Consider the following 115,343-nt stretch of genomic DNA (forward strand, 5'->3'; position numbering starts at 1 on the left):
CCGACCTGCTGTTCGCGCTCGACTCGATCCCCGCGATCTTCGGCATCACGCAGAGCCCGTTCATCGTGTTCACGGCCAACGTGTTCGCCCTCATGGGTCTCCGCCAGCTCTACTTCCTCCTCGGCGGCCTACTCGAGCGCCTGGAGTACCTGAAGTACGGCATCGCGTTCATCCTGGCGTTCATCGGGGTGAAGCTCGTGCTGCACGCCATGCACGTGAACGAGCTGCCGTTCATCAACAACGGCGAGCACATCGAGTGGGCGCCCGAGATCTCGACGTGGATGTCCCTCGGCGTCATCCTCGCCGCGATGGCGGTGGCGACGATCGCGAGCCTCATCAAGGCGCGCCGCGACTCGCGTCAGCGCGGCCACAAGCTGATGGACGAGGTGCCGCACTTCACCGACGACGCGTCGTCGCGCGAGGGCTGAACGCCGGCCTCCGGCTTGCTAGCGTTGTCAACCGGCCCCGGTGCGGGGCCCGGGCGGCTGCCCGTGAACGGATGCATCGAGGTGGGACGTGTCTGCTGACGGCAAGGAGACGGTCGCGTACGCGGGCAGCGCCGAGGCGGGCGCCGCGGACGCGGTCGTCGCGCACAGTGCGGCGACCGACGTCGGCCGGGTGCGGCAGGTGAATGAAGACTCCTACCTCGCCGACGCCCCCGTCTACCTGGTCGCCGACGGCATGGGCGGGCACGCGCGAGGCGACGCCGCGAGCCGCGCGGTCGTCGAGACGTTCCGCCGTCACCTGACCGCGGGAACGGCGTCCACACCCGAGCAGGTGCTCGACGCGATCCACTCGGCGAACGACGCGGTGCGGGCGCTGAGCGATGCGGGCGACGAAGGGGTGGCGGTCGCCGGCACCACCCTCGCGGGCGTCGCGCTGGTCGACGCGGGCGCCGGCCAGGGCCTGAAGTGGATGGCGTTCAACGTCGGCGACTCGCGCGTGTACTCCTGGGACGGCCGCCGGCTCCGGCAGGTGAGCGTCGACCACTCCGCGGTGCAGGAGCTCGTCGACGCCGGGCTCATCGACCCGGCGGACGCCGAGCGGCACCCGGAGCGGAACGTCATCACGCGCGCACTCGGCGCCGACGAGTACGCCGAGCCCGACGTCTGGATCCTGCCCGCCACCGGGCGCCAGGCCTTCCTGCTGTGCTCCGACGGCCTGACCAAGGAAGTCGACGTCGACGAGCTCGCGCATATCCTCGCCGAGGGCGGACGCGCCGATGAATTGCTCGCCGCGGCGCTCGAACGGGGCGGTCGCGACAACGTGACGGTCGTCGTCGTGGAGTCGGAGATCGGCCGTCCTGAGGATGTCGACGACGAGACCACACGCGATCGGGCCGACGCGGAGGCCGATCCCGAGCAGACCCTGCCGCGCGACGGAGGTGCCGCATGACGGTGTACGTGCCCGATCCGACCGGGAAGTGGGTCGCCGTCGTGCGTGCCGGACGCGTGCTCGCCGGCCAGGCCGACGTGTTCGGTCAGCCGGAGTACTGGGAGGCGGTCGCGACCACCGACCCGGTGGCGACGGTCCTCGGTCTCGTGACCCGCGCCGGGCTCGCCGACGCCCCGCCCTTCGCGCTCGCGGTGCCTGCCGGCGACGGCGAGGTGCGGATCGTCGTGCGCGGCGGGTTCCGCGTGCGCTGCGGCGACGAGGTCGTGAGCGGCGCGCGGGTGTCGACCTGGACCGAACGCATCGTCGCCGCCGACGGCCTCGAGATCCTGGCGCCCTTCGCGCGCACGGGCGGCACGCACGCGTGGCCGGCCGAGGAGGCCGTCGTCGCGGCATCCGCGGTGCGTCTCGGCGAGGCGCTCGCGTCTGCCGGCGATGCGGATGCCTCGGCCGAGGCATCGACGTCAGGGGTCGTCGCTCCGGCGACGGACGCCGTGCCCCTGGGCGATGCCGGCACGGGAACCGGCGTCGCGCCCGCCGACGGCCGACCCGCCGACGAGGCGGCGGCCGACGAGACCGCGACCGACGAGGCGACGGTCGTGCAGGCGCCGAGCGGCCCGCCCGCACCGCCCGCACCCGCCTCGCCGCCCGCACCGCGGGTGGCGTCGGAGGCGACGGTCATCCCCGAGCAGACGATCGCGCCGGCCGACGAGCCCGTGGTCGACGACGAGGTCGAAGACCGCACGATCGTCGTGCCGCGTCCCACGGCGCTCACCGCCTCGGGCCCCGACGACGCGGAGGACGGCACCATCGCCCTCGATGCGATCCAGCGGTTGAAGCGCGAGCGGGCCCGTGGCGGCGACCGCGCGGCCGGCGAGGCCGCCGCTCCTGCGCCGAGCCTCCGCCTCGCGCTGCCCGGTGAGACGAGCGAGCCGCTCACCGGCGAGATCGTGCTCGGGCGCTCGCCCGGCGTCGGCCGAACGGTCGGCGGGCGCCTGCCGCGGCTCGTGACCATCGGCGCCGGCGACCCCGACATCTCGCGCAGCCACGTCAAGGTCGGTCTGCACGGCGGCACCGTGGTCGTCACCGACCTGAACTCCCGCAACGGCACCACGGTGATCCAGCCGGGCCGCGCGCCCGTTCGCCTGCGTGCCGGCGAGGAGACCCCCGTGCTCGTCGGCACCGTGATCGACCTCGGCGGCGGCTGGGCCGTCACCGTGGAGGGCGACTGACATGCGTCGCGCCTCCGCGCCACCTCCCGAGCTGCCGGGATACCGCCATGTGAGCCTGCTCGGCTCCGGCGGCTTCGCCGACGTGTTCCTCTACGAGCAGCGCCTGCCCCGCCGCCAGGTGGCGGTGAAGGTGCTGCTCGCCGACGACCTCACCCGTGACACCCGGGCGCAGTTCGTCGCCGAGGCGAACCTCATGGCCCAGCTGTCGGCGCATCCGTACATCGTCACGATCTTCCACGCCGACGTCTCGGCCGACGGCCGGCCGTACTTCGTGATGGAGTACTGCCCGGGGCCCAGCCTCGCAGCACAGCTGAAGCAGGCGCCGTTCGGCGCCGAGCAGGCGCTCCGCACCGGCATCCGCATCGCGGGCGCGGTCGCGACCGCGCACAGCGCCGGCATCCTGCACCGCGACATCAAGCCCGCGAACGTGCTGACCAACGCCTACGGATGGCCCGCCCTCACCGACTTCGGCATCTCGAGCAATCTCGAGGGCGAGCTGCCGATGCACACCATGACGTTCACGCGCGGCGGCGGCGATTCGACCGGGACGGGTCAGTCGGCGGTCGGCATGAGCGTGCCGTGGTCGCCGCCCGAGCTGTTCGACGACGAGGCCCGGGCGGACGTCCGCAGCGACGTCTTCTCGCTCGCCGCGACGGTGCACACCCTGCTTGCCGGTCGCAGCCCCTTCGAGGTGCCCGGGCGCCCGAACGGCTCGCTCGACCTCATCGGCCGGATCGAGCGGGGCGCGATCACGCCGCTGAACCGGCCCGACCTGCCGCGCAGCCTCGTCGAGGTGCTCCGGACCGGCATGGCCATGCGGCCCGAGGACCGGTACGCGAGCGCTGTCGACTTCGCCCGCGCGTTGCAGCGCGTCGAGCTGGAACTCGGGTACGCGGCCACGACGATCGAGGTGCCGAACCTCGCGGAGGCGCCCATCGAGCGCGGCGCGCCCGATGGACCCGGCGCTCCTGCCGACGCGGACGAGACCCGAGCCCGCACGGTGCAGAGCGTGCACGCCCAGGGGCCGCAGGCGGGCAGAGCGGCCGCTCCGGCCGCCGATCCCGACGCCACCAGGCATCGTGCCCCGCAGCGGATCGACGCGCAGGGCGCGTCGGCGCCCGTCGACGAGCGCACGGTCGTGCGCCGGCCGGGTGAGCGGGCCGACGAGCATCCCGGCATCACCGACGAGACGGTCGTCCGCACGAAGCCCGACCCCGCGCAGCAGCCGGCCGCGCCGGCGCCTCGTCGCCGGACGCCGGTGGGCGCGATCATCGGCGGCGTCGCCGGTGCGATCGTGCTCGCCGTGGTCGGCATCGCCGTCGCGACCTCGCTCACGACGACTCCGCCCGACGTGCCGGCGACCGAGGGCGCGGAGACCGAGGACGCGATCTCCGGCGAACAGGTGCCGGTCGCCGAGGTGGCTGCCGGCGTGAAGTCGGCCGACGGCACGAGCGCCACGTTCGCCGTCACGCACGAGGACGCCGAGGAGGGCGACCGGTACCGGTGGCGACGTGCCGACGGTATCGGCGACACGCAGGTCACCGACGGGTCCGAGATCGTCGTGACGGGCCTCGCCCCGGGCCAGTCGGTCTGCGTCGACGTGCAGGTGCAGCGCGGCACGAAGACGTCGCCCGAGCAGCGGGGATGCACGCCATGACCCCGCTGAAAGTGGAGTTCTGCGGCGAGTGGTACACCGTCGACCCCGACCGCCCGTTCGGCATCGGCCGCGAGTCCGACCTCGTCATCGACGAGAACCCGTACCTGCACCGCACCTTCCTCACTCTCAGGGCCGAGCACGGGCTCTGGTGGCTGCACAACGTGGGCCAGCTGCTGTCGGCGACCGTCTCCGACGCCACCGGGGGAGTGCAGGCCTGGCTCGCCCCGGGCGCCCGCCTGCCGATCGTGTTCCAGACCATGCACGTCATGTTCAGCGCCGGGTCGACGACGTACGACTTCGCGATCCACGCCGAGACCGATCTGTATGCGACCTCGCTCACGACGACCGAGGCCGGCACGGGCACGACGATCATGCCCGTCACGTTGACGGCCGGGCAGCGGCTGCTCGTGCTCGCGCTCGCCGAGCCGGTGCTCGTCCAGCACGCCGCCGGCCGGGCCACGGTGCCCTCCTCCGCCGAGGCCGCCCAGCGCCTCGGCTGGAGCATGACGACCTTCAACCGCAAGCTCGACAACGTGTGCGAGAAGCTCGACCGCATCGGCGTGCAGGGCCTCCGCGGCGGACGCGGGAAGCTCGCGACGAACCGCCGCACCAGGCTCGTCGAGTACGCCGTCGCGACCCGGCTGGTCAGCGCCGACGACCTGCCGCTGCTCGACGCCGCGAACACTGCCGACGACGCGTCCTGACGGGCGACATGGGGAGTCCTCCCCGTTTGGGGGCCTTCCGCTCGCGTGTTAGGTTGATGCCCGCCGGGACCCGCCTGCCGCCTGCCCGGACGTATCCACGACGAACGCCGACCTGGGGAGTTGCATGAGCACGTTCGCGTCGCTCCTCCGCCGGCGCAAGCCGATCGCCACCACTGCGGCGATCGCGGTGCTCGCCGGCGTGCCCGTCACGTTCGCATTGCTGCACCAGGGCTTCCCGGTCACCGACCCCGACCTGCGGGTGCGCGACGTCTGGGTGACCAACGCGCAAGACCTCCTCGCGGGCCGGCTGAACCGGCAGATCGAGGAGCTCGACGCGGCCGTCGCGACGGCCGCGAGCGAGACCGACGTGTTCCAGCACGGCGAGGACGTCTTCCTCTACGACGCTGCGGCCGGCGCCGTCGAGCGGGTGGATGCCTCGTTCACGACGCTCGTCGAACGCATCGACGTGCCGCCCGCGTCGACCATCGCCTACGGCGGCGACGTCCTCGCGGTGCTCTCGCCCAAGGGCGAGCTGTGGACGATCGACGCGGGCGGGGAGCTCGCCTTCGACTGGCGTGGCACCGACCCCGTCGCCGAGGTCGACGGCGAGGGCGACCTCGCGGTCAGCAGCGAGGGCACGGTGTTCGCCAGCTCGCCCGATGACGGCGTGGTGCTGAAGCTCGTCCGCGGAGCGGACGAGACCGAGCCCGTCGAGGTCGGCAAGCTCGGCCGGCACGAGCTCGCCGCGGTCGGCGAGCAGCCCGTCGTGCTCGACTTCGACGCCGACGCGCTGCGCGTGGGCGACCGTCGCATCGAGCTGCCCGAGGCGGCGCTCCGACTGCAGCAGTCCGGGCCGGAGGCATCCACCGCCGTCGTCGCGACGGCCACCGGGCTGCTCGAGGTGCCGCTCGGCGGCGGCGACATCCGCGAGATCCCGCACGACGGCGTCGCGGGCGCCGATGAGGACGCCGAGAGCGTCGCCGCACCTGTCCGGCTCGGCGACTGCCTGCACGGGGCCTGGGCCGAGGCCGGCCGCTACCTCGCGGCCTGCGAGGGGCAGGAGCCTCGCGGCGTCGACCTCGAGCAGTCGACCGTCGGCGGGCGGCTCGAGTTCCGCGTGAACCGCGACGTGATCGTGCTGAACAACCTCGCCAACGGCGACGCCTGGCTCGTCGACTCCGACCTGCGTCTCGTCGACAACTGGGAGGAGGTGACGCCGCCGGAGGAGACCGAGGAGCTCGAGGGCGAGGAGAAGAGCTCGCAGCAGACCTTCGAGGACACCCTTGCCGAGCGCACCGACCAGAACCGGCCGCCCGTCGCCCGCGACGACGACTACGGCGTCCGGCCCGACCGCACCACCATCGTCGAGGTGCTCGAGAACGACACCGACCCCGACGGCGACGTGCTCACCATCGCCGCGACCAACGGCGTGCCCGAGGGCGCAGGCCGCATCGACGTCATCGACGGTGGGCGCGCGCTGCAGTACACGCCCGCCGAGGGTGCGGCCGGCACGCTGAGCTTCCGCTACACCGCCGACGACGGCCGGGGCGGCGTCGCCGAGGCATCCGTGAACCTGCGCGTCGTCCCCGACACCGAGAACCAGGCGCCCATCGCGCTCCGCAACGGCGCCGTGAGCGTCGAGCAGGGCCAGCACATCTCGTACAACCTGCTCGCCGACTGGAACGACCCCGACGGCGACGACCTGTTCCTCGTCGACGCCTCCCCGACCGGCGGCGATGTCGTGCGGTTCAGCCCCGACGGGTTCGTCACCTTCGAGCACAAGTCCGCCGAGCTCGGGCTCAAGGAGGTCGCGTACACGATCTCCGACGGGCAGGCCGCGAGCACGGGCACCTTCACGGTCGACGTGAAGCCCGCCGGCTCCCTGAACCCCGTCGGCACACCCGACTACGCGCAGACGTTCGTCGGCGAGACGACCGTGATCGAGCCCCTCGAAAACGACCTCTCGCCCTCCGGCGCGCCGCTGCAGCTGCTCGGCGTGCAGGAAACGCCGGACGGCGCCACCGTCACGCCGAACCCCGAGCGCGGAACCCTCGCGTTCACGAGCAACCAGGTCGGGGAGTACATCTTCCTGTACGACCTCGGCGCGGGAGCGAACGTCAGCGTCGGACTCGTGCGGGTGCAGGTGGTCGAACCGCCGTCCGAGACGCCGGCGCCGATCGCCGTGAAGGACACCGCCTTCCTCCGACCCGGCGAGCCGACGTCGGTCTCCGTGCTCGCGAACGACGTCTCGCCGTCGGGCCGGGTCCTCGCGGTGCAGTCGATCGACGACACCGCCACCGAGGGCCTCGTCTCCGTCGAGCTCATCACGAACACCGTCGCCCGCGTGAGCGCCTCGGAGGCGCTCGACCGCCAGCTCGAGTTCGAGTACACCGTGTCAGACGGCGTGAACTCCTCGACCGCCACGGTCACCGTCGTGCCGGTGCCGCCGCTCGTCAAGCACCAGCCGCCCGTCGCCCTCGACGATGCCGCCGTCGTGCGCGCGGGCGACATCGTCAGCGTCCCGGTGCTCGCGAACGACTACCACCCGGATGCCTCGACGATGCATCTGCTGCCCGAGCTCGACCAGTCGGGGGCCGAGGGCGGCATCGCCTTCATCGACGACGAGACGCTGCGCTTCCAGGCGCCCTCCTCGCCCGGGGTGAAGACCGTCGTCTACACGGTCACCGACGACTTCGAGCAGATCGCGCGCGCCACCGTGACGTTCAACGTGATCGGCCGCGACGCCGAGAACCGGGCGCCGCTGCCGACCCCGCTCACGTCCCGCACCTTCGCCGGGTCGACCGTGAAGATCGACGTGCCGCTCGACGGCATCGACCCCGACGGCGACTCGGTCGTGCTCACCGGCATCGCGTCGGCGCCGGCCCTCGGCCGCATCGTCGAGCGCACGAGCACGTCGCTCACGTACGAGGCGTTCCCGGGCGCCGCCGGCACCGACACGTTCTCGTACGAGGTCCGCGACACGTTCGGCAAGACCGCCGAGGGCACCATCCGGATCGGCGTCATCCCGCGGCCGGAGGTGCAGCTGCCGCCGAAGGCGGTCGACGACACCATCGAGATGAAGCCCGGCCGCACCGCGGGCGTCGAGGTGCTGCTGAACGACTCCGACCCGAGCGGCTTCCAGTTGCACGTCGCCGACCTGCCCGAGGTCGACGAGGGCATCGAGGCCGAGATCCGCGACCGGCGCCGCGTCGTCGTGACGGCGCCCGAGGCCGAGGGTGGGTACACCGTCCGCTACCAGATCTCCAATGGCCGCGGCGGTACCGACACCGCGTTCCTGCAGATCGCCGTGAGCGAGGACGCGATCGTCCCGCCGCCCACCGCGGAAGACCAGATCATCGAGCCCGAGCAGGTCGTCGGCGGTGAGTCCGTCGTCGTCGACCCGCTGAAGGATGCCACGAACCCGGGCGGTCTGGTCGAAGACCTCGTCGTCTCGCTCGAGGGCCCGAACGCCGACCTCGCCGAGCTCGCGTCCGACGGCACGATCGAGGTCGAGCCGCGCCGCGAACGGTACGCGGTCGCATTCCGCCTCACGAACGAGCTCGACGAGCTGTCGGCGATGGCCTTCGTCATCGTGCCGCCCGCGCCGGGCGGCGACGAGGTGCCTGAAGAGACCCAGCGTCCGAAGACCCCGGAAGAGCTCGCCGCTGAGGAGCGGGCGAAGTTCCCCGCGCCGCACCTCAAGTCGCTTGGCGAGATCGTGGTGCCGATGAACGGCCGCATCGAGTGGAGCGTCGACGACCTCGTCGAGGTGCCGTCCGGTCAGCCCGCCACCATCCTGTCCGCGAGCGCCACGAACGCCCGGTCGTCGTCGTTCGTGAGCGGCACGGAGCTGCAGTTCGAGCCCGCGCGCGATTACCGCGGGCCGGCGACGCTCACCTTCGAGGTCACCGACGGCGACGGCCCCGACGACCCCGTGGGCCGGCGCGCGATCCTCAGCCTGCCGATCACCGTAGGCGACCCCGGCTTCAACGACGTGGCGCCCACGTTCACGCCGGTCAACGAGACCATCGAGGCCGGCGAGGCGCCGCTCGAGATCGACCTGCGCGCCTCGACCGATCAGCCGAACAAAGAGAACATCGAGAAGGTCTCGTACACGAACCTCTCCGGCGAGACCGCCGACATCTCCGCCGACATCGTCGACGGGGCGACCCTGCGCGTGTCCGCGCCGCTCGGCGTGCAGCCCGGCACCGCCACGCGCCTGTCATTCGCGCTGAAGTTCAACGAGTTCACGGTGCCCGGGTACGTGGACGTGAAGGTGGTCTCCTCCACTCGTGCGATGCCGCGCGCGGTGGACGACCCGAACACGGGCCAGATCGAGATGACGCGGAGCGACAGTCAGGTCGTCGACGTGCTCTCGAACGACTTCAACCCGTTCGAGCAGGACGGCGTGCCGCTGAGGGTCGTCGCCGCCGAAATCGCCCAGCAGAGCGTCGGTGCCGGCGCGAGCGTGAGCTTCACGAGCGAGAACCTGACGGTGCGCACCGGGTCGGCGTTCACGGGCAACCTCACGGTCATCTACCGCATCGAAGACGGCACGAAGGACCCGGCCCGGCAGACGCAGGGGTACGTGAATGTGGTCGTGCGGGCGGCCCCGGACGCGCCCGGGGCGCCGACGGCGACGGCCGGCGACGGCAGCGCGGTCGTGAGATGGAACGCGCCGGCGAACAACAACTCGCCGATCACGGGTTATGTCGTCCGATGGGCCGGCGGTGAGAAGCCCTTCGGCGCCGACGCCGCCGGGAGGAACCAGACGATCGGTTCGCTCAGGAACGGGACGGAGTACTCGTTCACCGTCACGGCGATCAACGCCATCGGGGAATCCGCCGTATCCCGAGCGTCCAACCCTGTGACCCCGTGGGGTACCCCCACACCACCGCGCAGCCCGCAGGCGAGCGCGAGCGGCACCGCCCCGACGACCGTTACGGGCAGCTGGGTGGTGCCCGAAGACACGGGCGGCGGCGGCATCCGATACCAGGCGCGACTGGTCGGCCACAACAACACGTGGCGCGACGTCAGTGGTACATCGACGTCCTGGAGCAATGTCGGGGCCGGCACGTTCACCATGGAGGTCCGCGCGATCAACGGCGGCGGAAACGTGAGCGGCGTCGCGTCGAGGAACGTCAGCGTGAGCAACCCGCCGCCGCCCCAGCCGAGCGTCACCGTGCGCAAGGGGCCGGCCATGGGGCCGTACCACGGTCAGTACGGCAACTGCAACGGCACGTGTTGGTTCTTCGACGTCCAGGTCGAGAACTTCCGCGGGTCCGGACAGGTCACCGTCGTCCCGGGCTGCAACTCGACCACGCTGAGCGGTCGCTACACGATCAACCTCGACGGCAACGGCAACGGCCGGTACGTCGGCGGGTGGAGCGGTGGCAACCCGCAGAGCTTCTGCGGCGACTCGGGCTGGGCCGAGGTGAACGGCATCAGAGACTACTGGTGATCCCTCGGCAACCCCCACGACGCAACCGATCGACAGAGACGTAAGGAACACCAATGCCAGTGACCCAAGAACAGGCCGCCTGGTTCCAGGACGCCTTCGGCCGGCTGGTCGACAACATCGACCAGGCGATCCTCGGCAAGCGCGAGGTCATCGCGCTCGTGCTGACCGCCATGCTCTCCGACGGTCACGTGCTACTCGAGGACTTCCCGGGCACCGGCAAGACGGTGCTCGCGAAGGCCCTGGCGAACACGATCGACGGCACGCACTCGCGCATCCAGTTCACCCCCGACCTGCTGCCCTCCGATGTCACGGGCGTCACGATCTACGACCAGGGCAAGGGCCGGTTCGAGTTCCATCGCGGTCCGATCTTCGCCTCGATCGTGCTCGCGGACGAGATCAACCGGGCGAGCCCGAAGACCCAGTCGGCGCTCCTCGAGGTGATGGAGGAGGGCCGGGTCACCGTCGACGGCGTCGGCTACGACGTCGAACCGCCGTTCATGGTCATCGCGACGCAGAACCCCGTCGAGCAGGCGGGCACCTACTCGCTCCCCGAGGCGCAGCTCGACCGGTTCCTCATCAAGACCTCGCTCGGCTACCCCGACCACGAGACCGCGGTGACGCTCCTCGTCGACTCGGCGAACCGCGCCCGCGCGTCGGCGGTGTCGCCCATCATCCAGTCGGCGTCGATCACGATGATGGCGAAGCTCGCCTCCGAGGTGTACGTCGACCAGGCGGTGCTGTCGTACCTCAACGAGCTCGTGACCGCGACCCGCGAGCACCCCGATTCGGCCCTCGGCGTCAGCATGCGCGGTGCGCTCGCGCTCGCCCGTGCGACCAAGACGTGGGCGATCTCGCAGGGCCGGACGTACGCGACGCCCGACGACGTGCGTGAGCTGGCGATCCCGGTGCTCGCGCACCGCATCATCGTCGACCCCGAGGCGGAGTTCTCGGGCGTGACGGCGAAGGACATCGTCGAGCGCGCGATCGCCGACGTCGCCCCGCCCGCCTACCGGGCGGCATGACGGCCGCAGACGGCGGCTCGCCCACGCGCGTCTCGCAGGCGCGGCTCGCCTTCCAGACCGTCGCTCGGTCGGTGCGTCGCACCGCGGGCTCGCTCGGCGAGCGCATCGGCACCGCGTCGGCCGCAGTCGCACACGCCGTCGCGCCGGTCACGAGCGTCGTCTCGACGACGGGATGGCTCGTGCTCGCGGCCGCGCTGGTGTCGGGCGTGCTCGCGATCACCCTCGGCTGGGTGGAGTTCGCCTTCCTCGGCGCGACCCTGCTCGGTGCGGTGATCGTCGCCGTCCCGTTCGTCTTCGGCCGTATGCGGTACGTCGTGGACGTCGAGCTCCAGCCACGACGCGTCGTCGCGGGGGAGCGGGCCCTCGGCCGCCTCGCCGTGGTGAACGACGGCACCACGCCGTCGGTCGCCTCGCGCATGGAGCTGCCGGTGGGCCAGGGACTCGCGGAGTTCCGCATTCCGACGCTCGCGCCCTCGGCCGAGCACGAGGAGCTCTTCGCCGTGCCGACCCAGCGTCGCGCGGTGATCGTCGCCGGACCGGCGATCTCGGTGCGCGGCGACGAGCTGGGGCTGCTTCGCCGCACGGTGCGCTGGAACGAGCCGGTCGAGCTGTTCGTGCACCCGCGGACGGCTCGGCTGAAGCCGTCGGCGGCGGGTCTGGTGCGCGACCTCGAGGGCGAGGTCACGAAGACCATCACCGATCACGACATCTCATTCCATGCCCTGCGCGCCTACGAGCCGGGCGATCCGCTCCGCAACGTCCATTGGCGCAGCTCCGCTCGCACGGGCCGCCTGATGGTGCGCCAGTACGAGGAGACCCGTCGTTCCGACCTCGTGTTGCTGCAGGCCACCGGTGCCGACCAGTACGCGAGCGATGACGAGTTCGAGCTCGGCGTATCGATCTTCGCGTCGCTCGGGGTGCAGGTCGTCCGTGACGGTACCCGCATCACCGCGCAGACGGAGACGCGACGCCTGCGCACGGCGACGCCGGTCAACCTGCTCGACGATGCGAGCCGCATCGAGACGGCGCCCGCCGGCACGGTGCTCCGGATCTTCGGCCGCGACGCCGCCCGGCGCTCCCCGTCGGCCAGCGTGGTGATCGTCGTGGTCGGCTCGCTCCTGCCGCTCGCGGAGGTGCGTGCGCTCGAGACGGCGCTGCCGTCCGACGTGTCGCTCATCGCGTTCCGCGCCCAGGCGGGCGCCGACGCGCGCATCGGCCGCGTCGGCTCCACGCCGGTCGCCACCGTCGGCGAGCTCGGGGAGCTGCCCGCCGTCGTCCGGAAGGTCAGGCCATGACGCGCATCCCCGCCACCGCCGTCGGCGACCTCGTCGTGCTCTCGGTGTTGAGCCTGCTCGCCGTGGCCGGCTACCAGACGAGCTTCGGCGACGCCGACTTCCTGCTCGCCGCGATCGGCGGCCTCATCGTCGGCACCGCGGCCGCCGTCGCCGGCACCGTGTTCAAGCTCGACCTGCTCACCACCGTGCTCGTCGCCCTCGCGGCGTACTTCCTCTTCGGCACGCCGTTCGCGATGCCCGACCAGGGGATCGCCGTCGTCCTGCCGACGCTCGGTTCGCTCGCGGGGCTCGCGCTCGGCGCGGTGTACGGCTGGGCCGACATCGTCACGATCGGCACGCCAGTCGAAGCCCCGTATTACGTCGCCGCCGTGCCGTACGTCGCCACCTGGCTGGTCTCCCTGGTCGGCGGTCTCCTGGTCCTGCGCTGGCTTCCCCGTCGGCGCACCGTCCTCCGTGCCGCGGTGCTGCTGATCGGACCCGTGCTGCTCTACCTTTCGGGCATCCTGCTCGGCACCGATGAGGCGTTCCTCGCCGCCGTCCGCGGCGTGGCCTTCGCCGCGATCGCCCTCGTCTGGCTGGCCTGGCGCCGCGGGGCGACCATCGACGCCGAACCCGACGCCGAGCGCCGGCTGGTGCGGCGCCGGCTCGGCGGCTCGGCGATCGTCCTCGCCGGCGCCGTGGCGATCGGCGTGGTCGCGGGGATCGCGGCCTCGCCCGCGGCATCCGATCGGTTCGTGCTGCGCGAGGAGATCGTGCCGCCCTTCGACGCGCGCGAGTTCTCGAGCCCGCTCGCGGGATTCCGCTCCTACACGAAGGACCTCGCCGAGGAGCCGCTGTTCACCGTCTCCGGCCTCGAGCCGGGCGATGTGATCCGGCTCGCCGCCATGGACGCGTACACGGGCCGGCTCTGGAACGTCGCCGGGCCCGATGCTGCGTTCGCCGACGGCGGGTACGCCATCGTCGGCGAGACCCTGCCGGAGCCCTCGCTCGCCGACCTCGGCAGCGCCAGGCACGTGGGCGTGGCGGTCGAGGGAGCCTATGACGACGTGTGGCTGCCGACCGTCGGGTACGGTACGAGCCTGCGTCTCTCCGACGAGGGCAGCGCCGGCCGGTCGGGCGACCTCCGCTACAACGCCGACGCCGGCACTGCGGTGCTCACGAGCGGAGTGCACGAGGGCGTGCGGTACGAGCTCGACGCCCGCATGCAGCGCGAGCCCGACACCGAGGACCTGGTCAACGTGCCGGTCGCGACGCTCGAGCTGCCGGCCGTCGAGGACCTGCCCGACGTCGTCGCCGCCAAGGCCGAGGAGTATGCGGGCGACGCGCCGAGCGCGATCGAGCAGATCCGCGCGATCGAGACGGCGCTGAAGACGAACGGATTCCTGAGCCACGGCCTCGCCTCCGACGCCGTCGCCTCGCGCGCCGGGCACGGCGCCGACCGGCTGATCGAGCTGTTCACCAGGTCGGAGATGGTCGGCGACGAGGAGCAGTACGCCGCCGCCATGGCGCTGATGGTGCGCCACCTCGGCTACCCCGCCCGGGTCGTGATGGGCTACGCGCCCGAGGTCTCGGAGAACGACGACGAGGTGCAGGTCGTCGGGTCCGATGTCACCGCGTGGGTCGAGGTGCCGTTCGAGGGTGCGGGCTGGATCTCGTTCCGGCCGACGCCCGACCAGATCGACGTGCCGCAGGAACAGACGCCGAAGCCGAAGAGCGAGCCGCAGCCGCAGGTGCGGCAGCCGCCGCGCGCGGAGGAGACCGAGGACGAGCTGCTCACGACCGTCGAGATCGATGACACCGACGACGACGACCGCGACCGCCCGTTCCAGGTTCCGGCGTGGGTGTGGGTCGTGGCGGCCTCTGTCGGCATCCCGCTCGCGCTCGTGTTCGGTCCGATGCTGGCGGTCGCGTTGCTGAAGCGTCGGCGCAGGCGGAAGCGCCTGGAGGACCGGCCGGATCGGAGCGCCGCGGGCGCGTGGGACGAGCTCGTCGACCGGTACGTGGAGCTCGGGCTGGAGCCCCCGGCCCGGGCGACACGTCTGCAGACCGCCGCGGTGCTCGAGCGCCAGGCGACCGAGCAGGGGCTCGCGGCCGACGCGCCGTCGCTCGCGCGGCTCGCGTACGACGTGGATCGCGACGTCTTCCGCGGCGGCGAGGTGGGCGCCGACGAGGTCGAGCGGCGGTGGACCGAGGCGGATGCCGCGGTCGCGGCCGTGACCGCCGCGGCCGGCGCCGTGCGACGGTTCGTCAGCCGGTACCGGCTGGCCCGTCACCGTCGAGCCGCCGGCAGGGACAGCAGGCGGCGCCTTCGCTAGCATGGCCGGGTGGACGCCTCCGATTTCATCATCCCCCCGCCGGGGCTGATCCCGGACGCGCCGGCGGCTCCGCCGCCGACGACCGAGCGTGCCGCGCCGCGTCGGGTCGAGCGGTCGCTGCCGTCGTTCACGCCGGTGGCACCGCCCGCAGCGGCGCCGCCCACGGCCCCGACCCCGGCGGCGGACGAAGACGCCCAGGCGCCTACGGCGGGGCATCCACCGGCTCCCCACCTGACGCAGACGCCCGCCGAAAGCGGCGCGCGGCTCGCCTGGCGCCTCACCGCACCGGGCCTCGACCTCGTCGTCGACCGGCGCGTCGTGCTCGGCCGGGCACCCGCGATCGAACGCGCCGGGCAGGTCGGACGGACGATCGCGATCGACGACCCCGCACGCACCGTCTCGAAGACGCACGCGGTGATCGAGCCTTCCGGCGGCGGCCTCGAGGTCACCGACCTGCACTCGACGAACGGCGTCCGCATCGAGTGGCCCGACGGCTCCTGGCTCGACGTCGAGAACGGGGCGACGGCGCGCATCGACGGTCCGGCCGACCTCCTGCTGGGCGAGTACCGCATCGCCGTGGCCGGAACGACCGCCTCGACGGTGTAACCTGGTGGCGTGCGCGCGCCGCGACTTCTCCTTCGGTGCCGCGGCGGGGCCTCGTCCTAGGCCTTCCCCGCCGCGGAGTCCGTCGACGGCTGAACCAGACCAGACCCCGAGGAAGACACCCGCATGAACGCCGCTGACCACCCGCGTCCCCGCACCCTGGCCGAGAAGGTCTGGGATGCCCATCTCGTCAAGCAGGGCGAGGACGGCACGCCCGACCTCATCTACATCGACCTGCACCTCGTGCACGAGGTCACGAGCCCGCAGGCGTTCGACGGCCTGCGCATGGCGGGCCGCCCCGTCCGGCGTCCCGACCTCACCATCGCGACCGAAGACCACAACACCCCGACGCTCGACATCGACAAGCCGATCGCCGACCTGACGAGCCGCACGCAGATCGAGACGCTGCGCCGCAACGCCGCCGAGTTCGGCATCCGGCTGCATTCGCTGGGCGACGCCGAGCAGGGCATCGTGCACGTCGTCGGCCCGCAGCTCGGGCTCACGATGCCGGGCATCACCGTCGTCTGCGGAGACTCCCACACCTCGACCCATGGCGCGTTCGGCGCGATGGCGTTCGGCATCGGCACGAGCGAGGTCGAGCACGTGCTCGCCACGCAGACGCTGCCGCTGAAGCCGTTCAAGACCATGGCGATCAACGTCGAGGGCACGCTCCGCCCCGGCGTCACGGCGAAGGACATCATCCTCGCCGTCATCGCGAAGATTGGCACCGGCGGCGGTCAGGGCTACGTGCTCGAGTACCGCGGCAGCGCCATCCGCGCGCTCTCGATGGAGGGCCGCATGACGATCTGCAACATGTCGATCGAGGCGGGTGCGCGCGCCGGCATGGTGGCCCCGGATGCCACGACCTACGCCTACCTGAAGGGTCGCCCGCACGCCCCGTCGGGCACCGACTGGGACGACGCGGTCGCCTACTGGGACACGCTCGCCACCGACGAGGGCGCGACCTTCGACGCCGAGGTCTTCATCGACGCCGACGAGCTCGAGCCGTTCGTGACGTGGGGCACCAACCCCGGCCAGGGCGTCTCGCTCTCCGACACCGTGCCCGACCCGGCGACGATCGACGACCAGCACGAGCGCGCCGCCGCCGAGCGCGCGCTCGAGTACATGGACCTGCGCCCGGGCACCCCGCTCAAGCAGATCCCGGTCGATGCGGTGTTCATGGGCTCCTGCACCAACAGCCGCATCGAAGACCTCCGCGCGTTCGCCTCGATCGTGAAAGGCCGGAAGAAGGCCGACGGTGTGCGGGTGATGGTGGTGCCCGGGTCGGCCCGGGTGCGCCTGGAGGCCGAGGCCGAGGGCCTCGACAAGGTGTTCGAGGAGTTCGGGGCGGAGTGGCGCTTCGCGGGCTGCTCGATGTGCCTCGGCATGAACCCCGACCAGCTCGCGCCAGGGGAGCGCTGCGCCTCGACGTCCAACCGCAACTTCGAAGGCCGCCAGGGCAAGGGCGGGCGAACGCACCTCGTGTCCCCGCTCGTCGCCGCGGCCACCGCGATCCGCGGCACCCTCTCGAGTCCGTGGGACCTCGAGCAGGAGCCGACCGCCGAACCAGTCGGCGCCGCGACGGAGGGGAACTGACCATGGAGAAGATCACGACCGTCACCGGCGTCGCTGCACCGCTGCGCCGCTCCAACGTCGACACCGACCAGATCATCCCCGCCGTCTTCCTGAAGCGCGTGACGAAGACGGGCTTCGACGACGCCCTCTTCCACGGCTGGCGGCAAGACCCCGAGTTCGTGCTCAACGACCCGGCGTACGCGGGCGCCCAGGTGCTCATCGCCGGGCCCGACTTCGGCACCGGGTCGAGCCGCGAGCACGCCGTGTGGGCGCTGCGCGACTACGGGTTCAAGGTCGTCGTGTCGTCGCGGTTCGGCGACATCTTCCGCGGCAACGCGGGCAAGCAGGGACTCGTCGCGGCGCAGGTCGCCTACGAGGACGTGGAGCGGCTCTGGGAGGTCGTCGAGGCCGAGCCGGGAATAGCGGTGACGGTGGATCTGGTTGAGCGTACGGTGAGCGCTGGGTCGCTCACGGTGGCTTTCGAGATCGACGACTACACTCGGTGGCGGCTGCTCGAAGGGCTGGACGACATCGGTCTGACCCTCCGGGATGAAGACGCCATCGCCGAATTCGAGACCCATCGTGAGGCCTGGCGGCCGAAGACGCTCCCGGTTCGCCGGTAGCAGCAAGAAACCAGGGAGCCTGTGAACACACTCGTGGATGACGCCAAGCAGCACGGATCCGCGGTCGGCATGACGGCCGACCGGATCACGATCAACGGCGGCAAGCCGCTCCGGGGTCGGATCGAGCTGAAGGGCGCGAAGAACCTCGTCACGAAGGCGATGGTCGCGGCGATCCTCGGCGATACGCCGAGCGTGCTGAAGGATGTCCCGAACATCAGCGATGTGCGCATCGTGCGGGGCCTGCTCGAGGTGCACGGGGTGACCGTGACCGAGGGCGGCGACGACGAGCTCATCCTCGACCCGTCCGCGGTGGAGTCGGCGCACATGGCCGACATCGACGCGCACGCCGGCTCGAGCCGCATCCCGATCCTGTTCTGCGGTCCGCTGCTGCACCGCCTCGGCGAGGCGTTCATCCCCGACCTCGGCGGCTGCCGCATCGGCGACCGTCCGATCGACTACCACCTCGAGGTGCTGCGCAACTTCGGCGCGATCGTCGAGAAGCTGCCGAGCGGCATCCGGATGTCGGCGCCGAACGGCCTGCACGGCGCGAAGGTGTCGCTGCCGTACCCGAGCGTCGGCGCGACCGAGCAGGTGCTGCTCACCGCCGTCCTCGCCGACGGCATCACCGAGCTCTCGGGCGCGGCGATCGAGCCCGAGATCATGGATCTCATCAACATCCTGCAGAAGATGGGCGCGATCATCACGGTCGACACCGACCGCGTCATCCGCATCGAGGGCGTGCAGAAGCTCGACGGCTACACGCACCGTGCCCTGTTCGACCGGAACGAGGCCGCCAGCTGGGCGGCCGCCGCGCTCGCGACCGAGGGCGACATCTTCGTCGGCGGCGCCCGTCAGGCCGAGATGCTGACCTTCCTCAACGTGTACCGGAAGGTCGGCGGCGCGTTCGAGATCCACGAGGACGGCATTCGCTTCTTCCACCCGGGCGGCCAGCTGAAGCCGGTCATCATCGAGACCGACGTGCACCCGGGCTTCATGACCGACTGGCAGCAGCCGCTGGTGATCGCGCTGACGAAGGCCAAGGGCGTGTCGATCGTGCACGAGACGGTCTACGAGCAGCGGTTCGGCTTCGTCGACGCGCTCGTCGAGATGGGTGCGTCGATCGAGGTGCACAAGGAGTGCCTGGGCGGCCGCCCGTGCCGCTTCGGCCAGCGCAACTTCCAGCACTCGGCCGTGATCTCCGGTCCGACGCAGCTGCGCGGCGCCGACATCGAGGTGCCCGACCTCCGCGGCGGCTTCAGCCACCTCATCGCGGCGCTCACCGCGGAGGGCCGTTCGACCGTGTCGAACGTCGGCATCATCGCGCGCGGCTACGAGAACTTCATCACGAAGCTCCAGCTCCTCGGGGCGGACTTCGAGCTCGAAGGATAATGGGGGAGTGCAACACGACGACTCGACCCCGACACCGCCGCTGAAGGTTCGTTCGGAGAAGAGCCGCCCCTCCATCTTCTGGGTGCTCGCGGGCATCATCCTCCCGCTGTTCGGCCTCATGGCGCGGTTCCGATTCCACGGCCGGCCGCTCCCGGCGACGGGCGCGTTCGTGCTCGCGCCGAACCACTACAGCGAGGTCGACCCGCTCGTCATGGGCGTCGCCTCGTGGAAGCTCGGCCGACTGCCGCGCTTCCTCGCGAAGGCCTCGCTGTTCAAGGTGCCGGTGGTCGGTTGGTTCCTCCGCAAGTCGGGGCAGATCCCCGTGGAACGCGCGGGCAGCCGCAGCCACCATGCCCTCCGGGCCGCCGAGGAGCTCGTCGAGAAGGGGCGCATGGTCGTCGTGTACCCCGAGGGGTCGCTCACCCGCGACCCCGATCTCTGGCCCATGCGCGGCAAGACGGGGGCGGTGCGCATCGCGCTCGAGCGCGACATCCCGCTCATCCCCGCCGCGCACTGGGGCACGCAGGCGCTGATGCCGCGCTACGGCAAGAAGCTGCACCCGTTCCCGCGGAAGACGATCGACGTCATCGTGGGCGACCCGGTCGACCTGTCCGCGTACCGCGGCAAGCCGCTCGACCCCTCGGTGCTCACCGCCGCCACGAACGACGTGATGAACGCCATCGCCGCCCTCGTCGGCGAGCTCCGCGGCGAGACGCCGCCCGCGACGCGCTGGGATCCGTCGGCACACGGGCAGGCGGAGACCGGCCGTCTCGAAGGCGACGCGCGGTGAGGGTTCGCAATCAGCCGCGGCGCGGCGCCGGCAAACGGGTCGCGGTGCTCGGCGCGGGCAGCTGGGGCACGACGTTCGCGAAGATCCTCGCCGACGGCGGGGCCGACGTGGTCGTCTGGGCGCGGCGGCCCGAGCTCGCCCGCGAGATCCAGGAAGCCAAGCGCAACAGCGATTACCTGCCGGGCGTGAACCTGCCGATCTCGCTCCGCGCCACGAGTCGCCTCGATCTGGCGCTCGCGGGCGCCGAACAGGTCTACGTCTCGGTGCCGAGCCAGTCGCTCCGCGAGAACCTCAGGGCGATCGCCCCGCACCTGCACGCCGAGGCGGCCGTCGTCTCCCTCATGAAGGGCGTCGAGAAGGCGTCGGGCCTTCGCATGAGCGAGGTCATCGCCGACGTGCTGCCCATCGACCAGTCGCAGATCGCGGTCATCTCGGGTCCGAACCTCGCGCTCGAGATCGCGAAGGAGCAGCCGACGGCCGCCGTGGTCTCCTCGTCCAGCCTCGAGACGGCGCAGGCCGTCGCCTCCGTCGCGCGCAACCGCTACTTCCACTCGTTCGTGAACACCGACGTCATCGGCACCGAGTTCGGCGGCGTGCTGAAGAACCTCATCGCCGTGGCCATCGGCATCGTCGACGGTGCGGGATACGGCGAGAACACGAAGGCCTCGATCATCACCCGGGGGCTCGTCGAGATGACCGACTTCGCCGTCGCCCACGGCGCGCATCCCGAGACGCTCTCGGGCCTCGCCGGCCTCGGCGACCTCATCGCCACGAGCCAGTCGCCGTTGTCGCGCAACAACACCGCGGGGCGGCTGCTCGGCCAGGGCTACCGTCTCGTCGACGTCACCAAGCAGATGCAGCAGACCACGGAAGGCCTGGCCTCGGTCGGCCCCGTGCTCGAGCTCGCCCGCGCGAAGGGCGTCCAGATGCCGATCGTCGAGCAGGTGCGGCAGGTCCTCGCCGGCACCCTCGACCCGCGGGACATCGCCCCGCACCTCACGACCGACGACGAGCCCCAGGGCGAAAGGACGAAGCATGGACAAGCTCAGGGTGGCTCTGCTGTTCGGCGGGCGTTCCAGCGAACACTCGATCAGCTGCGCAACGGCGGGCGGAGTGCTGGGCGCGATCGACCGTGACCGTTTCGAGGTGATCCCCGTCGGGATCACCCGCGACGGCGCCTTCGTGCTCGAACAGGACGATCCCGAGCGGTTCGGGCTCGACCCCGAGCGTCTGCCGGAGGTCGTCGACAACGGCACGCGCGTGCGCTGGCCCGAGTCGGCCGCGTCGCGCGAGCTGACGGTGACGGATGCCTCGGGCGAGCGTTCGCTCGGCGAGATCGACGTCGTCTTCCCGATCCTGCACGGCCGGTTCGGCGAGGACGGCACGATCCAGGGGCTCCTCGAGCTCGTGGGGCTGCCGTATGTCGGCAACGGCGTGCTCGCGTCGGCGATCGGCATGGACAAGCACGTCACGAAGACGGTCCTCGAGGGCGCCGGGCTCGCCGTAGCGCCCTGGGTGACGCTGACCCGCGCCGCGCTGGACGCCGACCGTGAGCTGTGGGAGCGCCGGGTGAAGGCGCTCGGACTGCCGGTCTTCGTGAAGCCCGCCCGCGCGGGATCGTCGGTCGGGGTCAGCCGGGTCGCCGACTGGGCGGAGCTCGACGCCGCGCTGGACGTCGCATTCGCCGAGGATCGCACGGTGCTCGTCGAGGGCGCCATGTCGGGCCGCGAGATCGAGTGCGGCGTGCTCGAAGGCCGCGACGGGCAGCCGCCGCGCGTGAGCGTCGCCGGCGAGGTGGTGGTCACCGGCCGCGACTTCTACGACTTCGAGGCGAAGTACCTCGACGCGCCGGGTGTCGAGCTGATCTGCCCGGCAGACCTGGGCGACGGCGAATCGTTCGAGCTCGCGCGGGTCGCCGCGCGGGCGTTCGAGGCGATCGGCGGCGAGGGGCTGGCGCGCGTGGACGTCTTCCTCACCGACGAGGGCTTCGTCGTCAACGAGGTGAACACCATGCCGGGCTTCACCCCGATCTCGATGTTCCCGACGTGCTGGCTGAACTCCGGGCTGAGCTACCCCGAGCTCATCACCGAGCTCATCGAGGTGGGCGTCGCGCGCGGAAGCCGCTGAGCGGCCGGTACCGCCTCGGCGTCAGCCCGCGGCGGGGGTCTCCGTCGGCGCCACGTCGTCGACGGCCGTGCAGCCGCCCTCGGCCGGGATCACCGAGACCGCGCGAGCGAGGTCGGTGAGGGCCGTGGTGCCGGAGACCGCGTCGTTGTCGACGATCACCTCGACGGCGGGCGTCCTGCCGTACGTCGTGAACCGGTAGGTCGGAGCGTCGGACTCGTCGATCACCCAGTCGACGCCGTCGACGGCGACGCAGCGGTAGTCGGTGGGCCCGGGCGGTTCGACGCCGCAGCGGAGCAGGACCGCGGCCGGCGACCCCCAGGCGCCCGTGCCCTGCGAGTTGGTCTCGCGCTGGGTCTGCTCGGCCACCGTGTCGGGCAGGCGCACGACCACGTCGGCGCAGGCGACCTCGGTCGCGTCGGGCGCGCGTTCCAGCGAGACAGCCTGGGTGCAGCCCGTGAGCAGGGCCGCGCCGGCGACGGCGGTGAGCAGGGCGGCGGCGGTGCGTAGGCCGCGGAGCGGCGCGGGCACGGGTCGGTGAGGCATCCGGTTCAGGCTACCGTGAGAGGCATGGAGCAGGCTGAGCGGGCGGCATCCGCGAGCGTGGGGCCGTCGGTCGGCGAACTGGGCGAGGCGGCGGTCCTCGCGCGGATCCTGCCGCGCCTCGGATCCGGCGATGCGGCCCTGCTCGGTCCCGGCGACGACGCCGCGGTGCTCGCCGCCGCCGACGGCCGGTATGTCGTCACCACCGACCTCATGGTGCACGGTCCCGACTTCCGGCTCGCGTGGTCGACGCCGCACGACCTCGGCTGGAAGGCCGCCGCCACGAACCTCACCGACGTGGCCGCGATGGGGGCGAGGCCGACGGCGCTCGTCGTGGCCATCGCCGCTCCGCCGGCGACGCCGGTCGCTGTGCTCGAGGGCATCGCCGACGGGCTGCGTGACGCGCTCGCGACCCTCGCCCCGGGCGCCGGCGTCGTCGGCGGCGACCTGTCGGCCTCATCGGTGCTGACCATCGCGGTCACCGCATTCGGCGACCTCGAGGGGCGTCGGCCGGTGCTCCGCTCGGGGGCGCGGCCGGGCGACGTGCTCGCGCACGCCGGCGCGAGGGGGGATGCCGCGAGAGGACTGGCGCTGCTCTTCGCCGAGGCGGTCGACGCGGAGGGAGAGCCGGATGCCGCGGCGGCCGAGCGGCTCCGCGCGGCGCACCCGGCGCTGGTGCACGCGCAGCTGGCTCCGAGGCCTCCGGTCGGCGCCGGCGTCGCCGCGGCGCTCGCGGGGGCGACGGCGATGCTCGACGTCTCCGACGGACTCGCGCGGGACGCCCTCCGCATCGCGAAGGCGAGCGGCGTGGATCTCGACTTCGATTCGGCGTCGCTCGGACCCGACGTGCGCGTGGCCCTCGCCGGGGCCGAAGACCACGGTCTGCTCGCGACGTTCCCCGCCGGGTCCGCGTTGCCCGAGCCGTTCGAGGCCATCGGGCGGGTGCTCGAGGGCGACGGAGGCATCCGCGTCGACGGCGCACCAGCGGACGCGCTCGGGTGGGATCCCTACTCCGGCTGGGACGGCGGAGCCGGCTGATCGGCCGACGCCCACCAGAGCGTCGTCTCGCCGTAGTCGCGCCGACGTTCGGGCGCGATGCCGACGGGCCACGACGGCTCGGGCGAGCGTGAGCTGCGCTCGACCACGACGACCGCGTCCTCGGCGAGCAGCGGCGCCAGCGCCGCCAGCTCCCGCCCCAGCTCGGCCTCGCCGAGCTCGTACGGCGGGTCGATGAAGACGAGGTCGACCGAGTCGGACGCGTGCTCGAGGTAGGTCGAGACCGACTGCGCGGCCACCCGGATGCGCGGCACCGCCGGCGCGGACCCGCCCGATCGCGGCCGGCCGGCGCGAGCGGTGCGGAGGAGCGCATCGGCGTTCCGCCGGCACACGTCGGCGGCCGGCTTCGCCCGCTCGACGAGCACGACCTCGGCGGCGCCGCGGCTCGCGGCCTCGAGCCCGAGCGCACCCGACCCGGCGTACAGGTCGAGCACGCGCGCGCCGTCGACGGCGTCGCGCGATTCGAGCGCGGAGAAGATCGCCTCGCGCACCCGGTCGCTCGTCGGGCGGGTGCCGGAGCGCGGCACCTGCAGCGAGAGGGAGCCGGCGAATCCGGCGATGATGCGGGTCATGCTCCGGGCAGCATATCCCGCGCGGAGGCTGCCATGATGGAAGGGTGGATGCCTCGACCAGCGCACTGCCCGCCGATCCGTCCCGACACCTGCAGGGGGAGGAGCAGCACGTCATCGACCGCCTGTGGGACTTCTCCGATCCCGCGAAGAGCGAGGAGCGGTTCCGCGAGGCGGCCGACGACGACTCGTACTCGGTGCACGTCCGCCAGTCGATGGCGACCCAGCTCGCCCGGGCGATCGGCATCCAGGGCCGCTTCGACGAGGGCCTCGCCGTGCTCGACGCCGTGGCCGCGGAGCTCAGCGCGAGCGAGCCCGCTGCCGACCAGGCTGCCGTCGAACCTGCGGTGAACGAGTCCGGTGCCGATGAGGCGGCTGCTGAGCCCGAGGCGGCCGAGTCCGGCGCGGACGAGGCATCCGGCGAACCCGAAGACGCGGCCGGCCGGCCCGAAGGTGCGACCGACCAGCCCGAAGACGCAGCGGGCCGGGCCGACGAGGCATCCGAACCGGCGCCGAGCGACGCGGCGGCCGCCGGGGCATCCGATCAGCCCGATGAGGCGGCCAGGCAGGCCGCCGCCGCCGAAGCCGCGGAGGTGCGGGCCCGGGTCGCACTCGAGCGCGGCCGCCTCCTCACCTCCGCCGGCCGGCCGGCCGAGGCCGTGCCGGTGCTCACCCGCGCCGCGCGCGACGCCGCGCACGCGGGCAGCGCCTTCCTGGTGCTCGACGCGCTGCACATGCTCGCCCTGACCGACGCCGGACACGAGCGCGAATGGGCCGAGCAGGGCTTCGAACTCCTCGCGGCCGACCGCGACCCGCGCGTGCTCCGCTGGGGGGTCGCGCTGCACAACAACCTCGGCTGGACCCTGCACGACGGCGGCGACGCCGAAGCCGGCCTCGCCGAGTTCCAGCTCGCCGTCGAGTTCGCCGACCGGTACGGCACGACCGACCAACAGCACGTCACGCGCTGGTCGGTCGGACGCGCGCTTCGCACGCTCGGCCGCACCGACGAGGCGCTCGCCCTGCAGCGCGAGCTCGCGCGCGCCAAGCCCGACGACCCGTACGTCGCAGGGGAGATCGAGGCGCTGACGGCGGGCGACCCTACGATCGAGGAATGACGAGCGAGACGGCCACCGCGGGTGCCTACACGCTCGACTCGCGGCTGTCCGGCGCGCTCGGCGGGCGCACGGCGCAAGCCATCGAGCGCGCCTTCGGCTACACGACCGTCGGCGACCTGCTGGCGCACTACCCCAGGCGCTACGCCCTCCGCGGCGAGCTCACCGCGCTCGCGACGCTGCCCCTCGGCGAGAACGTCACGATCGTCGCCGAGGTGCTCGAGGTGCGGGTGCGCGAGATGCGACAGCGTCGCGGCTCGATCCTCGAGGCGAAGATCTCCGACGGCACCGGGGTGCTGACGCTCACCTTCTTCAACCAGAAGTGGCGCGAGAACGATCTGCGCCCGGGGCGCCGGGGCATCTTCGCCGGCAAGGTCGGCGATTATCGCGGCAACCGGCAGCTCGCGCACCCCGACTACGAGCTCTTCGACGACGAAGCCCCGCCCACCGACGCGGCCGCGAAGCGCTGGGCGGAGGCGCCGATCGCCATCTACCCGGCGACCTCGACCCTCGCGAGCTGGCAGATGGCGAAGTCGATCGAGCTGCTGCTCGACGGGCTCGGCCCGCTCGACGACCCGATCCCGGCCGCGATCCGGTCGGAGCGGTCGCTCCTCGGCTACCGCGACGCGCTCCGCCGAGTGCACCGGCCCGAGACCGAGGCCGACTGGAAGCAGGCCAGGCGAACGCTCCGGTTCATGGAGGCGTTCGTACTGCAGACCGCGCTGCTCGCACAGCGCGCCGAGCTGCGCACCCGGCCCGCGACGCCGCGCCGGCCCATCGCCGGGGGCGTGCTCGAGCGCTTCGACGCGGCGCTGCCGTTCCAGCTCACCGACGACCAGGTCGAGGTCGGCGGCGAGATCGCCGACGACCTCGCCGCACCGTGGCCGATGCACCGGCTGGTGCAGGGCGAAGTCGGCTCGGGCAAGACGCTCGTCGCGCTCCGCGCCATGCTCGCCGTCGCCGATTCGGGCGGGCAGGCGGCACTCCTCGCGCCGACCGAGGTCCTCGCCGCGCAGCACCTCCGGTCGATCGTGCGGATGCTCGGCCCCGACCTGGCGGCCGAGCTCGTGCCGACCCTCATCACGGGCCAGCTGCCCGCGGCCGAGCGCCGGAAGGCGCTGCTGCGGGCCGCCGCCGGTCAGGCGCGCATCGTCGTCGGCACGCACGCGCTGCTCGGCGACAAGGTGGCGTTCGCCGACCTCGGGCTCGTCGTCGTCGACGAGCAGCACCGGTTCGGCGTCGAGCAGCGCGAGGCGCTCCGGCTGAAGGGCGCCCAACCGCACGTGCTCGTGCTCACCGCGACGCCGATCCCGCGCACCGTCGCGATGACGGTGTTCGGCGACCTCGACGTGTCCACGATCCGCGAGCTCCCCGCCGGCCGCGCCGGCATCGAGAGCCACGTCGTGCCGCTCGCCGTCCGACCGGCGTGGCGCGCCCGCATCTGGGACCGGCTGGCCGAAGAGCTGGGGCTCGGCCGGCAGGGCTTCGTGGTGTGCCCCGCGATCGACCCGAAGGCCGTCGAGGACGACGGCGAGGTGCCGCAGGCGTCCGCCGAGGACGCCGCCACCGACGAGCCGGTCCGGCCCGCGGCATCCGTCGTCGAGGTGCTCGCCGAGCTGCGCGCGCATCCGCGCTTCGCCGACCGCGTCGTCGAGCCGCTGCACGGGCGCATGGCGGCCGACGAGAAGGACCGGATCATGCGCGCGTTCGCCGCCGGCGAGATCGACGTGCTCGTCGCCACGACAGTGATCGAGGTGGGCGTCGACGTGCCGAACGCGAGTGCGATGGTCGTCGTCGACGCCGACCGGTTCGGCGTCTCGCAGTTGCACCAGCTGCGCGGCCGCGTCGGCCGCGGCGGCGTGCCCGGCCTCTGCCTGCTCGTCACTCACGCCGAACCGGGGTCGGTGGCGCTGCAGCGCGTCGAAGCGGTCGCCGCGACCCTCGACGGCTTCGAGCTCGCCCGTGTCGACCTCGAGCTCCGGCAGGAGGGCGACGTCCTCGGCTCCACGCAGTCGGGCGGCCGCTCCTCGCTGAAGCTGCTGAAGGTCGCCCGCGACGGCGAGGTCATCACCGACGCCCGCGGCCTCGCCGCCGGCGTCGTCGACGACGACCCGACGCTCGCGGCCCATCCCGCCCTCGCCGATGCGGTCCGGCGGCGCCTCGACGACGAGGCCAGCGGATTCCTGAGCAAGGGCTGAGACTCCAGCGCACCCCTTCCGGCGGCCACGCCGGGCAGTACGCTGGGACGCATGCAGCGGATCGCCGTCGTCCCCGGCTCGTTCGACCCCGTCACCCGGGGCCATCTCGATGTGATCGAGCGTGCCGCCGGTCTCTACGACGAGCTCCACGTCGTCGTCGTGCACAACCCCGACAAGCAGGCCCTGCTACCCATCGCGCAGCGCGTGGCGCTCATCGAGCAGTCGATCGCCGATGCGGGCATCGCGGGCCGCATCGTCGTCGCGTCCTGGAGCATGGGGCTCCTCGTCGACTACTGCACCGACGTCGGCGCCACGGTGCTCGTGAAGGGCATCCGGTCGCAGGTCGACGTCGCGTACGAGACGCCCATGGCGATCGTGAACCGGCACCTCGCGGGCGTCGAAACCGTCTTCCTCCTGCCCGACCCGGCGAACGCGCACGTCTCCAGCTCGCTCGTCCGGCAGGTCGCCGCACTCGGCGGCGACGTCGCCCCCTACGTCCCGGTCGCCGTGGCCGACTACCTCGCGGGGGCGATGACGCCGTGAGCGAGGCGGCCGCCGTCGCGCAGGTCGATGCGCCAGTCATGCCGATCGACGACGTCGGCGCGCGCGCGGCCCGCATCGTGCAGAACGTCGAGACGGTCATCAGCGGCAAGCGCGAGGCCGTCACCTCGGCGCTCACCGTGCTCCTCGCCGAAGGCCACCTGCTCATCGAAGACGTGCCGGGCGTCGGCAAGACGATGCTCGCGAAGGCGCTCGCGCGGTCGGTCGACTGCACGGTGAGCCGCATCCAGTTCACGCCCGACCTGCTGCCGAGCGACGTGACGGGCGTCTCGGTGTTCGACCAGGCGAGCCGCCGGTTCGAGTTCAAGCCGGGCCCCGTGTTCGCGAACCTCGTCATCGGCGACGAGATCAACCGGGCGAGCCCGAAGACCCAGTCGGCCCTCCTCGAATGCATGGAGGAGAAGCAGGTCACGGCCGACGGCGAGACCTACCGGCTGGAGGACCCGTTCACCGTCGTGGCGACGCAGAACCCGGTCGAGATGGAGGGCACCTACCCGCTGCCCGAGGCGCAGCGCGACCGGTTCATGGCGCGCATCTCGATGGGCTATCCCGCGGCCGGCGATGAGCTGTCGATGCTCTCGACGCGCGAGACGTCGAGCCCGCTCGACGCGATCGGCGCCGTCGTCACGCTCGACGAGCTCCGCGAGATGATCCGTGCGGTGCACCGGGTGTTCACGTCGCAGCCGGTGAAGGAGTACGCGGTCGAGCTGGCCCGAGCCACGCGCGGCGACCGGCAGCTTCGTCTCGGCGCGAGCCCCCGGGCGACGCTGCAGCTGGTCCGCGCCGCGAAGGCGCACGCGGCCATGCACGGCCGCGACTTCGTGCTGCCCGACGACATCGACGCGCTCGCGGCGCCGGTGCTCGGCCACCGCCTCGTGCCGACGAGCCGGGCGCTCGGCGCGCACGACCGCGACAGCGGGCCTCTCGTCGACGCGATCGTGCGCCGCATCGTCGCCGACACCGCCGTCCCGGTCGGCAGTACGCGGAGGGAATGAGCGGATGCCCCGCGCCCGTGCCCGACGTGCCGCGGCCCTGCCGAGGCTCACCCGGCGCGGGATGGCACTGCTCGTCGTGGGCGTGGTGCTGCTCGCGATCACGCTGTGGTTCGACCTCCGCGATGTGATGCTGCTGGCGTTCATCGCCATCGCGGTGCCGCTCGTGGCGCTCGTCTTCGTCGGCTTCGGCGCGCCGCGACTCGGGGTGCAGCGCACGTTCGCCCCGCCCGTCGTGCGCGCGGGCGGCGCGACACGGGTCTCGCTCACGGTGCAGAACCGCTCGAAGCGCGCGCTCGACGGCGCGAGCTGGCGGGACTCCGCGCCCGCGGGGCTCACCACGCCCGGCGAGGCGGTGCTGCCCGCGCTCGGCGCCTGGGAGCACGTGCTGCCGCGCGGCGACGACACGGCACGCCTCGAGTACCGCCTGCACACGGTGCAGCGCGGCGTGTTCGACGTCGGTCCGTTGCGCGTGACGACGACCGACCCGTTCGGCCTGGCCTGCGTGACCCGGCCGGTGGGCACGGCGCACGAGCTCATCGTGACGCCGGCGGTCACGCCGCTCGACCCGGTCATCGGCACGGCGGCCGCGGTCGACGGCGTGCTGCACGGCCTCCAGCGGCGCACGCACCCGAACTCCGACGAGTTCATCGCCCGGGAGTACCGGCACGGCGACCCGCTCCGGCGGGTGCACTGGCCCGCGACCGCGCGGCGCGGTGAGCTGATGGTCCGCGACGAGGAGCAGCGCGGCGACCCCGAGGCGCGGCTCATCCTCGACACGACGCTCTCCGGCCGCTCCGACCGTGCCGTCGCCCGCTTCGGCGACGACCCCCGCCACTTCGGGTTCGAGCTCGCGGTCGAGATCGCGGCATCCATCGGTGTTCACCTGCTGGAGCGCGGATTCCGGCTCCGCGGCGACCGCCTCGACGACCCGGCGCGAGGGCCGCTGTCGGATGCCGCACCCGACGGCTATCGAATGCCGGGCGGCGACCGGATCCTGCTCGAGGATCTCGCCCGGCTCGAGAGCCCGGTGGGTCATCGGACCGCGCCGGCGGCGGACGCGGCGCCGCCGACTGCGGGCGGCACCGACGCGCGGATGCCCGGGTACGCCGTCCTCGTCGACCCCGACCTCGCGGAGGCGCAGCACCTGGTCGCGCTGCGGCCCTCGCTCTCACCCGCCGTGGCGTTCGTAGTGCCGGGCGTGTCCCAGCGCATCGTCGACGTGCTCGAGGAGGCCGACTGGCACGTCCTCGTCGTGCGGCGTGCGTCCGACCTGCCCGATGCCTGGGCGCGCTCGGGCAGCGCCCGCCACGCGGAGACCGGTCCGGAGCGCACGAGGGCCCGAACCGGCCTCGCCGCCTTGGGCTTCGACGGAGGCGCCGATGCGCCCTGACCTGCCGCCGCTGTCGATCGGTGCCCGCGCGCTCCTCGCGGGTGCGACCTTCGTCCTGCTGCTCGCGGCGACGTCCGCGCTCGGCTCCCTCGTCGATGGCGCCGGCTGGTGGTGGCTGTGCGGTTTCATCACCGCGGGCGTGCTCGGCGCGGGACTCGGGCTGCGCGCCCTCCGCACGCCGGCCGGGCTCGTCCCGGTGCTCCAGTCGGCCGTGCTCGTGATCCTCCTCACGCTCGTCTTCGGCGGGTCGACGAGCTTCGCGCTCATCGTGCCGACCGCGGACACCGTCGAACGGTTCGCGACGCTGATGGCCGGGGCGGAGCGCACGATCCAGCAGCAGTCCGTCCCCGCGATCCCCGTCCCGCCGCTCCTGTTCGCCCTGGCCGTCGGCGTCGGCGTCCTCGCGATCGCCGCCGACGTCCTCGTCCAGCTCGTCCGCCGGCCCGCGCTCGCCGCCATCCCGGTGCTGGTCCCGGTCTTCATCCCGGGATTCATCCTCGAAGACGGCGCAGAGGTCATCGTGCTGCTCTTCACCGCGGCCGCGTTCCTCGTGCTGCTCCGGCTGGACGTGCGGGTGCGGCGCCGCGCCGAGCTGGCCCATCCCGACACGGGTGAGGATGCCGCGGTCGTGGTCGCGCCGCGCCGGGCACCGCTCGCCTCGACGATCGGCGCCACGGTCGGTGTTGCTGGCATCGGTCTGGTCGCAGCGGCCGTGCTCACTGCATCGACCCCGAGCATCTCGCAGAGCCTCCTGCTCGGCAGCCAGAGCACCGGCACGCTCTTCTCGCGCGGCGTGAGCCCGTTCATCGACCTCGGGCGCGATCTCCGGCGACCCGATGCGGTACCGGCGTTCAGCTACACCGCCCGCGACGGCGACCGGCCGTATTTCACACTCCTCACGCTCGATCGCTTCGAGGGGGAGGTCTGGGGTGCCACGGATCGCGCCGTCGACGGTGACAACACGGTCGATCGGATGCCCCGCCCCATCGGCCTCGACCAGGCCGTCGAGACGGCGGAGCATCCGATCGACGTCGTGATCGAGGAACTGCGCACGACCTGGCTGCCCGTGCCGTATCCGACGGCGTCGATCGAGCGGCTCGACGGATCGTGGTTCTGGGAGCGCGAGTCGCTGACGGTCCGGAGCGTGGACGCGAGCACCGAAGGGCAGCGGTACCGGGCGAACCGCCTGGTCGCGACCCCGACGGCCGAGCAGCTGCGATCGTCCGACCTGCTGCCCTCCGACGCCCTGTCGCAGTACCGGGCGCTGCCCGAGGACCGTCCGGCGGTGATCGCGGAGACCGCGGCGGCCGTGGCCGGCTCGGCGGCCACGCCGTACGACGCGGCGGTGGCGATCCAGGAGTTCCTGCGCGGCGAGGACTTCTCGTACTCGGTTGACGCCCCGGTCGAGGAGGGGTACGACGGCGGCGGATTCGACGTCATCGCGAGCTTCCTCGAGGTGGGCGAGGGCTACTGCGTGCACTTCGCTTCGACGATGGCGGTGCTCGCCCGCGAGGTCGGCATCCCTTCGCGGATCTCGATCGGGTACGTCGCGGGGTCGCCGACCGACGAGCGGATCGACAACCTGTCCGTGGTGCAGGTCGACAGCCACGACCTGCACGCCTGGCCCGAGCTCTTCTTCGCCGGGGTGGGCTGGGTGGCCTTCGAGCCGACGCCCGGCCGCGGCGTGGTGCCCTCCTACACCCGGCCCGATGCGGCGCAGGGGCCGACCTCGCCGCTGCCGTCGGGCTCCGCGGCGCCGCAGACCGGCCGGCCCGAACTCGACCCCGACCGCGGACTGTCGGCCGGAGCCGTCGGTGCGACCTCGACCGCCGGGGAGGTGTGGCTCCGGGTGGGCGCGCTCGGCGTGCTCGCCCTCCTCGTGGTGCTCGCGCCCGCCGCGCTGCGCCTCGGTCAGCGCTGGTCCAGGCGGCGCCGCGCGAGGCACGGGCCGGGGCGCGCGCAGGCGGCGTGGGACGAGATCCGCGCGACGGCGCGAGACCTCGGCGCGGGCGGTGCCGAGACGGAGACGCCCCGCGCGTTCGCCGCACACGTCGCGATCCGGCCGGCCTTCGACGGGGATGCGGGTGCCGCGCTCGCGGAGCTGCGGAACGCCGTCGAACGCGAGCGCTACGGTCCGCCGGCCGAGGCCGATCCTGCTCGCCTCACGGCGGACGAGATCCGCGACGCGGTGCACGACGTGAGGAAGGCGCTCGCCGCGGATGCCCCGCCCGCGGTGCGCCTGCGCGCCGTGTTCCTGCCGGCGTCGCTCCTCGGTCCGGTGCGGCTGCGCGGGCGGGGGTCGCCCGCCGGCGCGTAGAATCGTCGATCGTGGCCACCCCAGTTCAGCCGTTCCGCTTCAGCGTCCGCGACCTCGTCAACCGTCCGGGAGAGATGCGCGAGGAGCGTGTGACGCTCGCCGCGCCCGAAGCCATGGGCGAAGGCCTGGTCGCCGTGCGCGTCGGCAGCGAGCTCGACATCGACGTCCGTTTGGAGTCCGTGCACGAGGGCATTCTCGCGACCGCGGAGATCGACGCGGTCGCCGAGGGGGAGTGCGGTCGGTGCCTCATCGACATCGCCCTGCCGGTCGAAGTCGAGTTCCAGGAGCTTTTCGCGTATCATTCTGGGGAAGCTTTCGAGTATGAGGTTCAAGACGACCACGTGGATCTTGAACCGCTCATCCGAGATGCGGTGGTGCTGTCACTGCCCTTCCAGCCGGTGTGCCGGCCTGATTGCCCGGGTCTCGACCCAGAGACCGGGCTGCGTCTGGCCGATCATCCGGAACTCGTCACCCCTGAGCATTCCGACCCGAGGTGGGCCGCGCTCGCGGGGTTCCAGGCTTCCGAAGACGAGGGCGCGGATGCAGCATCCGACGCCGACGAGAGAGATTGAGAGAGAGTCATGGCTGTTCCCAAGCGGAAGAAGTCACGCGCCAACACCCACGCGCGCCGTTCGCAGTGGAAGGCCGAGGTCCCCACGCTGGTGAAGACCGTCGAGAACGGCAAGGTCACCTACAGCCTCCCGCACCGTGCGAAGGTCGTCGAGGACTCGGCGGGCACCCCGCTGTTCCTCGAGTACAAGGGTCGCAAGGTCGCCGACGTCTAGTCGGCCCGACTCGATCGAACGACCGGTCGTGACGCGGACGGAACATGCCGGGTCGGGATCTCGCACGCTCGACGAGCTGCAGCGCACGCTGCAGGTCGAGCTCGACCCCGACCTGCTGCTGCTCGCCCTCACGCACCGGTCGTTCGCGTACGAGAACGGCGGCATCCCGACCAACGAGCGCCTCGAGTTCCTCGGCGACTCCATCCTCGGCCAGGCCGTCACCGTCCGGCTGTTCCGCGATCATCCCGACCTCGACGAGGGCGAGCTGGCCAAGCGCCGCGCGAGCCTCGTCTCGAGTGCGGCGCTCGCGGAGGTGGGCCGCGCCATCGGTCTGGGGCCGTTCATCCGGCTCGGCCGGGGCGAGACGCTCACGGGCGGTGCCGACAAGCCGTCGATCCTCGCCGACACGGTCGAGGCGATCATCGGCGCCGTGTACCTCGACCGGGGCGGTGACGAGGCGACGGACCTCGTGCTCCGGCTCGTCGGCCCGCTGATGGCCGATGTCGGCCGGTTCGGCGCGGCGATGGACCCGAAGACGAGCCTGCAGGAGATCGCGGCGAAGCTGAACGCCCCCGCGCCCGTGTACACGGTCACCGAGTCCGGACCCGACCACAACAAGCATTTCGTCGCGACGGTGTCGGTCGGCGACCTGGTCGTGGCGTCCGGCGACGGTTCGAGCAAGAAGCAGGCCGAGATGGCCGCGGCGCTCGAGGCCTGGACCGAGCTCAGCGCGGCGAAGCGCTGACGTGCCCGAGCTGCCCGAGGTCGAGGTCGTCCGCGCCGGCCTCGCTCCTGCCGTCACCGGCGCTCGCGTGGCCGCGGTCGATGTGCTCGACGCGCGGTCGCTGAAACGCCACGACGCGGCATCCGGTGCGTTCGAGGCACTCGTCACGGGTGCCACGATCGAGGCTGCCGTCCGTCGTGGCAAGTTCCTCTGGCTGCCGATGCACACGGATGCCGCGCCCGGTCCGCGTGCGCTCGTCGGCCATCTCGGGATGAGCGGGCAGCTGCTGCTCCGCACCCCCGATCATCCCGGCGACGACCGCCATGCCCGCATCCGGCTGCACCTCGAGCACCCCGAGCACGGCGAGCTGCGGGTCGACTTCGTCGACCAGCGCATCTTCGGCTCCATGGCGGTCGACCGCCTTGTGCCGACCGTCGACGGCGAGGTGGCGGGCTTCTCGGCTGGGGTCTCCGGCGACTGGGCGCGGAGCATCCCCACCCAGGTGTCGCATATCGCCCGCGACCCGCTCGATCCCGCGTTCGCCGAGGCGGCGTTCCTCGACGCGTTCGCACGGCGGGCGTCCGGCGTGAAGCGGGCCCTGCTCGACCAGGGACTCGTGAGCGGCATCGGCAACATCTACGCCGACGAGGCGCTGTGGTCGGCGCGCCTGCATCCCGAGCAGCCGGCCGCGTCCGTCTCGCGCCGACGCGCCGGCGAGCTGCTCGCCGCCGGCCGCGAGGTGCTGCAGAAGGCCCTCGCCGAGGGCGGCACGAGCTTCGACGCGCAGTACGTGAACGTCAACGGGGCATCCGGCTACTTCGCGCACTCGCTGAACGCGTACGGGCGCACCGGCCGGCCGTGCCCGCGCTGCGGCACGCCGATCGTGCGCGAGCCGTTCATGAACCGCTCGTCGCACCGCTGCCCGCGGTGCCAGCGCCTCAGGATGCGTCGCGCGGCCCGCTGAGCGTCCGCTGCCAGGCCGACTCGATCGCGATGGGCTCGAAGCCGAGCGCGAGGTTGATGGCGAGCATGTGGGCGTTCTCGTCGGCGTTCCAGGTGACGACCCGTACGCGCGACGGATCGGCGTCGATGAGCGCCAGGAGGTTCGCGAGCTTCATCCGGAGGCCGAGCCCGTGGCCGCGATGCGCCGCGAGCACGAGGGTGTCGTCCTGGTAGGCGACCGCCTTCCGCGGCGCCAGCGTCAGCTGCGTGTACCCGGCCACATCGCCGGCGGCGTCGACGGCCGCCGTAATGACGGCGGTGCGGCCGGCGGCGCGCTGCTCCGCCTCCGCGGCGCGGATGCGCTCCGCGTCCCACTGCTCCGGCTCGAACGAGATGCCGCCGCTCGGGGCATCCACCGACATGCGCTCACGGGCGCGGGCGAGCGCGTCGATGAGGTCGTCGGGCGTGCGGTCGAGCCAGGTGCGCAGCCGGTAGCCCGGCGAGGATGCCTCCTGACGCGCGAGCCGCTCGCGGAACTCGGCCGCCCGGCCGGAGACCGGCATCGCGCTGACCCGATCGAGCTGACCGAGGACGTACCCGTGCGCGATGGCGAAGCGTGCGGCGGGATCGTCGGCCGGGATGCTCGCCTCGCCCTGCGGCGCGCGGAGCCGGCCGGCCGAGGCGGCGACGGCGGGCGGGCCTGGCTCGATCCGGTGGTCGGCGAGGAGGGCGAGCGCGGTGCGGCCCTCGGCCCGGAGGGCGGCCTCCAGTGCGGCGAGCAGGCTCCTGCCGATGCCCTCCCGGCGACGATCGCGCCGCACGCCGAGCGTCGCCGAGAACGCGACGGTGGCACCAGGGTCGAGCTCCCAGAACACGCTCGCGACGCCCACCAGGTGGTCGCCTTCCCACGCGCCGAATGCCCGCCGTGCCGTGTAGCGCTGGTCGCCGTAGAAGACGAGCAGCTCGTCTGCGCCGTAGCTCAGCTCGGCGTCGCCGTAGACCTCGACCTCGAGGGCCTCCGCGAGCGCCGCGAACGCCTCGAACTCGGCCGACTCGGGGGTGCCGAGCCGCTCTGGCACGGGGATCGGGCGGATCACGCCGTCCATGGGGCATCCTCTCGTCCGGATCGTGCAGCGCTGCTGGCCGTCGCAGGCCGTCAGGGCAGCCGGCCAGCATATCCAGCGCCGCGCGGCGACGGCAACCGCGGATCAGCCCGGAGGCGGCGCGGGGGAGCGGAAGCGGGCGTCCGCTCCGGTACGCTCGTGCGAGGCATCCGCACCGCCCAGCCGCACCCGGGGGACCATGTACCTGAAGAGCCTGACGCTGAAGGGCTTCAAGTCCTTCGCCCAGCCGACGACGTTCGCGTTCGAGCCGGGCGTCACGTGCATCGTCGGCCCGAACGGGTCGGGCAAGTCCAACGTCGTCGACGCGCTCGCGTGGGTCATGGGCGAGCAGGGGGCGAAGTCGCTGCGCGGCGGCAAGATGGAGGACGTCATCTTCGCCGGCACGTCCACGCGCGGCCCGCTCGGCCGCGCCGAGGTGAGCCTCACCATCGACAACTCCGACGGCGCGCTGCCCATCGAGTACAGCGAGGTCACGATCTCGCGCACGCTCTTCCGCAACGGCACGAGCGAGTACGCGATCAACGGCGAGCAGTGCCGCCTCCTCGACGTGCAGGAGCTGCTCAGCGATTCCGGCCTCGGCCGCGAGATGCACGTCATCGTCGGCCAGGGGCAGCTCGACGCGGTCCTCCGTGCGACACCCGAGGAACGACGCGGCTTCATCGAGGAGGCCGCGGGCATCCTGAAGCACCGCCGGCGCAAGGAGAAGACGCTCCGCAAGCTCGACGCCATGCAGGCGAACCTGACCCGCCTCTCCGACCTCGCCGGCGAGATCCGGCGCCAGCTGAAGCCCCTCGGACGCCAGGCCGAGGTCGCCCGCGAGGCCGCCACCATCCAGGCCGTCGTGCGCGACGCCAGAGCGCGGCTCCTCGCCGACGAGGTCGTCGGGCTGAAGCGCGCCCTCGACGAGCACGGCCGCAGCGAGCAGGAACGGCACGCGCAACGGCTCGTGCTGCAGGCCGAGCTCGAACAGCACCAGGCGAAGGTCGAACGGCTCGAGCAGGCGCAGCTCGGCGACGGCGTCGACGACGCGAGAAGCACGGCCTTCGCCCTCGAAGCCGCGCAGGAGAAGCTCCGGGCACTCGACCAGCTGGCCCGCCAGCGGATCGCCCTGCTCGGCGCCGACGCCCGCGAGCCCGAGGCGACGCCGACCGTCACCAGGCAGGGCATCGAAGCCGCGACCGCCGAGCTCGAGACGCTCGGCGAAGCGATCGGGCAGGCGCAGGCCGAGCTCGATGCCGCGACCGCCGCGACCGCCGCCGCACGGGCCGAGCTCGACCGGGTCGACGAGCAGGTCGCCGCGCAGGCCGCAGCGGTCTCGGCGTACGACCTCCGGATCTCCAAGCTCACCGGGCAGGCCGACGCCGCCGCCGGCAAGCTCGCCGCCGTCCGCGGAGAGGTGCTGCGGCACCGCAACGCGCTCGACGCGTCGGCCGAACGGCGGGAGCGCGCGGCCGCCGAGCTCGCCCGCATCGAAGCCGAGGCCGACCAGGCCGAGGCGGCCGACACCGACCTCGACGAGGCATACGAGCTCGCGCAGGCGCGCGTCTTCGAGGCGGAGGCCGAGATCGAGCGCATCCGCGAAGGGCTGCACGAGCGCGAACGCGAACGCGATGCCCTCGCCGCCCGCATCGCCGCGCTGTCGCTCGCGCTCGACCAGCGCGACGGCTCGGCCGCGGTCGCGGCCTCGGGCCTGGCCGGCGTGCGAGGCCTGCTCGCCGAGCGCATGCACGTGGAGCCGGGCTACGAGGCGGCCGTCGCCGCCGCGCTCGGCTCGCTCGCCGACGCGGTGCTCGTCGACGACCCCGAAGCGGCGTTCGCCGCCCTCGCCCATGCGGAGGAGGGCGACCTCGGCCGCGTCGCGCTCGCAATCGCCGAGCCCGCCGCCGCCCGTCAGGACCCGATCGCGGTCGACGGGCTCGTCGCCGCGGCATCCGTCGTCCAGGCGCCGCCCGGTGTGCTGGCCCTCCTCGGCGAGGTGCTCGTCGCCGACGACCTCGGCGCGGCGCGAGCCGCCGTGCCCGCGATCGCGGCGCTGGAACGTCCTGCGACGGTGATCACACGCGACGGCACCGTCGTCGGCCGCTACGTCGTCCGCGGCGGCACCGGACGGACGCAGAGCCGCATCGAGCTCATCGCCGAGCGCGACCGCGCCGCGGCCCGCCGCGACGAGGTCGCCGCGCAGCTCGAGCGCGACCGGTTCGAGCTCGCCGAGCAGCGCGAGGCCCATGCGCACGCGAAGGAGCAGGCCAAGCTCGCACTCACGGCGCTCCGCGAGTACGACGCACAGCTTGCCCAGCGCACCGAACGGCTGAACCGGGCCAGGGTGCAGGCCGAGGCCGCCGAGTCCGAGGCCGAGCGACTGCAGGACGCGCTCGTCAAGGCCGACGAGCGCGTCGCCGAGGCCGAGCAGGTCGCCGAGGCGGCGAAGGCGGAGCTGGCCGCGGCGCGCGAGCTGCCCCGGCCCGTCCTCGACGCCACCGTGCGGGATGCCGCGCTCGCCGCACTCGAACGCGCCCGCGAGGGCGAGGTCGAGCACCGGCTCCGGCTGGAGACGGCCCGGGAGCGCGTGCGGGCCGAGCAGCAGCGCATCCAGGCGATGCAGCGCCGGTTCGAGGCGGAGCAGCAGGCTGCAGCGGATGCCGCCCGCCGGGCCGTCATCCGGCGCGCACAGCTGGCTGCGGCGACGCGGGTCGCCGAGGCGCTGCCCGTCATGCTCGCGTCCGTCGACCGCTCGGTGTCCGAGGCGAGGGTGGCGCTCGCCCGCGCCGAGGCCGACCGGGCGAGCCGCAACGAGGAACTCGTGCGGGTCCGTCGCGACGAGGCCGCCGCACGAGAGCGGCTGCACTCGGTGACCGAGGACGTGCACGGGCTCGAGCTGCGCATCTACGAGAAGAAGCTGCACCTGTCGGGCCTGCTCGAGCGCGCCGAGTCCGAGCTCGGGCTCGCCGAGGACGTGCTCGTCGCCGAGTACGGGCCCGACCAGCTCGTGCCCGACGACGTGCTCGGGGCATCCGCCGCCGGCCATGCCGGCCCGGTCGACGCGGCCGGCCCGGTCGACGACGAGGCCGAAGCAGGCGACGAAGCCGGCGGCGAGCGCGACGCGCTCTCGGCCTCCGCCGCCGACGAGGCACCCGCCGGGCGCCCGTTCGTGCGCGACGAGCAGCAGCGACGACTCGCCCAGGCCGAGCGCAAGCTCGCCCAGCTCGGCCGGGTCAACCCGCTCGCCCTCGAGGAGTTCGCGGCGCTCGAGCAGCGGCACAAGTTCCTCACCGAGCAGCTGACCGACCTCACGAACACCCGCCGCGATCTCATCACGATCATCGAGGAGATCGACGGCAAGATGGAGTCGATCTTCCGGTCGGCGTTCGAGGACACCCGCGAGGCGTTCGGCGAGGTCTTCCCCATCCTCTTCCCGGGCGGCGCAGGCAGCATCGCGCTCACCGATCCCGACGACCTCCTGACGACCGGCATCGAGGTGAGCGTGAAGCCCGCCGGCAAGAAGATCGAACGGCTCTCACTGCTCTCGGGCGGGGAGCGGTCGCTCGCCGCCGTCGCGCTGCTGCTCGCGATCTTCAAGGCCCGGCCGAGCCCGTTCTACATCATGGACGAGGTCGAGGCCGCCCTCGACGACGCGAACCTCGGCCGGCTGCTCACGACGTTCGAGGGCCTCCGCGAGTCGAGCCAGCTCATCGTCATCACCCACCAGAAGCGCACCATGGAGATCGCCGACGCCCTCTACGGCGTCTCGATGCGTCAGGACGGCGTCTCGGCCGTCGTCGGTCAGCGCGTCCGCGAGGAACGCGCGAGCTGACCCGCTGTTCGCGAGGAACGCGCGAGCTGACGCCCGCGCCGAGGCGACGCCGTGCGTCGCCTCGGCGCGGCCGTCACGTCAGCCGGCGGTCCGCCGAGTCGACGACCCGGAACCACCGGTAGCCGTACGCGCCGAGCTCCACCGCTGCCCGTCCGCTGTCGTCGATCGGCACCACCGTCTCGGCGAGGAGGTCCGAGAGCCTGGCCTCCTCGGCCACCTCTCCGAGCGAGAGCCCGACGGTGACCGGGCGCGGCGCGAAGTTGTGCAGCGCGATGAAGCTGCCGAAGTCGGTGCTCATCCGGTGGGCCAGCACGGAGCGCTGGTCCTGGTCGAGCACCTCGAACGCACCCCAGCCGATCTCCGGCGAACTCCGGAACCGGTGGGCGAAGCTGCGGATGCGCGAGAGCAGCGAGCCCTCGTCGTGCAGCTGCGCCTCCACGTTCACGTGCTCGGGTGCGTACCCGTCGGTCGGCGGCTTCGCGACGAGCTTGCGCGCCGGCGCCCGCGAGAACCCGCCGTTGCGTTCGGAGGACCACTGCATCGGCCCGCGGACGGTCATCCGGCCGCCGAGCTCGCGGTTCTCGCCCATGCCGATCTCCTCGCCGTAGAACAGCACCGGCGTGCCGGGCAGCGAGAAGAGCAGGCTGTACATCAGCTCGATCCGGCGCGGATCCCCCTCGACCATCGGGGGGAGCCGGCGGGCGATGCCGCGGCCGTACACCCGCATCCACTCCTCGGGCGCGAGCGCGTCGAACACCTCGGTGCGCTCCTCGTCGCTCAGCTGGTCGAGCGTCAGCTCGTCGTGATTGCGCACGAAGTTCGCCCACTGCGCCTCGACCCGCACCTCTGGCCGCGAGGCGAGCGTCTCGGCGAGCGGGGTGGCGTCCTCGCGGACGAGCGACAGGTACATGCGCTGCATCGCCGGGAAATCGAACTGCATGGTGAGCTCGGCCGGGCGGTCGGGGTGCCCGAAGAAGTCCAGCTGCCCTTCGTACGGCAGGTTCACCTCGCCCAGCAGGATCGCCTCGCTCGAACGCCGCTGCAGGAACCGCCGGAGGTCGCGGAGGAACTCGTGCGGGTCGCCGATGTCGACCCCCTCGGGCGGCTCGATCAGGAACGGCACGGCGTCGACCCGGAACCCGGAGACGCCGAGTTCGAGCCAGAACCCCATGGTCTTCGCGATCTCATCGCGGACCTCGGGGTTCGCGATGTTCAGGTCGGGCTGGTGCCGGTAGAACGAGTGCAGGTAGTACTGGTCGGTGCGCTCGTCGTACTCCCACACGCTCTGCTCCTCGCCGGGGAACACGAGCTGCTGCTTCCCCTTCGGCGGGCGGTCGCGCCACACGTAGAAGTCGCGGAACTTCGAGTCGCGGCTGCGCCTGGCCTCCCGGAACCACGGATGCCGGTCGGACGTGTGGTTCATCACGAAGTCGATGATCACGCGCATGCCGCGATCCCTCGCCATGCGCATGAACTCCACGAAGTCGCCGAAGGTGCCCACGCGCGGGTCGATCGCCTGGAAGTCCGTGATGTCGTACCCGTCGTCGCGCCGCGGCGACGGCTGGAAGGGCATGAGCCAGAGGCACGACACGCCGAGCTCGGCGAGGTGGTCGAGCCGGTGCCCGAGCCCCTCGAAGTCGCCGATGCCGTCGTCGTTCCAGTCGAGGTACTTCTCGACGTCGAGGCAGTAGACCACCGCCGTCTTCCACCAGAGGTCGCCGCGGGCTGTGATCTTCATCGGGCCGCCCCGGTGAGCTCGGGCAGCACGCGCTCGCCGAAGACGTCGAGGTAGGCCGCTTGGTCGGTGCCGACGTGGTGGAGGAAGATCCGGTCGGCACCCGCCTCGACGAGCTCGAGCAGCTTGCCGAGGTGCTCTGCCGGGTCGGCGGAGATCTGCACCGCGCGGGTGAGGTCCTCCGGGGAGGCATCCGCGGTCTTCGCGTCGAACTCCTCGGGGAACGCGAGATCCCAGCTCTCCGGCGGTTGCACGAGCCCGTTCCGCCACTGATCGTGCGCGATCGCGAGCGCCTCCTCTCGGGTGGGCGCCCAGCTGAGGTGCACCTGCACCGCGAGCGGGCCTCGGCCGCCGGCCTCGCGGTAGGCGTCGAAGACGCGGCGGAGGGCGGCCCGGTCCTGGTCGACGGTGATGAGGCCGTCGGCCCAGCCGGCGGCCTCCCTGGCCGTCTCCTCGCCGACCGCGGCAGCGACGAGCGGGGGCGGCACCTCGGGCAGGCTCCACACGCGCGCCCGGTCGAGGCGGATCCGCCCGTCGTGGCTCACCTCCTCGCCGCGGAGGAGCCGCCGCGTCACGTCGACGACCTCGAGCAGCCTCGCGTCGCGCTCCTCCTTCGGCGGCCACGGGTCGCCCGTCACGTGCTCGTTCATCGCCTCGCCGCTGCCGAGCGCCGCCCAGAACCGGCCGGGGAACATCGACTCGAGGGTCGCGATCGCCTGCGCGATGACGGCAGGGTGGTACCGCTGCCCGGGCGCGGTGACCACGCCGAAGGGCAGGCGGGTGGCCTGCAGGGCGGCACCGAGCCACGTCCAGGCATGCCCCGACTCGCCTTGGCGGACCCCCCAGGGGGCGAGATGATCGCTGCACATCGCCGCCTGGAAGCCCACCTCCTCGGCGCGCTGCACGTCGTGCAGGAGGCGTTGGGGGGAGATCTGCTCGTGCGAGGCATGGAAGCCGACGACGGTCATGGGACTCCTTTCCGTCCGGCTCCGACGATTCCGGGAGCGCGGAATCCGGGCAACCCCTTGCACGTAGGCTGGACGCATGGCAGAACGCGCATCCTGGTCGCTCGGTTCCGCCCTTCGGGGCATCTTCGGCGCGAAGACGATCGACGAGGACACGTGGGACGACCTCGAGGCGGCCCTCATCACCGCCGACTTCGGCCCGGCCGTCACCGAGGAGATCGTCGAGCGGATCCGCGCGCAGGTCGAGCGGTACAAGACCACCGATCCGCGCGACGTCCAGCGGATGCTCCGCGAGGTCGTCGAGGAGCGCCTCGCGAAGTACGACCCGACGCTGAAGCTCACCGAGCGGCCCGCCGTCGTCCTCGTCGTCGGCGTGAACGGCGTGGGCAAGACCACCACGATCGGCAAGTTCGCGAGGTTCCTGCGCACGTACGACCGCTCGGTCGTCGTCGGCGCCGCCGACACGTTCCGTGCCGCCGCGGTCGACCAGCTCGCCACCTGGGCCGAGCGGGCGGGCGTCGGGATCGTCCGGCCGGAGCGCGAAGGGCAGGACCCGGCCTCCGTCGCCTTCCAGACCGTCGAGCAGGCCAAGCGCGACGGCACCGAGATCGTCATCATCGACACCGCGGGGCGCCTGCACACCAAGGGCGGGCTCATGGACGAGCTCGGCAAGATCAAGCGCGTCGTCGAGAAGCAGGCGCCGATCAGCGAGGTGCTGCTCGTGCTCGACGCGACGACCGGCCAGAACGGGCTCGCGCAGGCCGAGGCGTTCATCGAGCACGGCGGGGTCACCGGTCTCGTGCTCACCAAGCTCGACGGCAGCGCGAAGGGCGGGTTCGTGCTCGCCGTGCAGGAGAAGACCGGCCTGCCGATCAAGCTCATCGGCCAGGGCGAGGGCATCGGCGACCTCACCGGCTTCACACCGCACGTCTTCGCGCAGAAGCTCGTCGGATAGACCCAGGGAGCGGAACATGGCGATCGAACACGACTACTTCGGCCTCGTCGGCGACTACTGGTCGGAGCGCAAGGAGTACGGCGACCAAGACGTCGAGGTGGTCCTCGACGCCGACGGCGACGGCGTCTCGATGGCGGCGCTCGACGCGGCCGCGACGATGGTGGGCGAGCTGGAGCTCATCGACGACGAGCTCCGCTCGGCGTTCGTCACCCAGCTCGACTCCGCCTCCTCGCCCGTGGTGCGCTTCCTCGACGTGCTGCTCGACCCCGACCTCGAGCAGGCCGACGAGGTCGACGCCGCGATCGGCCGAGAGTCCGGCGATCGGCAGATCGACGCGCTCCGCTCGATGAGCCTCGTCCGGGTCGATCTCCGACCCGACGCCGACGAACCGGGCGACGCGTTCGCGGAGTTCGAGTTCGCGCTCGCACCGGAGGACACCGACGAGCGGCTCATCGCCGCGATCGACGTCGAACGCGAGATCGTCGACGTCCGCTTCGAGGGCTGACCGGGCGTTCCGGGCGGCCGGCGACGTCGGGGCATCCGGCCTCGCCTAGAATCGAAGGCACCATGGCTACCTTCGGCACCCTCTCCGACCGTCTCGCCGAGACGTTCAAGCACCTCCGCACCAAGGGCAAGCTCTCCGCGGCCGATGTCGACGGCACCGTCCGCGAGATCCGCCGCGCGCTGCTCGACGCGGACGTCTCGCTCGACGTCGTCAAGCAGTTCACCGCCACGGTGCGCGAGCGCGCGCTCGGCGACGAGGTGAACAAGGCCCTGAACCCCGCGCAGCAGGTCGTGCAGATCGTCAACGAGGAGCTCGTCGGCATCCTCGGCGGGCAGCAGCGCCGCCTGCAGTTCGCGAAGACGCCGCCGACGGTGATCATGCTCGCCGGCCTGCAGGGTGCGGGCAAGACGACGCTCGCGGGCAAGCTCGCGAAGCACCTCGTGAAGGAGGGCCACACGCCGCTCCTCGTCGCGAGCGACCTGCAGCGTCCCAACGCGGTGAACCAGCTCCAGGTCGTGGGCGGTCAGGCCGGGGTGCCGGTGTACGCGCCCGAGCCCGGCAACGGCGTCGGAGACCCCGTGAAGGTCGCGAAGGACGGCGTGGAGCAGGCCCGCCGCGCGCAGCACGACGTGGTCATCATCGACACCGCCGGCCGTCTCGGCGTCGACGCCGAGCTGATGAAGCAGGCCGCGAACATCCGCAAGGCCACGAATCCCGACGAGGTCCTGTTCGTCATCGACGCCATGATCGGTCAAGACGCGGTCGCCACCGCGAAGGCCTTCCAGGACGGCGTCGACTTCACCGGCGTAGTGCTCTCCAAGCTCGACGGCGACGCCCGAGGCGGTGCCGCGCTGTCGGTCGCCTCCGTGACGGGCCGGCCCATCATCTTCGCGTCCACGGGCGAAGGCCTCGACGACTTCGAGCCGTTCCACCCCGACCGCATGGCGAGCCGCATCCTCGACCTCGGCGACATCCTCACCCTCATCGAGCAGGCGCAGCAGGCCTTCGACGAGGAGGAGGCGCTGAAGGTCGCCGAGAAGCTCGCGAAGGAGCAGTTCACCCTCGAGGACTTCCTGCAGCAGATGCAGCAGCTGCGGGGCGCCGGCTCGATCAAGAAGATGCTCGGGATGCTTCCCGGCGCGGGCGGGCTCCGTCAGCAGCTCGACCAGTTCGACGAGAAGGAGATCGTGCGCACCGAGGCGATCATCCAGTCGATGACGCCCGCGGAGCGGCGGAACCCGAAGCTGCTGAACGGCTCGCGCCGGCTGCGCATCGCCAAGGGCTCCGGCATGACCGTGACCGACGTGAACCAGCTCGTGCAGCGCTTCGAGCAGGCCGCGAAGATGATGAAGACCGTCGCGCGCGGCGGGGTGCCGCAGATCCCGGGCATGGGCCCGATCCCGGGCGCCGGGTTCGGCGGCGGCGGCGGAGCTTCCGCGCGCAAGGCGAAGGGCAAGAAGAAGTCGGGCGGCTCGCGCTCGGGCAACCCCGCGAAGCGCGCCGCGGAGAACGCGGCGATCGCATCGGGTGCTCCCGCGGCGACCGGGGCGGCGCCGTCGGGCGCCGGGTTCGGCCTGGGGGGTGCGGCGAAGGGCGGGCAGGGTGGCCCGAGCGAGGAAGAGCTCGCCGCGCTGCAGAAGCTGCTCGGCCGCTAACCGGCCGGCGCTCCGGCTGCGTCGAGACGCGCGGCGAGTTCACGTAGGCGGTCGATCTCGATCGCCTGCGCCGACGCGATCGTGCGCGCCCACCGGGTGACCGCCGCGTCGCCGGATGCCTCGAGCCGTTCCTCGCACATGACGACGGCGCCCTCATGGTGGCTGACCATGAGGTCGACGAAGAGCCGGTCGAACTCCGCGCCCTCGGCATCGCGGGCCCGGTCCATGGCCTCCGCGGAGATCTCGCCCGGCATCGCACCGTCAGCGTGTGCGTCGGGTCCGGCAGCTCCCCGCCGCTCGAGCCAGCCGCGGAGGGCGGACGCCTCGGCCGCCTGCGCCTCGGCGATCCGGGCGGCGGCCGCGATCACCTCCGCATCTGCGGCCCGGTCGACGGCGAGTCCGGCGAGCGCCACGGCCTGATCGTGGTGCTCGGCCATGCCCGCGACCCATTCCGCGTCGGCCGCGCTCGTCGACGGGTCGACGGCGCCGGCTCGGTCGGATGCCGCGGGGCCCCGCCCATCAGCGGCGACGGTGCAGCCGGCCGCGCCCATCCCGAACCCGAGGGCGAGCCCCGTCGCGAGCACCAGCGACCCGAGTCGGGCGGGCCGCGCGGTCGTCGACCGGTTCACGAGACCGGGCCCTCCGGCCGCCCGCGCCGGAGCGCCCGCCGGCGGAGCACCGCGACTGCGGCCCCGCCCGCCACGGCGGCGACCATCGCCGTGAGCCCGGCGACGAGCCATCCGTTCAGATCGCCGCCCTCGGGGCGCGCCGCGGGTGCGGCCGACGGCGACGGTGCGGCCACCTCGACGGTGGCGAGGGCGAGGCGGTCACTCGTCCGGTCGCCGCGCGCCACGAGGTCGTAGCCGCCCGCGGTCAGCGGGCCCGGCAGGGTGACGGGCGTGGACGGCAGCGAACCGTCGGCCGCGGCCGTCGCCGTCGCCAGCACCCGGGCGCCGGGCATCCACCAGACGTCGACCGTCTCGCCCGCGTCGAGGGATCCGGGCGGGAGGGACACCGCCACCGTCGCCGTCGTCCCCTCGGGTACGGCGGCGGGCTCGACCGACAGACGCGGGAGCGCGGCGCGCTCCGCCTCCGCGGCCGGCAGCACCGGAGCCTCCCGCCAGACCCACGTGTACGTCGGCTGGGACTGCGGGTTCAGCTCGCCGGGGTCGTATCGAGCGGCATCGGCGAACAGCGGATCCGTGAGTCGGATCACCTCGAGACCGTCGTACATGTCGCTCGCGTAGAGGTAGCCGTCGTAGTAGTACACCGACCAGATGCCGGCCGTGTAGTCCATGGCGTACCCGTACGTCGGCCGGTCGAAGAAGGTCAGCTCGGTCGGCGCGGCCGGATCGCTGAAGTCGATCACCGACACGCCGCCTTCGAGCCAGGCCTGCGCGACGATGAACCGCCCCGGCACCGGGATCAGGCCGCCCGAGTGCGACACGCACTTCTCGAGGTCCGACTGCACGCGGGGGATCTTGAACGTCGCGCGACGCTCGAGGGCGCCGCCCGTGAGGCTCCAGAGGGCGTCAGCCCCGCGGTCGGCGCCGAAGGCGGGGGAGCAGGTGTTGATGAAGCCGTCGCCGAGCTCGTCCTGGAACACGACCGCCGTCGCGTCGTTGTCGAAGATGCCCGAGTGCCAGAACGCGACCGCGGGATCCCGCACCTGCTGCAGCACGACCGGGTGCAGCGGGTCGGCGATGGAGAGCAGCAGCCCGTCGCCACGGCAGGCGGCGACCGCCAGCCCTTTCGCCGGGTAGGCGGTGATGTCGTGGCATCCCGTCGTGCTGCGGGTCTCCGCGCCGCCCGGCACCCGGTCGCCCGGGCCGAACGCGCTGCGCCCGTCGAAGAGATCCAGCTCCCCGACGACGGCGGCGTCGTCGGGCGCGTCGAGCGGCACCCGGACGATCTGCAGCGGGTTGCGTCCGGTGCAGTGCAGGGATGCCCCCCGGCTGTAGGCGCTCACATAGACGAGCACGCTCGACGGGTCGGCGGGGTCGGGCACGACGGTGTGGGTGTGCGAGCCGCACCGGGTGCGCACGGCGGCCGCGTATCGCGGGGCGGCCGGATCGGTGAGGTCGAAGATCCGCAAGCCCTCCCAGTTCTCCTCGGTCTCCGGCACGCGGACCGCATCGCACGCGTCGCTCGACATCGTCTCGTCGATCGAGACGATGACCACCCGGCCGACGGCGCTCACGTCGCCCTGCCCGCCCGCGCACGGCACGGTCGCCCGCAGCTCGGGGTTCCCCGGGTCCGCGATGTCCCACACCGAGAAGCCCGCGAAGTTGCCCTGCACCAGGTGGTCGCCCGTGAACGCGAGATCGGAGTTGATGAAGTCGGGATCGTCGCCCTGCCGGAACGGGTTGTCCCGGTGGGCGACCCACTCCAGGCCGGGGCCGATCGCGGGGTCGCGGGGCTCCGCTGCGGCGGCGCTCCTGCCGGTCCCGGCGCCGGCCCCGAAGGCGGCCACGGCGAGCGTCGACGCCAGTGCCCCGAGCGCCGCCACGGCGCGCCATCGGCGCCCGGTCGCACCGGCGCCCCGCCGGCCCGACCGCGCCGCCGCGTGCGGCATGGGTCAGTCCGCGACCTCGTCGTGCCGCGGCGGCACATCGCCGGCGAACGCGGCCACCGTGTCGCCGGCGAGCACCTCGATGCGCCGCGGCGAACCGGCGAGGCGCGCCTCGAGCGCGGCCACCGGCGGCGTTTCGGGGGATGCCACGAGCACCACGTTGCCCGGGCCGCCGTCGAGCACGCCCTGGGCCGTGACGGCCACCACCTCGTCGCCCGCGACCGCCAGGGTCGCCGCCATCGCCCTCGGCGCGGCGAGGTCGAACCCCGCCAGGGTGTTGACGATGAGGAGCGCGTCGGGTGCGAGCAGGTCGCGGAGCGCGGAGAAGAACTCGACCGTGCCGACCGCGGGCGGTGCGACGTTGCCCGAGAAGACATCGACGATCGCCACGTCGTAGCCGCCGTCCCGGCGGGCGGCGCGGTCGACCGCCGCACGCGCGTCGTCGAACTCGACGGTCAGTTCGACGCCGTCGCGGAGGGGGAGCGCCTCCAGCACGAAGTCGAACAGCTCGGGCAGGAGCTCGACCACGTGCTGGTGCGAGCCCGGCCGGGTCGCGGCGATCCATCGCGGCACCGTCAGGGCGCCGGCGCCGAGGTGCAGCACCCGGAGCGGTGCATCGCCGGGCCGCCACGCGTCGATCACCGCGGCGATGCTGCGGACGTACTCGAGCTGCAGGTCGAGGGGATCGTCGGGGTTCACGTGCGACTGCGTGGTGCCGTCGATCACGAGGGAGTAGCCGCCGTTCGTCCCCCTGCCGGCCAGCAGCCTGGCCTGCACGGATTCCCCGTTGAGTTCGAGCCTCGCGTCGCCCATGCGACCACCATAGGCGGGGGATACCCGGTTCGGCTGCATCCGCTGGCTATCATGTGCCTCGAAGCGCCGCTTCGCGGGTGCAGGTGCCCTCCACCACGGCAGAGGGGGAGACGCGGTGGACACGGTGGTGACCGGAACGATCGCACCGGAATGGGACGAGCGCGTCCTGGCCGCCCACTCGGTCCCGCACTTCATGCAGAGCCGCGCCTGGGCGTCGATCAGGTCGGGCGGGCCGTGGCAGCCCGCGCCGCTCGATCTCGGCGCAGCCGACCGGCCGATGCCGGTGCTCGCCTTCACGCGCACCGTCGCCGGCGTCGGCGCGCTCCGTCACCTTCCGAGGATCAGCGGACTCGCCCCAGAGGACGTGCCCGGGCTCACCGCCGCGGTCGCGGCCTCCGCCGACGGGGCGTTCGCGACCAAGGTCGAGGTGTACCAGCCGCGCGATCGGGCGCTCGAGCAGGCGTTCCTCGACCAGGGGTGGAGGCCGACGCGGGCCTCGCAGTACCGGTACGCCGTCGTCGTCGACCTCGCCGACGGCCCCGAGGGGGCGCTCGCGCGGATGAAGAAGCGCGCCCGCGCGGAGATCCGCGTCGGCGAGCGCAACGGCGTCGTCGTCGACCGGGCCGACGTCGACGGTTCCGATGCCGAGGAGATGCTCGGGCTCGTCCGCGCGACCGAGGAACGATCGGGCGCGTTCTTCCGCTCCGACGACTACCTGCGGCGGGTGTGGGCGGGGTTCGCCGCCCACGGGCAGGGCGCGCTCTACCTCGCGCGCCACGACGGACGCGTGGTGTCGGGCGCGTTCGTCGTGACCTTCGGACGCAGCGCCTGGTACAAGGACGGCGGATCGCTCCGCGACGCGCCGCAGCTCATGGCGTCGCGGCTGCTGCACTGGAGGGTCATGCAGGATCTCGCCGCCGCCGGCATCGACCGGTACGACCTCGGACATGTGCCGCCGCCGGACACGGGGCATCCGGCCGGCCGCGGGCTGCTGATCTTCAAGGGCGCCTTCGCGCCCGACGTCACCGAGTACCTCCCGGCCTTCCTGCTGCCGCACACGCCGGCCGCCGAGGCCTGGCGCGCGGGCGAGGCCGCCTTCATCGCCGATCATCGCGAACGCACCGGCGACTACTGGTACTGAGGCGTCGAACGCTTACCGGGCGGTAAACACCCGGCGCGGACGACCCGCTACAGTGGGTCGTCGCACGACCGCGACGAATCCCTGGAGCTTCCCATGACGACCGGCACCCCCGACTACCGCGACTCGGGCCTCGAGTTCCCCGACGACTTCCTCTTCGGCTCGGCGACCGCGTCGTACCAGATCGAGGGCGCCGCCACCGAGGACGGTCGCGGCCCGTCCATCTGGGACACCTTCAGCCACACGCCCGGCAAGGTCTGGAACGGCGACACCGGCGACGTCGCCGACGACCACTACCACCGCTGGGAGTCCGACCTCGACCTGATGGTCGAACTCGGGCTGGAGGCGTACCGGTTCTCGATCGCGTGGCCGCGCATCCAGCCGACCGGCCGCGGCCCGGCCAACGAAGCGGGGCTCGCGTTCTACGAGCGGCTCGTCGACGGGCTCATCGCCCGAGGCATCCGCCCGATCGCGACGCTCTACCACTGGGACCTCCCGCAGGCGCTCGAGGACGAGGGCGGCTGGACCAACCGGGCGACCGCCGAGGCATTCGCCGACTACGCGCGGCTCGTGGGGGAACGCCTCGGCGACCGCATCGCCGTGTGGACCACCCTCAACGAGCCGTGGTGCAGCGCCTACCTCGGCTACGGCTCCGGCGCGCACGCCCCGGGCCTCATGGACGGCGCGAAGGCGCTCGCCGCGGTGCACCACCTGAACCTCGCCCACGGACTCGCCGTCGGGGCGCTCCGCGAGGTCGTGCCTGGCGACCCGAAGTTCTCGATCACGCTCAACCTGCACGTCATCCGGCCCTCCGGCCCGACGGGCGCCGAGGCCGCACGGCGCATCGACGGCCTCGCCAACCGGGTCTTCCTCGGCCCGCTCCTCGATGGCGAGTACCCCGCCGACGTCATCGCCGACACCGCAGAGGTCACCGACTGGTCGTTCGTGAAGCCGGGCGACACCGAGCTCATCCGCCAGCCGCTCGACGTGCTCGGCGTCAACTACTACTCCACGGTCACCGTGCGCATGTGGGACGGCCAGTCGCCGCGGGTGAACGCCGACGGCCACAAGGACATGGGCGGCACCGCCTGGCCCGGCTCCGAGTCGGTCGAGTTCCTCGAGCAGCCCGGGCCGTACACCGCGATGGGCTGGAACATCGACCCGTCGGGGCTCGAAGACCTCCTCGTCGCGCTGCACGAGTCCTACCCCTCGCTGCCGCTCATGGTGACCGAGAACGGCGCCGCCTTCGACGATGTCGTCACCGACGAGGCCGACGGCCCGGCCGTGCACGACGTCGAGCGCATCGACTACCTGCGCCGCCACTTCACCGCCGCGCACCGGGCGATGGCCCGCGGCGTCGACCTCCGCGGCTACCAGGTGTGGTCGCTGATGGACAACTTCGAGTGGGGCTACGGCTACTCCAAGCGCTTCGGCATCGTACGGGTCGACTACGACACGCTCGAGCGACTGCCGAAGGACTCCGCCCGCTGGTACGCCGAGCTCATCCGCACGCGCCGCATCCCCGGCTGACCGACCGCCCGAGTGCCGGGCCGGCCCGGCTTCCGGCCGGCCGCTCAGGCGGCGTCGATCGGCGCGCCCTCGCGGAGCTCCTCCGCGAGGTGCGAGACGACCCGGCGGAGGTCGCCGTCGGCGGCGTGCGCGACCGCGAGCTGGCGCTGGTAGCTCGCGCCGCGCTCCAGCATGAGCCGGACGGACTGCAGCTCGGGCCCGCAGCCGAGCCGCTCGGCCACCGGCACGAGCCGGGTCACGAGGTCGGCGACGTCCTCGCCCACGAGTCGCTCGGTGCCCGCGACATCCGTGATGATCTCGGCCTCCATGCCGTAGCGTGCCGCGCGCCACTTGTTCTCGCGCACATACCAGGGCTGCAGCACGGTCAGGGTGCGGCCCGCGTCGAGCTCGTCGCCCATCCACTCCACGAGGCACTGGATGAGCGCCGCGATCGCGGCCACCTCCGCCGCCGACGACACGCCGTCGCACACGCGCACCTCGAGCGTGCCCCATTTCGGCGACGGACGGATGTCCCACCTGACCTCGCTGTGGTCCTCGATGACGCCGGTGCGGACGAGGTCGTCGACATAGCGCTCGTAGGCCGCCCAGTCGGCGAGCGGGTACGGCAGCCCCGCGGTCGGCAGCTGCTGGAACATGAGCGCCCGGTTCGACGCGTACCCCGTCTCGACGCCCGCCCAGAACGGACTCGACGCCGACAGCGCCTGCAGGTGCGGCACGTAGGCCAGCAAACCGTCGAGGATCGGCAGGGCGCGGTCGCGGTCGTCGAGGCCGACGTGCACGTGGATGCCCCAGATCATCATGTTCCGGCCCCACCAGCGGGTGCGCTCGATGAGCTTGCGGTAGCGGGGCGTGTCGGAGAGCCGCTGGTCGTACCACTGGCTGTACGGGTGCGACCCGCTGCAGACGAGGTCGTAGTCGCCCAGCCGTTCCAGGACGGCGCGCACCCCGGCGAGCTGCCCCTCGAGATCCGCGACCGCGTCGGCGACCCGGTGATGGACGCCGCTCACGAGCTCCACGGTGTTCGTCAGCAGCTCGTGGGTGATGCTCGGGTGCGGCGACCCGTCGGGGGCTCGCAGCTCGTCGAGCACGCGATCGCCGACGGATGCCAGCTCGCCCGTCGCCCGGTCGACGATGGCGACCTCCCATTCGATGCCGACCGTCGAACGCTCCGACGACGCGAACTCGATCTGCATGCCCCGGGCCCCCCATCAGCTCGCGGCCCCGTGCCGCCCGCCCATCTTGGCACGCACCCGCGGGGCCGGGCGTTCGCGCCCGGGGCCGACGCGCAGGATTATCCTTGCGCGGGGAAATCTGCAAGAATGGTCAGTCGAGTTCTGCATCGCCCGACCCTCTATCCGGCCTGTGGAACACCATTGAGCTTCCGCCGAGTGTGCACCCCACGCTCACGGCTGTCAGTTCGCCCACCTCACCAGACCCATTCAGGAGAATCGTGGCTGTCAAGATCCGTCTCAAGCGGCTCGGCAAGATCCGTGCCCCGTACTACCGCATCGTCGTCGCCGACTCGCGCACCAAGCGCGACGGTCGCGTGATCGAGGAGATCGGCAAGTACCACCCCACCGAGGAGCCCTCGTTCATCGAGGTCGACTCCGAGCGCGCGCAGTACTGGCTGGGCGTCGGCGCGCAGCCGACCGAGCAGGTCCTCGCGATCCTCAAGCTCACCGGCGACTGGGGCAAGTTCAAGGGCGACAAGAACGCCGTGAGCACCGTCCGCACCGCCGAGCCGAAGGCCGGGTTCACCCCCGACGCGGCGAAGAAGTCGGTCGTCAAGCCCAAGGTCGAGAAGCCGGCCAAGGCCGCCGAAGAGACCGAGGCCCCCGAGGCCGAGGCCGCCGAGACCACGGACGAGGCGTAAGCCTTGCTCCAGTCCGCGCTCGAACACCTCGTCAAGGGGATCGTCGACCACCCGGGCGACGTGCGGGTCGTCTCCGCGTCGAGCGCACGCGGCGAGGTCCTCGAGGTTCACGTGAACCCCGAGGACCTCGGCCGCGTCATCGGCCGCGCCGGGCGCACCGCGAAGGCCCTGCGCACGCTCGTGACGGCGCTCGCCGACGGCCGCCGCGTGCGCGTCGACGTCGTCGACTCCGACGACTGACGTGGCCAGCGATCCACGACCCCAGCAGCTCCGAGTGGGCCGGCTCACCAAGGCCCACGGGCTGAAGGGCGCCATCAAGCTCGAGCTCTACACCGACGACCCCGAGCGGCGATTCGTGCCGGGCGCGGAGTTCTCCTTGCAGGTGCCCGAGAGTTCGCCGTGGCACGGCAAGCGGCTGACCTTCCGCGAGCTCCGCTGGTACAACGGCCACCCCGTGGGTTTCTTCGACGGCATCGACGACCGCACCGCGGCGGAGAGCGTCGTGAAGGCCATCCTGTGGGTCGACCAGCCTGAAGACGAGGTCGCCGAGCCCGACGCCTGGTACGACCACCAGCTCGTCGGCCTCACCGTGATCCGCGACGGCGAGCGCGTGGGCGAGGTCGTCCACGTCGACCACCTGCCCGCGCAGGACCTCCTCGTCGTGAAGACCGCGGGCCCGGCGCGCCGCGAGGTCATGGTGCCGTTCGTGCAGGCCATCGTGCCCGAAGTCGACGTCGAGGCCGGGACGCTCACCGTCACCCCGCCGCCCGGACTCTTCGAGGACCTCCCCGAGGCGGCCGATGCCGACGAGCCCGTCGCGGACGAGGCGCCCGCCGACGAGGCACCGGCGACTGACGAGGCATCCGCCGACGAGGCATCCGCGGCCGACGCGACCGGCGACGACCGCCCGGAGTAGCCCGTGCGCATCGACATCGTCACGATCTTCCCCGACTTCTTCCGGGTGCTCGACCTGTCGCTGCTCGGCAAGGCCCGCCAGACCGGGCTCATCGACGTCACCGCCCACGACCTGCGCGACTTCACGCACGACCGGCACCGCACCGTCGACGACACGCCCTACGGCGGCGGCGCCGGCATGGTCATGAAGCCCGAGCCGTGGGGCGAGGCGCTCGACGCGATCGTCGGCGACGGGGCATCCGATGCCCTGCTCGTGGTGCCCTCGCCCGCCGGCGAACCGTTCACCCAGGCCATCGCGCGCGAGCTCGCCGCCGAGCCGCACCTCGTTTTCGCGTGCGGCCGGTACGAGGGCATCGACCAGCGCGTCGTCGACCACTACGCGACGCGGATGCGCGTGCGCCTCATCTCCCTCGGCGACTACGTGCTGAACGGCGGCGAGGTCGCGGTGATGGCGATGATCGAAGCCGCGGGCCGGCTCGTGCCGGGCGTCGTCGGCAACCCCGAGAGCCTCGTCGAGGAGTCCCATGAAGACGGACTGCTCGAATACCCCAGCTACACCAAGCCCGCCGAGTGGCGCGGGCTCGAGGTGCCGCCGGTGCTCCTGAGCGGCAACCACGGCGCCATCGCCGCGTGGCGGCGCGAGCAGCAGCTCGAGCGCACCCGCCGCGTGCGGCCCGAACTGCTCGACTGACCCGCCCTCGCTCGCGCGCCCGCGCGTGAGGCAGTCTTCACGCGGCGGAAACACCCGGGAGGCCGACCCGAAACACGGCGTTCGTACCGTCGAAACCGGCGAGTGGCTCGCCCAGGCGGGAGGCGGATGTCGTGGCGATCGGGTCGTCGAGTTCCCAACTCGTGGGGCAGGAGGGTCCTGAGCGACCGCTCCGCCTCGTCGCGGTGACGCACGGCGCACCTTCGGCGGCGAATCGCGAGGCGGTGATGCGGCTCGTCGACGGCGTCGCGAGCGCGCGCCCCGCCACGGATGTCTCGATCACCTTCGTCGACGCGCAGCACAGCGATGTGGCGACCGCGCTCGCGGAGGGCGTCGCCGATCCGCGGGCGATCATCGTGCCGCTCGTGCTCTCCGCCGGGTTCCACGTCCGCACCGGGCTGGCCCGGGGCCTCGACCGGCTGCCCGTCGCGGGCGCCTCGCTCGCCGATCCGCTGGGGCCCGACGAACGGCTCGTCGACGTGCTCGCCGACCGGCTCGGCGACCTGGGCGACGACGAGGAGGTCTCGGTGGTGCTCGCCGCGGCGGGCTCCAACGACCCCCGCGCGGTGCGCGAGTGCTTCGAGACGGCGCGCCTGCTGGGCGCGAGGCTCGGCCGGCCCGTGACCGTCGGCTTCATCGCCGCGGCGATCCCGCGCCTGCCCGATGCGATCGAGATGCTCCGGGCGGTGCATCCGCGCACCCGTGTCGTGGTGGCGCCGTACCTGCTCGCGCCCGGCACGTTCTACGACGCGGCCGTGCTCGCAGGCGCCGACCGGGTCGCCGAGCCGCTGCTGCTCCCCGCGAGCGACGCGCCGCGCGCGCTCGTGTCGCTCGTGCTCGACCGGGCCGACGAGGTCGCGGCGGAGGAAGCGTACCGAAGCCGCGCCTGACCGGCGCGCGGCCGTGGCGAGCGCCTGCTCGCCGAGCGCGCCAGCGCGTTCGCGCTCGGCACGCTCAGGTCCGGCGCGTCAGGCCACCGGCGACGCGGCCGCACCGCCGGTCGCGGCGAACCGCTCCAGCACCTCCGCGATGCGCCCTCGGCAGCCGCCGCATCCGGTCCCGGCCCGCGTGTCCCGGCCGACCTCGTCGACGGTCGCACGGCCGCAGGCGGCGGAGGCCTCGATGCGTTCGACGGTGACCGCGTTGCACCAGCACACCGTCGAGGTCGGGGCGAAGGCGTCGGCGTCCTCGGCGGGGTCGAAGTCGGGGCCGTCGAAGCGCAGCAGCATCGACCGGTCGGCCGGCAGCTCCGCACGGCGTTCGAAGAGGAGGGTGAGCTCGGCAGCGGTACGAGGCATCCCGACGCTCACGAAGCCGCTCAGCGCGCCGCCGCGGGTGACCATCTTCACGTAGCGGCCGTGTTCGGGGTCGGCCCAGAGCGCGACGCGACGAGCGTCGGTCGTGCCCGCCGCCGGGTCGACGTCCCACGGCTCGGCGGTCACGTCGCCGACGGCGACGACGTCGACGTGCTCCGCCTTCAGCATGACGATCGGGTCGGGCTCGGCCGGCATGCCGTCGTCGGGCGGCGGCGTCTCGGTGCCGCGCGCGAGCTCGTCGGTCCACTGCGCTGCGAGCCACGACGCCTGCCGCCATCCGGGGCCGATCAGCCCAGACGGCGCGCCGGGCAGCTCGCTCCGGCCGTCCGCCTCGACCGACCGGTCGACGACGTGCGCGCAGTCGCCGATCGCGTAGACCTGGGGGTCGCTCCAGCTGCGGAGCGAGGCATCCACCACGATGCCCGTCGAGGTCCGCAGCCCCGCGAGCGTCGCGAGCTCGGCGCGGGGCGTGACGCCGCAGGAGAGCAGCAGCAGGTCGCCGCGGACCTGCTTGCCGTCGGCGGTGACGAGCAGGTCGAAGGCCCGTTCGCCGTCCTCGTCGGTGCGGAAGGCGATCGCCTCGGCGCGACTGTGCGCGATGACCGCGACTCCGGCGCACCGGAGCGCGGCGGCGAGGACGGACCCGCCGCCGCGGTCGAGGTTGCGCGGCATGGGGTGCGGGCCGTGGTGCACCACGCACACCTCGGCGCCGGCATGGGCCGCGGCAAGCGCGATCTCGAGGCCGAGGACGCCCGCGCCGAGCACGATCACGCGCCTCCGGCCGAGGACGGCCTCCCGCACTCGGGCGGCGTCGGCGAGGTCTCTGAGGGCGGTTACCCCGCGCGGCAGCCGGTCGTCGGAGCCGATGAGCTCGGGGCCGCCGCGCTCGAGGGAGGCGGCGTCGCGCCGCGGGCGTTCGATGCCGTCGAGCGTGGGCGTGTTGGCGCGGGCGCCGGTCGCGAGTACGAGTCGGTCGTAGGGCACCGGCTCGCCGGTGTCGAGCTCGACGACGTGGCGCTCACGGTCGATCCGCCGGGCCGCGACGCCGGTGAGGAGGCGCACGCCGGCGGCCTCGGCGGCGGCACGGTCGGCGAGCAGCATCGCGTCGAGCTCCACCCGGCCGACGGCATGTTCGGCGACGAGCACACGGTTGTACGCGTCGACCGGCTCGGCGCCGACGACGGTGAGCGAGATCCGCCCCGACGCCACGGCCGGTGCGAGCTCCTCGGCGAAGCGTGAGCCCACGGGGCCGTAGCCGACGAGGACGACCCGCAGCGGCGCTGCGGGCGTGGACGTCGACCCGGCCGGCTCGGGGGAGAAGTGGCTGGTCATCCGGCCTCCTGCGGGTCGAGGCGGCGCACGCGCACGGCCGCGGTCTTGAACTCCGGCATGGCCGACACGGGATCGACCGCGTCGGAGGTGACGAGGTTCGCGGTCTCATCACCGGGGAAGTGGAACGGGAGGAACGCGGTGTCCGGCCGGATGTCGCGGCTGAGCGCGACGGTCGCGTGCGCCGTCCCCCGTGCGCTCGACACCTCCACCCGCTCGCCGTCGCCCACACCGAGGCTCGCGGCGGTCGCCGGGTGCAGGCTCAGCCGCGCCACGGGCTGGGCGTCGGCGAGCTCCGGCACCCGCCGCGTCTGCGCGCCGCTCTGGTAGTGCTCCAGCAGCCGTCCGGTCACGAGGGTGAGCCGGTCGGGTCCGGCGCCGCGGGCCGGCCGCTCCGGGGACGACGCGCGCGGCGTGACCGGCACCAGCCGGGCGCGTCCGTCGTCGTGGTGGAACCGGTCCGCGAACAGCCTCGGCGTCCCCGACGACCCGCGTGGGTACGGCCAGTACGCGGCCTCACCCGCGTCGAGGAGCGCGTCGTCGATGCCCGAGTAGTCGGCGATGCCGCCCGCCGAGGCGCGGCGCAGCTCGTCGAACACCTCGCGTGGGTCGACCGGCCAGGTCGACGGCGCGTCCAGGCGATCGGCGAGCTGCTGCAGGATCCACAGCTCGTCGCGGACCCCGTCCGGCGGCTGGAGCGCGCGCCGGCGTCGGAGCACCCGGCCCTCCAGGGAGGTCATCGTGCCCTCCTCCTCGGCCCACTGGCACACGGGCAGCACGATATCCGCGAGCCCGGCGGTCTCGGAGAGGAAGAAATCGGCGACGACGAGCAGGTCGAGCTCGGCGAGGCCGCGGCGCACCGCTCCCGCGTTCGGCGCGGACACGACCACGTTCGAACCGTGCACGAGCAGGGTGCGGACCCCGCCCGCCCGGCCGAGCGACTGGAGCAGTTCGACGGCCGGCACCCCGGGGCCGGGGATCGACGAAGCGGGCACGCCCCAGACGCGCGCGACGTGCGCTCTCGCGGCGGGGTCGATGATCTTCCGGTAGCCCGGGAGCTGGTCGCACTTCTGCCCGTGCTCACGCCCGCCCTGCCCGTTGCCCTGCCCGGTGAGGGTCCCGTATCCCGAGCCCGGCCGGCCCGGCAGGCCGAGGAGCAGGGCGAGGTTGATCGCCGCCGTCGCCGTGTCGGTGCCGTCCACGTGCTGCTCGACGCCGCGGCCGGTGAGGATGAAGGTCCGCCCGCCCGCGGCGAGCCGGCGGGCGAGTGCGCGGACGGTTGCGGCGGGAACGCCCGTCTTGGCCTGCACCCGCGACGGCCACCAGGCAGCGATGGTCCGCCGCAGCGCGTCCAGGCCCGTGGTACGCGCCGCGAGGTAGCCCTCGTCGGCGAGGCCCTCGGTGAGGACGACGTGCGCGAGTCCGAGCAGCAGCACGAGGTCGGTGCCCGGCGCCGGCTGGACGTGCAGGCCGCGCCCGTCCTCGGTGAGCCGCGCCGTCGGCGTCCGCCGGGGATCGACCACGATGAGCCCGCCCGCGGCCTGCGCTCCCGCGAGGTGACCGACGAACGGCGGCATGGTCTCGGCGACGTTCGTGCCGAGCAGCAGGATCGTGTCGGCGTCGTCGAGGTCCGTCAGCGGGAAGGGAAGCCCCCGATCCACGCCGAACGCACGAGTGCCCGCCGCCGCGGCCGATGACATGCAGAACCGCCCGTCGTAGTCGATCCGGCTCGTGCCGATGGCGACCCTCGCGAACTTGCCGAGCTGGTAGGCCTTCTCGTTCGTCAGCCCGCCGCCGCCGAACACGCCGACCGCGTCCGCGCCGTGGCGTTCGCGGGTCCGCCTGATCCCGTCGGCCACGGCGTCGAGCGCGACCTCCCAGGTCGTCTCGCGCAGCTCGCCGTCCGCGCCGCGCAGCAGCGGTGCCGTGAGTCGTCCCCCGCGGCGCAGCAGCTCGGCCGATGTCCACCCCTTCTTGCACAGGCCGCCCCGATTGGTGGGGAAGTCGCGGCCGGCGACCTGAACCGGTGCGACGGATGCCTCGGGCGAGTCATCCCTCGACGTGACCGGCGTCTCGCCGGCGGGAGCGGCACCCTCGGCCACCGGGGTCAGCGTCATCGCGCACTGCAGGGCGCAGTACGGGCAGTGGGTGTCGGTCGCGGGGGCCATCGGGCTCAGATCCGGCCGGCCCTGGCGACCGCGCCCCGCACGTACACCGCCCAGGTCAGCAGCAGCAGGCCGAGGTAGGCGGCGACGAACACCGCGAACGCCGTCGTGTAGCCGCCGGTGGCCTGCGCCGACAGGCTGAGCGCCTGCGGGATGAGGAAGCCGCCGTAGGCGCCGATCGCGGAGATGAGCCCGAGCGCGGCGGCGGCACGGCGCTGCGTCGACACATCGCCGCCGTGCCCGGCGTTCCCGCCGCCGCGGACCGCGAACACCACGGGCACCATGCGATACGTCGAACCGTTGCCGATGCCCGCCGCGGCGAACAGCAGCAGGAAGCCGCCGAGGAAGACCCAGAAGCTGCCGAGCGGGAGGGTCGCGATCACCGCGACCGTGACCGCCGCCATCGCCCCGAACGCGAACATCGTGACGCGAGCGCCGCCGAACCGGTCGGCGAGCCGGCCGCCGTACGGGCGGGACAGCGACCCCACGAGCGCGCCGAGGAAGGCCAGCGAGACGGATGCCCCGCCCACGGCGATCCCGGAGAACTCGGGGAACTGGTCGGCGATGAGCTTCGGGAACACGCTCGCGAATCCGATGAATGAGCCGAACGTGCCGATGTACAGCAGGGCCAGCAGCCAGAGGTGCGGCTCGCGGAGCGCGGCAGCCGAGCCGGCGAAGTCGGCCTTCGCGTTGGAGAGGTTGTCCATGTACTTCCACGCCCCGACCATCGCGACGAGGATGAACGGCACCCAGATCCAGCCGGCGAGCGGCAGATTCACCGCCGCGCCGGCGCCCACGGTGACGACGACCGGCACCACGAACTGCGCCACCGAGGCGCCGATGTTGCCGCCTGCGGCGTTCAGCCCGAGCGCCCAGCCCTTCTCGCGCTGCGGGTAGAAGAACGTGATGTTCGACATCGAGCTGGCGAAGTTGCCGCCGCCGAAGCCCGCGAGGGCGGCGACGGCGAGCAGCACGCCGAACGGCGTGTCGGGGTTGCCGACGCACAGGGCGAGCGCGACCGTCGGCAGGAGCAGGAGCCCGGCCGACACGATCGTCCAGTTGCGTCCGCCGAACCGCGGGACGAGGAACGAGTACGGGATGCGCAGCGTCGCCCCGACGAGGCTCGGGATCGAGATCAGCCAGAACACCTGGGTGGTGTCGAGCTCGAAGCCGGCGGCGGGCAGCGACACCGCGACGATGCTCCACAGCTGCCACACGACGAAGCCGAGGAACTCGGCGAAGATCGACCAGCCGAGGTTCCGGCGGGCGATGGTCCGTCCGACCCGGTTCCACTGATCGCGGTCCTCCGGATCCCAGCCGTCGATCCAGCGCCCCGGACGGTGGGTGAGGGCGCGCGACGGCGCGGTCTGCGTCGCCTGCGCGGTCTGGGTGCCGGTGCGGGTCGCGGTCTCGGTCATCGTGGCCTCCGGAGTCTCGTCCAGGTGGTGCTCGTGCTGCCGAAGCTAGGCGGATGGTGTTTCCGCGGGTCGTTCCGGTCGTGAACGCTGCGTCTCGACCTGCTCACCGAGCCGGGCGCCCGCTGTGAGGTCAGAGGTCGAGCCGGTACCCGCGCTTCACCACAGTGGCGATGACCCCGGGCACGCCGATCGTCCGGCGGAGCCGGCTCATCGCGACCTCGAGGGCGTGCTCGTCGCACGAGCCTGGGAGGGCGCGGGCGAGTCGCTCGCGGGAGACCACCGAGCCGTTCGCGGCGACGAGGGTGCGCAGGATCGTGCGACCAGCGGGGGCGAGCTGGATGCGTCGCCCCCTGACCTCGACCACGCTGCCCCGAAGCTCGACGGGGCCGGCGCGCGTGACGAGCCGCTCCACCCGGTGCTCCTCGAGGTGCTCGCACACCAGCCGGATGAGCGCGCCCATGCGGAACCGCTCGGGCTGGACGGGGGTGATCCCCGCGTCGACGAGCGGCTGCGCGGTGACCGGTCCGACCGCTGCGGCCACGACCGGGCCGCGCATCGCCTGGATCACCTCCTCGCCCGCGCCGACGCTCTCGGCGGCCGCGAAGAGCGCGTGCACGGCCGGCGCGCTGGTGAAGGTCACGCAGTCGATCGACTCGGTGCGGATGGCGTCGATGAGGCGGCCGACGCGCTCGTCCGCGTCGTCGGGCAGGGTCCAGCGGTACGGCTCGACCGTGAGTACGCGCGCGTGATGCTCGCGCAGCCGGTCGAGTTGCGCCGGGTCGAGGAAGCCGTGCAGCTGCACCGCGACCGTGAGGCCCGGCGGGTACTGCTCGAGGACGGTGTCGACGAGCGAGTCGGTCGTCTCGTGCGGGCTCATGCCGACATCGTTCAGGCCCGCCGCCCGGATCCCCCCGCGCGCCTTCGGACCACGGACGAGGATCGCGCTCGCCGAGAGGGCCTCGACGAGCGCATCGCCGAGCCCCGCGGCGTCGGCGACCTCGAACCAGCGGCGCACCCCGTACGCCGTCGTCGCGAGCAGCACGTCGGGTCTCGCGTCGATGATCGCCCTCGTGTCTGCGATGACGGGGTCGTCGACCCGCGCGTTGGCGATCCGAAGCGTCGGCGCGTGCAGGACCTGGGCGCCGCGGCGCTCGAGCGCATCGATGAGGTCGCCCGACCGGCGATCGCTCGTGACGCCGATGCGGAACCCTTCGAGCTGGTCGGGGCGGAATCCCGGCGCGATGACCTCGGGCGCGAGGCTCATGCGCCAGCCGCCCCGAGCTCGGCGGCCCGGTCGACGACCGCCCGCGCGTCCGGATCGCCGTCGTGCGCGAGGCCGACGACCTCGCCGATCACGATGACGGCGGGGGAGACCGCCCGGGCGCGCGCGGCCGCCGCGACCGCGCCGCCCAGGTCGGTGACGGTGGTGCGCTGACCGGGCTGGAACCCGCGCTCCACGATGGCGAGCGGCAGGTCGGCCGGGAGGCCGTGCCGCACGAGGCCGGCGGTGAGCGACGGCAGCGTGTTCACGCCCATCAGGATCACGATGGTGCCGCCGAGGCCCGCGAGGTGTCCGAGGGTCTCCTCGTCGAGCGGCGCGTGACCCGAGATGACGGTGAAGAGGTGGCTGACGCCGCGATGGGTGAGCGGGATGCCGGCGGCCGAGGGCACCGCGACCGCGCTCGTGACCCCGGGGACGACCTCGACGGGGATCCCGGCGCGCCGGCACGCGAGCACCTCCTCGCCGCCCCGGCCGAGCACGTACGGGTCGCCGCCCTTCAGCCGGACGACGTGCCGTCCCTCGAGCGCGAGCCCGACCATGAGGGCCTCGATTTCGGACTGCGGCAGCGCGTGGTGGCCGGGGCGCTTGCCGACGTCCACGAGCCGCGCCCGAGGAGCCAGCGTCCCGAGCGTCGCGTGCGGGGCGAGCCGGTCGTACAGGACGACGTCCGCAGACTCGAGCGCGCGGACCGCCCGCAGCGTGAGGAGGTCCTCAGCACCCGGTCCGCCGCCCACGAGCGTGACCCGGCCGGACCCGGCCCGCGCGCGGGTCATGCGTCGACCCCTCGCACCGGGAGGCTCGCGCCGGCGATGAGCACCGCCCGTCCCTCGGCCTGCTCCTCCGGCGTCGCCGGCCGGAACTGCTCGCGTTCGGGCACCCGCGCGCTCGCCGGACCCGGCAGGTCGGGCGCGTTCACGAAGGAACGGAACCGGCGGAGCCGTTCGGGGTCGGCGAGCGTCGCCGCCCACTCGTCCTCGTACGTGTCGACGTGGCGCGACATCGCGAGCTCGAGCTCGTCGGCGAGGCCGAGCGAATCGTGCACGACGACATCGCGCACGTGGTCGAGGCCGCCCTCCAGGTCCTCGATCCATCGGGCCGTCCGCTGCAGCCGATCCGCGGTGCGGATGTAGTACATCAGGTAGCGGTCGATGTAGCGGATCAGCGTCTCGTCGTCGAGGTCGCTCGCGAGCAGCTGCGCGTGCGCGGGCTGGAAGCCGCCGTTGCCGCCGACGTACAGGTTCCAGCCCTGCTCGGTCGCGATCACGCCGACGTCCTTGCCCCTGGCCTCGGCGCATTCGCGGGCGCATCCCGAGACGCCGAACTTCAGCTTGTGCGGCGACCGGAGGCCGCGGTACCGCAGCTCCAGCTGCACCGCCATGCCGACCGAGTCCTGCACGCCGAACCGGCACCAGGTGGACCCGACGCAGCTCTTCACGTTGCGCAGCGCCTTGCCGTACGCCTGCCCGGATTCGAAGCCCGCGTCCACGAGCTTCCGCCAGATGTCGGGCAGTTGGTCGAGCCTGGCGCCGAAGAGGTCGATCCGCTGGCCGCCCGTGATCTTCGTGTAAAGGCCGAACTCCATGGCGACCTCGGCGATCACGGCCAGCTTCTCGGGGGTGATCTCGCCGGCGGGGATGCGCGGGACGACCGAGTACGTGCCGTCCTTCTGCATGTTCGCCATCGCCCGGTCGTTGGTGTCCTGCAGGGTGCCGCGGCCGGCGTCGAGGATGTAGGCGCCGTGCTGCGTCGCGAGGATGGACGCGATCGCGGGCTTGCACACGTCGCAGCCGAGGCCGCGGCCGAAGCGGGTGAGGATCTCGTCGAAGCTCGTGAGTCCCAGCACCCGCACGGATTCGAAGAGCTCCTGACGGCTGAGTTCGAAGTGCTCGCAGAGCGCGCGCGACGCCTCGATCCCGGCTTTGGCGAGCTCGCCCTCGAGGAGCTTCTTCACGAGCGGCACGCACGACCCGCACTGCATCCCCGCGCGGGTGCACGCCTTGAGCGCGCCGAGCTCGGTGCACCCGGCCTCGTGGTCGCCGTGCTCGCCGCCGATCGCGGTGCGGATGGCGCCGGCCGAGACGTTGTTGCACGCGCAGACGAGCGCGGATTCGGGCAGCTCCGCGCCGGCCGGTGCCTCCATGCCGCTCGCCGAGAGGTACGCGGCGGGCTCTCCCGGAAGTTCGGTGCCGAGCAGCGGACGCAGCGAGGCGTACGGTGCCGCGTCGCCCACGAAGATGCCGCCGAGGAGCGTCTTGGCGTCGTCGGTCATCACGAGCTTCTGGTAGAGCCCGCGCGCCGGGTCCGCGTAGACGATCTCGAGCGCGCCCTCGGCCCGGGCGAGGGCGTCCCCGAAGCTCGCGACATCGACCCCGGAGAGCTTCAGCTTCGTCGCATCGTCGACGGTCGTGAACTCGGCGAGTCCGCCGAGGAGCCGGTCGGCGACCACCTCGGCCATGGCGTTCGCCGGCGCCACGAGGCCGGTGCACCGGCCCTCGAAGCTCGCCACCTCGCCGATCGCCCACACCCCGGGCAGCGAGGTCCGGCACGCCGGGTCGATCTCGACGCCGCCGCGCGGTCCGAGCTCGAGACCGAGGTCGCGGCCGAGCTCGTCGCGCGCACGGATGCCGATCGCGAAGATCACGAGGTCGGCGTCCACGCGACGGCCGTTCGTGAGGCCGACGCCCGTGACGACCCCGCCGTCGACGTGGACCGTCTGCGGCCTCGTGCCCAGATGCAGATCGATGCCCTGTCCGGCGATGATGCGGCCGAGCGCCCGGCCCGCGCCTTCGTCGAGCTGGGCCGACATCAGCCAGCCGCCCGAGTGGACGATCGCCGCGTCGGCGCCGAGCCGGGCGAGGCCGCCGGCCGCCTCGAGGCCGAGCAGGCCGCCGCCCGCGACCACCACGCGCGCCGGCCGGCCGCGCTCGGCCGTGATGGCGCGGGCCTCGGCGACGATCCGGTCGATGTCGTCGATCGTGCGGTACACGCGGACGTGCTCATGCCCGGCGATCTCCGGCACCGGTGCGCTCGAACCGGTCGCGAGCACGAGCTCGTCCCAGTGCAGCGTGCGGCCGGCATCCGTCGCGGCGGTCCGGGCCGCGTGATCGACGGCGACGACGCGCTCGCCGAGGATGAGCCGCACCGAGCCCTCGTCCCACACCGATGAGGGCTCGAGCGTGAGGTCGACTGCGCCGTCCAGGCGCGTGCTGAGGGCCACACGGTCGTAGGGGCGCCACGGCTCCTCGCCGACGACGGTGACGCGCAGTCGGCGTCCGCCGTCGCGGGCGTGCAGGCTGTCGGCCAGGCGATGGGCGGCGGGGCCGGCGCCGACGACGAGGACGTCGCGGACACCGGTCGCGGCGGCGGCCGGCATGACGGGCTCGGTCATGGATCCTCCTGCTCCTCGAGTGCCGCCGACACTACGACCGGGCCGTTTCCGCCGTATTACGCCGGTGTAACCCGAGCCGCCCCTCGACCGCACACCGGTCCCGCAGCCGTGTGAGGAGCCGGTGACGGAGGCGAAACACCGAGGATGCCCCGACGGAAACACGCGCGACGTAGCGTCGGAGTCGACCGAGAGGAGCCGTGCCGATGAGCCTCACGCTGACCGAGACGACCTGGGTGCGCGTCTGCTCGCTCGACGAGCTCGAGCCGTGCTGGGGCGAGGTCGCCCTCGTCGCCGGCCGGCAGATCGCGATGGTGCTCGTGGCACCCGGGGAGGTGTACGCCGTGGACCACCACGACCCGAAGACCGGCGCGCCCGTCATGGCGCGCGGCATCGTGGGCTCGCGGGGCGATCGCCCGACGCTCGCCTCGCCGCTGCACAAACAGGTCTACGACCTCGGCACGGGGGAGTGCTTCACCGACCCCGCGCTCGTGCTGCGCACCTACCGCACGCGGATCGTCGGCGGCGCCATCGAGGTCGAGCTCGACCTCTGACCGTGCGGCCTCCGCAGCCACGGTCCGAGAACGGCGGATGCCCCGCCCCGAAGCTCGGGGCGAGGCATCCGTGTCGCCTGTTCAGCCGCGGGCGGTGAGCCTCAGCCGCGGGCGGTGAGCACGATGGGGTCGCCGTCGGTGACCGCCACGGTGTGCTCGGAGTGCGCTCCGCGTGAGCCGTCGGCGCTGCGCAGCGTCCAGCCGTCGGGGTCGGTGAAGATGCGGTCGGTCGTCTGCAGGAACCACGGCTCGATCGCGATGACGAGGCCGGGCTTCAGGGGCAGGCCGCGGCCCGGCCGGCCGTTGTTCGGGATGTGCGGGTCGCCGTGCATCGTGCGGCCCACGCCGTGCCCGCCGAAATCGGTGTTGATGGTGTAGCCCTGCTCCCGCGCCACGTCGGCGATGGCGCGCGAGATGTCGCCGATGCGGTTGCCCGGACGCGCCGCCGCGATACCGGCCTCGAGTGCACGCTCGGTGGTGCGGATGAGCCGGAGGTCCTCGTCCCGCGCGGTGCCGACCACGACCGAGATCGCCGAGTCGGCCACCCAGCCGTCGACCGATGCCGCGAAGTCGAGGCTCAGCAGATCGCCGTCCTTCAGTGCGTAGTCGAACGGCAGGCCGTGCAGCACCGCATCGTTCACCGACGTGCAGAGCACCTTGCCGAACGGGCTCGCCCCGAACGACGGGTGGTAGTCGATGTAGCAGCTCTCCGCGCCGGCCTTGCGGATCATCTCGTGTGCGATCCGGTCGAGCTCCAGCAGGTTGACGCCCACCTTCGCCGCCGCCGCGGTCGCCTCCAGCACGCTCGCCACGAACCGCCCTGCCGGGCGCATCTGGTCGATCTCGGCCGGGGTCCTCAGTTCGATCACGGCTCTCCTTCCTCCGAGTCCATTGTGGCGGCTCCGCCCTGAGTGAACACCCGGCCCGTTCCGAGGAGGCCGCGGGTACGCTGGCGGCATGTTCGTCAGGCGCGCGTTCCTCCGGTGGCAGTTCATCGCCGCGGTCGTGCTGCCGGCGTGGCTCGCGATCGGCTGGGCGGTCTTCGGCTCAGGCGGTTGGAGCACGCTCGGGCTGATCATCGCGCTGCCCGCCGCCTTCCTGTCGTTGATGGTCGTCGCATTCCTCGTGAACGCCCGTCCGACGGTGAGGCAGCAGAAGGCCGTCGCCTGGGGCGACGTCGGCGTGCTCGGCGCCTGGCACCTCGCGATCATCGGCGCCGGCTTCTACGGCACGACCGCCGTCGGGTTCGCCGTGCTCGCGATCGCGCTCGCCGTGGTCGCGTTCTGGTGGGCGATCTGGCAGCTCGTGCGCGACGGCGCCCGGCGCATGCAGGCGAGCATGGCCAAGTTCGAGCGGCTCGCCGCCGAGCAGCGCACCGGGCAGGCGGAGGCGCCCAAGCAGGTGCCGCACGACCTCGGCGAGGTCATCGTCGTGCGCGAGACGCGCGACCCCGAGTAACCGGAGGAGCGCCCAGGAGCTTCGGGTCCGGGCGCTTTTGCCGGAACCGCCCCCGATCTGGCAGAATGGTCGATTGTGCCGCCGCAGGTCTCTGCCTCCGGGGAGTACGCGCAGCGCGAAGTCTCGCGCGGGCGGCACCAGACACGTTTCCATCAGATCCGCGTTCGACCGGCGGCGGGCGCAGAGAGCGAACCATCATGCACATCCTCGACCACGTCGACGCCTCGAGCCTGAAGTCCGACATCCCCGACTTCCGCGCCGGCGACACCGTCAAGGTGCACGTCAACATCATCGAAGGCACGCGCTCGCGTGTCCAGGTCTTCCAGGGCGTCGTCATCGGCCGTTCGGGCGAAGGCGTCCGCGAGACCTTCACGGTCCGCAAGATCAGCTTCCAGGTCGGCGTCGAGCGCAAGTTCCCCGTGCACTCGCCGATCATCGAGAAGATCGAGGTCGTCACCCGTGGTGACGTCCGCCGCGCGAAGCTCTACTACCTGCGCGAGCTCCGCGGCAAGAAGGCGAAGATCAAGGAGAAGCGCGACAACTGATCGCCTCTTCTGCGCGTCGCCCCGGCGACGACGGATCACCGAGCTCCCCACCCCTAGACTGGGTGGGGAGCTCGGGCGGTTAAATGACACAAGACACACGCACCACGCGCGACGGCCGCGAGGGGGACGCATCGGCGCGACGCAAGCGCGGTGTGCTGCTGTTCGTACGCGACCTGCTGGTCATCTTCGTGGTGGCGGTCCTGGTCTCGTTCCTCATCAAGACCTTCCTCATCCGGTCCTTCTTCATCCCCTCGCAGTCGATGCAGGAGACGCTCGAAGTCGACGACCGCATCATCGTGAACGAGCTCGTTCCCGACGTCGCGGCGATCGAACGGGGCGACGTGGTCGTCTTCCGAGACCCCGGCGGCTGGCTGCCCGCATCGCCCGAGATCGAGCAGCCGCCGCTCGTCGCCGCCGTCGACTGGTTCCTCGCGTTCGTGGGCCTGTCGGCGCCCGACTCGAACGACCACCTCGTGAAGCGTGTGATCGGGCTGCCCGGCGATCACGTCGTGTGCTGCAACGCGCTCGGCCAGATGAGCGTCAACGGCGTGCCGCTCGACGAGTCGGTGTACGTCACGCTGCCGCCCGGCGAGGAGAAGGTCTCGCGCGACGACTTCGACGCGACGGTGCCCGAGGGCTCGCTCTGGGTCATGGGCGACAACCGGTACAACTCCAAAGACTCCAGGTACAACGGCGAGACCCCGCTCAAGGGGTTCGTGCCGATCGAGAACGTCGTCGGCAAGGCGTTCGTCGTGAGCTGGCCGATCGCGCACTGGGCCTGGCTCGACAACCACGCCGACGTGTTCGCGGGCGTCGACGAGGGGAAGGGCTGATGGTCGCCGGCCGACCCCCGTCGCTCACCGCCGAGCGGGCCCTCTTCGCCGACGGCGCACCCATGGTGCTGGCCTGCGACGAGGTGGGCCGCGGCGCGCTCGCCGGGCCCGTCACCGTGGGCATCGTCGTCATCGACGCCGCGATCCGCCGCATGCCGGCCGGGCTGCGGGACTCCAAGCTCCTGCCCGAGCCGAAGCGAGAGCAGCTGGCGCCCCGGGCGGCGTCGTGGGTCCGCGGCTACGCCGTCGGCGAGGCATCCGCGAGCGAGATCGACGAGCTCGGCATCATGGCCTGCCTCGGCCTCGCGGGCGCCCGCGCCTACCGTGCCCTCGCCGAGGCGACCGAACTCGCCGCCGGCGCCCCGCTCCTGCTCGACGGCAACTACGACTGGCTGAGCCCGTCGATCGAGCACCGCGCCCAGGTGATCACGCGCATCAAGGCCGACCGCGACTGCGCGTCCGTCTCCGCGGCCTCCGTCATCGCGAAGGTCCACCGCGATCGCGGCATGCGGCGCGAGCACGACGACCTGCCGCTCTACGGCTGGGACGAGAACAAGGGCTACTCGACCAGGGCGCATTTCGCCGCCATCGACGAGCACGGTCCGAGCTCGCTGCACCGCCGCACGTGGCTGCACGAGAAGGAACCCTTCGCCGAGGCCGGGCCGGCGCTCTTCGACCTCGGCGTAGGATGAATCCGATGGACGAGGACGAGTTCGACGACTACGACCGTGAAGTCGAGTTGGCCCTGTACCGGGAGTACCGCGACATCGTCGCGCAATTCCAGTACGTGGTCGAGACGGAGCGCCGCTTCTACCTCGCGAACGAGGTGGAGCTCGTCCGGCGCGACACCGAGCACGACTTCTACTTCGAGCTCACGATGAAGGACGTCTGGGTGTGGGACGTCTACCGGGCCGACCGGTTCGTGAAGTCGGTGCGGGTGCTGACGTTCAAGGACGTGAACATCGAGGAGCTCGCCACGCGCGAGTTCGAGCTGCCCAAGGAGCTCGCGCTCGACGAGTGAGCCGCGACGGCCGGCCGGAAGGCAGGCCCGGTTCGCCGACCCTGCGCCGATGCGCTGAACGGTCGCGTCGGTCGAGCGGCTCTCCACAGGCGCGCCTCCCGGGCGCGGTCTGACGGATGCCTCGTCCCGCTGCCGTCCGCGACGCACCGGCCGCGACGCTGGTCGCGGAGGTGGTGCGGATGGCCCACAACACGGAACTCGGCCGGCGCGGTGAGGAGCTTGCGGTCGGCCACCTGGTCGCTCGCGGGATGCAGGTGATCGAGCGCAACTGGCGCTGCCGGCTCGGGGAGATCGACATCGTCGCCCGCGACGGGCACGACACGGTCTTCGTCGAGGTCAAGACCCGGACGAGCGCGGACTTCGGCCATCCGTTCGAGGCGATCACGCCCATGAAGCTCGCGCGGCTGCGGCGGCTGGCGATCGCGTGGTGCGAGCAGTCGGAAGCCGTCGTCGGGCGCATCCGTCTCGACGCCGTCGCCGTATTGGCGCCCGTGGAGGCGCCCGCGCTGATCGAGCATCTCGAGGGGCTCAGCTGATGCCGGTGGGTCGCACCCGGTCGGTCGCACTCATCGGCCTCGCGGGCTCCGTCGTCGAGGTCGAGGCCGACCTCGCGAGCCAGCTTCCCGCGCTCGTGATCATCGGCTTGCCCGACGCCGCCCTCGGCGAAGCGCGCGAGCGCGTGCGGTCGGCCGCGACCAACGCCGGATGCCCCCTCCCACCGCGCCGGCTCACCGTCAACCTGTCGCCGGCGTCCCTGCCGAAGCACGGCTCCGGGTTCGATCTGGCGATCGCGCTGGCCTGCCTCGCTGCGGCGGGGCAGGTCGACCCGGCGTCGGTCGCCAGGATCGCGCACCTCGGCGAGCTCGGTCTCGACGGACGGGTTCGCCCGGTCGCCGGCATCCTTCCCGCGGTGCTCGCCGCCTCCCGCGCCGGCCATCGCACGGTGATGGTCCCGGCGGCGAACGCCGAGGAGGCGGCGCTCGTCCCGGGCGTCGAGGTCATCGGGGTCGGCTCCCTCGTCGAAGCGGCGATCCGGCACGGCGGCTCGTTCGACCCGGCGCTGCTCGCCGCCTTCGAGTCGGCCGACACGGGGCCCGGCGAGCCGTCGGCGCGCCCGTCCCCGCGCTCCGCTCCGGCGGGCGACCTCGCCGACGTGACCGGCAACACCGAGGCCGTGGAAGCACTGCTCGTGGCGGCCGCCGGCGGACACCACCTCTTCCTCGAGGGGCCGCCCGGCGCCGGCAAGACCATGCTCGCCTCCCGGCTGCCCGGCATTCTGCCCGACCTCGATACCGAGGCCGCGCTCGAAGTGGCCTCGCTCCGCTCGCTCGCCGGCGACCCGCTCGACGGGTTGGACCTCCGCCCGCCGTTCGAGTCGCCGCACCACACCGCGAGCGCCGCGGCGATGGTCGGCGGCGGAAGCCGGATCATCCGGCCGGGCGCCGCGCCGCGGGCTTCGCACGGCGTCCTCTTCCTCGACGAGGCGCCCGAGTTCGCGGCGTCCGTGCTCGACGTGCTCAGACAGCCCCTCGAGTCCGGCACGATCAGCATCCACCGGGCGAATGCGGTCGCGACGTTCCCGGCGAGATTCCAGCTCGTCCTCGCCGCCAACCCCTGCCCGTGCGGTCAGCACGGCCTCGAGCACGGGGAGTGCAGCTGCGCGCCGGTCGCGCGTCGACGCTACCTCGGGCGCATCTCGGGCCCGCTGCTCGACCGCATCGATGTGCAGCTGTGGGTACCGCGCATCACCGCGGCGGGCCTGCGCATGGCGGGGGAGCGGCCGGCGTTCACCAGCGCGGAGGCGAAGCGCCGGGTGGCCGACGCCCGCGGCGCCGCCGCGGAGCGGCTCGCGGGCACGCCCTGGCGACGCAACGCCGAGATGCCGGGGCCGTGGCTCCGCGGCGCCGGCGGACTTCACCCCGGCGGGCGGGCGACGGCCGCGCTCGACCGGGCGCTCGAACGGGGCACCGTGACGATGCGCGGGTACGACCGCGTGCTGAAGGTCGCGTGGACGCTCGCCGACCTCGACGGGGCGACCGCGCCCGACTCGGGCCACGTCGGCCAGGCGCTGGCGCTTCGCAAGGGGATGAGCCGGTGACCGCGGTGTTCGACGAGGTACGCCGGTCGGCGTCGGGGGCGCTCCCCGCGTTGGGTCGCGAGACGGGCGACGACGACGCGCTGGCGCGTGCGTTCCTCGGCACGCTCGCCGAGCCGGGCGACGGAGTGCTGGGCGCGCTCGTCGAGGCCGCGGGCGCCCGTCACGCCGCCGAGCTGCTCGCCGACCGCGTCGATGCGGCGCACCTCGCGCGGGCGCTCGAAGCCGGCGGCGTCCGGGTGGAGTCCGCAGCGCTCCACGCGGCACTGCGGCGGTGGTCGCCGCGGATCGACCCGTCGGCCTTCGCCCGCGCCATCCACCAGGCGGTGCGGGTCTCGGCTCGGCTGATCGTGCCGGGAGATCCGGAGTGGCCCGACCCGGTCGCCGACCTCGGCGTGCACGCCCCGCTCGCCCTGTGGGTCCGAGGCGACGCGGGTCTGCTCGCCGCCGGAGATCAGGCCATCGCGCTCGTCGGGGCGCGCGCGGCAACCGGATACGGCGAGCACGTCGCGGTCGAGTCCGCCGCGGGACTGGTCGACCGCGGGTTCGCGATCGTCTCGGGAGGCGCCTACGGCATCGACGGCATGGCGCACCGCTCCGCTCTGCGGAGCGACGGCGCCACCATCGCGTACCTCGCAGGCGGCGTCGACCGCTTCTACCCCCTCGGACACGAGAGCCTGCTCTCGCGGATCGTCGAGCGAGGCGCCGTCGTCTCGGAGCTGCCCTGCGGCGAACCGCCGACGAAGTGGCGGTTCTTGCAACGGAACCGACTGATCGCCGCCTCGACGGCGGCGACCATCGTGCTGGAGGCGGGCCATCGCTCGGGGTCGATCAACACCGCAGGCCACGCCGCGCACCTCGGCCGGCCGCTCGGTGCCGTGCCAGGACCCGTGACCAGCCCGGCATCGGCGGGGTGCCACCGGCTCCTCCGCGAGTACGGGGCGGTCTGCGTGGTCGACGCCGAGCAGATGGCCGAGCTGGCCCGCGGCGAGCTGCCCGAAGCCGTGCGGTTCGGACCGCGCGGCGCCGCGTCCGCCGCTCCCCGGCGGTCCGGCGAGGACCCGCCGGGCGTGTGGTCGAGTCCCGACGGCGTGCGCGTCCGCGACGCGCTGAGCGCGAGAGCGCCGCGGAGTGTCGAGGAGGTCGCCCGACGCGCCGGCCTCGACCCCAGGAGCGCCATGAGCGTGCTCGGCTCGCTCGAGGCCGAGGGCCGCGCACTGCGGCACGCCGCCGGATGGGTGTCGCCCGCGCGGACGGGCAGGTGAACAGGGGCGCCCGGCGGGAGCATCCTCGACGCAGGGACTCGCTTCATCCAGGCTCGCTCCCACGCCTCCGACCGCCGTCCTCCGGCGCGTGCGGCCGAGGGCGTCGGAGGTCGGCCGTAGGCTGACGCACGTGGCTGGACTCACCGACGCACCTCGGCTCGGCCGCTATCCGGCGGCCAGGCACGTGATCGCACACCTCTCCGACACGCACCTGCTCGACGGCGGTGCGCCCCTCGGCGGTCGAGCCGATACCGTTGCGGCCCTCACCCAGGCGATCGCTCAGCTCGAACGGCTCGGCACCGAGCTCGACGCGATCGTCGTCACCGGTGACGTGGCCGACCTCGGCGAGCCCGATGCCTACGTCCGCGCTCGCGCCGCGCTCGAGCCCCTCGCGCGCTCCTGCGAGGCCGAACTGGTCTGGGTGATGGGCAATCACGACGAGCGCGCGGCGTTCCGGGCCGGCCTGCTCGACGAGGCCCCGAGCGACACGCCCGTCCACCGGGCCGTCGATGTCGGAGGGCTCCGCATCCTCTCCCTCGACGTCACGGTGCCCGGCTGGCACCACGGCACCATCGACGAGCACGCGCTTGCCTGGCTCAGCGAACAGCTGTCCGTCCCCGCGACGTTCGGCACCGTCCTCGCGCTGCACCATGCGCCCATCGCCACGCCGCTCGCGCTCATGGACGTCCTCGAACTCCGCGGGCAGGACGCGCTCGCCGCAGCGCTCGCGGGCACCGACGTCCGCCTGATCCTCGGCGGCCACCTGCATTACCCGACGAGCGGCATGTTCGCCGGCATCCCGGTCTCCGTCGCCGGCGCGACGGCGTTCACGATGGACCTCTCGGCGCCGCCGCGCGACCTCGTGGGCATCGACGGCGGTCGATCCTTCCAGGTCGTCCACCTCTTCGACGAGGGCGCCATCACCGCGGTCGTCCCCCTCGGAGACTTCCCCGTCGTCTCGAGTTTCGGAGCCGAGTTCCTCGCCGAGCTGGAGCGCCTCGACGCCGAGGGCCGGCTCGACCGATTCTCCCGGAAGCGCCCGCCGGCATGAGTGCGGGCGGCCGGATCTCGTCCGCGGTGACGCTGCCCGCCGCCGGGATCTCGTCCGCGGCGACGCTGCCTGCCGCAGTCGACGAGTACTGCGCCCACCTCGACGCAGAACGGGGCTACTCGGCCAATACCGTCGCGGCGTACCGCGGCGACCTGCTCGATCTGTCCCGGTACGCGGCCCGACGAGGCGCTGCGGGCGACGGGACGCTGCCCTCGCCCGCCGCAACGGGAGCAGACGCCCGCGAGCGAGCGGCGACCGATGGGTCCTACGACGAGGCGGTCCCGCCCGGGAGGCCCGTCGCCGACCTCGCCGCCCTCGACCTGCCGTTGCTGCGCGACTGGTTGTGGGAGGCCACCGAGGCAGGGCTCGCTCGCGCGACGATCGCCCGACGCGCGGCCTCGGCGCGCGGATTCTGCGCCTGGGCCGCGCGCCGCGGGCTCCTCCCCGCCGACCCGGCCGTCCGTCTCCGCGCGCCGAAGGCCCAACGCACCCTTCCGCGGGTGCTCACCCAGCAGGCGATCGGCGAGCTGCTCGCCGGGCTCGACCGGGCCGCGGCCGACGATCCCGTGGCCGCGCGCGACAGCGCGATCGTCGAACTGCTGTACGCCTCGGGCCTCCGCGTGTCCGAGCTCGTCGGACTCGACCTCGACGAGATCGACCGCGGGCGACGCACTGTGCGCGTGCTCGGCAAGGGCTCGAAAGAGCGCGTCGTGCCCTACGGGGCTCCCGCCGCCCGCGCGCTCGACCGCTATCTCGATCAGGCACGCGGCCGGCTGCTCGAAGGCGCAGGCGCAGGCGCGCGCCAACGGTCGGACGACGCCGCGGGGGCCGGATCCGCGGGAACGAGCCCGCGCTCTTCCACCCGGCCGGGGAGCGCGGCGGCCGCCTTCATCGGCGTGCGCGGCGGGCGGCTCGGGGCGCGAGCGGTGCACCGGCTGGTGGCCGACCTGCTGGCCGGGGTGCCCGGCGCGGGGCCGAGCGGCCCGCACGCCTTCCGGCACACGGCGGCCACCCATCTGCTCGACGGCGGCGCCGACCTCCGCGCGGTCCAGGAGTTCCTGGGGCACGCGAGCCTCGGCACCACGCAGATCTACACCCACGTCTCCGCCGAACGGCTGAAGGAGACCTACCGCACGGCGCATCCCCGCGCCTGACCCGCCGGACCAGGCCGATCAGTCGGCGAGGGGGAGGAGCACCGCGCGGGGCACGCCGCCGAGGAACACGAACGGCGAGACGTACTCTCCGTCGACCCGGACGCCGAAATGTACGCACGCCCCGTCGCAGTGCCCGCCGGCGCCGACGACGCCGATGGGCGCGCCGCGCGCGACCGTCTCTCCCTCGGCCACCACGGCGAGCACCGGCTCGACGGCGCTGACCACGTCGCCGCCGTGGTCGATCGCGACCACCTCGCGGCCGGCGACCTGGCCCGCAAAGCTCACCACGCCCGCCTCGGCGGCCACGACCGGGTCGCCGGCCGAGGCTGCGACGTCGATCCCGCGATGCCCGGCGGCGTACGGGGTCGCCGGCTGCCGGTACGGCGCGACCACTCGGATGGGCGGTGCGACGGGCCACTCCCACGCGGCCGACGGAGCGGAGGCCGCGGCTGCGCCGGAACCCGACGGCTCGACCGCCGCTGCGCCGGAAACCCTCGGCTCGACCGCCGCGGCGTGGGCGCCGACCGCGGGAACCGGTGCGGCCGGCCCGAGCAGGAGCGCCGCCAATGCGGCGCTCACGGCGAGCTTGGGGGCCCGCCGGCGAGGCATCCATCGATCGTTCACTCGATCAGGGTGACGGCCCGCGCCCGACGGGTGCCGTCCGCACCGGCCGCCCGTGCCGCGACTGCGCCTCCGCCGCCCTGGGGAGGAAGGCTCGCGTGATAGCATGTCCGTTGCGCCTCGCCATGCGAGGTGACTCCGCGTGCCCATTCGGCCACCGACTCCATCAGTCCCGCTCCTTCCGGAGCAGGCGGAGCCGTGCCGGGCACCAGGGCTTCCGATCGCCGATCGGTCGCGACAACTGAGAACAGAAGGAGAACGGCTCATGGCCGTCGTTACCATCCGCCAGCTGCTCGACAGCGGCGTGCACTTCGGGCACCAGACCCGCCGCTGGAACCCGAAGATGAAGCGCTTCATCTTCACCGAGCGCTCGGGCATCTACATCATCGACCTGCAGCAGTCGCTCGCCTACATCGACAAGGCGTACGACTTCGTCAAGGAGACGGTCGCCCACGGCGGTACCATCCTCTTCGTCGGCACCAAGAAGCAGGCGCAGGAGTCCATCGCCGAGCAGGCGACCCGCGTCGGCCAGCCCTACGTGAACCAGCGCTGGCTCGGCGGCCTCCTCACCAACTTCTCGACGGTGTCCAAGCGCCTCGCCCGCATGAAGGAGCTCGAGGAGCTCGACTTCGAGGGCACCACCTCGGGCTTCACCAAGAAGGAGCTGCTGCTCAAGAAGCGCGAGCTCGACAAGCTCCACAAGTCGCTCGGCGGCATCCGCAACCTCTCCAAGACGCCGTCGGCGCTGTGGGTCGTGGACACCAAGAAGGAGCACCTCGCGATCGACGAGGCCAAGAAGCTCGGCATCCCCGTCATCGGCATCCTCGACACCAACTGCGACCCCGACGAGGTGCAGTACCCGATCCCGGGCAACGACGACGCGATCCGCTCGGTGAGCCTGCTCACCCGCATCATCGCCGACGCCGCCGCCGAGGGGCTCATCCAGCGCCACCAGAAGCCCGAAGAGGGCGACGAGGCCGCTGAGCCGCTGGCCGAGTGGGAGCAGGAGCTCCTCCAGGCGCAGACCCCCGAGCAGTCCTCGCCCGAGACCGCCAAGGTCGACGGCGCCACCGCCGAGGCCGAGGAGACCGCAGAGGTCGCCGAGGTCGTGTCGGCGGACGCGACCGCCGAGGCCGCGACCGAGTCGGCTGCCGACGAGGCCGGCGAGCAGGCCGACGAGGCCGCCGCCGAGTCCAAGTAAGCCCCATCCAGAACACGAGTCCAGGAGACCAGTTCCGAACATGGCCAACTTCACCCTCGAAGACGTCAAGACCCTGCGCGAGCGCCTCGGCACCGGCATGGTCGACACGAAGAACGCACTCGTCGAGGCCGACGGCGACATGGAGAAGGCGGTCGAGATCCTCCGCCTGAAGGGCGCGAAGGGCAACGCGAAGCGTGCCGACCGCTCCACCGCCGAGGGCCTCGTCGCCGCCGTCGACAACGGCGACGGCACCGCCACCCTGATCGAGCTCGCCTGCGAGACCGACTTCGTCGCCAAGGGCGACAAGTTCGTCGGCCTCGCCGACCGCGTCCTCGAGGCCGTCGCCGCGGCTCGCGCCGAGACCGTCGAGGCCGCCCTGGCCGCGCCGGCCGAGGGCAAGACCGTCGCCGACGTGATCAACGAGGAGGCCGCGATCCTCGGCGAGAAGGTCGAGCTCCGCCGCATCCGCCTCGTCAAGGGCGAGCACTTCTCGATCTACCTGCACAAGACCTCGAAGGACCTTCCTCCGCAGGTCGGCGTGGTCCTCGGCTACGCGGGCGACGACGCCGACACGGCTCGTTCGGTCGCGCAGCACATCTCGTTCGCGAACCCCGAGTACCTCACGCGTGAGGACGTCCCGGCGGAGCTCGTCGAGAAGGAGCGTGCGCTCGTCGAGCAGATCTCGCGCGAGGAGGGCAAGCCCGAGGCTGCGCTCCCGAAGATCGTCGAGGGTCGCCTCGGCGCCTACTTCAAGCAGGTCGCCCTGCTCGACCAGGACTACGCGAAGGACAACAAGCTCTCGATCGCGAAGGTGCTGCAGGACGCAGGCCTGACCGTGAGCGACTTCGCGCGCTTCAAGGTCGGCGCGTAACACACGCCGTGGGGAGTCCGGATCGCTTGCGATCCGGACTCCCTTTTCATGCGCCCGGATGTCCCGTCGGGACATCCGCTCGCGTCGCACGCGACACCGTACGCGACGCCCCACTAGTTTTGGACCCGGGGATCGAAGGGATACGACGAGGATGACCGAACGCAAGCGCAGGGTGCTGCTGAAGCTCTCAGGAGAGGCGTTCGGGGGCGGCGCCCTCGGCGTGAACCCCGATGTGGTCTCGGCACTCGCCCGCGAGATCGCCGACGCGGCCCGAACCGTCGAGGTCGCCATCGTCGTCGGCGGCGGCAACTTCTTCCGCGGCGCCGAGCTGAGCCAGCGCGGCATGGACCGCGGGCGCGCCGATTACATGGGCATGCTCGGCACCGTCATGAACGCCCTCGCACTGCAGGACTTCCTCGAGCAGGCCGGCGCCGAGACGCGCGTGCAGTCGGCGATCTCGATGACCCAGGTCGCCGAGCCCTACATCCCGCGGCGGGCCGAACGGCACCTCGAGAAGGGCCGCGTCGTGATCTTCGGCGCCGGCGCCGGGCTGCCGTACTTCTCGACCGACACCGTCGCCGCCCAGCGCGCGCTCGAGATCGACGCGGATGTCGTGCTCGTCGCGAAGAACGGCGTCGACGGCGTCTACTCCGACGACCCGCGCACCAACCCCGACGCCACCAAGATCGACCGCATCTCCTACCAGGAGGCGCTCCAGCGGGGCCTCAAGGTCGTGGACTCCACGGCGTTCAGCCTCTGCATGGACAACGGCATGCCGATGCAGGTGTTCGGCATGGCGCCGGCCGGCAACGTCACCGCGGCGATCCTCGGCGCCGACCTCGGCACCATCGTCGCGAACGGCGTCCCGGCGACCGATCGATAGACTGTCCCGAGCAGCTGTGTCGTGCAGCGAAGAGAAGGAGCTCCCGTGATCGCGGATGTACTGTCCGATGCCACCGCACGCATGCAGAAGGCCGTCGAGGTCGCGAAGGACGACTTCGCGACCGTGCGCACCGGTCGTGCCAACCCCCAGCTCTTCCAGAAGATCATGGTGAGCTACTACGGCACCCCCACGCCGCTCTCGCAGCTGGCGTCGCTGAACAATCCCGAGGCGCGCACGCTCGTCGTCACGCCGTACGACAAGAGCGCCCTGCGCGACATCGAGCAGGCGATCCGCGACACCCCGAACCTCGGTGCGAACCCGACGAACGACGGCAACATCATCCGGGTGACTCTGCCCGAGCTCACCGAGGAGCGCCGCAAGGAGTTCGTGAAGATCGTCCGCTCGAAGGCGGAGGACGCCCGCGTGTCGGTGCGCAACATCCGCCGGAAGGCGAAGGACGACCTCGACGCACTGAAGGGCGAGGTCGGCGACGACGAGGTGGCGCGCGCCGAGAAGGAGCTCGAGCAGGTCACGAAGACACACGTCGACCAGATCGACGACGCGCTCAAGCGCAAGGAAGCCGAGCTCCTCGAGGTCTGAGGCCGGCGGAGTCAGGCTGAAGATGTCAGGCGTCCCGGAGGGGGAGCAGTCGGGCGCCGGTGGGCATGAACCGGGACCGGGCGCACGGGAGGACTTCCGTGCACAGGTGCACGCCCGGAAGGCGGAGCTCGAGCGTCAGTTCGAGGCAGGACGAGCCCAGTTCGATCAGGCGCAGGAGAAGATCAAAGCCCGCACGGGCCGCAATCTGATCCTCGCGATCCTCATCGGGGTCGTGTTCGGCGGGGCCCTCCTGCTGAGCCTGCTGGTGCTCAAAGAGCTCTTCATGGTGTTCGCGGTCGTCGTCGCGGCGTTCGCGAGTTCCGAGTTGGTGCAGGCCCTCCGCAAGGGCGGCATCCGCGTGCCGATCGTGCCGACCGTGATCAGCGCCGTCGCGGCGGTGCCGGCCGCCTACTATCTCGGGGCCGGCGGGCAGCTCCTGGCGGTGCTCGCCGGCATCCTGCTCGTCACGCTCTGGGGGTTGGTCGCGGCCGCGGCATCCGTCGATGCGCGGGGGAGCGGACGGAGCCTGCTGCTCGATGTCGCGGCCGGCGCGTTCGTGCAGGGGTACGTGACCTTCCTCGCGACGTTCGCCGTGGTGCTGACCGCTGCCGACGGCGGGCAGTGGTGGACCCTGGCGTTCATCATCACCGCGGTTGCGGCCGATACCGGGGCGTACGCGTTCGGCCTGATGTTCGGCAAGCACCCGATGGCGCCCGTGATCAGCCCGAAGAAGACGTGGGAGGGCTTCGCCGGCGCGGCGGCGACGAGCGTGCTCGCCGGCATCCTGCTGTCGACCTTCATGCTGCAGGAGCCCTGGTGGTTCGGCCTCGTGTTCGGCATCGCCATCCTGGCGTCGGCGACGGTGGGCGACCTCGTCGAGTCGCTCATCAAGCGCGACCTCGGCATCAAGGACATGAGCTCGTGGCTGCCCGGCCACGGCGGGTTCCTCGACCGCCTCGACTCGATCCTGCCGTCGGCTGCGGTCGCCTTCGTGGCGTTCAGTCTCTTCGGCTGATGGTGCGCGATACTGGTGCGGTGAGTTCGACCTTCCCCCGCGCGCGCAAGCCCCAGCTCGGCTACGACACCGCTCAGGTCGAGGAATTCCTGCAGCGGGCCCGGCGGGCCTACGACGGCCGGCCCGCCCCCGACGACCCCGAGCTCACAGCCGAGCAGATCCGGTTGACCGCGTTCGGCATGCAGAAGGGCGGTTACTCCACCGCGCACGTCGATGCCGCGCTGGAGCGGCTGGAGGACGCCTTCGCAGCCAAAGAACGCCAGATCGCCGCACGCCTGCACGGCGACGAGGCGTGGCTGCGTGAAGCGCGGACGACCGCGCAGGTCGTCTCGAACCGGTTGGCCCGCCCCGACGGCGAACGCTTCGACCGGGTGAACCCGCTCGTGCTCGGCTATCACGTGAAGGAGGTCGACCGGTTCGCCGAGCGGCTCACACGGTACTTCCGCGACGGCTGGCCGATCAGCATCGACGACGTCCGCACGGTCACCTTCCGCGCCCAGCGCGGCGGGTACCGCGAGGCGCAGGTCGACCTCGTGCTCGACGCGGTGGTCGACGTGATGCTCGCGGTGCGCTGAGCCGTGGAATCCGTTCGACCGGCCGCGCGCGCTTCGATACACTCGACCCATCGTGGGTAGGCATTCGGGTTCGGGCGCGCCGGAGGCGCACGAGCCGTTCGGCGATGGCGCGGAATCGTGGGCGCCGCCCCAGCCGGATGAGACGAGGTGGGATGCCTCGGCGCGACGGGATGTTCCGCCGACGGCGGCTCCCTCGTTCCCGGCTTTCTCGTCCCCTGCGTCCTCGTCCTCGGCCTCGGCTGCTGCACCCTTGCGGCGGTCGAATCTCCGGCCGGCCGCGATGCGCGTGCCCGCACCGGAACGCGCGGCGTCCGCCCCGATCAACGCCACGAGCGGACGTGTTCGCAGCGCCGGACGGCTGAAGCAGGCTGTCACCGTGGTGTTCGCCTTCGCGGCCGCGGTGAGCTTCCTGCTCGTGAACATCGTCGACCCGTACTCCGGGGCGACGGCGTCCGCCGACTACGTGCAGCCCGGCGACCGGTTCGACGGCGAGCCGATCCAGGACGTCGAGGTCTCCGGCGAGTACGACGTGGCGGTCAGTCGCGAGGCCTACCTCGTCGAGAAGAAGCCCGAGGAGCCGGTCGTCACGGCGGCCGCCGCCGGCTGGGCGCCACCCGCCATCACCCCCGACCCCGGCTCGGCGCAGGCGTACGCCGCCGGCGCGGTCGCCGCCCGCGGCTGGCCGTCCTCCGAGTTCGACTGCCTCTACGCCCTGTGGGCGAAGGAGTCGGGCTGGCGGGTGAACGCCTACAACGCGTCGAGCGGCGCCTACGGCATTCCGCAGGCGCTGCCGGGCTCGAAGATGGCGACAGCCGGCGCCGACTGGGAGACGAACGCGGCCACGCAGATCGAATGGGGCCTGGGCTACGTCAGCGGCCGGTACGGCACCCCCTGCGGCGCGTGGGCGCACTCGCAGGACGTCGGCTGGTACTGACGGCATGTCGCCCCGGCGACCATAGACTGGAACGATGGCACCGTCGAATCGAGCTCGCGGCCGCGCCGCGAAGGCCCGGGCGGGGCATCCTGAGCTCGACGTCGAACGGCTGACCGCCGGCTGGAAGCGGACCGAGGTCCGCGGCGGTCGTGAATGGTACGTCCAGCCCGTCTCGGAGCGGCAGGCCGTCAAGGCGTACTCGTGCCCGGGCTGCGGCCAGGAGGTCGCGCCGGGCACCGCGCACCTCGTCGCGTGGCGCGCCGACGGCGTGCTGGGGGATGCCGCAGACCTGGCGGCCCGCCGTCATTGGCATACGCACTGCTGGAGGTTGAGCACCCCGTGACCGACGCGACCCCGATCGAGATCCGTGCCGGCGTGGAGCTCCCGGCGATGCGCGAGGAGGTTGAGCTGCACACCGGCGACGGCCTCACGCTCGTCGGCGAGCTCGCCGTCCCGGCCGACCGTCCGCCGGTGGCCACCCTCGTCACGCTGCATCCGCTGCCCACCGCGGGCGGGTTCATGGACTCGCATATCCTCCGGAAGGCGGCGGCTCGCCTCCCGGCGCTCGCCGGCCTCGCGGTGCTGCGCTTCAACACGCGCGGCACGACCTCGCCGCGCGGAACCAGCGAGGGCGAGTTCGGCGACGGCGAGACGGAGCGGGCGGATGTCGCGGCCGCGATGGCCTTCGTCCGCGAGCGCGGCCTTCCGTCGCCGTGGCTCGTGGGCTGGTCGTTCGGTACCGAGCTGGCCTTGAAGCACGGCCTCGAGCACGATGTCGCCGGGGTCATCCTGCTGTCGCCGCCGCTGCGGCGCACCTCGCCCGAGGAACTGGCTCGGTGGCGCGACGTGGAGATCCCGGTCATCGCGCTGATCCCGGAGCACGACGACTTCCTGCGCCCGGCTGAGGCGGCCGAGCGGTTCGCCTCGGTGCCGAACGTGCGCGTGATCCCGGTCGAGGGGGCCAAGCACCTCTGGGTCGGTGAGCAGCAGACTCGTCGAGTGCTCGACGAGATCGTCGGTGCCGTCGCGCCGCAGGCGCTTCCGCTGCCGACCGTCTGGCCTGCCGGCTGAACGATTCCGCGTCCATGCGGGACGACTGAGCCGGTCACGTCGGAGCGGCCCGGGTGGCGTCAGTGCTCGTTCTGGCGTGGAATCACGACCTGCTTGATGATCAGCAGGATCGATGCGGCGACCGGGATGGCGATGAGCGCGCCGAGGATGCCGAGCAGGGTGCCGCCGGCGAGCGCCGCGACCACGACGAGCGCCGCTGGAACCTTCACCGCCCGGTTCATGATGCGCGGGCTCACCACGTACGCCTCGACCTGCATGTACACCAGGTAGTAGATCGCCGCGACCAGGGCGGTGAGCGGTGAGCCGAGTCCGGGGAGCAGGCAGATCAGCACGATGATGATCGAGCCCGTCAGCGTGCCGACCAGCGGGACGAGCGAGAAGACGAAGGCGAGGAAGGCGAGCACCGCGGGGAACGGCGCCCGGATGGCCGAGAGGAAGAAGAAGCTCAGGATGCCGTTGATCGCGCCCAGGGTGACCTGGCCGATGACGTAGCGGCCCACCGACTGCGTGATCTGCTCGGTGAGGTCCGCGAAGCGGGCGCGTCGTGATGCGGGCACCAGCTGGTAGAAGCCGCGCTTCATGGCGCCGAGCGACGCGGTGAAGTAGAGCGTGAGGATGACGACGATGATCGCGGCGAACACGCCGGTGCCGACGGCGATCGCGACCTGCCAGACTCCGCCGGCCACCTCGCTGAGCTTCTCGGGGTTCGAGACGAACTCGACCACCGCGACCGAGATGGACTCGTAGATGTCGGCGACCGGGACGAGCGGGAATCGCTCCTGCAGGTCTTCGATCCACTCGTTGACGCGGAAGCCCGCGACGATGCCGGGGATCTCGTCGAGCAACTGGCTGACCTGGTCGACGATGATCGGAATGACCGCGAGCAGCAGCGCCGCGACGACGGCCGCGACACCGGCGGTGACCGTGAGGATGGCCGCCCACCGCGGGAACCCGCGGCGCTCGAGCCAGACGACGGCCGGGTCGAGGCCGAGCGCGAGGAAGAGGGCTGCCCCCACGTAGGTGAGGATCGTGGACAGGCTCGCGATCGAGTAGAGGATGAGGAGGCCGGCGCCCACGCCGAGCGTGCCGATCAGCGCGACGCGGAACACGTTCGGGATCCGCACGGGACCGGCCTCCTCGAGCCTCAGCTGCGCTGCTGCGCGGCGACCTGCTCTGCCTGCGTGAGCACGCCGCGCAGGCTCTCGAAGTAGCCGGCGACGGCGTCGCGCTCGATGCGGATCTGCGAGAGGCGGTCTTCGGCGTCGGCCACGAGGGCGCGGGTGCGCTCGTCGGCGTCGGCGATGAGCTTGCGCGCCTGCGCGTGCGCGTCGGCGACCCGCTGACGGGCTTCCTCGTCGGCCTTGTCGCGGATCTGCGCGATCTCGGTGCGCACGCGTGCCTCGAGCCGCTCGGCCTCCGCCCGGGCCTCGGCCGTGCGGGAGACGGCCTCGGCGAGCTCGGCGTTGGCGTCGTCGAGGAACTTCTGCGTCTCGGCGACGGCCTCCTGGTGACGCGCGAGCAGCTCCTGCTCGGCTTCGTCGCGCTTGGCGGCGAGTTCGGCGTCGAGGTCGATGCGCGCCTGCTCGATCTCGCGCTTCATGCGGTTGACCTCGTGCGTGGTCTTCTTCCGCATCGCGGTGAGCTGGTTGTCGAGGTCGATGCGCGCCTGCTCCGCTTCGGCCTCGAAGTCGGCCCGCGCCTGCTCCTGCTCGAGGGACAGGTCGGCGCGGATCTGGTCGAGGTCCTTCTCGTGCTTGATGCGGATCCGGTCGAGCTCGTTCTTCAGCTTGAGGCGGGCGGTGTCGGCCTCGCGCTCGAGGTCGACCTTCAGCTGCTCGCGCTGCTGGTCGAGCTGCGCCCGGCCCGCGGCGAGCTCGCGCTCGAGGTCGGTGCGAGCCTGCTCGAGCTCCTGCTCGAGCGCCGCGCGACGCTCCTCGATCTCGGCCTCGATGCCGGCGCGGGCCTCGGCCGTCTCGCGGTCGAGGTCGAGCTTGGCCTGCTCGGTCTCCTTGGCGAGGTCGATGCGGGCCTGCTCGGTCTCCTTCGCGAGCTCCGCGCGGGCGCGGTCGAGCTCGACGGCCACCTCGGCGCGGGTCTGCTCGGTCTCCTGCTGGAGGCCGGCTGCCGCGGCACGGGCCTCGGTCGCCTCCTTGTTCGCGGCGGCGAGCACCTCGGCCGCCTTGCGCTCGGCATCGGCGATGAGCGAGGCGGCCTCGCGCTTGGCGCTGCTGCGCAGCTCCGCCGATTCGGTGGAGGCGGCGCCGCGGATGGCCGCGGCGTCGCGCGCGGCGTCTTGACGCAGCTGCTCGCTCGCCTCGTGCGCGCGGGCGATCATGTCGTCGGCCTCGGCGCGGGCGTTCTCGAGGGTGCGGTTGGCCTGGGCCCGCGACTCGCTGAGGGTGCGGTCGGCGAGCTCCTGCGCGTCGGACTTCAGCAGGTGTGCCTCGTCTTCGGCGGCACGGCGCAGCTTCTCGGCGTCGATGTCGGCCTGCGCGATGAGACGCGTCGACTGCTCCTCGGCCACGCGGAGCGTGTTCTCGAGCTTGGTGCCGAGGCCGGAGAAGGTCGGGCTGCCCACCTCCTCGAGCTCCGCCGTGAGTTCTTCGATGCGCGCAAGGAGACGCTTGTTCTCCTTGGTGTTCTCGGCGATCTGCGTGTTCGCGGTGATGAGGTCACGACGAAGGCCGTTGAGGGCCTTGTCGACCTCGTCCTTGTCGTATCCGCGGAACACCTGGGTGAACTCGGTCTCTTCGACGGCCATGCTTCCTCCGGCTCGGGGCCCGCGCCGATGGGGGGAGTCGCGCGGGATTCGCCTCATTCTACGGGCGCGCGCAACAGCCGCCGACATCCCTGTCCACAGCGGGCCTTCGGGCCGCTCCCAGCTGGAGCGGATAGTCTGGGCTGTCTCTGTCCGACGCCGCCCTGCGGCACTGGAGGTCTTCGTGCGCTTCGTCTTCGCCATCGCGGCATTCGTCGCCGCGGCCGTGATGATCGGGCTCGGCATCGCCCAGCGCACCGTGTTCCTCGAGCCCGACAGCGTGTCGCTGCACGTCTCGGTCGACACCGGCGACGCCGACTACGTCGTCGTCGGGCCCGAGGCGCTCGGCGCCCACCCCGGCAAGCAGTCGCTCACGGTCGCAGGCGAGGGCTCGACGTACCTCGCGTACGGTCGGTCCTCCGACGTGGAGGCGTGGCTCGGCGACGAGCCGTACGCCCTCGTCGGGTTCGACGCCGAGGCGGGCGAGCTGACGAGCACGGTCGTCGACCCGGCCGAGGCGGAGGACGAGGGCGAGGCCGAGCCGGCCGAGACGCCGGCGCCGACCGCGACGCCCGCTCCCACCGAACCCGCAGCCACGACCGCACCGCCGGCCGACGCAGAGGCCGGCGCCGACGGCGACGCCGCCGCCGACACCACGCCCGCCGTGTCGCCCGCGGGCTCCGACCTCTGGCTCGACGAGCTCGCCGAAGACGGCCGGCTCAGCATGACGGTCGACGTGCCCGAGGGGATCTCCGTGCTGATCGCGTCGGGCAGCGAGGACCCGGTCCCCGACCGGGTCGCGATCGCGTGGCCGCTCGACAACGCGACCCCGTGGGTGGGCCCGCTCCTCACCGGCGGCACCATCGCGTTCCTCATCGGCGTGGCGCTGGTGATCTCGGGCATCGTCCACCACCGCCGCTCCCGCGGGCCGCGCCGCAACCTGCCGAAGGGCAAATTGCCCCGCGCGCCGAAGCCGACCCGTCGCCAGGCTCAGCTCACGAGCGGCCGCCGGGCGTCGGGCGGGCGACGCGCGATGGTCGCGGGTCTCGCGCTGGTGCCCGCGCTCGCGCTCAGCGCCTGCTCGTCGGACTATTGGCCGAACTTCGACGAGCTCGCCCCGGCGACGACGGCGCCGGCGACGCCCACCCCGACCCCCGGCGCCGACGACGAGCCCGCCGACGAGGCCGACGAGGTCGAGCCCGCGGTCACCGTGCCGCAGATGGAGCGCATCATGCGCAAGATCTCGGTCTCGGCGAAGGCGGCCGACGACGCGCTGGATGCCACGGCCGCCGCCGAGCGCTTCGCCGGCCCGGCGCTCCAGGCTCGGGAGACCAACTACAAGATCCGCGCGGTCATGCCGGAGCATCCCGCGCCGACCGTCATCCCGGCGTCGCCGCTGGAGATCACCCTGCCGCAGCAGTCGAAGGCGGGGGTCTGGCCGCGCACGGTGCTCGAGATCGTGAAGAACGGCGAGGACCCCGCGGTCGCGCCGTCCGCGCTGGTGCTCGTGCAGGAGTCGCCTCGCGAGAACTACAAGATCCTGTACGCGATGTCGCTCGTGCCCGACGCGGATCCGCCGGAGGTCGCGCCCGCCTCGATCGGCGCGCCGCTCGTGACCCCCGATTCGAAGCTGCTCGTGCTGCCGCCGAGCCAGGTGGCGGGCGCGTACGCCGATGTGCTGCTGCACGGCGACCAGTCGCAGTACGCGCCGATGTTCGACCTCGAGGGTGACGTGCTCTACGAGCAGCTCGGTCCGGCCGGCCAGCAGGCCGCCGACGCCGCCCTCCCGCCGACCGCGGACATCGCGTTCACCAACCAGCCCGGTGCCAGCCCGCCCATCGCCCTCGCGACGAACGACTCCGGCGCCATGGTGTCGGTGTCGATCGAGCAGACCGAGCGCGTGACGCCGAACGACGGCGGTACGATCGGATTCGAGCCCGGCGCCGGTCGCTCGCTCAGCGGCTTCACCGAGAAGAGCGCGAAGGGCGTGCAGCGCCAGGTCATCATCCAGATCCTCTTCTACGTGCCGGCCGTCGGCTCGGACGAGCAGGTCCGGGTGCTCGGCTGGTCGGAGAGCCTCATCGGAGCATCGGAGATCCCGTGACGAATCCCATCCCGCCGTCGGCCGGCCTGCGCGGTGCGGTCGACCTGTCCTCGCTCGTCCAGCCCCAGCGCCAGGGGGATGCCGCGCCGTCGACGGGCGCGGACGACCGCATCGTGTTCGCGACCGACGACCAGGGCTTCGGCCCCGTCCTCGAGCTCTCGCGGACCGTGCCGGTGGTCGTGGTGCTGTGGGCGAGCTGGAGCGAGCAGTCGACCGCCCTCGTCGACACGCTCGACCGGCTCGTGCGCGCCCGTGCGGGTCGACTCGTGCTCGCCACGGTCGAAGCCGACCGCAGCCCGCAGCTCGTCCAGGCCCTGCAGGCGCAGGCCGTGCCGACGGTCGTCGCCCTCGTGGCCGGACAGCCCGTGCCGCTCTTCCAGGGCGTGCAGCCCGACGACGTGATCGAGCAGGTGTTCGACCAGCTCCTGCAGCTCGCCGGCCAGAACGGGGTCACGGGCACGGTCGACGCCGGTGCCGAGGGCACGGCCGAGCCGGCCGAGCCCGCTGAGGCACCGCTGCCGCCGCTGCACCAGGAAGCGTACGACGCGATCTCCCGGGGCGACTACGCCGCGGCGTCCGCGGCGTACCGCACGGCGATCGCGCAGGACCCGCGCGACGCGCTCGCGGTCGCCGGCCTCGCGCAGGCGAACCTCCTCGGCCGGCTGCAGGGCAAGACGCTCGACGAGATCCGCAACGCCGCGGCGGCGAACCCCGACGACCTCGACGCGCAGCTGGATGTCGCGGACCTCGACCTCTCGGGCGGTCACGTCGACGACGCGTTCGCACGTCTGCTCGACCTCTTCCCGTCGCTGGACGCGGCGGGCAAGTCGCGGGTCCGCGAGCGCCTCATCGAGCTCTTCGAGGTGGCCGGCACCGACGACCCGCGGGTCGCGGCGGCACGGCGCCGACTGGCGAACCTGCTCTACTGACGCCGGGCGGTCGAACCGCCGTCCTGCACGCAGCACCGGCAGGGGGTGCCAGGGGCCCCGGCGTCGTCAGCCGTCGAAGCGGAACCAGACCGCGCCGAGCGGCGGCAGGGTGAACGTCGCGGAGGCGGGACGGCCGGCCCACAGGGCATCCGTCGCATCGACCGCGCCGAGGTTGCCGACGCCGGAGCCGCCGTACTCCGCGGCATCCGAGTTCAGCACCTCCGTCCACCGGCCGGGCTGCGGGAGTCCCAGCCGGAATCCGTGATGGGGGACGCCGGCGAAGTTCACGATGCAGAGCAGCGGCGTGCGGTCGCGGTCGAAGCGGAGGAACGCGACGACGTTCTCGGCCGCCGCGCCGCCTTCGACCCACTGGAAGCCCTCGGAATCGTCGTCGAGCTGCCAGAGGGCCGGGGTCTCCCGGTAGAGCCGGTTCAGGGCGCCCACGAACTCGGCGAGCTGCCGGTGGCTCGGCTGGTCGAGGATCCACCAGTCGAGCCCGCGCTCCTCGCTCCACTCAGAGAGCTGCCCGAACTCCTGCCCCATGAACAGCAGCTGCTTGCCGGGGTGCGCCCACATGAACGCGAGGTAGGCGCGCACGTTCGCGAGCTGCTGCCAGTGATCGCCCGGCATCTTCCGCACGAGCGAGCCCTTGCCGTGCACGACCTCGTCGTGGCTGATCGGCAGGATGAAGTGCTCGCTGAACGCGTAGAGGAACGAGAACGTGAGGTCGTGGTGGTGGTGGTGCGACCGGTACAGCGGGTCGACCTGCACGTACTGGAGGGTGTCGTGCATCCACCCCATGTTCCACTTGTACCCGAACCCGAGGCCGCCCGATGAGGTCGACGCCGTCACGCCCGGCCACGACGTGGACTCCTCGGCGATCATGACGATGCCGGGGTTCCGCTTGTAGGCGGTCGCGGTCGCCTCCTGCAGGAAGGCGATGGCCTCGAGGTGCTCGCGTCCGCCGTGGATGTTCGGCACCCACTCGCCGTCCGCCCGCGAGTAGTCGAGGTAGAGCATGGACGCGACGGCGTCGACCCGGAGGCCGTCGACGTGGAACTCCTCGAGCCAGAACAGGGCGTTGGCGACGAGGAAGTTGCGCACCTGGGGGCTGCCGTAGTCGAAGACGTACGTGCCCCAGTCGGGCTGCTCGCCGCGTCGCGGGTCGGGATGCTCGTAGAGCGGAGCGCCGTCGAAGCGGGCGAGCGCCCAGTCGTCCTTCGGGAAGTGGCCGGGCACCCAGTCCATGATCACGCCGATGCCGGCCTGGTGCAGCCGGTCGATGAGGTGGCGCAGATCGTCGGGGGAGCCGAACCGGCTGGTCGCCGCGTAGTACCCCGTGACCTGGTACCCCCACGAGCCGCCGAACGGATGCTCCGCCAGCGGCATGAACTCCACGTGGGTGTAGCCCAGCCACTGCACGTACTCGATGAGCTCGTCGGCGACGTCGCGGTAGCCGCGTCCGGGGCGCCAGGAGCCGAGGTGGAGCTCGTAGATGCTCATGGGTCCGTCGTGCGGGTTGGTGCCGGCACGGCGGGACATCCACTCGCCGTCGCCCCACACGTACGAGCCGTCGTCGGCGATGACCGAGGCGGTCGCGGGGGCGACCTCGGCGCGGCGGGCCATGGGGTCGGCCTTCATGATCCACCGTCCGTCTGCGGTGAGCAGTTCGAACTTGTACGTCGCGCCGGGTTCGAGGTCGGGGACGAACAGCTCCCACACGCCCGAGGCGCCCATGCTGCGCATCGCGTGACCGGCGCCGTCCCAGCGGTTGAAGTCGCCGACCACGCGCACGGCGCGGGCGCGCGGCGCCCAGACCGTGAAGGCGGTGCCGCGGACCTCGCCGCCGGCGCCCCAGTGCTCGCGATGGTGCGCGCCCAGCGCGCGCCAGAGCTCCTCGTGCCGGCCCTCGCGGATGAGGTGGAGGTCGAGCTCGCCGATGGTGGGCGCGAACCGGTACGGGTCATCGGCGACCCATTCGCCGCCGTCCGCGTATCGGGCCCGGATGCGGTACCCGACGGGGCCGAAGCCGTCGGCGCCCGCCCAGACGCCGTGCCCGAGGTGGTGCAGCGGGACCACGCGGCCGTCGTCGAGGACGGCATCGACCGCGGCCGCGAGCGGCCGGCGCGTGCGGATGACGGTGTGCGGGCCGGGTGCGCCGGGCAGGTCGAACCCGTGCTGGCCGAGCACGGCATGCGGGTCGGCGTGCCGGCCCTCGGCGATGGCGGCGAGCACGTCGTCAGGGACGGCGGGCCCAGGGAATGGGAAGGGCGTGGGCTCAGGAGGCATGCGGGCTCCCGTCCGCGTCGGCCCTCGCCGCGCCGGCGGGGGAGGCGTCGGGTCGCCGCACCACGTGCAGGATGTGCGCCGGCCGGGTGAACGCGTCGAGCCGGACGTAGTTCGACGCGCCCCACTCCCAGCGCTCGCCCTCGACGAGGTCTTCGACGGTGTACCGCGCCCCCGGCTCGAGGCCGAGCGCCGCGAGGTCGAGGTGCACGGTGGTCTCTCGCACCGAGTGCGGGTCGACGTTGGCGACGACGATGATCGTGTCATCGACTCCCGTGCCGGTGAACCGGGCCTCGAGGTGCTTCGAGTACGCGAGGACCTGGTCGTCGTCGGTCGGGTGCACCGTCAGGTTCCGGAGCTGCTGCAGGGCCGGATGCTCCCTCCTGATGCGGTTCAGGATGCCGAGGTAGAGCGCCAGCGATCGCCCTTCGGCCTCCGCGGCGGCGAAGTCGCGCGGCTTGTACTCGTACTTCTCGTTGTCGATCGCCTCTTCGGCGCCCGGGCGCGCGACCGATTCGAACAGCTCGAAGCCGGCGTACACGCCCCACGTCGGGGCGGCGGTCGCAGCGATGGTCGCCCGCACCGTGAAGGCGGCCGGACCGCCGAACTGCAGGTACTCGGTCAGGATGTCGGGGGTGTTCACGAAGAGGTTCGGCCGGAGGAAATCGGCCGTCTCGGTGGCGAGGCCCGTGAGGAACTCCTCCAGCTCGCCCTTCGTGTTCCGCCAGGTGAAGTACGTGTACGACTGCTGGAACCCCGCGGCGGCGAGCGACTGCATCATCGCCGGCCGGGTGAAGGCCTCGGCGAGGAACACGACGTCGGGCGCTTCGGCGTTGACGGCCGCGATGAGGCGTTCCCAGAACGACAGCGGCTTGGTGTGCGGGTTGTCGACGCGGAAGATGCGCACGCCCTGCGCCATCCAGTGCCGGACGATCCGCAGCACCTCGGCGAAGATGCCCTCGGGGTCGTCGTCGAAGTTCACCGGGTAGATGTCCTGGTACTTCTTCGGCGGGTTCTCCGCGAAGCGGATGCTGCCGTCGGGCAGCACGGTGAACCATTCGGGATGCTCGGCGACCCACGGGTGGTCGGGCGAGGCCTGCAGCGCGAGGTCGAGCGCGACCTCGATGCCCTGGGCCGCCGCCTCCCGCACGAATGCGCGGAAGTCGGCGAGCGTGCCGAGGTCGGGGTGGATCGCGTCGTGGCCGCCGGTGGAGCCGTCCGAGAGCGGGCCGCCGATCGCCCACGGCGAGCCCGGGTCGTGGGGCCCCGGATCGAGAGTGTTGTTGCGACCCTTGCGGTTCGTCACGCCGATCGGATGGATCGGCGGCAGGTAGACGACGTCGAAGCCCATCGCCGCGACGCCCGCGAGCCGCTTCGCGGCGGTGCGGAAGGTACCCGATCGCCAGCTGCCGTCCTTCAGCCGCTTCGCCCCCTCCGACCGCGGGAAGAACTCGTACCAGCTGCCGACGCCCGCGCGCCGACGTTCGACGAGCAGCTGCCGCGGCTCGGACGAGCTCGAGAGGCGGGTGAGGGGGTGGGCGTCGAAGACGTCGAGGAGGGGGTCGTCGACGAGCGCCCGGCGTGCGGCCGGCGAGGCATCCGTGTCGCGGAGGCGGGCGGCGAGCGCCGTGAGCCGGGTGCGGAGCGAGCGCGGGCGGGATGCCTCCGCGGCGGCGCGCTCGAGGAGGCGGGCGCCGAGCTCGTACATCAGCGGGGCATCCACGCCGGCGTCGATCTTCACCGCCGCGTCGTGCCGCCAGGTCGCGATCTCGTCGCCGAACCCGTCGACGTGCCAGCGCCAGCGGCCCGTCTCGTCGAGCCGGACGCGCACCTCCCAGCGGTCGGTGCCCGGGGCGACGAGCGACATGCGGTGGGTCGTCGTCTCGCCGGACGGCGAGGTCAGCACGAGCATCGCCCCGACGGCGTCGTGCCCCTCGCGGAACACCGTCGCGGCGAAGGGCACCACCTCGCCCTCGAAGGCCTTCGGGGTCCACCGCGGGTCGGGCGCGGCGGGGGCGAGCCGGATCACCGGGATGCGGTGCGGTGCGGGGCTGGTCACGTCTCCGACCGTAGCGCGTCGTCCAGCCGAGCGGCACGGGCTCGCGGCGCGGCGACGGAGCCCGCCCGTGTGACGCGCCGTTCACACGGCCGTCACCCGGCGCCCATAGTGTGGGACGGGTGAAGCCGATCCGGAAGTTCACCGTCCGCGCCGTCGTCCCCGCCGCGCTGGGGGCCCTCGACGAGCTCGCCGGCAATCTGCGCTGGTCGTGGCACGAGCCGACCCGGCGCGTGTTCGAGCACATCGATCCCGCCGGGTGGGCGGCATCCGGTCGCGACCCGGTCGCGTTCCTCGGCGCCGTCGATCCGGCACGCCTCGACGAGCTCGCCGCCGACGAGGGCTTCGTCGCCTGGGCCGAACGCGAGCGCGCCGAACTGCGGGCCTACCTCGACGAACCGCGCTGGTACCAGAGCCTCGGCGACGACGCTCCGCGGAGCATCGCGTACTTCTCGCCGGAGTTCGGCATCACCGAGGCGCTGCCGCAGTACTCGGGCGGGCTCGGCATCCTCGCCGGCGATCATCTCAAGGCGGCGAGCGACCTCGGCGTGCCGATCCTCGGGGTCGGGCTGTTCTATGCGGCCGGCTACTTCTCGCAGTCCATCTCTCCCGACGGGTGGCAGCAGGAGCGCTACCCCGTGCAGGACCCCGACGGGCTCCCGCTCTCACTCCTCCGCCGCCCCGACGGCACCGCCGTGCAGGTGACGCTCGGCCTTCCCGACGATCGCGCCCTCGCCGCCCGGGTGTGGCGCGCCCGGGTGGGCCGGGTCACCCTGCTCCTGCTCGACACCGACGTGCCCGCGAACCCCGACGAGCTCCGCGCCGTCACCGACCGGCTCTACGGCGGCGGCGGCGAGCACCGGCTCCTGCAGGAGCTGCTCCTCGGCATCGGCGGCGTCCGCGCCATCCGCGCGTGGGCGGAGCTCGCGGGGCAGCCCGAGCCCGAGGTGTTCCACATGAACGAGGGTCATGCGGGCTTCCTGGGGCTCGAGCGCATCTCCGAGCTCATCGCCGGCGGGCTGAGCTTCCCCGAGGCACTGCAGCTCGTGCGGGCGTCGACGGTGTTCACGACGCACACGCCGGTGCCGGCGGGCATCGACCGGTTCGACCGCGGACTCGTCGAGCGGTACTTGACGAACACCCTGCTGCCCGGCGTGCCCCCGGCGGATGCCCTCGCCCTCGGCGTGGAGCCCGGCGCCGACCCGGCGACGAGCCCGTTCAACATGGCTGTGATGGGCCTTCGGCTCGCCCAGCATGCCAACGGCGTCTCGAAGCTGCACGGTGAGGTCAGCCGGCGCATGTTCGGCTCGCTGTGGCCGGGGTTCGACGCCGACGAGGTGCCCATCACCTCGGTGACGAACGGCGTGCACGCCCCAACCTGGACCGACCCCGCCCTGCTCTCGCTCAGCGAGCAGGTGCTGGGCTCGGCCGACCCCGAGCACGCCGACTGGTCGAGCGCCGCACTCGATGACGCCGAACTGTGGTCGGTGAAACGTCGCATGCGGCTGCAGCTCGTCGAGGAGGCCAGGCGCCGGCTCGCCGCCGCCTGGTCGGCCCAGCACGCCGGGGCTCCGGCACCGGAGTGGATCGGCAACGTCCTCGACCCCGATGCGCTGACGGTCGGCTTCGCGCGCCGGGTGCCGACGTACAAGCGGCTGACGCTCATGCTCCAGGACCCCGAGCGGTTCGCGGCGATCCTCACCGACCCCGATCGACCCGTGCAGTTCGTGGTGGCCGGCAAGTCCCATCCCGCCGACGACGAGGGCAAGCGCCTCATCCAGCAGCTCGTGCAGTTCGCCCAGCGGCCCGAGCTCCGCGAGCGGATCGTCTTCCTGCCCGACTACGACATGGGCATGGCGAGCGTGCTCTACCCGGGCTGCGACGTGTGGCTCAACAACCCGCTGCGGCCCCTGGAAGCCTGCGGGACCTCCGGCATGAAAGCGGCGATGAACGCCGCGCTCAACCTCTCCATCCTCGACGGCTGGTGGGCGGAGTCCGCCGGGGAGGACTACGGGTGGGTCATCCCGTCCGCCGACGCCTCGGCCGACGCGGCCGAGCGCGACGCCGTCGAGGCGGACGCACTGTACGACCTGCTCGAGCACGACGTCACGCCCCGCTTCTACGACCGCGACTCCGATGACGTGCCGCGCGACTGGGTCGGCATGCTGCGCCGGACGCTTGCCGGGCTGGTGCCCGAGCTCGGCGCCGACCGGATGGTGCGCGAGTACGTCGACCGCCTCTACCGGCACGCCTGGCGGCACGCCGTCGCCATGGGCGCCGACCATGCGCGGGGCGCGCGCGAGCTCGCGGCGTTCGGTGCCAGGCTCCGCGCGGCGTGGCCGCAGGTCGCGGTGGTCCATGTCGAGTCGGGCGGCATCGACGCGCCGCAGGTCGGCGACGAGGTGCGGCTGCGCGCCCACGTCGAACTCGGGGAGCTCTCGCCCGACGACGTGCAGATCGAGGTGGTCTTCGGTCGGGCCACGGCGGACGAGACCATCTCGTCGCCGCGCCGCGAGGCGCTCGAGCTGACGAGCGACCCGGATGCCCCCGGCCCGCGGGTCTACGCGGGCCGCCTGGTGCTCGATCGGGCCGGCGCCTTCGGCTACACCGTCCGGGTCATCCCGCGGCATCCGCTGCTGCAGAGCGCCGCCGAACTCGGGCTCGTCGCCCTCCCGCCGTCGGGGGAGTAGCGGGTCAGCGCTGACGCGCGATCGGCGCGTAGCGGCCGGCCGTGACCGCGAGCAAGTCGTCGGGCGCGAGCTCCACGTCGAAGCCGCGACGCCCGCCCGAGACCAGGATGGTCTCGCACAGGATGGCCGACTCGTCGAGCACGGTCGGCAGCGCCGTCTTCTGTCCGATCGGGCTGATGCCGCCGACGACGTACCCGGTGCGGCGTTCGGCGGTCGCCGGATCGGCGAGCTCGGCGCGCTTCCCGCCGACGGCGGCCGCCAGCGCCTTCAGGTCGAGCTGCTGCGCCACGGGCACGATACCGACGGCGAGCGGGCCGCCGTCGACCGTGGCGAGGAGGGTCTTGAACACGCGCTCGGGGTCGACGCCGAGCTTCTCGGCCGCCTCGAGGCCGAAGGCCGCGGCGCGAGGGTCGTGCTCGTAGGCGTGCGCCCGGAAGGCGATGCCGGCCGCCTGGAGGGCGACGGTCGCCGGCGTGCCGGCGGAGGCATCCGTTCGCCTCGTCATCGCGCGCCCTCCGCGCGGTAGAGCCGCATGGACTGCGCTGCCACGCCGACGCGCTCGCCCGGCCTCGACTCGGCGGGCCGAGTCTCGGACGCCGGGGCGCCGGGCGCGTCGTCCGCGTCGGGTGACTCGGCCGCCGAGTCCCAGAGCAGCACGTACCGGTCGACGCCGTCGTGTGCGGGCAGCACGACCTCGGTCGGAGCCTCGTGCGCGTGCACGACGAGCAGGATGCGGTTCGGGCCCTCGGTCTCGGGGGTCGACGCGGCGAGGTACTGCAACGTGCGCTCGGCGGGGGAGTTCCAGTCGTCGATGGTCATGGTCGCGCCGTCGGCGTTGTACCAGTCCATCTGCGTCGCGCTCGGCGTCGTCTCGCCGAAGACGCCGTAGCGGACCGGTCGGAGTGCCGGGTTCTCGGCGCGCAGCCGGATGAGATGCCGTGCGGTCGCGAGCAGTCGCCGCGCGTCCTCGCCCCACGACCAGTCGAGCCAGGTCAGCTCGGAATCGTGGCAGTAGGCGTTGTTGTTGCCGGCCTGGCTCCGGCCCACCTCGTCGCCGGCGGTGAGCATCGGCACGCCGGCCGAGAGCAGCAGCGTGCCGAGCAGGTTGCGGATGCTCCGCCGGCGAGCCGCGAGGATCTCGGGGTCGTCGGTGCGTCCCTCGACGCCGTGGTTGTACGACCGGTTCGCGTCGGTGCCGTCGCGATTGTCCTCCCCGTTGCCCTCGTTGTGCTTCACGTCGTACGCCGTCAGGTCGGCCAGGGTGAAGCCGTCGTGCGCGGTGATGAAGTTCAGGCTCGCGAGGGGGCCGCGCTCCTGGGCGAACGTGTTCGCGGAGCCGGCCAGCCGGGTCGCGAACCGGCCGATGCCGCTGCCGGCCGAGCCAGTCTCGCGCTCCCGGCGGAGGTCGCTCAGCCAGAAGTCGCGCATCCGGTCGCGGTAGCGGTCGTTCCACTCCGTGAAGCCGGCGGGGAAGTTGCCGGTCTGCCAGCCGCCCGGACCGACGTCCCACGGCTCGGCGATCAGCTTCGTGGCGCCGATCACCGGGTCGTCGAGCATCGCCCGCAGGAGCGGGTGCTCGGCGTCGAATCCGCCGTCCTCGTCGCGGCCGAGCGTCGCCGCGAGGTCGAGTCTGAAGCCGTCGACGCCGACCTCGCCCGCCCAGTACCGCATGGAGTCGAGCACCAGCCGGCGCGCCGGCTCGCCGCCGAAGTCGAGCGTGTTGCCGCAGCCCGTGGTGTCGAAGTACTCGCCGTCGACGCCGTGCCGGTAGTACCCGGCGTTGTCGATGCCGCGGAAGCTGAAGGTCGGGCCGTGCCGGCCCTCCTCGGCCGTGTGGTTGTAGACCACATCGAGCACCACCTCGAGCCCGGCCCGGTGGAGCCCGTCGACCATCGCGGCGAACTCGTCCCGCACGGCCGCAGGGCCGGCGGCCTGCGCGTCCGTCGTGGCGTAGGGGGCATGCGGGGCGAAGAACGCGAGCGTGTTGTAGCCCCAGTAGTTCGGGCGCCCCTGACGCACGAGACGCTCCTCCGAGACGAAGGCATGCACGGGCAGGAGCTCGACCGTCGTCACGCCGAGCCGGGTCAGGTGCTCGATCGAGGCGTCGTGCGCGAGCCCGGCGTAGGTGCCCCTGAGCTCGGCCGGCACCGCAGGGTTCCGGCGACTGAAGCCGCGGACGTGGGCCTCGTAGACGACGGTCCGGTCGAGCGGGATGCGCGGGGCGGGAGGACGGGCGGCGGCTTCGTACACCCGGTCGGCCGGCGCGTCGAGCGGCGCGAGGGCGACGCCGCGCCACGAGCCGTCGTCGGCGCGGGCGAGCCCCGTGGCATACGGGTCGAGGAGCGTGTGCACCGGGTTGAAGGCGTGCGCAGGGCCGGCCGGCCCGTCGACCCGGACCCCGTAGTGCGCACCCGGGACGAGGCGCGCCGAGCGGGCCCGCCAGACGCCGTGCTCGTCGCGTTCGGCGGCCACCCGGTCGATTGCCCAGTCGAGGTCGTCGGCCGCGAAGACGACCAGTTCGACCGCGGTCGCGTGCTCCGACCACAGCCGCAGCAGTCCGCCGTCCGCGTCGGCGCGCACCCCGAGATCGTGCAGGGGATCGGGCGCGGACATGCGTTCTACAGTAGTTCCATGGCGTATCTCGACCACGCCGCCACGACCCCGATGCTGCCCGAGGCGATCGACGCGCTCACGGCGGCCCTGCAGGTGACCGGCAACCCCGCGTCCATCCACAGCGCCGGCCAGCGCGCCAAGCGACTCCTCGAACAGTCCCGCGAACAGGTCGCCGCCACGCTCGGCGCCGACCCCATCGAGGTCGTCTTCACGGGCAGCGGCACCGAGTCGGTGAACCTCGCGATCAAGGGGCTGTACTGGCGTCGCCGCGACGCGAGCCCCGCGGGCATCGCCCGACGCATCCTGTACCCCGCGGGCGAGCACCACGCGACGATCGACACCGTCGACTGGCTCGCCGAGCACGACGGCGCCGAGCTCGTCGAACTGCCCGTCGACGAGGTGGGCCGCGTGCGGCTCGACGCGCTCGCCGCGGAGCTCGAACGCGACGCGGCATCCATCGCGCTCGTCACGATGCTGTGGGCGAGCAACGAGGTCGGCACCATCCAGCCCGTGACAGAGGCGGCCGCGCTGGCCGCCCGGGCGGGGGTGCCGTTGCATGCCGATGCGGTCGCGGCGTACGGCCAGCTCCCCATCGACCTGCACGCGATCCGCACGGCGACCGCGGCACCGGCCGGCGCGGGACTCGTGGCCGTCAGTGTCTCCGCGCACAAGATCGGCGGGCCGGCCGGCATCGGCGCGCTCGTCCTCGACCGCTCGGCGCAGATCGAGCCGCTCCTGCACGGCGGCGGCCAGCAGCGCCGCATCCGGTCGGGTACGCAGGACGTCGCGGCGGCGGCCGCGTTCGCCGCGGCGGCGACCGCCGTGGCGGCCCGGCTCGACGACGACACGGTCCGGATGGCGGCCCTCCGCGACCGGCTCATCGCGGGCGTGACCCGGCTCGTGCCCGACGCGCGCCTCTCCGGCGACCCCGACCCCGCCGGCCGCCTGCCGGCGAACGTCCACTTCTCCTTCCCGGGATGCGAGGGCGACTCGCTGCTCTTCCTCCTCGACGCCGCGGGCGTCGCCGTGTCGACGGGATCGGCGTGCCAGGCCGGCGTGCCCGAGCCGAGCCACGTCCTGCTCGCGATGGGCCGCAGCGAGGCCGACGCGCGCGGCGCGCTCCGCCTGACGCTCGGGCACGCGTCCACCGACGCGGACGTCGACGCGTTCCTCGCCGCGCTGCCCGAGGCGCACGCCCGCGCCGCGCGCGCCGGCCTCGCCGCGCGCACGACCTCGTTCGACCGGTGAGCACCGGCTCGGGGCATCCGCCCAGCCGCCGTTCGTAGACTGGACGCATGCGAGTGCTTGCGGCCATGTCCGGCGGTGTCGACAGCGCCGTCGCGGCGGCGCGCGCCGTCGAGGCCGGCCACGACGTCGTCGGCGTGCACCTCGCGCTCAGCCGGATGCCGGGCACGCTGCGCACCGGCAGCCGCGGCTGCTGCACCATCGAGGACTCGATGGACGCCCAGCGCGCCGCCGACCTGCTCGGCATCCCGTACTACGTGTGGGACTTCTCCGAGCGGTTCAAGTCCGACGTCGTCGAAGACTTCATCGCCGAGTACTCGGCCGGACGCACGCCGAACCCCTGCATGCGCTGCAATGAGCGCATCAAGTTCGCCGCACTCCTCGAGAAGGCGCTCGCGCTCGGCTTCGACGCGGTGGCGACGGGCCACTACGCGAAGATCACGACGGATGCCTCGGGCCGGCGGGAGCTCCACCGCGCGAGCGCGGAGGCGAAGGACCAGTCGTACGTGCTGGGCGTGCTCACCGCCGAGCAGCTCGCGCACGCCTACTTCCCGCTCGGCGACACCCCCTCGAAGGAGCTCGTCCGCCAGGAGGCCGAGCGGCGCGGACTCCAGGTCGCGCGGAAGCCCGATTCGTACGACATCTGCTTCATCTCCGACGGCGACACGAAGGGCTGGCTCGCCGAGAAGGTCGGCGAGGCGCCCGGCGACATCGTCGACCGCACCGGCGCCGTCGTCGGCCGGCACGACGGCGCGCACGCCTATACCGTCGGACAGCGCCGAGGGCTGCACCTCGGCACGCCGGCCCCGGACGGCCGGCCCCGGTTCGTCCTCGAGGTGCGGCCGAAGCAGAACACCGTGGTGGTGGGCCCGAAGGAGGCGCTCGCGGTCGCGGAGATCGCCGGGTCGAGGTTCTCCTGGGCCGGCGCCGACCCGGTCGCCTCCGGACTGGTCGCCCGCGCTCGGGAGGCGTTCGCCTGCGACGTGCAGATCCGGGCGCACGCCGACCCGGTGCCGGCGACCGCGCACGTCGCACCCGGACCTGGCGACGAGTCCGAACTCGTGATCGTGCCCGATCGCCCGCTCGACGGCGTCGCGCCAGGGCAGACCGCGGTGGTCTACGTCGGTACGAGGGTGCTCGGTCAGTGCACCATCGACCGCACGGTGAGCGCCGTGCCCGTGGACGCGTAGCCGACGGACCTTCCGGCCGGGCATCCCGCCTGGGCGCGGCCGGCCGGGTGCGCCGCCGCGACGGTGTCGGACCGCGCTCCTAGGATGGCCGTGTGAGCGAGATCCCCGGCGAGCTGGAGACCATGGAGTTCGACGCGGCGCGCGCGGAGAGCGACCGCCTGCGCGAACGCATCGAGGGCGCCCGGCTCGCGTACTACGCCGACGGCGACTCGCCGCTCTCCGATGCTGAGTACGACGCCGACTTCCATCGGCTCGAGGCCATCGAGCGCGCCTTTCCCGAGCTCGCCGGGCAGGACAGCCCCACCCAGCAGGTGGGCGCGGCGATCGTGCAGGCCGGGTTCCCGACCCACGAGCACGCCGAGCGCATGCTCAGCCTCGACAACGTGTTCAGCCTCGACGAGTTCCGCGAGTGGGCGACGAAAACCCGTCAGGCCGCCGGCCGCGACGTGCGCTGGCTCAGCGAGCTGAAGATCGACGGCCTCGCGATCAGCCTCGCCTACCGCGATGGCGTACTCGAGACCGCGACCACACGGGGCGACGGGCGCGTCGGCGAAGACATCACCGAGAACATCGAGTTCATCCCCGCCATCCCGCGGAGGCTCGAGGGATCCGGCTACCCGTCCTTCTTCGAGGTCAGAGGCGAGGTCTTCCTCCGCACCAGCGACTTCGAGGCCCTGAACGAGCGCCAGCATGAGCTGCAGGCCCGCTTCGCGGCGGAACAGCGCGCCAAGGGCCGGGCCGACGAGGACATCCCCGTGCGGTTCCCCGAGTTCGCGAACGCCCGCAACACGGCCGCGGGCAGCCTCAGGCAGCGCCGGGAGAACAAGGGGACCGAACAGCTCGCGCTCATGCGCGAGCGGCTCGGCCGCCTGTCGCTCTACCTCCACGGCATCGGGGCGTGGGCCGACCCGCCCGTCTCGTCGCAGTCCGAGATCTACGACCTCATCGCCGGCTGGGGGCTGCCCGTCTCGCCGCACACCAGGGTGCTCGGCTCGATCGACGAGGTCGCCGGCTTTATCGCGCACTGGGGCGAGCACCGCCACGACGTCGAGCACGAGATCGACGGCATCGTCGTCAAGGTCGACGAGCTCGAGCTGCATGCCGAGCTCGGCGCCACGAGCCGTGCGCCCCGGTGGGCGATCGCGTACAAGTACCCGCCCGAGGAGGTGCACACCAAGCTCCTCGACATCGCCGTCGGCGTCGGGCGCACGGGCCGGGCGACCCCGTTCGCGATCATGGAGCCGGTGAAGGTGGCGGGCAGCACGGTCCGCCAGGCCACCCTGCACAATCAAGACGTGGTCCGCGCCAAGGGCGTGCTGATCGGCGACACCGTCGTCCTCCGCAAAGCCGGCGACGTGATCCCCGAGATCCTGGGCGCCGTCGAGGGACTCCGCGATGGCACCGAGCGCGAATGGCACATGCCCGAGCGCTGCCCCGAATGCGGAACCCCGCTCCGCCCCATGAAGGAGGGCGACATCGACCTCCGGTGCCCGAACGCGAGGTCGTGCCCGGCGCAGGTGCGCGGCCGCGTCGAGCACATCGGCTCTCGCGGGGCGCTCGACATCGAGGCGCTCGGCGAGGTCACGGCGGCGGCGCTCACGCAGCCGTACGTGCCCGCGGAGCCGCCGCTTCGCACCGAGGCGCGGCTGTTCGAGCTCACGCTCGACGAACTGATCCCCATCGAGGTCGTCGTGCGCGACGCCGAGACGGGCGAGCCCCGCGTCGACGAGGAGTCCGGCGAGCCGGTTCGACGTGCGCCGTTCCAGAAGTGGGGACCCGCGACGTATCCGCCCGGCACCGAGCACCTCGACGCGGCCGAGCGCCGCCGGGCCGGCATCCGGAAGAGCCACCGCGAGCTGCTGCCGTCGGAGGCCGCGACGAAGCTCCTCGCCGAACTCGAGAAGGCGAAGACGAAACCGCTGTGGCGCCTCATCGTCTCGCTCAACATCCGGCACGTCGGGCCCGTGGCGGCGCGAGCGCTCGCCGACTGGTTCGGCTCGCTCGACGCGATCCGCGCGGCCTCGCGCGACGAGCTCGCGCAGGTCGAGGGCGTCGGCGGCATCATCGCCGACGCGCTCATCGACTGGTTCGAGGAGGATTGGCACCGCGACATCGTCGATCGGTGGGCCGCGGCCGGCGTGCAGTGGTCGACGCCGGGCCATCCCGGGCCGGGTGCCGCGGCTGAGGCGGGCGGCGTCCTCGCGGGGCTCACCGTCGTCGCGACGGGCTCGCTCGAGGGGTTCACGCGCGAAGGGGCCCAGGAGGCGATCATCGCCGCCGGTGGCAAGGCCGCCTCGAGCGTCTCGAAGAAGACCGACTTCGTGGCCGCGGGGCCCGGCGCCGGATCCAAGCTCGCCAAGGCGGAGGAGCTCGGCATCCGCGTGCTCGACGCCGCGCAGTTCGCGGTGCTCGTGACGCAGGGGCCTGCGGCGCTCGACCAGGCGGCGGAGTCCGTCGGATCGGATCCGGCGTCGGAGGCCTGACGCGAGTGAGTCGGCGCCGGCGCGACCGGCGGCGGAGAAGGGGGACGCAGTGGCTGCAGCGCGGGGGAGCCGGCCGGATGACGGCGCCGACGAGTCCGAGTCGGCGCGCCGTGCGTCGCGGCGGGACTTCCTGAAGATCGGCGGCGCGGCCGCCGCGGGCGCGGTCGTCGGCGGGGGAGCGGGCGCCGCGATCGGGGCCGCGATCGGCCACGCGCGCGGCTTCGCCGAGGGCGCAGACGACTTCGCGGCGCTGAACCCGCGCGAGGAGGCCGGCTTCGACCACCTCGTCGTCGTCATGGGCGAGAACCGGTCCTTCGACAATCTGCTCGGCTGGCTGTACACGCCCGACGACGTTCCCGACGGCCAGCGGTTCGACGGCCTGGCGTTCGGCGAGTACGCGAACCCCGCTCCCGATGGCACGAGCGTCCCGGCCCACGTGTACGAGGGAGCGACCGACGACGTGATGGGGCGCCCGAACCCCGACCCGGGCGAAGAGTACCCGCACGTGAACACCCAGCTGTTCGGGATCTTCGACCCGGCGGACAACGCCGACGTCGAAGTGGGCGACACGCGCGCCCCGTTCAACGCGCCGCCCGCGGGTCAGACGCCGACGATGGACGGCTTCCTCCTCGACTACCACGCCGACTTCAGTCGCAGGAAGAAGGGCGCCGCGCCCACGCCCGCCGAGGCGAACCAGATCATGGGCTCCTTCTCGCCCGAGATGCTGCCCGTGCTGTCGACGCTCGCGAAGAACTTCGCGGTGTTCGACGCCTGGCACTGCGCCGTGCCGTCCCAGACGTTCTGCAACAGGTCGTTCTTCCACGCCTCGACCTCGCATGGGTTCGTGACCAACAAGCATGGCGGCGGCTACGGCAAGTGGCTCGACGCGCCAGCCGCTCCCACGGTGTTCAACCGCCTCGAGGAAGCCGGCCTCAGCTGGCGCATCTACTTCGACGAGCTGCAGCTCGTCTCGTTCACGGGCGTGCTGCACGCGCCCGTGCTCGAGCCGTATTGGCGCACCGACCACTTCGCCACGATGGAGCAGTTCTTCGACGACGTCCGCACGGGCAACCTGCCGGCGTACGCCTTCGTCGAGCCCCGCATGATCTACAACCACAACGACTTCCACCCGCCGTTCGGCAAGCTGCGCGAATCGGAGGTCGACGGCACGGAGGTGATCGACAGCGCGGTCTCCGATGTCCGTGCGGGCGAACTGCTCATCCACCGCATCTACGAGGCGGTGAAGACGAGCGCGAGTCCCGAGGGCTCGAACGCGGTCAACACGCTGCTGCTCATCACGTTCGACGAGCACGGCGGCACGTACGACCACGTGCCGCCGCCCGAGGCCACGCCACCGCACGAGGGCGGGGAGCCCGGGGAGATGGGCTTCACCTTCGACCGGCTCGGCTGCCGGGTGCCGGCGATCGCCGTGTCGGCGTACACGCGCGCCGGCACGATCGTGCATGACGAGATGCACCACGCGGCCGTCATCTCGACACTGTCGCGATTGCATGGGCTGAAGCCGCTCACGCGCCGCGACGCCGGGGCGAACGACCTGTTCGGGGTGGTGAACCTCGACCGGCCGAGGCATCCCTCGACCTGGCCGTCGACGACGCCGCAGTACGTGCCGCCGAATCCCGAGGCGACGGCGCCGCATCCGGCGCACGCGCACAAGGACAAGCCGCTGAGCCCGCCGGCGCGGGGGCTCATCGGACTGCTGCTCGCCCGGTTCGGCCGGGCCGACGAGCCCGAGCCCGAGACGTTCGCCGAAGCCTACGAGCTGCTGCATCGCCACGGCGAGGGCCTCTTCGGCGTACAGGGCTGAGCGCGGGCCCGGCTGCCCAGATCGACCGGCGCCGCCGCCCCGATAGAATCGAGCCATTCCCACCACGACACGTTCGGAGCAGCATGTCTGAAATCAGTGCGGAGCAGGTCGCCCACCTCGCGACCCTCGCCCGCATCGCGCTCACCGAGGAAGAGATCGCGCACCTCACGACCGAACTCGGCCAGATCATGCAGGCCGTCGAGCAGGTGAGCCGGGTCGCGACGCCCGACGTGCCGCCGACGAGCCACCCGATCGCGATGCGGAACGTCTTCCGCGACGATGTCGTGGGCGACAACGTTCTCACGCCGGCCGAAGCGCTCTCCGGTGCGCCCGAGCGCGACGGCGACCGGTTCAAGGTCTCCGCGATCCTGGGGGAGGAGCAGTGAGCCACGGCGACGACCTGATCCGCCTCTCCGCCGCCGACCTGGCGGCGCGCCTCGCCTCCGGCGACGTCTCCTCGGTCGAGGCGACGCGTGCCCACCTCGACCGCATCGAGGCCGTCGACGGCGCCGTGCACGCGTTCCTCCACGTCGCGGCCGACCGCGCGCTCGAGGCGGCCGCCGACATCGACCGTCGCCGTGCAGCGGGCGAGACGCTCGGCGAACTCGCGGGCGTGCCGATCGCGGTGAAGGACGTCCTCGTCACCGAGGGCATGCCCTCGACCGCGGGTTCGCGCATCCTCGAGGGCTGGGTGCCCCCGTACGACGCGACGCCCGTGCGCCGGGTCCGCGAGGCGGGCCTCGTGCCGCTCGGCAAGACGAACATGGACGAGTTCGCCATGGGGTCGTCGACCGAGCACTCGGCGTACGGCCCGACGCACAACCCGTGGGACCTCGACCGCATCCCCGGCGGTTCGGGCGGCGGGTCGGCCGCGGCCGTCGCCGCGTTCGAAGCGCCCCTCGCCCTCGGCAGCGACACCGGCGGCTCCATCCGTCAGCCCGCGCACGTCACGGGTACGGTCGGTGTGAAGCCGACCTACGGCGCCGTGAGCCGGTACGGCTCGATCGCCCTCGCCTCCTCGCTCGACCAGATCGGTCCCGTCACGCGCACCGTGCTCGACGCCGCGCTCCTGCAGGACGTCATCGCCGGGCACGACCCCCACGACTCGACCTCGATCCCCGAGGCGTGGCCGTCGATGGCCGACGCCGTGCGTCAGGCGGATGTCTCGGGCCTGCGCATCGGCGTCGTCAAGGAGCTCGACTCCGACGGCTTCCAGGCCGGCGTCCGCCAGCGCTTCCACGAGGCCCTCGAGCTGCTCGAGCGCAACGGCGCCGAGATCGTCGAGGTGTCCGCGCCGAACTTCGAGCACGCCATCGCCGCCTACTACCTGATCTTGCCCGCCGAGGCGTCGTCGAACCTCGCGAAGTTCGACTCGGTGCGCTTCGGCCTCCGGGTCACGCCCGACGGCGGCGGCACGGTCGAGCAGGTCATGTCGGCGACCCGCGAGGCCGGGTTCGGCGCCGAGGTCAAGCGCCGGATCATCCTCGGCACCTACGCCCTGTCGGCCGGCTACTACGACGCGTACTACGGCAGCGCGCAGAAGGTCCGCACCCTCGTGCAGCGCGACTTCGACCAGGCGTTCTCGAATGTCGACGTGCTCGCCACCCCGACGGCGCCGACGACGGCGTTCCGGCTCGGCGAGAAGCTCGACGACCCGCTGGCGATGTACCTCAACGACGTCGCGACCATCCCGGCGAACCTCGCGGGCGTGCCCGGCATCTCGGTGCCCGCCGGTCTCGCGCCGGAGGACGGGCTGCCCGTCGGGATCCAGTTCCTGGCCCCTGCCCGCGAGGACGCGCGTCTGTACAACGTCGGCGGGGCGCTCGAGCAGCTGCTGCTCGCCGAGTGGGGCGGGCCGCTGCTGAACCGGGCACCCGCCCTCACCACCCATGAGCTGCTCGCGACCGAGGAAGGCGCCGTCTGATGGCCCGTGTCGAACTGATGGACTTCGACCGTGCGCTCGAGCTGTTCGAGCCGGTCATCGGGCTCGAGGTGCACGTCGAGCTGAACACCGAGACCAAGATGTTCTCGCCGGCCCCGAACCCGGCGAACTCGGCGAACCACGACGCGGCGCCGAACACGCTGGTGACGCCGGTCTGCCTGGGCCTGCCCGGGTCGCTGCCGGTCGTGAACGGTGAGGCGGTGCGTTCGTCGATCTCGCTCGGTCTCGCGCTCGGCTGCGAGATCGCGCCGTCGAGCCGGTTCGCCCGGAAGAACTACTTCTACCCCGATCTCGCGAAGAACTACCAGATCTCGCAGTACGACGAGCCGATCGCCTTCGACGGCTCGGTCGAGGTCGAGCTCGAGAACGGCCGGGTGTTCCAGGTGCCGATCGAGCGCGCGCACATGGAGGAGGATGCGGGCAAGCTCACGCACGTCGGCGGGGCGACGGGCCGCATCCACGGCGCCGAGTACTCGCTCGTCGACTACAACCGGGCGGGCGTGCCGCTGGTCGAGATCGTGACACGCCCGATCGTGGGCGCGGAGGCGGATGCTCCCGCGCTCGCGCGCGCCTACGTCTCCACGATCCGCGACATCGCCCTGGCCCTCGGCATCTCGGATGCGCGAATGGAGCGCGGCAACCTGCGGTGCGACGCGAACGTCTCGCTGCGCCCGCGCGGTCAGGAGCGGTTCGGCACCCGCACGGAGACGAAGAACGTCAACTCGTTCCGGTCGATCGAGCGGGCGGTGCGGTACGAGATCCAGCGGCAGGCGGCGATCCTCGCCGCGGGCGGCACGATCACGCAGGAGACCCGGCACTGGCACGAGGACTCGGGCACCACGAGCCCGGGCCGTCCGAAGTCCGACGCCGACGACTACCGCTACTTCCCCGAGCCCGACCTGCTCCCCGTCGAGCCGTCGGCCGAGCTCATCGAGGAGTTGCGCGCCGCGCTGCCCGAGGCTCCGGCGGCCCGCCGCCGCCGGTTGAAGGCGGAGTGGGGCTTCACCGATCTGGAGTTCCAGGACGTCGCGAACTCCGGTCTGCTGAACGAGCTCGCCGAGACGGTCGCGGCCGGTGCCACGCCCGCCGCGGCGCGCAAGTGGTGGACCGGCGAGATCGCCAGGCTCGCGAATGCCGCCGATCGGGATGCCGCGAGCCTGGTCGCCCCGGCGCACGTCGCCGAGCTCGCCCAGCTCGTCGAGGCCGGCACGTTGACCGACCGCCTCGCGCGCCAGGTGCTCGAGGGCGTCGTGGCGGGCGAGGGCTCGCCGCAGGAGATCGTCGACGCCCGCGGGCTCGCGGTCGTCTCCGACGACGGCGCGCTCATCGCCGCGATCGACGAGGCGCTGGCGAGCCAGCCCGACGTCCTGGCGAAGATCCGCGACGGTAAGGTGCAGGCTGCCGGCGCGGTGATCGGCGCCGTGATGAAGGCGATGCAGGGCAAGGCGGATGCCGCTCGCGTCCGCGAGCTCGTGCTCGAGCGCGCGAACGGCGCCTGAAGGCTCACAGCCGGTTCAAGGCTGACGTCGATAGATTCGGCATCCCCTTCGAGGATTGACGAGGACACCATGGGATTCCTTGATCGATTGTTCGGCGCTCCCGAGCGGGAGCCGTCCGCGGCCCGTCCGCAGCGTGCACCGCAGCTGAGCGACGACGAGCTGGCGATCGAGCGGTATCGGTACCTGCTCCGCACTGCACCGCCCGAGTCCATCGAGCAGGTGCACGCCGAGGCGTTCGCGAAGCTCACGCCCGAGCAACGGCACCAGGTCTACACGGCGCTGGCCGAGCAGGCGCCCGCTGGAGAGCGGGTCGACTCCGAGGAGCCGACCGCGCTCGCCCGGGCCGCGACGCGGCAGGAGCTGCGCCAGCCGGGCAGCATGGAGCGCGCCTTCTCCGGCGCGGGTGCCGGTGCCGGCCGTCCCGCGCAGGCGGGTCCGTCGTTCGGGCAGATGTTCGGCGGTTCGCTGCTCGGGTCGATCGCCGGTGTCGTCGTGGGCTCGGCGATCGCGCAGGCGTTCCTGCCCGACCCCGCCTCGTTCGAGGCGGGCGATCCGGGTGCGGGCGACGCGGGTGGCGGCGACCCGGCCGACTCGGGCGATGCCGGCGCGGACGCCGGCAGCGTCGACGCAGCAGGAGCCGACGGCGGCTACGGCGGTGACTTCGGCGGCGGTGACTTCGGCGGCGGTGACTTCGGCGGCGGTGACTTCGGCGGCGGTGACTTCGGCGGCGGCGATTTCGGCGGCGGCGATTTCGGCGGCGGCGACTTCGGCTTCTGAGCCGGCGATGACGGTGGCGGCCGGTAGGGTCGCAGCGTGAGCAAGCAGGACGGCTCGTCGCGGCAGGTGACGACGGGGCCGGTCGACGATTCGGCGACGCCCATCCTGCACGTCGACATGGACGCGTTCTTCGTGTCGGTCGAGCTCCTGTCGCGGCCCGATCTGCGCGGCAAGCCCGTGCTCGTGGGCGGCACGGCAGGCCGCGGCGTGGTGTCGGCGGCGAGCTACGAAGCGCGCCGGTTCGGCGTGAACTCGGCCATGCCGATGTCCGTGGCGCTCCAGCGCTGTCCGAACGCCATCGTGCTGCGCGGCGACTACCGCAAGTACAGCGAGTACTCCAAGCGCGTCATGGCGATCTTCGGCGACTTCACCCCGCTGGTCGAGCCGCTCTCGATCGACGAGGCGTTCCTCGACGTCTCGGGCGCGCGCCGCGTGCACGGCACGCCTGCGGAGATCGCGTGGACGATCCGCGAGCGCGTGCGTGCCGAGACGGGGCTCACCTGCTCGATCGGCGTGGCCGCGACGAAGTACGTCGCGAAGGTCGCCTCGAGTCGTGCCAAGCCCGACGGCATGCTCGTCGTGCCGGCGGCCGATACGCTCGCCTTCCTCCACCCCCTGCCGGTGTCCGCGCTCTGGGGTGTGGGCAAGGTCACCGAGGAGTCGCTCGTCCGGCTGGGGCTCCGCACGGTCGGCGACGTCGCCGTCATGCCTCCCGACGCGCTCGAGCGGGCCGTCGGCCCAGCCCTCGCGGCTCGGTTGACGCGGCTGGCGAACGGCGTCGATGCGCGCGACGTCTCGGTGCACCGGGCGGAGAAGAGCGTCGGACACGAGACCACGTTCGGCCACGATCTGACCGATCCCGATGAGATCCGGCGCGCCTTGCTCGGGCTCGCCGGCAACGTGGCGTCGCGGCTCCGCAAGGCCGGCCTGGTCGGCCGCACCGTCGTGCTGAAGCTCCGTTACGGCGATTTCCGCACGGTCACCAGGTCTCGCACCCTCGGCGAGCCCACCGATGTCGCCCGGCGGATCTACGAGGAGGCCGCAGCCGCCCTCGACGAACTCGTCGGCAACGGCGAGCGGGTCCGGCTCATCGGGGTGCGTGCGGAGCACCTGCGACCGGGCGGCGGGGCGACCCTGTGGGATCCCGACGAGGAGTGGCGCGACGCCGAACGGACGATCGATCAGGTCGTCGCGAAGTTCGGTCGGGGAGCGGTGAAACCGGCGGCGCTCGTCGGACGCGACGGCAGTGGCGCGGTCGCGGGAGCGAGATTCCGTCGACCGCTCGACGACGACGACGAGACCGGAGCCGGCGGCGAGGCGGCCGCAACGGCCGGGCGCAAGGGGCTGTCGCGGCGGCCACGCCGCGGGTAGCGTGGCGGCATGGCTGATTTCGTGCTCGAACTCGCGGAGAACGTCGCCGGCGTCGGCGTGAAGACCTCGTACGGCGATCCGGTGGAGGTCGACGGCAGCACCGTCATCCCCGTCGCCCTGGGCTGGTACGGCTTCGGTGGAGGCAACTCCGAAGGCGAGGGACCGCAGGGCAGTGGCGGCGGCGGAGGCGGGGCATCCATTCCGCTCGGCGCATACATCGGGCGCGGTGGCGGCGACGTCCGGTTCGAGCCCAACCTCATCGGACTCGTCCTCGCGGCAACGCCGCTGATCTGGGTCACCGGCAAGGCGCTGAAGTGGGTCATCCGCGCGCTGAAGCGCTGATCGCCGCCGCCGGTTGCTCGACCGGCCGGGCCGCGTGCCGTCTGCGGCACCGGGATGACCCGCCACGGCGTATACTCGTGCCCTGAACACGGGAGTCCGGTGAGCCGGGCTGAGAGGAAGGTTCTCCAACCTTCGACCGTCGAACCTGATCTGGGTCATGCCAGCGCAGGGAGGGCATCACTTCTCGTTCCCGTGCCGCTTTCCTTCGAACGAAAGGGCACGACAGTGCACGCATCCGCATCCGCATCCGCATCCGCATCCGCCGAGCAGGCCGGCACCGGCCAGGCCTCACCCGGGCAGACCGGCACCGGCGGTCGACGCCTCCGCTGGCGCGTCGTCGACATCGTCGTCGCGAGCGTCGTCGGCGTCGCCGTCGGCGTGGTCTTCTGGGCCTGGGGTGTCATCTGGGGTCCGATCTCGGCCCCGATCGAGGCGCTCCTGCCGGGCCTGCAGGCCGCGCCGGCCGCCCTGTGGCTCGTCGCGGGCGTGATCGGCGGCCTCATCGTCCGCAAGCCGGGCGCCGCCATCACCACCGAGCTCGTCGCCGCAGTCGTCTCCGCCCTGATCGGCAGCCAGTGGGGCGGACTCCTCACCATCGAGGCGGGCCTCGTGCAGGGGCTCGGCGCCGAACTGGTGTTCGCGCTCTTCCTGTACCGCCGGTGGAACCTGCCGGTCGCGCTCCTCGCGGGCGCCGGTGCCGGGCTCGCGATGGCGATCAACGACCTCGTACTCTGGTACGCCGGTGCTGCTCCGGCCTTCACGGCCATCTACACGGTCTCGGCGATCGTGGGCGGTGCCCTCATCGCCGGCGGGCTGGGCTGGCTCGCCGTACGGGGCCTCGCCCGGGCCGGCGCGCTCCAGCGCTTCGCCGCCGGCCGTGAGACCGCCCGCGGCGCCGTCTGACGTGTCCGCCGGGACCAGCAGCCGCCCGCGGGCCGCTCGCGTCGAGGCTCGCGGGTGGTCGTGGCGGCACGGCTTGCGGCGGAGCCCCGCCCTCTCGGGCATCGATCTCGTGATCGAACCGGGGGAGCGGGTGCTGCTCCTCGGGCCGTCCGGGTCGGGGAAGTCGACGCTGCTCCACGGCCTCGCGGGCGTGCTGGGCGGCGACGACGAGGGCGAGGCGACGGGCGGGCTGCTCGTGGACGGACAGCCGCCTGCCGCGTCGCGGGGGCGCACGGGACTCGTGCTGCAGGATCCCGACGCGCAGGTCGTCATGGCCCGCGTCGGGGATGACGTGGCGTTCGGCCTCGAGAACCTCGGGGTGCCGCGCGAGGAGATCGCCCCTCGCGTGCGCGACGCGATCGAAGCGGTCGGACTCGAGCTCCGGCCCGAGCACTCGACCGCCTCGCTGTCGGGCGGACAGCGGCAGCGTCTCGCCCTGGCCGGGGTGCTCGCGATGCGCCCCGGACTGCTGCTCCTCGACGAGCCGACGGCGAACCTCGACCCCGGCGGGGTGATCGAGGTGCGCGACGCCGTCGACCGCGTCGTGCGGGAGAGCGGCGCGACGCTGGTCGTCGTGGAGCACCGCGTGCCGACCTGGCTGTCCGTGATCGATCGCGTCGTCGTGATCGGACGCGACGGCCGCCTCATCGCCGACGGACCCGCCGAGCGCGTGCTCGCCGACGAGGCGGCCCGGCTCCGCGAGGCGGGGGTCTGGCTTCCCGGTGACGGTGCGGGGCTCGCGCTCGACGACGGCCGCGGACCTCGCGCCGGCTCGACGCCACCGCTCCTCACGGCGACCGAGCTCGCCGTCGCCCGGCTGCCCGGCCGACCCGTGCAGCACGGTCTCGGATTCCAGGTGACCGCCGGGCGGCTCCTCGCCGTCACGGGGCCGAACGGGGCGGGCAAATCGACGCTGGCCCTCACCCTCGCCGGACTCCTCGCACCCGAGGCCGGCCGGCTCGAGGCATCCGATCTGCTGGCCGACGGCGCGGGGCCGTCACCCTGGCGCTGGCGGTCGCGGCAGCTGTTGACCCGCATCGGCACGGTCTTCCAGAATCCCGAGCACCAGTTCCTGGCGGGCAACGTGCGCGCCGAGCTCGAGGTCGGCCCGCGCGCACTGCGGCTGCCGGCCGAAGAGGTGCGGCGGCGTGTCGACCCGCTACTGGAGGCGCTGCGGCTCGACCGGCTCGCGGCCGCGAACCCGTTCACGCTCTCGGGCGGGGAGAAGCGCCGGCTCTCGGTCGCGACCGCGCTCGCGACGAAGCCACGACTGCTCGTGCTCGACGAGCCGACCTTCGGACAGGACGCCGTGACCTGGCGCGAACTCGTCCGTCTCGTCGGCGAGCTCCGCGACGAGGGCACCGGTGTCGTGGCCGTGACGCACGATGCGGCGTTCGTCGACGCGCTCGCCGACGAACGTCTCGCGCTCAGGGCGCAGGCCCCGGCCGGGAGATCCGAGGTGGCGGCATGAGCATCGCCGACGTGCGGCCAGGCCTGCCGCTCGCGCACGTGAACCCGGTCGCGAAGGTCGCTTCGACCGTGCCGCTCAGCATCGCACTGCTGCTCACCCTCGACCCGGTGTCGGCGGCCGTCGCGATCGTGTGCGAGGTCGTGATCTTCACGGCGGTGGGCCTCGGTTCGCTGCTGTGGTCGGCGCGGACGCTGCCGGTCTGGATCGCGGCGCCGCTCACCGGCCTCAGCATGCTGCTCTACGGCGCACCGTCAGGCGCGGTGTACCTCGACGTCGGACTCATCCATGTGACGGAGGGGTCCGTGCAGATCGCGCTGGCGACGACCGCGCGGGTCATCGCGATCGCGCTGCCCGCCGTGGTGCTCTTCCTCACCATCGACCCGACGGACCTCGCCGACGGGCTCGCCCAGACCCTGCGCCTGCCGGCCCGGTTCGTGCTCGGCGCCCTCGCGGCGCTCCGGCTCGCCGGCACCTCCATCGACGACTGGCGCACCATCTCGCTGG

Annotated in this window: 97 protein-coding genes and 1 riboswitch (2 of these 98 cut by a window edge); of the genes, 74 read left to right on the forward strand and 23 right to left on the reverse strand. The window is 72.7% G+C overall.

Annotated features, from left to right (window positions below):
• From ABIQ69_RS06800 to ABIQ69_RS06875, 16 genes are all read left to right on the forward strand, one after another.
• Window positions 1–428, forward strand: the 3' portion of a protein-coding gene (locus ABIQ69_RS06800; protein ID WP_350349976.1) for a TerC family protein. The gene continues 613 nt to the left of window position 1, outside the view; 428 of the gene's 1,041 nt are visible here — the last part of the coding sequence; its start codon lies beyond the left edge, outside the window; its stop codon occupies window positions 426–428.
• Window positions 429–516: 88 nt separating this feature from the next.
• A complete protein-coding gene (locus tag ABIQ69_RS06805; RefSeq protein ID WP_350349612.1) occupies window positions 517–1,395 on the forward strand; it encodes a protein phosphatase 2C domain-containing protein in 879 nt (292 codons plus the stop codon).
• A complete protein-coding gene (locus tag ABIQ69_RS06810; protein WP_350349613.1) occupies window positions 1,392–2,624 on the forward strand; it encodes an FHA domain-containing protein in 1,233 nt (410 codons plus the stop codon). The genes ABIQ69_RS06805 and ABIQ69_RS06810 overlap by 4 nt, the downstream gene beginning before the upstream one ends.
• Window position 2,625: 1 nt before the next feature.
• Entirely contained in the window at window positions 2,626–4,281 is a 1,656-nt protein-coding gene (locus ABIQ69_RS06815; RefSeq protein ID WP_350349614.1) for a serine/threonine-protein kinase, read from the forward strand.
• Window positions 4,269–4,985, forward strand: a complete 717-nt coding sequence (locus tag ABIQ69_RS06820) for a hypothetical protein (RefSeq protein WP_350349615.1) — start codon at window positions 4,269–4,271, stop codon at window positions 4,983–4,985. The genes ABIQ69_RS06815 and ABIQ69_RS06820 overlap by 13 nt, the downstream gene beginning before the upstream one ends.
• A gap of 124 nt (window positions 4,986–5,109) precedes the next feature.
• On the forward strand, window positions 5,110–10,446 hold the full coding sequence (locus tag ABIQ69_RS06825; protein WP_350349616.1) for an Ig-like domain-containing protein: 5,337 nt from the start codon (window positions 5,110–5,112) through the stop codon (window positions 10,444–10,446).
• 53 nt (window positions 10,447–10,499) lie between these two features.
• The gene (locus ABIQ69_RS06830) at window positions 10,500–11,468 is read left to right on the forward strand and encodes a MoxR family ATPase (protein WP_350349617.1); all 969 of its coding nucleotides are present in this window, start codon (window positions 10,500–10,502) and stop codon (window positions 11,466–11,468) included.
• Window positions 11,465–12,763, forward strand: a complete 1,299-nt coding sequence (locus tag ABIQ69_RS06835) for a DUF58 domain-containing protein (RefSeq protein ID WP_350349618.1) — start codon at window positions 11,465–11,467, stop codon at window positions 12,761–12,763. Before ABIQ69_RS06830 ends, ABIQ69_RS06835 begins: the two co-directional genes overlap by 4 nt.
• On the forward strand, window positions 12,760–15,078 hold the full coding sequence (locus ABIQ69_RS06840; protein WP_350349619.1) for a transglutaminase-like domain-containing protein: 2,319 nt from the start codon (window positions 12,760–12,762) through the stop codon (window positions 15,076–15,078). Before ABIQ69_RS06835 ends, ABIQ69_RS06840 begins: the two co-directional genes overlap by 4 nt.
• Window positions 15,079–15,087: 9 nt before the next feature.
• A complete protein-coding gene (locus ABIQ69_RS06845; protein WP_350349620.1) occupies window positions 15,088–15,684 on the forward strand; it encodes an FHA domain-containing protein in 597 nt (198 codons plus the stop codon).
• Between the two features lie 123 nt (window positions 15,685–15,807).
• Window positions 15,808–17,277: a 3-isopropylmalate dehydratase large subunit gene (gene leuC, locus ABIQ69_RS06850; protein WP_350349621.1), complete on the forward strand. Its 1,470-nt coding sequence runs from the start codon at window positions 15,808–15,810 to the stop codon at window positions 17,275–17,277.
• Window positions 17,278–17,279: 2 nt separating this feature from the next.
• On the forward strand, window positions 17,280–17,879 hold the full coding sequence (gene leuD, locus ABIQ69_RS06855) for a 3-isopropylmalate dehydratase small subunit (protein ID WP_350349622.1): 600 nt from the start codon (window positions 17,280–17,282) through the stop codon (window positions 17,877–17,879).
• A 69-nt stretch (window positions 17,880–17,948) separates the two neighbouring features.
• Window positions 17,949–19,268, forward strand: coding sequence for a UDP-N-acetylglucosamine 1-carboxyvinyltransferase (gene murA / locus ABIQ69_RS06860; protein WP_350349977.1), 1,320 nt, complete (start codon window positions 17,949–17,951; stop codon window positions 19,266–19,268).
• 7 nt (window positions 19,269–19,275) lie between these two features.
• Entirely contained in the window at window positions 19,276–20,058 is a 783-nt protein-coding gene (locus ABIQ69_RS06865) for a lysophospholipid acyltransferase family protein (RefSeq protein WP_350349623.1), read from the forward strand.
• Window positions 20,055–21,194: an NAD(P)H-dependent glycerol-3-phosphate dehydrogenase gene (locus ABIQ69_RS06870; RefSeq protein WP_350349624.1), complete on the forward strand. Its 1,140-nt coding sequence runs from the start codon at window positions 20,055–20,057 to the stop codon at window positions 21,192–21,194. Before ABIQ69_RS06865 ends, ABIQ69_RS06870 begins: the two co-directional genes overlap by 4 nt.
• On the forward strand, window positions 21,094–22,185 hold the full coding sequence (locus ABIQ69_RS06875) for a D-alanine--D-alanine ligase family protein (protein ID WP_350349625.1): 1,092 nt from the start codon (window positions 21,094–21,096) through the stop codon (window positions 22,183–22,185). The genes ABIQ69_RS06870 and ABIQ69_RS06875 overlap by 101 nt, the downstream gene beginning before the upstream one ends.
• 21 nt (window positions 22,186–22,206) lie before the next feature.
• Here the strand turns inward: ABIQ69_RS06875 and ABIQ69_RS06880 are convergent, their stop codons facing one another.
• Window positions 22,207–22,728, reverse strand: a complete 522-nt coding sequence (locus tag ABIQ69_RS06880; RefSeq protein ID WP_350349626.1) for a DUF3515 family protein — start codon at window positions 22,726–22,728, stop codon at window positions 22,207–22,209.
• Window positions 22,729–22,752: 24 nt separating this feature from the next.
• On the opposite strand from ABIQ69_RS06880, the gene thiL reads away from it, so the two are divergent.
• The gene (gene thiL, locus ABIQ69_RS06885) at window positions 22,753–23,763 is read left to right on the forward strand and encodes a thiamine-phosphate kinase (protein ID WP_350349627.1); all 1,011 of its coding nucleotides are present in this window, start codon (window positions 22,753–22,755) and stop codon (window positions 23,761–23,763) included.
• Here thiL and ABIQ69_RS06890 read toward each other — a convergent pair.
• Window positions 23,733–24,353 (reverse strand): RsmD family RNA methyltransferase, encoded by a 621-nt coding sequence (locus tag ABIQ69_RS06890; protein WP_350349628.1) that lies wholly within the window; start codon window positions 24,351–24,353, stop codon window positions 23,733–23,735. The two genes, thiL and ABIQ69_RS06890, sit on opposite strands and share 31 nt — an antisense overlap.
• A 44-nt stretch (window positions 24,354–24,397) precedes the next feature.
• Here ABIQ69_RS06890 and ABIQ69_RS06895 point away from each other — a divergent pair, with 44 nt between their 5' ends.
• The 10 genes from ABIQ69_RS06895 (at window position 24,398) to mutM (ending at window position 35,396) form a co-directional block, all read left to right on the forward strand.
• Complete coding sequence (locus ABIQ69_RS06895; RefSeq protein ID WP_350349629.1) at window positions 24,398–25,465, forward strand: hypothetical protein; 1,068 nt, start codon at window positions 24,398–24,400, stop codon at window positions 25,463–25,465.
• Window positions 25,462–27,660 (forward strand): ATP-dependent DNA helicase RecG, encoded by a 2,199-nt coding sequence (locus ABIQ69_RS06900; RefSeq protein WP_350349630.1) that lies wholly within the window; start codon window positions 25,462–25,464, stop codon window positions 27,658–27,660. Before ABIQ69_RS06895 ends, ABIQ69_RS06900 begins: the two co-directional genes overlap by 4 nt.
• A 51-nt stretch (window positions 27,661–27,711) precedes the next feature.
• A complete protein-coding gene (gene coaD / locus ABIQ69_RS06905; RefSeq protein ID WP_350349631.1) occupies window positions 27,712–28,203 on the forward strand; it encodes a pantetheine-phosphate adenylyltransferase in 492 nt (163 codons plus the stop codon).
• Between the two features lie 38 nt (window positions 28,204–28,241).
• Window positions 28,242–29,216, forward strand: coding sequence for an AAA family ATPase (locus ABIQ69_RS06910; protein ID WP_350349978.1), 975 nt, complete (start codon window positions 28,242–28,244; stop codon window positions 29,214–29,216).
• A gap of 61 nt (window positions 29,217–29,277) precedes the next feature.
• Window positions 29,278–30,606 (forward strand): DUF58 domain-containing protein, encoded by a 1,329-nt coding sequence (locus ABIQ69_RS06915; RefSeq protein WP_350349632.1) that lies wholly within the window; start codon window positions 29,278–29,280, stop codon window positions 30,604–30,606.
• Window positions 30,596–32,923, forward strand: a complete 2,328-nt coding sequence (locus tag ABIQ69_RS06920; RefSeq protein WP_350349633.1) for a DUF3488 and transglutaminase-like domain-containing protein — start codon at window positions 30,596–30,598, stop codon at window positions 32,921–32,923. Before ABIQ69_RS06915 ends, ABIQ69_RS06920 begins: the two co-directional genes overlap by 11 nt.
• Before the next feature lie 74 nt (window positions 32,924–32,997).
• Entirely contained in the window at window positions 32,998–33,495 is a 498-nt protein-coding gene (locus ABIQ69_RS06925) for a DUF177 domain-containing protein (RefSeq protein ID WP_350349979.1), read from the forward strand.
• Between the two features lie 9 nt (window positions 33,496–33,504).
• Window positions 33,505–33,708 carry a 50S ribosomal protein L32 gene (gene rpmF, locus ABIQ69_RS06930; RefSeq protein ID WP_022887809.1) on the forward strand — a complete coding sequence of 68 codons (204 nt, stop codon included), beginning with the start codon at window positions 33,505–33,507 and terminating at the stop codon, window positions 33,706–33,708.
• 76 nt (window positions 33,709–33,784) lie between these two features.
• Window positions 33,785–34,453, forward strand: coding sequence for a ribonuclease III (gene rnc, locus ABIQ69_RS06935; RefSeq protein ID WP_350349980.1), 669 nt, complete (start codon window positions 33,785–33,787; stop codon window positions 34,451–34,453).
• Between the two features lies 1 nt (window position 34,454).
• On the forward strand, window positions 34,455–35,396 hold the full coding sequence (gene mutM / locus ABIQ69_RS06940) for a bifunctional DNA-formamidopyrimidine glycosylase/DNA-(apurinic or apyrimidinic site) lyase (protein ID WP_350349634.1): 942 nt from the start codon (window positions 34,455–34,457) through the stop codon (window positions 35,394–35,396).
• On the opposite strand, the gene ABIQ69_RS06945 is transcribed toward mutM, so the two are convergent.
• Window positions 35,371–36,480, reverse strand: a complete 1,110-nt coding sequence (locus ABIQ69_RS06945) for a GNAT family N-acetyltransferase (RefSeq protein ID WP_350349635.1) — start codon at window positions 36,478–36,480, stop codon at window positions 35,371–35,373. The two genes, mutM and ABIQ69_RS06945, sit on opposite strands and share 26 nt — an antisense overlap.
• A gap of 196 nt (window positions 36,481–36,676) precedes the next feature.
• Here ABIQ69_RS06945 and smc point away from each other — a divergent pair, with 196 nt between their 5' ends.
• On the forward strand, window positions 36,677–40,309 hold the full coding sequence (smc, locus tag ABIQ69_RS06950; protein WP_350349636.1) for a chromosome segregation protein SMC: 3,633 nt from the start codon (window positions 36,677–36,679) through the stop codon (window positions 40,307–40,309).
• Window positions 40,310–40,382: 73 nt separating this feature from the next.
• On the opposite strand, the gene ABIQ69_RS06955 is transcribed toward smc, so the two are convergent.
• Together ABIQ69_RS06955 and ABIQ69_RS06960 are read right to left on the reverse strand one after the other, a co-directional pair.
• Window positions 40,383–42,047 (reverse strand): alpha-amylase family protein, encoded by a 1,665-nt coding sequence (locus tag ABIQ69_RS06955; protein WP_350349637.1) that lies wholly within the window; start codon window positions 42,045–42,047, stop codon window positions 40,383–40,385.
• Window positions 42,044–43,012, reverse strand: coding sequence for a TIGR03885 family FMN-dependent LLM class oxidoreductase (locus tag ABIQ69_RS06960; RefSeq protein ID WP_350349638.1), 969 nt, complete (start codon window positions 43,010–43,012; stop codon window positions 42,044–42,046). The genes ABIQ69_RS06955 and ABIQ69_RS06960 overlap by 4 nt, the downstream gene beginning before the upstream one ends.
• Before the next feature lie 76 nt (window positions 43,013–43,088).
• Here ABIQ69_RS06960 and ftsY point away from each other — a divergent pair, with 76 nt between their 5' ends.
• From ftsY to ffh, 3 genes are all read left to right on the forward strand, one after another.
• Window positions 43,089–43,964, forward strand: coding sequence for a signal recognition particle-docking protein FtsY (gene ftsY / locus ABIQ69_RS06965; protein ID WP_350349639.1), 876 nt, complete (start codon window positions 43,089–43,091; stop codon window positions 43,962–43,964).
• Between the two features lie 16 nt (window positions 43,965–43,980).
• On the forward strand, window positions 43,981–44,469 hold the full coding sequence (locus tag ABIQ69_RS06970; RefSeq protein WP_350349640.1) for a DUF2004 domain-containing protein: 489 nt from the start codon (window positions 43,981–43,983) through the stop codon (window positions 44,467–44,469).
• Window positions 44,470–44,531: 62 nt separating this feature from the next.
• Window positions 44,532–46,124, forward strand: coding sequence for a signal recognition particle protein (gene ffh / locus ABIQ69_RS06975; RefSeq protein ID WP_350349641.1), 1,593 nt, complete (start codon window positions 44,532–44,534; stop codon window positions 46,122–46,124).
• Here ffh and ABIQ69_RS06980 read toward each other — a convergent pair.
• Genes ABIQ69_RS06980 through ABIQ69_RS06990 form a run of 3 tightly spaced genes read right to left on the reverse strand, consistent with a single transcriptional unit; the run spans window position 46,121 to window position 49,509 of the window.
• Window positions 46,121–46,753 (reverse strand): DUF305 domain-containing protein, encoded by a 633-nt coding sequence (locus ABIQ69_RS06980; RefSeq protein WP_350349642.1) that lies wholly within the window; start codon window positions 46,751–46,753, stop codon window positions 46,121–46,123. The two genes, ffh and ABIQ69_RS06980, sit on opposite strands and share 4 nt — an antisense overlap.
• Complete coding sequence (locus ABIQ69_RS06985) at window positions 46,750–48,699, reverse strand: hypothetical protein (protein WP_350349643.1); 1,950 nt, start codon at window positions 48,697–48,699, stop codon at window positions 46,750–46,752. The genes ABIQ69_RS06980 and ABIQ69_RS06985 overlap by 4 nt, the downstream gene beginning before the upstream one ends.
• A gap of 3 nt (window positions 48,700–48,702) precedes the next feature.
• Window positions 48,703–49,509 carry a fused MFS/spermidine synthase gene (locus tag ABIQ69_RS06990; protein WP_350349644.1) on the reverse strand — a complete coding sequence of 269 codons (807 nt, stop codon included), beginning with the start codon at window positions 49,507–49,509 and terminating at the stop codon, window positions 48,703–48,705.
• 127 nt (window positions 49,510–49,636) lie between these two features.
• Between ABIQ69_RS06990 and ABIQ69_RS06995 the strand changes: the two genes are divergently transcribed.
• Both ABIQ69_RS06995 and ABIQ69_RS07000 read left to right on the forward strand, forming a co-directional pair.
• Window positions 49,637–50,650 carry a GNAT family N-acetyltransferase gene (locus tag ABIQ69_RS06995; RefSeq protein ID WP_350349645.1) on the forward strand — a complete coding sequence of 338 codons (1,014 nt, stop codon included), beginning with the start codon at window positions 49,637–49,639 and terminating at the stop codon, window positions 50,648–50,650.
• 93 nt (window positions 50,651–50,743) lie between these two features.
• Window positions 50,744–52,177 (forward strand): GH1 family beta-glucosidase, encoded by a 1,434-nt coding sequence (locus ABIQ69_RS07000; RefSeq protein ID WP_350349646.1) that lies wholly within the window; start codon window positions 50,744–50,746, stop codon window positions 52,175–52,177.
• Between the two features lie 44 nt (window positions 52,178–52,221).
• On the opposite strand, the gene ABIQ69_RS07005 is transcribed toward ABIQ69_RS07000, so the two are convergent.
• Entirely contained in the window at window positions 52,222–53,370 is a 1,149-nt protein-coding gene (locus tag ABIQ69_RS07005; RefSeq protein ID WP_350349647.1) for a glutamate--cysteine ligase, read from the reverse strand.
• 257 nt (window positions 53,371–53,627) lie between these two features.
• Here ABIQ69_RS07005 and rpsP point away from each other — a divergent pair, with 257 nt between their 5' ends.
• From rpsP to ABIQ69_RS07030, 5 genes are all read left to right on the forward strand, one after another.
• Window positions 53,628–54,050 (forward strand): 30S ribosomal protein S16, encoded by a 423-nt coding sequence (gene rpsP / locus ABIQ69_RS07010; RefSeq protein WP_350349648.1) that lies wholly within the window; start codon window positions 53,628–53,630, stop codon window positions 54,048–54,050.
• A 3-nt stretch (window positions 54,051–54,053) separates the two neighbouring features.
• Window positions 54,054–54,290 (forward strand): RNA-binding protein, encoded by a 237-nt coding sequence (locus tag ABIQ69_RS07015; protein WP_350349649.1) that lies wholly within the window; start codon window positions 54,054–54,056, stop codon window positions 54,288–54,290.
• Window position 54,291: 1 nt separating this feature from the next.
• On the forward strand, window positions 54,292–54,966 hold the full coding sequence (gene rimM / locus ABIQ69_RS07020; RefSeq protein ID WP_350349650.1) for a ribosome maturation factor RimM: 675 nt from the start codon (window positions 54,292–54,294) through the stop codon (window positions 54,964–54,966).
• A 3-nt stretch (window positions 54,967–54,969) separates the two neighbouring features.
• Window positions 54,970–55,656, forward strand: a complete 687-nt coding sequence (gene trmD, locus ABIQ69_RS07025) for a tRNA (guanosine(37)-N1)-methyltransferase TrmD (protein ID WP_350349651.1) — start codon at window positions 54,970–54,972, stop codon at window positions 55,654–55,656.
• A gap of 131 nt (window positions 55,657–55,787) precedes the next feature.
• On the forward strand, window positions 55,788–56,564 hold the full coding sequence (locus tag ABIQ69_RS07030; RefSeq protein ID WP_350349652.1) for a CbiX/SirB N-terminal domain-containing protein: 777 nt from the start codon (window positions 55,788–55,790) through the stop codon (window positions 56,562–56,564).
• Between the two features lie 78 nt (window positions 56,565–56,642).
• Here ABIQ69_RS07030 and ABIQ69_RS07035 read toward each other — a convergent pair whose 3' ends face one another.
• The 6 genes from ABIQ69_RS07035 to nirB form a co-directional block, all read right to left on the reverse strand.
• Window positions 56,643–58,322 carry an FAD-dependent oxidoreductase gene (locus tag ABIQ69_RS07035; RefSeq protein ID WP_350349653.1) on the reverse strand — a complete coding sequence of 560 codons (1,680 nt, stop codon included), beginning with the start codon at window positions 58,320–58,322 and terminating at the stop codon, window positions 56,643–56,645.
• A complete protein-coding gene (locus ABIQ69_RS07040; protein ID WP_350349654.1) occupies window positions 58,319–60,487 on the reverse strand; it encodes a molybdopterin oxidoreductase family protein in 2,169 nt (722 codons plus the stop codon). The genes ABIQ69_RS07035 and ABIQ69_RS07040 overlap by 4 nt, the downstream gene beginning before the upstream one ends.
• 5 nt (window positions 60,488–60,492) lie before the next feature.
• The gene (locus ABIQ69_RS07045) at window positions 60,493–61,902 is read right to left on the reverse strand and encodes an MFS transporter (RefSeq protein ID WP_350349655.1); all 1,410 of its coding nucleotides are present in this window, start codon (window positions 61,900–61,902) and stop codon (window positions 60,493–60,495) included.
• A gap of 130 nt (window positions 61,903–62,032) precedes the next feature.
• On the reverse strand, window positions 62,033–63,166 hold the full coding sequence (locus ABIQ69_RS07050; protein WP_350349656.1) for a uroporphyrinogen-III synthase: 1,134 nt from the start codon (window positions 63,164–63,166) through the stop codon (window positions 62,033–62,035).
• On the reverse strand, window positions 63,163–63,957 hold the full coding sequence (gene cobA / locus ABIQ69_RS07055) for a uroporphyrinogen-III C-methyltransferase (RefSeq protein ID WP_350349657.1): 795 nt from the start codon (window positions 63,955–63,957) through the stop codon (window positions 63,163–63,165). Before cobA ends, ABIQ69_RS07050 begins: the two co-directional genes overlap by 4 nt.
• Window positions 63,954–66,572, reverse strand: a complete 2,619-nt coding sequence (gene nirB / locus ABIQ69_RS07060; protein ID WP_350349658.1) for a nitrite reductase large subunit NirB — start codon at window positions 66,570–66,572, stop codon at window positions 63,954–63,956. Before nirB ends, cobA begins: the two co-directional genes overlap by 4 nt.
• Window positions 66,573–66,775: 203 nt before the next feature.
• Between nirB and nirD the strand changes: the two genes are divergently transcribed.
• Window positions 66,776–67,123, forward strand: coding sequence for a nitrite reductase small subunit NirD (gene nirD, locus ABIQ69_RS07065; RefSeq protein ID WP_350349659.1), 348 nt, complete (start codon window positions 66,776–66,778; stop codon window positions 67,121–67,123).
• 101 nt (window positions 67,124–67,224) lie between these two features.
• Here nirD and map read toward each other — a convergent pair whose 3' ends face one another.
• Window positions 67,225–67,992: a type I methionyl aminopeptidase gene (gene map / locus ABIQ69_RS07070; RefSeq protein WP_350349660.1), complete on the reverse strand. Its 768-nt coding sequence runs from the start codon at window positions 67,990–67,992 to the stop codon at window positions 67,225–67,227.
• 88 nt (window positions 67,993–68,080) lie between these two features.
• Here map and ABIQ69_RS07075 point away from each other — a divergent pair, with 88 nt between their 5' ends.
• The 10 genes from ABIQ69_RS07075 (at window position 68,081) to ABIQ69_RS07120 (ending at window position 76,545) form a co-directional block, all read left to right on the forward strand.
• Window positions 68,081–68,581 (forward strand): hypothetical protein, encoded by a 501-nt coding sequence (locus ABIQ69_RS07075; RefSeq protein ID WP_350349661.1) that lies wholly within the window; start codon window positions 68,081–68,083, stop codon window positions 68,579–68,581.
• A gap of 197 nt (window positions 68,582–68,778) precedes the next feature.
• Window positions 68,779–69,126: a 50S ribosomal protein L19 gene (rplS, locus tag ABIQ69_RS07080; RefSeq protein WP_350349662.1), complete on the forward strand. Its 348-nt coding sequence runs from the start codon at window positions 68,779–68,781 to the stop codon at window positions 69,124–69,126.
• 83 nt (window positions 69,127–69,209) lie between these two features.
• The gene (gene lepB / locus ABIQ69_RS07085) at window positions 69,210–69,959 is read left to right on the forward strand and encodes a signal peptidase I (protein ID WP_350349663.1); all 750 of its coding nucleotides are present in this window, start codon (window positions 69,210–69,212) and stop codon (window positions 69,957–69,959) included.
• Complete coding sequence (locus ABIQ69_RS07090; RefSeq protein ID WP_350349664.1) at window positions 69,959–70,651, forward strand: ribonuclease HII; 693 nt, start codon at window positions 69,959–69,961, stop codon at window positions 70,649–70,651. The genes lepB and ABIQ69_RS07090 overlap by 1 nt, the downstream gene beginning before the upstream one ends.
• A 5-nt stretch (window positions 70,652–70,656) precedes the next feature.
• Window positions 70,657–70,980: a DUF2469 family protein gene (locus ABIQ69_RS07095; protein ID WP_350349665.1), complete on the forward strand. Its 324-nt coding sequence runs from the start codon at window positions 70,657–70,659 to the stop codon at window positions 70,978–70,980.
• Between the two features lie 179 nt (window positions 70,981–71,159).
• Entirely contained in the window at window positions 71,160–71,516 is a 357-nt protein-coding gene (locus ABIQ69_RS07100; protein ID WP_350349981.1) for a YraN family protein, read from the forward strand.
• On the forward strand, window positions 71,516–73,078 hold the full coding sequence (locus ABIQ69_RS07105; protein ID WP_350349666.1) for a YifB family Mg chelatase-like AAA ATPase: 1,563 nt from the start codon (window positions 71,516–71,518) through the stop codon (window positions 73,076–73,078). The genes ABIQ69_RS07100 and ABIQ69_RS07105 overlap by 1 nt, the downstream gene beginning before the upstream one ends.
• Window positions 73,075–74,340, forward strand: coding sequence for a DNA-processing protein DprA (dprA, locus tag ABIQ69_RS07110; protein ID WP_350349667.1), 1,266 nt, complete (start codon window positions 73,075–73,077; stop codon window positions 74,338–74,340). Before ABIQ69_RS07105 ends, dprA begins: the two co-directional genes overlap by 4 nt.
• A gap of 130 nt (window positions 74,341–74,470) precedes the next feature.
• Window positions 74,471–75,391: a metallophosphoesterase gene (locus ABIQ69_RS07115; protein WP_350349668.1), complete on the forward strand. Its 921-nt coding sequence runs from the start codon at window positions 74,471–74,473 to the stop codon at window positions 75,389–75,391.
• On the forward strand, window positions 75,388–76,545 hold the full coding sequence (locus ABIQ69_RS07120; protein ID WP_350349669.1) for a tyrosine recombinase XerC: 1,158 nt from the start codon (window positions 75,388–75,390) through the stop codon (window positions 76,543–76,545). Before ABIQ69_RS07115 ends, ABIQ69_RS07120 begins: the two co-directional genes overlap by 4 nt.
• A gap of 18 nt (window positions 76,546–76,563) precedes the next feature.
• Here ABIQ69_RS07120 and ABIQ69_RS07125 read toward each other — a convergent pair whose 3' ends face one another.
• Window positions 76,564–77,154, reverse strand: coding sequence for a M23 family metallopeptidase (locus ABIQ69_RS07125; RefSeq protein WP_350349670.1), 591 nt, complete (start codon window positions 77,152–77,154; stop codon window positions 76,564–76,566).
• A gap of 277 nt (window positions 77,155–77,431) precedes the next feature.
• On the opposite strand from ABIQ69_RS07125, the gene rpsB reads away from it, so the two are divergent.
• The 9 genes from rpsB (at window position 77,432) to ABIQ69_RS07170 (ending at window position 84,316) form a co-directional block, all read left to right on the forward strand.
• Entirely contained in the window at window positions 77,432–78,367 is a 936-nt protein-coding gene (rpsB, locus tag ABIQ69_RS07130) for a 30S ribosomal protein S2 (RefSeq protein ID WP_350349671.1), read from the forward strand.
• A 40-nt stretch (window positions 78,368–78,407) separates the two neighbouring features.
• Entirely contained in the window at window positions 78,408–79,238 is an 831-nt protein-coding gene (tsf, locus tag ABIQ69_RS07135) for a translation elongation factor Ts (RefSeq protein WP_350349672.1), read from the forward strand.
• Window positions 79,239–79,389: 151 nt separating this feature from the next.
• On the forward strand, window positions 79,390–80,121 hold the full coding sequence (gene pyrH, locus ABIQ69_RS07140) for a UMP kinase (RefSeq protein WP_350349673.1): 732 nt from the start codon (window positions 79,390–79,392) through the stop codon (window positions 80,119–80,121).
• Between the two features lie 45 nt (window positions 80,122–80,166).
• Window positions 80,167–80,721, forward strand: a complete 555-nt coding sequence (gene frr / locus ABIQ69_RS07145) for a ribosome recycling factor (RefSeq protein ID WP_350349674.1) — start codon at window positions 80,167–80,169, stop codon at window positions 80,719–80,721.
• 106 nt (window positions 80,722–80,827) lie between these two features.
• On the forward strand, window positions 80,828–81,736 hold the full coding sequence (locus ABIQ69_RS07150) for a phosphatidate cytidylyltransferase (RefSeq protein ID WP_350349675.1): 909 nt from the start codon (window positions 80,828–80,830) through the stop codon (window positions 81,734–81,736).
• A 20-nt stretch (window positions 81,737–81,756) separates the two neighbouring features.
• Window positions 81,757–82,311, forward strand: a complete 555-nt coding sequence (locus tag ABIQ69_RS07155) for a DivIVA domain-containing protein (protein ID WP_350349676.1) — start codon at window positions 81,757–81,759, stop codon at window positions 82,309–82,311.
• Between the two features lie 376 nt (window positions 82,312–82,687).
• Complete coding sequence (locus ABIQ69_RS07160) at window positions 82,688–83,245, forward strand: lytic transglycosylase domain-containing protein (RefSeq protein ID WP_350349677.1); 558 nt, start codon at window positions 82,688–82,690, stop codon at window positions 83,243–83,245.
• Between the two features lie 34 nt (window positions 83,246–83,279).
• A complete protein-coding gene (locus ABIQ69_RS07165; RefSeq protein WP_350349678.1) occupies window positions 83,280–83,588 on the forward strand; it encodes a hypothetical protein in 309 nt (102 codons plus the stop codon).
• A gap of 47 nt (window positions 83,589–83,635) precedes the next feature.
• Complete coding sequence (locus ABIQ69_RS07170) at window positions 83,636–84,316, forward strand: alpha/beta hydrolase (RefSeq protein ID WP_350349982.1); 681 nt, start codon at window positions 83,636–83,638, stop codon at window positions 84,314–84,316.
• A gap of 59 nt (window positions 84,317–84,375) precedes the next feature.
• Here ABIQ69_RS07170 and ABIQ69_RS07175 read toward each other — a convergent pair whose 3' ends face one another.
• Window positions 84,376–85,440 carry an AI-2E family transporter gene (locus ABIQ69_RS07175; RefSeq protein ID WP_350349679.1) on the reverse strand — a complete coding sequence of 355 codons (1,065 nt, stop codon included), beginning with the start codon at window positions 85,438–85,440 and terminating at the stop codon, window positions 84,376–84,378.
• Between the two features lie 20 nt (window positions 85,441–85,460).
• On the reverse strand, window positions 85,461–87,077 hold the full coding sequence (locus ABIQ69_RS07180) for a DivIVA domain-containing protein (RefSeq protein WP_350349680.1): 1,617 nt from the start codon (window positions 87,075–87,077) through the stop codon (window positions 85,461–85,463).
• 181 nt (window positions 87,078–87,258) lie between these two features.
• Here ABIQ69_RS07180 and ABIQ69_RS07185 point away from each other — a divergent pair, with 181 nt between their 5' ends.
• Complete coding sequence (locus ABIQ69_RS07185) at window positions 87,259–89,178, forward strand: hypothetical protein (protein ID WP_350349681.1); 1,920 nt, start codon at window positions 87,259–87,261, stop codon at window positions 89,176–89,178.
• Window positions 89,175–90,107, forward strand: a complete 933-nt coding sequence (locus ABIQ69_RS07190; protein ID WP_350349682.1) for a tetratricopeptide repeat protein — start codon at window positions 89,175–89,177, stop codon at window positions 90,105–90,107. Before ABIQ69_RS07185 ends, ABIQ69_RS07190 begins: the two co-directional genes overlap by 4 nt.
• Window positions 90,108–90,173: 66 nt before the next feature.
• Here ABIQ69_RS07190 and glgB read toward each other — a convergent pair whose 3' ends face one another.
• Window positions 90,174–92,396 carry a 1,4-alpha-glucan branching protein GlgB gene (gene glgB / locus ABIQ69_RS07195; protein WP_350349683.1) on the reverse strand — a complete coding sequence of 741 codons (2,223 nt, stop codon included), beginning with the start codon at window positions 92,394–92,396 and terminating at the stop codon, window positions 90,174–90,176.
• Window positions 92,386–94,452, reverse strand: coding sequence for a maltotransferase domain-containing protein (locus ABIQ69_RS07200; RefSeq protein WP_350349684.1), 2,067 nt, complete (start codon window positions 94,450–94,452; stop codon window positions 92,386–92,388). The genes glgB and ABIQ69_RS07200 overlap by 11 nt, the downstream gene beginning before the upstream one ends.
• A 119-nt stretch (window positions 94,453–94,571) precedes the next feature.
• Here ABIQ69_RS07200 and glgP point away from each other — a divergent pair, with 119 nt between their 5' ends.
• Complete coding sequence (gene glgP / locus ABIQ69_RS07205) at window positions 94,572–97,139, forward strand: alpha-glucan family phosphorylase (protein WP_350349685.1); 2,568 nt, start codon at window positions 94,572–94,574, stop codon at window positions 97,137–97,139.
• A 4-nt stretch (window positions 97,140–97,143) separates the two neighbouring features.
• Here glgP and ybaK read toward each other — a convergent pair whose 3' ends face one another.
• Window positions 97,144–97,644: a Cys-tRNA(Pro) deacylase gene (gene ybaK, locus ABIQ69_RS07210; RefSeq protein WP_350349686.1), complete on the reverse strand. Its 501-nt coding sequence runs from the start codon at window positions 97,642–97,644 to the stop codon at window positions 97,144–97,146.
• On the reverse strand, window positions 97,641–99,752 hold the full coding sequence (gene glgX / locus ABIQ69_RS07215; RefSeq protein ID WP_350349687.1) for a glycogen debranching protein GlgX: 2,112 nt from the start codon (window positions 99,750–99,752) through the stop codon (window positions 97,641–97,643). The genes ybaK and glgX overlap by 4 nt, the downstream gene beginning before the upstream one ends.
• Before the next feature lie 18 nt (window positions 99,753–99,770).
• Here glgX and ABIQ69_RS07220 point away from each other — a divergent pair, with 18 nt between their 5' ends.
• The 13 genes from ABIQ69_RS07220 to ABIQ69_RS07280 form a co-directional block, all read left to right on the forward strand.
• On the forward strand, window positions 99,771–101,000 hold the full coding sequence (locus tag ABIQ69_RS07220) for a cysteine desulfurase family protein (protein ID WP_350349688.1): 1,230 nt from the start codon (window positions 99,771–99,773) through the stop codon (window positions 100,998–101,000).
• 47 nt (window positions 101,001–101,047) lie between these two features.
• Window positions 101,048–102,187: a tRNA 2-thiouridine(34) synthase MnmA gene (gene mnmA, locus ABIQ69_RS07225; protein ID WP_350349689.1), complete on the forward strand. Its 1,140-nt coding sequence runs from the start codon at window positions 101,048–101,050 to the stop codon at window positions 102,185–102,187.
• 122 nt (window positions 102,188–102,309) lie between these two features.
• Window positions 102,310–104,670: an NAD-dependent DNA ligase LigA gene (ligA, locus tag ABIQ69_RS07230; protein WP_350349983.1), complete on the forward strand. Its 2,361-nt coding sequence runs from the start codon at window positions 102,310–102,312 to the stop codon at window positions 104,668–104,670.
• Window positions 104,671–104,719: 49 nt separating this feature from the next.
• Entirely contained in the window at window positions 104,720–106,495 is a 1,776-nt protein-coding gene (locus ABIQ69_RS07235; protein WP_350349690.1) for an alkaline phosphatase family protein, read from the forward strand.
• Window positions 106,496–106,578: 83 nt separating this feature from the next.
• The gene (gene gatC, locus ABIQ69_RS07240; RefSeq protein WP_350349691.1) at window positions 106,579–106,881 is read left to right on the forward strand and encodes an Asp-tRNA(Asn)/Glu-tRNA(Gln) amidotransferase subunit GatC; all 303 of its coding nucleotides are present in this window, start codon (window positions 106,579–106,581) and stop codon (window positions 106,879–106,881) included.
• Complete coding sequence (gene gatA / locus ABIQ69_RS07245) at window positions 106,878–108,419, forward strand: Asp-tRNA(Asn)/Glu-tRNA(Gln) amidotransferase subunit GatA (RefSeq protein WP_350349692.1); 1,542 nt, start codon at window positions 106,878–106,880, stop codon at window positions 108,417–108,419. The genes gatC and gatA overlap by 4 nt, the downstream gene beginning before the upstream one ends.
• Window positions 108,419–109,936: an Asp-tRNA(Asn)/Glu-tRNA(Gln) amidotransferase subunit GatB gene (gatB, locus tag ABIQ69_RS07250; protein WP_350349693.1), complete on the forward strand. Its 1,518-nt coding sequence runs from the start codon at window positions 108,419–108,421 to the stop codon at window positions 109,934–109,936. The genes gatA and gatB overlap by 1 nt, the downstream gene beginning before the upstream one ends.
• A 69-nt stretch (window positions 109,937–110,005) precedes the next feature.
• Window positions 110,006–110,713 (forward strand): hypothetical protein, encoded by a 708-nt coding sequence (locus ABIQ69_RS07255; protein ID WP_350349694.1) that lies wholly within the window; start codon window positions 110,006–110,008, stop codon window positions 110,711–110,713.
• 36 nt (window positions 110,714–110,749) lie between these two features.
• Entirely contained in the window at window positions 110,750–112,084 is a 1,335-nt protein-coding gene (locus ABIQ69_RS07260) for a DNA polymerase IV (RefSeq protein ID WP_350349695.1), read from the forward strand.
• A gap of 9 nt (window positions 112,085–112,093) precedes the next feature.
• Complete coding sequence (locus ABIQ69_RS07265) at window positions 112,094–112,426, forward strand: hypothetical protein (RefSeq protein WP_350349696.1); 333 nt, start codon at window positions 112,094–112,096, stop codon at window positions 112,424–112,426.
• A 78-nt stretch (window positions 112,427–112,504) separates the two neighbouring features.
• Window positions 112,505–112,615, forward strand: a riboswitch (TPP riboswitch).
• Window positions 112,616–112,651: 36 nt separating this feature from the next.
• Entirely contained in the window at window positions 112,652–113,329 is a 678-nt protein-coding gene (locus ABIQ69_RS07270) for an ECF transporter S component (protein ID WP_350349697.1), read from the forward strand.
• Between the two features lies 1 nt (window position 113,330).
• Complete coding sequence (locus ABIQ69_RS07275) at window positions 113,331–114,839, forward strand: ATP-binding cassette domain-containing protein (protein WP_350349698.1); 1,509 nt, start codon at window positions 113,331–113,333, stop codon at window positions 114,837–114,839.
• Window positions 114,836–115,343: the 5' portion of an energy-coupling factor transporter transmembrane component T gene (locus ABIQ69_RS07280; protein WP_350349699.1), read on the forward strand. 272 nt of this gene lie beyond the right edge of the window; only the first 508 of its 780 coding nucleotides appear in the window; the start codon lies at window positions 114,836–114,838; its stop codon lies off the right edge, out of view. Before ABIQ69_RS07275 ends, ABIQ69_RS07280 begins: the two co-directional genes overlap by 4 nt.

Origin of the sequence: Agromyces sp. G08B096, assembly GCF_040267705.1 — a bacterium.
Classification (GTDB): domain Bacteria; phylum Actinomycetota; class Actinomycetes; order Actinomycetales; family Microbacteriaceae; genus Agromyces.

Coding starts and splice junctions, on each gene's coding strand:
- ABIQ69_RS07100 (WP_350349981.1), top strand. CDS start 71,160: ATGGCCCACAACACGGAACTCGGCCGGCGCGGTGAGGAGCTTGCGGTC.
- ABIQ69_RS06900 (WP_350349630.1), top strand. CDS start 25,462: ATGACGAGCGAGACGGCCACCGCGGGTGCCTACACGCTCGACTCGCGG.
- ABIQ69_RS06820 (WP_350349615.1), top strand. CDS start 4,269: ATGCACGCCATGACCCCGCTGAAAGTGGAGTTCTGCGGCGAGTGGTAC.
- ABIQ69_RS07075 (WP_350349661.1), top strand. CDS start 68,081: ATGTTCGTCAGGCGCGCGTTCCTCCGGTGGCAGTTCATCGCCGCGGTC.
- glgB (WP_350349683.1), bottom strand. CDS start 92,396: ATGCCTCCTGAGCCCACGCCCTTCCCATTCCCTGGGCCCGCCGTCCCT.
- mnmA (WP_350349689.1), top strand. CDS start 101,048: ATGCGAGTGCTTGCGGCCATGTCCGGCGGTGTCGACAGCGCCGTCGCG.
- ABIQ69_RS06970 (WP_350349640.1), top strand. CDS start 43,981: ATGGCGATCGAACACGACTACTTCGGCCTCGTCGGCGACTACTGGTCG.
- ABIQ69_RS06915 (WP_350349632.1), top strand. CDS start 29,278: ATGGCACTGCTCGTCGTGGGCGTGGTGCTGCTCGCGATCACGCTGTGG.
- ABIQ69_RS07035 (WP_350349653.1), bottom strand. CDS start 58,322: ATGACCAGCCACTTCTCCCCCGAGCCGGCCGGGTCGACGTCCACGCCC.
- ABIQ69_RS07040 (WP_350349654.1), bottom strand. CDS start 60,487: ATGGCCCCCGCGACCGACACCCACTGCCCGTACTGCGCCCTGCAGTGC.
- ffh (WP_350349641.1), top strand. CDS start 44,532: ATGGCTACCTTCGGCACCCTCTCCGACCGTCTCGCCGAGACGTTCAAG.
- tsf (WP_350349672.1), top strand. CDS start 78,408: ATGGCCAACTTCACCCTCGAAGACGTCAAGACCCTGCGCGAGCGCCTC.
- ABIQ69_RS07000 (WP_350349646.1), top strand. CDS start 50,744: ATGACGACCGGCACCCCCGACTACCGCGACTCGGGCCTCGAGTTCCCC.
- gatB (WP_350349693.1), top strand. CDS start 108,419: ATGGCCCGTGTCGAACTGATGGACTTCGACCGTGCGCTCGAGCTGTTC.
- ybaK (WP_350349686.1), bottom strand. CDS start 97,644: ATGACGAGGCGAACGGATGCCTCCGCCGGCACGCCGGCGACCGTCGCC.
- ABIQ69_RS07220 (WP_350349688.1), top strand. CDS start 99,771: ATGGCGTATCTCGACCACGCCGCCACGACCCCGATGCTGCCCGAGGCG.
- leuC (WP_350349621.1), top strand. CDS start 15,808: ATGAACGCCGCTGACCACCCGCGTCCCCGCACCCTGGCCGAGAAGGTC.
- ABIQ69_RS07090 (WP_350349664.1), top strand. CDS start 69,959: ATGGTCGCCGGCCGACCCCCGTCGCTCACCGCCGAGCGGGCCCTCTTC.
- ABIQ69_RS06990 (WP_350349644.1), bottom strand. CDS start 49,509: ATGGGCGACGCGAGGCTCGAACTCAACGGGGAATCCGTGCAGGCCAGG.
- ftsY (WP_350349639.1), top strand. CDS start 43,089: ATGGCAGAACGCGCATCCTGGTCGCTCGGTTCCGCCCTTCGGGGCATC.
- murA (WP_350349977.1), top strand. CDS start 17,949: ATGACGGCCGACCGGATCACGATCAACGGCGGCAAGCCGCTCCGGGGT.
- ABIQ69_RS07120 (WP_350349669.1), top strand. CDS start 75,388: ATGAGTGCGGGCGGCCGGATCTCGTCCGCGGTGACGCTGCCCGCCGCC.
- ABIQ69_RS06985 (WP_350349643.1), bottom strand. CDS start 48,699: ATGCCGCACGCGGCGGCGCGGTCGGGCCGGCGGGGCGCCGGTGCGACC.
- ABIQ69_RS07170 (WP_350349982.1), top strand. CDS start 83,636: ATGCGCGAGGAGGTTGAGCTGCACACCGGCGACGGCCTCACGCTCGTC.
- ABIQ69_RS06955 (WP_350349637.1), bottom strand. CDS start 42,047: ATGAAGATCACAGCCCGCGGCGACCTCTGGTGGAAGACGGCGGTGGTC.
- smc (WP_350349636.1), top strand. CDS start 36,677: ATGTACCTGAAGAGCCTGACGCTGAAGGGCTTCAAGTCCTTCGCCCAG.
- ABIQ69_RS06835 (WP_350349618.1), top strand. CDS start 11,465: ATGACGGCCGCAGACGGCGGCTCGCCCACGCGCGTCTCGCAGGCGCGG.
- ABIQ69_RS07095 (WP_350349665.1), top strand. CDS start 70,657: ATGGACGAGGACGAGTTCGACGACTACGACCGTGAAGTCGAGTTGGCC.
- ABIQ69_RS07165 (WP_350349678.1), top strand. CDS start 83,280: ATGGCACCGTCGAATCGAGCTCGCGGCCGCGCCGCGAAGGCCCGGGCG.
- ligA (WP_350349983.1), top strand. CDS start 102,310: ATGGAGTTCGACGCGGCGCGCGCGGAGAGCGACCGCCTGCGCGAACGC.
- ABIQ69_RS06830 (WP_350349617.1), top strand. CDS start 10,500: ATGCCAGTGACCCAAGAACAGGCCGCCTGGTTCCAGGACGCCTTCGGC.
- ABIQ69_RS06960 (WP_350349638.1), bottom strand. CDS start 43,012: ATGACCGTCGTCGGCTTCCATGCCTCGCACGAGCAGATCTCCCCCCAA.
- ABIQ69_RS06840 (WP_350349619.1), top strand. CDS start 12,760: ATGACGCGCATCCCCGCCACCGCCGTCGGCGACCTCGTCGTGCTCTCG.
- ABIQ69_RS07045 (WP_350349655.1), bottom strand. CDS start 61,902: ATGACCGAGACCGCGACCCGCACCGGCACCCAGACCGCGCAGGCGACG.
- ABIQ69_RS06875 (WP_350349625.1), top strand. CDS start 21,094: ATGGACAAGCTCAGGGTGGCTCTGCTGTTCGGCGGGCGTTCCAGCGAA.
- ABIQ69_RS07255 (WP_350349694.1), top strand. CDS start 110,006: ATGGGATTCCTTGATCGATTGTTCGGCGCTCCCGAGCGGGAGCCGTCC.
- ABIQ69_RS06880 (WP_350349626.1), bottom strand. CDS start 22,728: ATGCCTCACCGACCCGTGCCCGCGCCGCTCCGCGGCCTACGCACCGCC.
- ABIQ69_RS07180 (WP_350349680.1), bottom strand. CDS start 87,077: ATGGCCGTCGAAGAGACCGAGTTCACCCAGGTGTTCCGCGGATACGAC.
- rpsB (WP_350349671.1), top strand. CDS start 77,432: ATGGCCGTCGTTACCATCCGCCAGCTGCTCGACAGCGGCGTGCACTTC.
- gatC (WP_350349691.1), top strand. CDS start 106,579: ATGTCTGAAATCAGTGCGGAGCAGGTCGCCCACCTCGCGACCCTCGCC.
- ABIQ69_RS07125 (WP_350349670.1), bottom strand. CDS start 77,154: ATGCCTCGCCGGCGGGCCCCCAAGCTCGCCGTGAGCGCCGCATTGGCG.
- ABIQ69_RS06890 (WP_350349628.1), bottom strand. CDS start 24,353: ATGACCCGCATCATCGCCGGATTCGCCGGCTCCCTCTCGCTGCAGGTG.
- ABIQ69_RS07265 (WP_350349696.1), top strand. CDS start 112,094: ATGGCTGATTTCGTGCTCGAACTCGCGGAGAACGTCGCCGGCGTCGGC.
- leuD (WP_350349622.1), top strand. CDS start 17,280: ATGGAGAAGATCACGACCGTCACCGGCGTCGCTGCACCGCTGCGCCGC.
- lepB (WP_350349663.1), top strand. CDS start 69,210: ATGACACAAGACACACGCACCACGCGCGACGGCCGCGAGGGGGACGCA.
- nirD (WP_350349659.1), top strand. CDS start 66,776: ATGAGCCTCACGCTGACCGAGACGACCTGGGTGCGCGTCTGCTCGCTC.
- ABIQ69_RS07005 (WP_350349647.1), bottom strand. CDS start 53,370: ATGCAGATCGAGTTCGCGTCGTCGGAGCGTTCGACGGTCGGCATCGAA.
- nirB (WP_350349658.1), bottom strand. CDS start 66,572: ATGACCGAGCCCGTCATGCCGGCCGCCGCCGCGACCGGTGTCCGCGAC.
- ABIQ69_RS07105 (WP_350349666.1), top strand. CDS start 71,516: ATGCCGGTGGGTCGCACCCGGTCGGTCGCACTCATCGGCCTCGCGGGC.
- ABIQ69_RS06910 (WP_350349978.1), top strand. CDS start 28,242: ATGCCGATCGACGACGTCGGCGCGCGCGCGGCCCGCATCGTGCAGAAC.
- thiL (WP_350349627.1), top strand. CDS start 22,753: ATGGAGCAGGCTGAGCGGGCGGCATCCGCGAGCGTGGGGCCGTCGGTC.
- ABIQ69_RS07050 (WP_350349656.1), bottom strand. CDS start 63,166: ATGAGCCTCGCGCCCGAGGTCATCGCGCCGGGATTCCGCCCCGACCAG.
- pyrH (WP_350349673.1), top strand. CDS start 79,390: ATGACCGAACGCAAGCGCAGGGTGCTGCTGAAGCTCTCAGGAGAGGCG.
- cobA (WP_350349657.1), bottom strand. CDS start 63,957: ATGACCCGCGCGCGGGCCGGGTCCGGCCGGGTCACGCTCGTGGGCGGC.
- ABIQ69_RS06810 (WP_350349613.1), top strand. CDS start 1,392: ATGACGGTGTACGTGCCCGATCCGACCGGGAAGTGGGTCGCCGTCGTG.
- ABIQ69_RS06920 (WP_350349633.1), top strand. CDS start 30,596: ATGCGCCCTGACCTGCCGCCGCTGTCGATCGGTGCCCGCGCGCTCCTC.
- ABIQ69_RS06825 (WP_350349616.1), top strand. CDS start 5,110: ATGAGCACGTTCGCGTCGCTCCTCCGCCGGCGCAAGCCGATCGCCACC.
- coaD (WP_350349631.1), top strand. CDS start 27,712: ATGCAGCGGATCGCCGTCGTCCCCGGCTCGTTCGACCCCGTCACCCGG.
- ABIQ69_RS06945 (WP_350349635.1), bottom strand. CDS start 36,480: ATGGACGGCGTGATCCGCCCGATCCCCGTGCCAGAGCGGCTCGGCACC.
- ABIQ69_RS06925 (WP_350349979.1), top strand. CDS start 32,998: ATGCGCGAGGAGCGTGTGACGCTCGCCGCGCCCGAAGCCATGGGCGAA.
- ABIQ69_RS06815 (WP_350349614.1), top strand. CDS start 2,626: ATGCGTCGCGCCTCCGCGCCACCTCCCGAGCTGCCGGGATACCGCCAT.
- rpmF (WP_022887809.1), top strand. CDS start 33,505: ATGGCTGTTCCCAAGCGGAAGAAGTCACGCGCCAACACCCACGCGCGC.
- rplS (WP_350349662.1), top strand. CDS start 68,779: ATGCACATCCTCGACCACGTCGACGCCTCGAGCCTGAAGTCCGACATC.
- glgX (WP_350349687.1), bottom strand. CDS start 99,752: ATGTCCGCGCCCGATCCCCTGCACGATCTCGGGGTGCGCGCCGACGCG.